At 42.6% G+C, this 115,343-nt stretch carries 111 protein-coding genes, 7 tRNA genes, 3 rRNA genes, 1 pseudogene, 1 riboswitch and 1 other annotated feature (2 of these 124 cut by a window edge); of the genes and pseudogenes, 84 read left to right on the forward strand and 38 right to left on the reverse strand.

Translation table 11 applies throughout. The features are described 5' to 3' along the window. Positions 1 to 121, reverse strand: partial view of a DUF4825 domain-containing protein gene (locus NSQ72_RS00965; RefSeq protein WP_341083050.1) — the 5' end (the start) only. Its footprint begins 314 nt before the window's first position; the window shows 121 of its 435 coding nt (coding positions 1-121); its start codon is at positions 119 to 121; its stop codon lies off the left edge, out of view. 152 nt (positions 122 to 273) lie between these two features. On the opposite strand from NSQ72_RS00965, the gene NSQ72_RS00970 reads away from it, so the two are divergent. From NSQ72_RS00970 to NSQ72_RS00980, 3 genes are all read left to right on the forward strand, one after another. Then, positions 274 to 717 (forward strand): DUF2521 family protein, encoded by a 444-nt coding sequence (locus tag NSQ72_RS00970; protein WP_047203791.1) that lies wholly within the window; start codon positions 274 to 276, stop codon positions 715 to 717. Between the two features lie 58 nt (positions 718 to 775). Beyond that, a complete protein-coding gene (gene cwlD, locus NSQ72_RS00975) occupies positions 776 to 1,489 on the forward strand; it encodes an N-acetylmuramoyl-L-alanine amidase CwlD (RefSeq protein ID WP_034283867.1) in 714 nt (237 codons plus the stop codon). 103 nt (positions 1,490 to 1,592) lie between these two features. After that, positions 1,593 to 2,651, forward strand: coding sequence for an Mrp/NBP35 family ATP-binding protein (locus NSQ72_RS00980; protein ID WP_341083053.1), 1,059 nt, complete (start codon positions 1,593 to 1,595; stop codon positions 2,649 to 2,651). Between the two features lie 37 nt (positions 2,652 to 2,688). Here NSQ72_RS00980 and gerD read toward each other — a convergent pair whose 3' ends face one another. Beyond that, complete coding sequence (gene gerD, locus NSQ72_RS00985; protein ID WP_039176014.1) at positions 2,689 to 3,276, reverse strand: spore germination lipoprotein GerD; 588 nt, start codon at positions 3,274 to 3,276, stop codon at positions 2,689 to 2,691. 90 nt (positions 3,277 to 3,366) lie between these two features. Between gerD and NSQ72_RS00990 the strand changes: the two genes are divergently transcribed. Next, a complete protein-coding gene (locus NSQ72_RS00990; protein WP_047203789.1) occupies positions 3,367 to 3,969 on the forward strand; it encodes a KinB-signaling pathway activation protein in 603 nt (200 codons plus the stop codon). On the opposite strand, the gene pdaB is transcribed toward NSQ72_RS00990, so the two are convergent. Next, entirely contained in the window at positions 3,962 to 4,726 is a 765-nt protein-coding gene (pdaB, locus tag NSQ72_RS00995) for a polysaccharide deacetylase family sporulation protein PdaB (RefSeq protein WP_039176021.1), read from the reverse strand. The two genes, NSQ72_RS00990 and pdaB, sit on opposite strands and share 8 nt — an antisense overlap. Before the next feature lie 377 nt (positions 4,727 to 5,103). Here pdaB and NSQ72_RS01000 point away from each other — a divergent pair. From NSQ72_RS01000 to NSQ72_RS01020, 5 genes are all read left to right on the forward strand, one after another. Then, positions 5,104 to 6,652: ribosomal RNA gene (locus tag NSQ72_RS01000) — 16S ribosomal RNA — on the forward strand. A 182-nt stretch (positions 6,653 to 6,834) separates the two neighbouring features. Further along, positions 6,835 to 9,765 (forward strand): 23S ribosomal RNA (locus tag NSQ72_RS01005). A 61-nt stretch (positions 9,766 to 9,826) separates the two neighbouring features. Further along, positions 9,827 to 9,942, forward strand: a 5S ribosomal RNA gene (rrf, locus tag NSQ72_RS01010). The 16S, 23S and 5S rRNA genes sit together here with 2 tRNA genes alongside, the layout of an rRNA operon. A gap of 42 nt (positions 9,943 to 9,984) precedes the next feature. Then, positions 9,985 to 10,059: transfer RNA gene (locus tag NSQ72_RS01015), tRNA-Asn, on the forward strand. A gap of 1 nt (position 10,060) precedes the next feature. Further along, positions 10,061 to 10,133, forward strand: a tRNA-Thr gene (locus NSQ72_RS01020). Here NSQ72_RS01020 and NSQ72_RS01025 read toward each other — a convergent pair. Continuing rightward, positions 10,107 to 10,277: a hypothetical protein gene (locus tag NSQ72_RS01025; protein WP_341083057.1), complete on the reverse strand. Its 171-nt coding sequence runs from the start codon at positions 10,275 to 10,277 to the stop codon at positions 10,107 to 10,109. The genes NSQ72_RS01020 and NSQ72_RS01025 overlap by 27 nt on opposite strands. 202 nt (positions 10,278 to 10,479) lie before the next feature. Between NSQ72_RS01025 and NSQ72_RS01030 the strand changes: the two genes are divergently transcribed. Further along, on the forward strand, positions 10,480 to 11,919 hold the full coding sequence (locus NSQ72_RS01030; protein WP_341083059.1) for a SulP family inorganic anion transporter: 1,440 nt from the start codon (positions 10,480 to 10,482) through the stop codon (positions 11,917 to 11,919). Positions 11,920 to 11,980: 61 nt separating this feature from the next. Beyond that, positions 11,981 to 12,946 (forward strand): bile acid:sodium symporter family protein, encoded by a 966-nt coding sequence (locus NSQ72_RS01035; RefSeq protein ID WP_228285985.1) that lies wholly within the window; start codon positions 11,981 to 11,983, stop codon positions 12,944 to 12,946. A gap of 41 nt (positions 12,947 to 12,987) precedes the next feature. On the opposite strand, the gene NSQ72_RS01040 is transcribed toward NSQ72_RS01035, so the two are convergent. From NSQ72_RS01040 to murQ, 6 genes are read right to left on the reverse strand one after another with little or no spacing between them, the layout of a single operon-like run. Next, positions 12,988 to 14,196 carry an exo-beta-N-acetylmuramidase NamZ family protein gene (locus NSQ72_RS01040; protein WP_445285751.1) on the reverse strand — a complete coding sequence of 403 codons (1,209 nt, stop codon included), beginning with the start codon at positions 14,194 to 14,196 and terminating at the stop codon, positions 12,988 to 12,990. Positions 14,197 to 14,246: 50 nt separating this feature from the next. Next, positions 14,247 to 16,166: a glycoside hydrolase family 3 protein gene (locus NSQ72_RS01045; protein ID WP_341083065.1), complete on the reverse strand. Its 1,920-nt coding sequence runs from the start codon at positions 16,164 to 16,166 to the stop codon at positions 14,247 to 14,249. A 13-nt stretch (positions 16,167 to 16,179) separates the two neighbouring features. Next, complete coding sequence (gene pbp4b, locus NSQ72_RS01050; RefSeq protein WP_341083066.1) at positions 16,180 to 17,535, reverse strand: penicillin binding protein PBP4B; 1,356 nt, start codon at positions 17,533 to 17,535, stop codon at positions 16,180 to 16,182. Between the two features lie 13 nt (positions 17,536 to 17,548). Further along, positions 17,549 to 18,928 (reverse strand): PTS transporter subunit EIIC, encoded by a 1,380-nt coding sequence (locus NSQ72_RS01055; RefSeq protein WP_064498206.1) that lies wholly within the window; start codon positions 18,926 to 18,928, stop codon positions 17,549 to 17,551. Continuing rightward, positions 18,925 to 19,794 (reverse strand): MurR/RpiR family transcriptional regulator, encoded by an 870-nt coding sequence (locus NSQ72_RS01060; RefSeq protein ID WP_058837196.1) that lies wholly within the window; start codon positions 19,792 to 19,794, stop codon positions 18,925 to 18,927. The genes NSQ72_RS01055 and NSQ72_RS01060 overlap by 4 nt, the downstream gene beginning before the upstream one ends. Before the next feature lie 14 nt (positions 19,795 to 19,808). Beyond that, complete coding sequence (gene murQ, locus NSQ72_RS01065; protein ID WP_064498205.1) at positions 19,809 to 20,720, reverse strand: N-acetylmuramic acid 6-phosphate etherase; 912 nt, start codon at positions 20,718 to 20,720, stop codon at positions 19,809 to 19,811. Positions 20,721 to 20,940: 220 nt separating this feature from the next. On the opposite strand from murQ, the gene NSQ72_RS01070 reads away from it, so the two are divergent. The 33 genes from NSQ72_RS01070 (at position 20,941) to NSQ72_RS01230 (ending at position 45,887) form a co-directional block, all read left to right on the forward strand. Then, positions 20,941 to 21,015 (forward strand) — tRNA-Glu (locus tag NSQ72_RS01070). A gap of 6 nt (positions 21,016 to 21,021) precedes the next feature. Next, a tRNA-Val gene (locus NSQ72_RS01075) sits at positions 21,022 to 21,097 on the forward strand. A 3-nt stretch (positions 21,098 to 21,100) separates the two neighbouring features. Further along, positions 21,101 to 21,173: transfer RNA gene (locus NSQ72_RS01080), tRNA-Thr, on the forward strand. Positions 21,174 to 21,201: 28 nt separating this feature from the next. Continuing rightward, positions 21,202 to 21,286 (forward strand) — tRNA-Tyr (locus tag NSQ72_RS01085). Between the two features lie 4 nt (positions 21,287 to 21,290). After that, positions 21,291 to 21,362 (forward strand) — tRNA-Gln (locus NSQ72_RS01090). Between the two features lie 136 nt (positions 21,363 to 21,498). Beyond that, positions 21,499 to 22,410, forward strand: a complete 912-nt coding sequence (gene rocF, locus NSQ72_RS01095) for an arginase (RefSeq protein WP_039176043.1) — start codon at positions 21,499 to 21,501, stop codon at positions 22,408 to 22,410. Between the two features lie 183 nt (positions 22,411 to 22,593). Then, positions 22,594 to 23,157, forward strand: coding sequence for an RNA polymerase sigma factor SigW (gene sigW, locus NSQ72_RS01100; RefSeq protein WP_024424449.1), 564 nt, complete (start codon positions 22,594 to 22,596; stop codon positions 23,155 to 23,157). A 14-nt stretch (positions 23,158 to 23,171) separates the two neighbouring features. Beyond that, the gene (gene rsiW, locus NSQ72_RS01105) at positions 23,172 to 23,798 is read left to right on the forward strand and encodes an anti-sigma-W factor RsiW (RefSeq protein WP_341083067.1); all 627 of its coding nucleotides are present in this window, start codon (positions 23,172 to 23,174) and stop codon (positions 23,796 to 23,798) included. A 218-nt stretch (positions 23,799 to 24,016) separates the two neighbouring features. Continuing rightward, positions 24,017 to 24,838, forward strand: a complete 822-nt coding sequence (gene cdaA, locus NSQ72_RS01110; RefSeq protein WP_008344027.1) for a diadenylate cyclase CdaA — start codon at positions 24,017 to 24,019, stop codon at positions 24,836 to 24,838. Beyond that, positions 24,831 to 26,258 (forward strand): CdaR family protein, encoded by a 1,428-nt coding sequence (locus tag NSQ72_RS01115; protein ID WP_341083069.1) that lies wholly within the window; start codon positions 24,831 to 24,833, stop codon positions 26,256 to 26,258. The genes cdaA and NSQ72_RS01115 overlap by 8 nt, the downstream gene beginning before the upstream one ends. A 23-nt stretch (positions 26,259 to 26,281) precedes the next feature. Continuing rightward, the gene (glmM, locus tag NSQ72_RS01120) at positions 26,282 to 27,628 is read left to right on the forward strand and encodes a phosphoglucosamine mutase (RefSeq protein ID WP_099662838.1); all 1,347 of its coding nucleotides are present in this window, start codon (positions 26,282 to 26,284) and stop codon (positions 27,626 to 27,628) included. Between the two features lie 576 nt (positions 27,629 to 28,204). After that, on the forward strand, positions 28,205 to 30,007 hold the full coding sequence (gene glmS, locus NSQ72_RS01125; protein WP_341083070.1) for a glutamine--fructose-6-phosphate transaminase (isomerizing): 1,803 nt from the start codon (positions 28,205 to 28,207) through the stop codon (positions 30,005 to 30,007). 488 nt (positions 30,008 to 30,495) lie between these two features. Beyond that, a complete protein-coding gene (locus NSQ72_RS01130) occupies positions 30,496 to 30,852 on the forward strand; it encodes a DUF2200 domain-containing protein (RefSeq protein ID WP_341083072.1) in 357 nt (118 codons plus the stop codon). A 160-nt stretch (positions 30,853 to 31,012) separates the two neighbouring features. After that, complete coding sequence (locus NSQ72_RS01135; RefSeq protein ID WP_003217265.1) at positions 31,013 to 31,204, forward strand: PLD nuclease N-terminal domain-containing protein; 192 nt, start codon at positions 31,013 to 31,015, stop codon at positions 31,202 to 31,204. A 14-nt stretch (positions 31,205 to 31,218) separates the two neighbouring features. After that, complete coding sequence (locus tag NSQ72_RS01140) at positions 31,219 to 32,136, forward strand: ABC transporter ATP-binding protein (protein WP_341083074.1); 918 nt, start codon at positions 31,219 to 31,221, stop codon at positions 32,134 to 32,136. Beyond that, complete coding sequence (locus tag NSQ72_RS01145) at positions 32,133 to 32,897, forward strand: ABC transporter permease (RefSeq protein WP_341084997.1); 765 nt, start codon at positions 32,133 to 32,135, stop codon at positions 32,895 to 32,897. The genes NSQ72_RS01140 and NSQ72_RS01145 overlap by 4 nt, the downstream gene beginning before the upstream one ends. Positions 32,898 to 33,012: 115 nt before the next feature. Continuing rightward, a complete protein-coding gene (locus tag NSQ72_RS01150; protein WP_338593830.1) occupies positions 33,013 to 33,414 on the forward strand; it encodes a RidA family protein in 402 nt (133 codons plus the stop codon). A gap of 220 nt (positions 33,415 to 33,634) precedes the next feature. After that, positions 33,635 to 34,357 (forward strand): ABC transporter ATP-binding protein, encoded by a 723-nt coding sequence (locus NSQ72_RS01155; RefSeq protein ID WP_341083076.1) that lies wholly within the window; start codon positions 33,635 to 33,637, stop codon positions 34,355 to 34,357. Then, positions 34,350 to 35,771 carry a sporulation killing factor system integral membrane protein gene (gene skfF, locus NSQ72_RS01160; RefSeq protein WP_341083078.1) on the forward strand — a complete coding sequence of 474 codons (1,422 nt, stop codon included), beginning with the start codon at positions 34,350 to 34,352 and terminating at the stop codon, positions 35,769 to 35,771. Before NSQ72_RS01155 ends, skfF begins: the two co-directional genes overlap by 8 nt. A 19-nt stretch (positions 35,772 to 35,790) precedes the next feature. Continuing rightward, a complete protein-coding gene (locus tag NSQ72_RS01165; RefSeq protein WP_341083080.1) occupies positions 35,791 to 36,306 on the forward strand; it encodes a HEAT repeat domain-containing protein in 516 nt (171 codons plus the stop codon). Next, on the forward strand, positions 36,306 to 36,731 hold the full coding sequence (locus NSQ72_RS01170) for a TlpA family protein disulfide reductase (RefSeq protein WP_144516434.1): 426 nt from the start codon (positions 36,306 to 36,308) through the stop codon (positions 36,729 to 36,731). Before NSQ72_RS01165 ends, NSQ72_RS01170 begins: the two co-directional genes overlap by 1 nt. A 12-nt stretch (positions 36,732 to 36,743) precedes the next feature. Further along, complete coding sequence (locus NSQ72_RS01175) at positions 36,744 to 36,941, forward strand: hypothetical protein (protein WP_231730795.1); 198 nt, start codon at positions 36,744 to 36,746, stop codon at positions 36,939 to 36,941. Between the two features lie 153 nt (positions 36,942 to 37,094). Next, positions 37,095 to 38,222 (forward strand): DUF418 domain-containing protein, encoded by a 1,128-nt coding sequence (locus tag NSQ72_RS01180; RefSeq protein ID WP_341083082.1) that lies wholly within the window; start codon positions 37,095 to 37,097, stop codon positions 38,220 to 38,222. Between the two features lie 169 nt (positions 38,223 to 38,391). After that, on the forward strand, positions 38,392 to 38,763 hold the full coding sequence (locus tag NSQ72_RS01185) for a GntR family transcriptional regulator (protein ID WP_039176077.1): 372 nt from the start codon (positions 38,392 to 38,394) through the stop codon (positions 38,761 to 38,763). Between the two features lie 5 nt (positions 38,764 to 38,768). Further along, positions 38,769 to 39,644: an ABC transporter ATP-binding protein gene (locus NSQ72_RS01190; protein ID WP_144490663.1), complete on the forward strand. Its 876-nt coding sequence runs from the start codon at positions 38,769 to 38,771 to the stop codon at positions 39,642 to 39,644. Continuing rightward, positions 39,628 to 40,233: an ABC-2 transporter permease gene (locus tag NSQ72_RS01195; RefSeq protein WP_247544643.1), complete on the forward strand. Its 606-nt coding sequence runs from the start codon at positions 39,628 to 39,630 to the stop codon at positions 40,231 to 40,233. Before NSQ72_RS01190 ends, NSQ72_RS01195 begins: the two co-directional genes overlap by 17 nt. A gap of 188 nt (positions 40,234 to 40,421) precedes the next feature. Continuing rightward, a complete protein-coding gene (locus NSQ72_RS01200) occupies positions 40,422 to 40,637 on the forward strand; it encodes a helix-turn-helix transcriptional regulator (protein ID WP_039176085.1) in 216 nt (71 codons plus the stop codon). Continuing rightward, entirely contained in the window at positions 40,634 to 40,933 is a 300-nt protein-coding gene (locus tag NSQ72_RS01205) for a hypothetical protein (RefSeq protein WP_144495632.1), read from the forward strand. Before NSQ72_RS01200 ends, NSQ72_RS01205 begins: the two co-directional genes overlap by 4 nt. 54 nt (positions 40,934 to 40,987) lie before the next feature. Then, positions 40,988 to 41,932 (forward strand): alpha/beta fold hydrolase, encoded by a 945-nt coding sequence (locus NSQ72_RS01210; protein ID WP_341084998.1) that lies wholly within the window; start codon positions 40,988 to 40,990, stop codon positions 41,930 to 41,932. A gap of 196 nt (positions 41,933 to 42,128) precedes the next feature. Next, complete coding sequence (locus NSQ72_RS01215; RefSeq protein ID WP_268473343.1) at positions 42,129 to 42,761, forward strand: TetR/AcrR family transcriptional regulator; 633 nt, start codon at positions 42,129 to 42,131, stop codon at positions 42,759 to 42,761. 50 nt (positions 42,762 to 42,811) lie between these two features. Then, positions 42,812 to 43,495 carry a bacitracin ABC transporter permease gene (locus tag NSQ72_RS01220; protein WP_268473039.1) on the forward strand — a complete coding sequence of 228 codons (684 nt, stop codon included), beginning with the start codon at positions 42,812 to 42,814 and terminating at the stop codon, positions 43,493 to 43,495. 26 nt (positions 43,496 to 43,521) lie between these two features. After that, positions 43,522 to 44,280: a DUF4097 family beta strand repeat-containing protein gene (locus tag NSQ72_RS01225; protein ID WP_144495638.1), complete on the forward strand. Its 759-nt coding sequence runs from the start codon at positions 43,522 to 43,524 to the stop codon at positions 44,278 to 44,280. A 218-nt stretch (positions 44,281 to 44,498) separates the two neighbouring features. Then, positions 44,499 to 45,887: an amino acid permease gene (locus NSQ72_RS01230; RefSeq protein WP_039176097.1), complete on the forward strand. Its 1,389-nt coding sequence runs from the start codon at positions 44,499 to 44,501 to the stop codon at positions 45,885 to 45,887. A gap of 39 nt (positions 45,888 to 45,926) precedes the next feature. Here the strand turns inward: NSQ72_RS01230 and NSQ72_RS01235 are convergent, their stop codons facing one another. The 5 genes from NSQ72_RS01235 to fabF form a co-directional block, all read right to left on the reverse strand. Continuing rightward, a complete protein-coding gene (locus tag NSQ72_RS01235; RefSeq protein ID WP_341083086.1) occupies positions 45,927 to 46,808 on the reverse strand; it encodes a glycerophosphodiester phosphodiesterase in 882 nt (293 codons plus the stop codon). 92 nt (positions 46,809 to 46,900) lie between these two features. Beyond that, positions 46,901 to 48,235: a glycerol-3-phosphate transporter gene (glpT, locus tag NSQ72_RS01240; protein WP_041088787.1), complete on the reverse strand. Its 1,335-nt coding sequence runs from the start codon at positions 48,233 to 48,235 to the stop codon at positions 46,901 to 46,903. A 224-nt stretch (positions 48,236 to 48,459) separates the two neighbouring features. Further along, a complete protein-coding gene (locus tag NSQ72_RS01245) occupies positions 48,460 to 49,230 on the reverse strand; it encodes a SurA N-terminal domain-containing protein (protein ID WP_024424429.1) in 771 nt (256 codons plus the stop codon). A 152-nt stretch (positions 49,231 to 49,382) separates the two neighbouring features. Next, complete coding sequence (locus NSQ72_RS01250) at positions 49,383 to 51,446, reverse strand: thioredoxin domain-containing protein (protein WP_144490665.1); 2,064 nt, start codon at positions 51,444 to 51,446, stop codon at positions 49,383 to 49,385. A 141-nt stretch (positions 51,447 to 51,587) separates the two neighbouring features. Then, complete coding sequence (gene fabF / locus NSQ72_RS01255) at positions 51,588 to 52,820, reverse strand: beta-ketoacyl-ACP synthase II (protein WP_144490666.1); 1,233 nt, start codon at positions 52,818 to 52,820, stop codon at positions 51,588 to 51,590. Between the two features lie 102 nt (positions 52,821 to 52,922). Between fabF and NSQ72_RS01260 the strand changes: the two genes are divergently transcribed. After that, a complete protein-coding gene (locus tag NSQ72_RS01260; protein ID WP_047204154.1) occupies positions 52,923 to 53,759 on the forward strand; it encodes a helix-turn-helix transcriptional regulator in 837 nt (278 codons plus the stop codon). Positions 53,760 to 53,900: 141 nt separating this feature from the next. On the opposite strand, the pseudogene NSQ72_RS01265 reads toward NSQ72_RS01260, so the two are convergent. Together NSQ72_RS01265 and NSQ72_RS01270 are read right to left on the reverse strand one after the other, a co-directional pair. Next, positions 53,901 to 54,508 (reverse strand): annotated as a pseudogene (locus NSQ72_RS01265) (transglutaminase-like domain-containing protein). A gap of 40 nt (positions 54,509 to 54,548) precedes the next feature. Then, positions 54,549 to 55,055, reverse strand: coding sequence for a hypothetical protein (locus tag NSQ72_RS01270; protein ID WP_126682132.1), 507 nt, complete (start codon positions 55,053 to 55,055; stop codon positions 54,549 to 54,551). Between the two features lie 186 nt (positions 55,056 to 55,241). Between NSQ72_RS01270 and NSQ72_RS01275 the strand changes: the two genes are divergently transcribed. The 7 genes from NSQ72_RS01275 (at position 55,242) to NSQ72_RS01305 (ending at position 59,326) form a co-directional block, all read left to right on the forward strand. Further along, positions 55,242 to 55,502, forward strand: coding sequence for a metal-sensitive transcriptional regulator (locus NSQ72_RS01275; RefSeq protein WP_003217059.1), 261 nt, complete (start codon positions 55,242 to 55,244; stop codon positions 55,500 to 55,502). A 124-nt stretch (positions 55,503 to 55,626) separates the two neighbouring features. Beyond that, entirely contained in the window at positions 55,627 to 56,109 is a 483-nt protein-coding gene (locus NSQ72_RS01280) for a DsrE/DsrF/DrsH-like family protein (RefSeq protein ID WP_041088802.1), read from the forward strand. Between the two features lie 14 nt (positions 56,110 to 56,123). Beyond that, positions 56,124 to 56,477: a rhodanese-like domain-containing protein gene (locus NSQ72_RS01285; RefSeq protein ID WP_341083088.1), complete on the forward strand. Its 354-nt coding sequence runs from the start codon at positions 56,124 to 56,126 to the stop codon at positions 56,475 to 56,477. A 46-nt stretch (positions 56,478 to 56,523) separates the two neighbouring features. Next, complete coding sequence (locus tag NSQ72_RS01290; protein ID WP_106025747.1) at positions 56,524 to 57,084, forward strand: sulfurtransferase TusA family protein; 561 nt, start codon at positions 56,524 to 56,526, stop codon at positions 57,082 to 57,084. A gap of 15 nt (positions 57,085 to 57,099) precedes the next feature. After that, positions 57,100 to 58,227 (forward strand): MBL fold metallo-hydrolase, encoded by a 1,128-nt coding sequence (locus tag NSQ72_RS01295; RefSeq protein ID WP_341083090.1) that lies wholly within the window; start codon positions 57,100 to 57,102, stop codon positions 58,225 to 58,227. A gap of 33 nt (positions 58,228 to 58,260) precedes the next feature. Beyond that, positions 58,261 to 58,491, forward strand: a complete 231-nt coding sequence (locus NSQ72_RS01300; protein ID WP_024427452.1) for a sulfurtransferase TusA family protein — start codon at positions 58,261 to 58,263, stop codon at positions 58,489 to 58,491. A gap of 58 nt (positions 58,492 to 58,549) precedes the next feature. Then, positions 58,550 to 59,326, forward strand: coding sequence for a sulfite exporter TauE/SafE family protein (locus NSQ72_RS01305; protein WP_341083092.1), 777 nt, complete (start codon positions 58,550 to 58,552; stop codon positions 59,324 to 59,326). A gap of 35 nt (positions 59,327 to 59,361) precedes the next feature. On the opposite strand, the gene NSQ72_RS01310 is transcribed toward NSQ72_RS01305, so the two are convergent. Both NSQ72_RS01310 and proS read right to left on the reverse strand, forming a co-directional pair. Beyond that, the gene (locus NSQ72_RS01310) at positions 59,362 to 59,538 is read right to left on the reverse strand and encodes a hypothetical protein (RefSeq protein WP_164512187.1); all 177 of its coding nucleotides are present in this window, start codon (positions 59,536 to 59,538) and stop codon (positions 59,362 to 59,364) included. 142 nt (positions 59,539 to 59,680) lie between these two features. Further along, the gene (gene proS, locus NSQ72_RS01315) at positions 59,681 to 61,114 is read right to left on the reverse strand and encodes a proline--tRNA ligase (protein WP_144495662.1); all 1,434 of its coding nucleotides are present in this window, start codon (positions 61,112 to 61,114) and stop codon (positions 59,681 to 59,683) included. A 43-nt stretch (positions 61,115 to 61,157) separates the two neighbouring features. Further along, positions 61,158 to 61,354 (reverse strand) — a binding site (T-box leader). A gap of 149 nt (positions 61,355 to 61,503) precedes the next feature. Beyond that, positions 61,504 to 61,603, forward strand: a riboswitch (purine riboswitch). A gap of 79 nt (positions 61,604 to 61,682) precedes the next feature. On the opposite strand from proS, the gene NSQ72_RS01320 reads away from it, so the two are divergent. Continuing rightward, the gene (locus NSQ72_RS01320; protein WP_064498748.1) at positions 61,683 to 62,855 is read left to right on the forward strand and encodes an MFS transporter; all 1,173 of its coding nucleotides are present in this window, start codon (positions 61,683 to 61,685) and stop codon (positions 62,853 to 62,855) included. 105 nt (positions 62,856 to 62,960) lie between these two features. On the opposite strand, the gene NSQ72_RS01325 is transcribed toward NSQ72_RS01320, so the two are convergent. Continuing rightward, entirely contained in the window at positions 62,961 to 63,728 is a 768-nt protein-coding gene (locus NSQ72_RS01325; RefSeq protein WP_341083096.1) for a GNAT family N-acetyltransferase, read from the reverse strand. A gap of 198 nt (positions 63,729 to 63,926) precedes the next feature. Between NSQ72_RS01325 and NSQ72_RS01330 the strand changes: the two genes are divergently transcribed. From NSQ72_RS01330 to NSQ72_RS01350, 5 genes are all read left to right on the forward strand, one after another. Further along, positions 63,927 to 64,385, forward strand: coding sequence for a MarR family transcriptional regulator (locus NSQ72_RS01330; RefSeq protein ID WP_341083098.1), 459 nt, complete (start codon positions 63,927 to 63,929; stop codon positions 64,383 to 64,385). A gap of 111 nt (positions 64,386 to 64,496) precedes the next feature. Further along, positions 64,497 to 64,727 carry a hypothetical protein gene (locus NSQ72_RS01335; RefSeq protein ID WP_052468281.1) on the forward strand — a complete coding sequence of 77 codons (231 nt, stop codon included), beginning with the start codon at positions 64,497 to 64,499 and terminating at the stop codon, positions 64,725 to 64,727. Next, complete coding sequence (locus tag NSQ72_RS01340) at positions 64,724 to 65,182, forward strand: DUF523 domain-containing protein (protein ID WP_330545886.1); 459 nt, start codon at positions 64,724 to 64,726, stop codon at positions 65,180 to 65,182. The genes NSQ72_RS01335 and NSQ72_RS01340 overlap by 4 nt, the downstream gene beginning before the upstream one ends. 30 nt (positions 65,183 to 65,212) lie before the next feature. Continuing rightward, positions 65,213 to 65,629, forward strand: coding sequence for a DUF5301 domain-containing protein (locus NSQ72_RS01345; RefSeq protein ID WP_338593850.1), 417 nt, complete (start codon positions 65,213 to 65,215; stop codon positions 65,627 to 65,629). Between the two features lie 81 nt (positions 65,630 to 65,710). After that, the gene (locus NSQ72_RS01350; RefSeq protein ID WP_341083102.1) at positions 65,711 to 66,538 is read left to right on the forward strand and encodes an aldo/keto reductase; all 828 of its coding nucleotides are present in this window, start codon (positions 65,711 to 65,713) and stop codon (positions 66,536 to 66,538) included. A 36-nt stretch (positions 66,539 to 66,574) separates the two neighbouring features. On the opposite strand, the gene NSQ72_RS01355 is transcribed toward NSQ72_RS01350, so the two are convergent. Beyond that, a complete protein-coding gene (locus NSQ72_RS01355; RefSeq protein ID WP_082672179.1) occupies positions 66,575 to 67,672 on the reverse strand; it encodes an iron-containing alcohol dehydrogenase family protein in 1,098 nt (365 codons plus the stop codon). Between the two features lie 195 nt (positions 67,673 to 67,867). Between NSQ72_RS01355 and trhO the strand changes: the two genes are divergently transcribed. Both trhO and NSQ72_RS01365 read left to right on the forward strand, forming a co-directional pair. Beyond that, complete coding sequence (trhO, locus tag NSQ72_RS01360) at positions 67,868 to 68,836, forward strand: oxygen-dependent tRNA uridine(34) hydroxylase TrhO (protein ID WP_039176148.1); 969 nt, start codon at positions 67,868 to 67,870, stop codon at positions 68,834 to 68,836. 342 nt (positions 68,837 to 69,178) lie between these two features. Further along, positions 69,179 to 70,798, forward strand: a complete 1,620-nt coding sequence (locus tag NSQ72_RS01365; protein ID WP_151283960.1) for an APC family permease — start codon at positions 69,179 to 69,181, stop codon at positions 70,796 to 70,798. 35 nt (positions 70,799 to 70,833) lie between these two features. Here NSQ72_RS01365 and NSQ72_RS01370 read toward each other — a convergent pair whose 3' ends face one another. Further along, a complete protein-coding gene (locus tag NSQ72_RS01370; RefSeq protein WP_341083110.1) occupies positions 70,834 to 71,034 on the reverse strand; it encodes a hypothetical protein in 201 nt (66 codons plus the stop codon). Between the two features lie 186 nt (positions 71,035 to 71,220). Here NSQ72_RS01370 and licT point away from each other — a divergent pair, with 186 nt between their 5' ends. From licT to NSQ72_RS01390, 4 genes are all read left to right on the forward strand, one after another. Next, positions 71,221 to 72,057: a BglG family transcription antiterminator LicT gene (gene licT / locus NSQ72_RS01375; RefSeq protein WP_048238207.1), complete on the forward strand. Its 837-nt coding sequence runs from the start codon at positions 71,221 to 71,223 to the stop codon at positions 72,055 to 72,057. Positions 72,058 to 72,292: 235 nt separating this feature from the next. Continuing rightward, the gene (locus NSQ72_RS01380) at positions 72,293 to 74,152 is read left to right on the forward strand and encodes a beta-glucoside-specific PTS transporter subunit IIABC (protein ID WP_341083112.1); all 1,860 of its coding nucleotides are present in this window, start codon (positions 72,293 to 72,295) and stop codon (positions 74,150 to 74,152) included. 19 nt (positions 74,153 to 74,171) lie between these two features. Continuing rightward, the gene (locus tag NSQ72_RS01385; protein WP_341083114.1) at positions 74,172 to 75,593 is read left to right on the forward strand and encodes a glycoside hydrolase family 1 protein; all 1,422 of its coding nucleotides are present in this window, start codon (positions 74,172 to 74,174) and stop codon (positions 75,591 to 75,593) included. A 461-nt stretch (positions 75,594 to 76,054) separates the two neighbouring features. After that, positions 76,055 to 76,792: a hypothetical protein gene (locus NSQ72_RS01390; RefSeq protein WP_341083115.1), complete on the forward strand. Its 738-nt coding sequence runs from the start codon at positions 76,055 to 76,057 to the stop codon at positions 76,790 to 76,792. A gap of 15 nt (positions 76,793 to 76,807) precedes the next feature. Here the strand turns inward: NSQ72_RS01390 and NSQ72_RS01395 are convergent, their stop codons facing one another. Next, positions 76,808 to 77,143 (reverse strand): hypothetical protein, encoded by a 336-nt coding sequence (locus NSQ72_RS01395; RefSeq protein ID WP_041088841.1) that lies wholly within the window; start codon positions 77,141 to 77,143, stop codon positions 76,808 to 76,810. 308 nt (positions 77,144 to 77,451) lie between these two features. Between NSQ72_RS01395 and arr the strand changes: the two genes are divergently transcribed. Then, a complete protein-coding gene (gene arr / locus NSQ72_RS01400; protein WP_024424404.1) occupies positions 77,452 to 77,868 on the forward strand; it encodes an NAD(+)--rifampin ADP-ribosyltransferase in 417 nt (138 codons plus the stop codon). Between the two features lie 62 nt (positions 77,869 to 77,930). Here arr and NSQ72_RS01405 read toward each other — a convergent pair whose 3' ends face one another. From NSQ72_RS01405 to NSQ72_RS01430, 6 genes are read right to left on the reverse strand one after another with little or no spacing between them, the layout of a single operon-like run. Further along, positions 77,931 to 79,850, reverse strand: a complete 1,920-nt coding sequence (locus NSQ72_RS01405; RefSeq protein WP_341083116.1) for a BglG family transcription antiterminator — start codon at positions 79,848 to 79,850, stop codon at positions 77,931 to 77,933. Next, positions 79,847 to 80,731 (reverse strand): ROK family protein, encoded by an 885-nt coding sequence (locus NSQ72_RS01410; RefSeq protein WP_075612298.1) that lies wholly within the window; start codon positions 80,729 to 80,731, stop codon positions 79,847 to 79,849. Before NSQ72_RS01410 ends, NSQ72_RS01405 begins: the two co-directional genes overlap by 4 nt. A 56-nt stretch (positions 80,732 to 80,787) precedes the next feature. Beyond that, positions 80,788 to 83,451 carry a mannosylglycerate hydrolase gene (gene mngB, locus NSQ72_RS01415; protein ID WP_206534132.1) on the reverse strand — a complete coding sequence of 888 codons (2,664 nt, stop codon included), beginning with the start codon at positions 83,449 to 83,451 and terminating at the stop codon, positions 80,788 to 80,790. 28 nt (positions 83,452 to 83,479) lie between these two features. Further along, on the reverse strand, positions 83,480 to 84,598 hold the full coding sequence (locus NSQ72_RS01420) for a PTS fructose transporter subunit IIC (protein WP_024424401.1): 1,119 nt from the start codon (positions 84,596 to 84,598) through the stop codon (positions 83,480 to 83,482). A 35-nt stretch (positions 84,599 to 84,633) separates the two neighbouring features. Continuing rightward, positions 84,634 to 84,963: a PTS fructose transporter subunit IIB gene (locus NSQ72_RS01425; protein ID WP_024424400.1), complete on the reverse strand. Its 330-nt coding sequence runs from the start codon at positions 84,961 to 84,963 to the stop codon at positions 84,634 to 84,636. Then, positions 84,960 to 85,481 carry a PTS sugar transporter subunit IIA gene (locus tag NSQ72_RS01430; RefSeq protein WP_260775233.1) on the reverse strand — a complete coding sequence of 174 codons (522 nt, stop codon included), beginning with the start codon at positions 85,479 to 85,481 and terminating at the stop codon, positions 84,960 to 84,962. The genes NSQ72_RS01425 and NSQ72_RS01430 overlap by 4 nt, the downstream gene beginning before the upstream one ends. A gap of 179 nt (positions 85,482 to 85,660) precedes the next feature. Between NSQ72_RS01430 and NSQ72_RS01435 the strand changes: the two genes are divergently transcribed. Then, positions 85,661 to 88,327 carry a S8 family peptidase gene (locus NSQ72_RS01435; RefSeq protein ID WP_341083117.1) on the forward strand — a complete coding sequence of 889 codons (2,667 nt, stop codon included), beginning with the start codon at positions 85,661 to 85,663 and terminating at the stop codon, positions 88,325 to 88,327. A gap of 108 nt (positions 88,328 to 88,435) precedes the next feature. Continuing rightward, positions 88,436 to 88,918 (forward strand): Ig-like domain-containing protein, encoded by a 483-nt coding sequence (locus NSQ72_RS01440; protein WP_341083118.1) that lies wholly within the window; start codon positions 88,436 to 88,438, stop codon positions 88,916 to 88,918. 308 nt (positions 88,919 to 89,226) lie between these two features. Here NSQ72_RS01440 and NSQ72_RS01445 read toward each other — a convergent pair whose 3' ends face one another. The 3 genes from NSQ72_RS01445 to mmuM form a co-directional block, all read right to left on the reverse strand. Further along, positions 89,227 to 89,847 carry a hypothetical protein gene (locus NSQ72_RS01445; RefSeq protein ID WP_039176173.1) on the reverse strand — a complete coding sequence of 207 codons (621 nt, stop codon included), beginning with the start codon at positions 89,845 to 89,847 and terminating at the stop codon, positions 89,227 to 89,229. A 122-nt stretch (positions 89,848 to 89,969) separates the two neighbouring features. After that, on the reverse strand, positions 89,970 to 91,373 hold the full coding sequence (gene mmuP / locus NSQ72_RS01450) for an S-methylmethionine permease (protein ID WP_047203047.1): 1,404 nt from the start codon (positions 91,371 to 91,373) through the stop codon (positions 89,970 to 89,972). Between the two features lie 38 nt (positions 91,374 to 91,411). Beyond that, positions 91,412 to 92,350 (reverse strand): homocysteine S-methyltransferase, encoded by a 939-nt coding sequence (mmuM, locus tag NSQ72_RS01455; protein ID WP_341083119.1) that lies wholly within the window; start codon positions 92,348 to 92,350, stop codon positions 91,412 to 91,414. Positions 92,351 to 92,685: 335 nt separating this feature from the next. On the opposite strand from mmuM, the gene NSQ72_RS01460 reads away from it, so the two are divergent. From NSQ72_RS01460 to NSQ72_RS01475, 4 genes are all read left to right on the forward strand, one after another. Continuing rightward, on the forward strand, positions 92,686 to 93,516 hold the full coding sequence (locus NSQ72_RS01460) for a YitT family protein (protein ID WP_024424393.1): 831 nt from the start codon (positions 92,686 to 92,688) through the stop codon (positions 93,514 to 93,516). 98 nt (positions 93,517 to 93,614) lie between these two features. Beyond that, positions 93,615 to 93,932, forward strand: a complete 318-nt coding sequence (locus tag NSQ72_RS01465; protein WP_039176181.1) for a PadR family transcriptional regulator — start codon at positions 93,615 to 93,617, stop codon at positions 93,930 to 93,932. Next, complete coding sequence (locus NSQ72_RS01470; RefSeq protein ID WP_341083121.1) at positions 93,925 to 94,512, forward strand: DUF1700 domain-containing protein; 588 nt, start codon at positions 93,925 to 93,927, stop codon at positions 94,510 to 94,512. The genes NSQ72_RS01465 and NSQ72_RS01470 overlap by 8 nt, the downstream gene beginning before the upstream one ends. Next, a complete protein-coding gene (locus NSQ72_RS01475) occupies positions 94,509 to 94,679 on the forward strand; it encodes a hypothetical protein (RefSeq protein ID WP_186304628.1) in 171 nt (56 codons plus the stop codon). Before NSQ72_RS01470 ends, NSQ72_RS01475 begins: the two co-directional genes overlap by 4 nt. A gap of 71 nt (positions 94,680 to 94,750) precedes the next feature. Here the strand turns inward: NSQ72_RS01475 and NSQ72_RS01480 are convergent, their stop codons facing one another. Then, positions 94,751 to 95,968, reverse strand: a complete 1,218-nt coding sequence (locus NSQ72_RS01480) for a multidrug effflux MFS transporter (RefSeq protein WP_341083122.1) — start codon at positions 95,966 to 95,968, stop codon at positions 94,751 to 94,753. A 213-nt stretch (positions 95,969 to 96,181) separates the two neighbouring features. Between NSQ72_RS01480 and NSQ72_RS01485 the strand changes: the two genes are divergently transcribed. After that, positions 96,182 to 96,718, forward strand: a complete 537-nt coding sequence (locus tag NSQ72_RS01485; RefSeq protein ID WP_041088867.1) for a GNAT family N-acetyltransferase — start codon at positions 96,182 to 96,184, stop codon at positions 96,716 to 96,718. 59 nt (positions 96,719 to 96,777) lie between these two features. Here the strand turns inward: NSQ72_RS01485 and NSQ72_RS01490 are convergent, their stop codons facing one another. Continuing rightward, positions 96,778 to 96,981 (reverse strand): hypothetical protein, encoded by a 204-nt coding sequence (locus tag NSQ72_RS01490; RefSeq protein ID WP_341083123.1) that lies wholly within the window; start codon positions 96,979 to 96,981, stop codon positions 96,778 to 96,780. Between the two features lie 111 nt (positions 96,982 to 97,092). Between NSQ72_RS01490 and NSQ72_RS01495 the strand changes: the two genes are divergently transcribed. Then, the gene (locus NSQ72_RS01495) at positions 97,093 to 97,629 is read left to right on the forward strand and encodes a DUF402 domain-containing protein (RefSeq protein WP_082700795.1); all 537 of its coding nucleotides are present in this window, start codon (positions 97,093 to 97,095) and stop codon (positions 97,627 to 97,629) included. A 39-nt stretch (positions 97,630 to 97,668) separates the two neighbouring features. Here the strand turns inward: NSQ72_RS01495 and NSQ72_RS01500 are convergent, their stop codons facing one another. Continuing rightward, the gene (locus NSQ72_RS01500) at positions 97,669 to 99,282 is read right to left on the reverse strand and encodes a S8 family peptidase (protein WP_341083127.1); all 1,614 of its coding nucleotides are present in this window, start codon (positions 99,280 to 99,282) and stop codon (positions 97,669 to 97,671) included. 187 nt (positions 99,283 to 99,469) lie between these two features. On the opposite strand from NSQ72_RS01500, the gene NSQ72_RS01505 reads away from it, so the two are divergent. The 4 genes from NSQ72_RS01505 (at position 99,470) to NSQ72_RS01520 (ending at position 103,957) form a co-directional block, all read left to right on the forward strand. Then, positions 99,470 to 100,951 carry an amidase gene (locus NSQ72_RS01505; protein WP_341083128.1) on the forward strand — a complete coding sequence of 494 codons (1,482 nt, stop codon included), beginning with the start codon at positions 99,470 to 99,472 and terminating at the stop codon, positions 100,949 to 100,951. 37 nt (positions 100,952 to 100,988) lie between these two features. After that, the gene (locus NSQ72_RS01510; protein WP_341083129.1) at positions 100,989 to 101,537 is read left to right on the forward strand and encodes a TetR/AcrR family transcriptional regulator; all 549 of its coding nucleotides are present in this window, start codon (positions 100,989 to 100,991) and stop codon (positions 101,535 to 101,537) included. Between the two features lie 105 nt (positions 101,538 to 101,642). Next, on the forward strand, positions 101,643 to 102,665 hold the full coding sequence (locus tag NSQ72_RS01515) for a quercetin 2,3-dioxygenase (protein ID WP_341083131.1): 1,023 nt from the start codon (positions 101,643 to 101,645) through the stop codon (positions 102,663 to 102,665). A gap of 158 nt (positions 102,666 to 102,823) precedes the next feature. After that, on the forward strand, positions 102,824 to 103,957 hold the full coding sequence (locus tag NSQ72_RS01520; protein WP_047203435.1) for a zinc-dependent alcohol dehydrogenase: 1,134 nt from the start codon (positions 102,824 to 102,826) through the stop codon (positions 103,955 to 103,957). A gap of 21 nt (positions 103,958 to 103,978) precedes the next feature. Here NSQ72_RS01520 and NSQ72_RS01525 read toward each other — a convergent pair whose 3' ends face one another. Continuing rightward, a complete protein-coding gene (locus NSQ72_RS01525; protein WP_039176203.1) occupies positions 103,979 to 104,416 on the reverse strand; it encodes a MarR family winged helix-turn-helix transcriptional regulator in 438 nt (145 codons plus the stop codon). 262 nt (positions 104,417 to 104,678) lie between these two features. On the opposite strand from NSQ72_RS01525, the gene NSQ72_RS01530 reads away from it, so the two are divergent. The 4 genes from NSQ72_RS01530 (at position 104,679) to NSQ72_RS01545 (ending at position 109,077) form a co-directional block, all read left to right on the forward strand. Next, positions 104,679 to 106,187, forward strand: a complete 1,509-nt coding sequence (locus tag NSQ72_RS01530) for a class I adenylate-forming enzyme family protein (protein WP_058837255.1) — start codon at positions 104,679 to 104,681, stop codon at positions 106,185 to 106,187. Positions 106,188 to 106,253: 66 nt separating this feature from the next. Then, entirely contained in the window at positions 106,254 to 107,636 is a 1,383-nt protein-coding gene (locus tag NSQ72_RS01535; protein WP_039176209.1) for an amino acid permease, read from the forward strand. Positions 107,637 to 107,736: 100 nt separating this feature from the next. Next, positions 107,737 to 108,102 carry a VOC family protein gene (locus NSQ72_RS01540; protein ID WP_025092526.1) on the forward strand — a complete coding sequence of 122 codons (366 nt, stop codon included), beginning with the start codon at positions 107,737 to 107,739 and terminating at the stop codon, positions 108,100 to 108,102. 114 nt (positions 108,103 to 108,216) lie between these two features. Beyond that, positions 108,217 to 109,077: an alpha/beta fold hydrolase gene (locus NSQ72_RS01545; RefSeq protein WP_144495700.1), complete on the forward strand. Its 861-nt coding sequence runs from the start codon at positions 108,217 to 108,219 to the stop codon at positions 109,075 to 109,077. 40 nt (positions 109,078 to 109,117) lie between these two features. Here NSQ72_RS01545 and NSQ72_RS01550 read toward each other — a convergent pair whose 3' ends face one another. Together NSQ72_RS01550 and NSQ72_RS01555 are read right to left on the reverse strand one after the other, a co-directional pair. Beyond that, positions 109,118 to 110,545, reverse strand: a complete 1,428-nt coding sequence (locus tag NSQ72_RS01550) for an alanine/glycine:cation symporter family protein (RefSeq protein ID WP_024427211.1) — start codon at positions 110,543 to 110,545, stop codon at positions 109,118 to 109,120. Between the two features lie 33 nt (positions 110,546 to 110,578). After that, positions 110,579 to 111,559, reverse strand: a complete 981-nt coding sequence (locus tag NSQ72_RS01555; RefSeq protein WP_008342152.1) for a glutaminase — start codon at positions 111,557 to 111,559, stop codon at positions 110,579 to 110,581. Between the two features lie 517 nt (positions 111,560 to 112,076). Between NSQ72_RS01555 and NSQ72_RS01560 the strand changes: the two genes are divergently transcribed. From NSQ72_RS01560 to NSQ72_RS01570, 3 genes are all read left to right on the forward strand, one after another. Beyond that, positions 112,077 to 113,363, forward strand: a complete 1,287-nt coding sequence (locus NSQ72_RS01560) for an ATP-binding protein (protein ID WP_058837258.1) — start codon at positions 112,077 to 112,079, stop codon at positions 113,361 to 113,363. Positions 113,364 to 113,367: 4 nt separating this feature from the next. Beyond that, positions 113,368 to 114,306, forward strand: coding sequence for a response regulator (locus tag NSQ72_RS01565; protein WP_039176221.1), 939 nt, complete (start codon positions 113,368 to 113,370; stop codon positions 114,304 to 114,306). Between the two features lie 191 nt (positions 114,307 to 114,497). Next, on the forward strand, positions 114,498 to 115,343 hold the 5' portion of the coding sequence (locus tag NSQ72_RS01570; protein ID WP_268502374.1) for an SEC-C metal-binding domain-containing protein. Its footprint extends 240 nt past the window's final position; only the first 846 of its 1,086 coding nucleotides appear in the window; it begins with the start codon at positions 114,498 to 114,500; the stop codon falls past the right edge of the window.

Raw genomic sequence — 115,343 nt, forward strand, 5'->3', positions numbered from 1 at the left:
AAAGTTGTTTTAAGGATATGTCTTCTATTCCTTTTATATCGCTCTTTTTCTCTGTGGCTTGAATGCTGCATGCAGATAGGGCGACTGTTAATAGCAGCAGGATATACATCCATTTCTTCATTGATTTTGCTCCTTTAGCATTCTTTCTATATGTAAATGTCTATTTTATCACAATTTTCCATTTCGATCGTTCACTGAACGTCATTTCCATTTACTGAACTGCATGTTTTGTTCAAACCAACGAACAATACAAAGAAAAAAGGAGTTCAGTCCATGGCAGAAGTGCTTTCATTTTATCAACTGAAAACAAAACGAGATGTCACGCTTGAAAAGAAGCTTTTGCGTACATTGTCTCTTCAACAAGTAACGGCTGCTTCCGAGAAATTCACGAAGAAGCTGTTTCCATTTGCAGATGATCCAGCCGGTATTATGAGTGATGGCTGCATCGATTTCGCCATTGAAGCTTTTTTAGCTGGCGGGAGATATGGTGAGTCGAGTAAATACGGCGAATCGTTCGACGATATCAAGAAGCGGTCCTCTCAGGAGGAAGCTGAGCTGATTGAAGAGCTGGCAGGATGCTTGCAATCTTGGGGGAATATGTTCCGTATGGAGCGGAAGATGTCGTGTTTGTATCCATCTGCGAAAGAATTTTTAAGCATGTGGTGGCAGGAAGGCTTTCGTGAATCAGAAAAAAGACACAAGCTTCGGCTGCACTAAGCATATTTCCAGCCCTTGTCCCATATCTATAAAATAATGGTGTATGGGAGGGACAGGGATGAAAAGAAAGCTGAAGTGGACAGGGTTTTTAATTGGGTTTATTGTCCTCTTATTCTTATTCAGGTTTCAATTTCTAAATGATGATTCATGGAAATCGTGGAATTTGCCTCTAAGCGGGAAGATCATCTATTTAGATCCGGGTCACGGCGGTCCAGATGGCGGGGCTGTAGGAGGAGAGCTGCTTGAGAAAGAGATTGCACTGGATGTATCCATGAAGATACGTGACTATTTGCAGGAGCAGGGAGCGCTTGTTCTCATGACCCGAGAGGATGATTCTGATTTATCATCAAAGAATACAAGGGGATATGCCCGGAAGAAAGCGGAGGATTTAAGGAACCGCGTCAAAGTCATCAATGAGTCTGAAGCGGATCTCTATTTAAGCATTCATTTAAATGCGATACCATCTAACAAATGGAGCGGGGCTCAGACGTTTTTTTACGGAAAGTATGAAGAAAATGAAAAGGCAGCGAAGTTCATTCAAGATGAATTGCGCAGAAACCTTGAAAACACAGATCGAAAGGCGAAGCGGATCAACGGCATTTATTTAATGCAAAATGTCACAAAGCCAGGAGCTCTTGTGGAAATTGGATTTCTCTCCAATCCAAAAGAGGCTGGCCAGCTGGCAACACCTAAATATCAGGATCAAATTGCCGCCTCTATTTATAAAGGGATTTTAAGATATTTAACAGAGCAAAAAGAGCCGCCTGAATAAGGGGCTTTTTCCTTTTGATCGCAGGCAAACAGGACAGACATTGTAAGGATATGTATGATATACTTGGATTGTAAACGAATTCAATAAAGGGTGAGGTTCTGCTATGATCGGACAAGATGATGTGAGAAAACTAGTTGGGAAGATGGACGAACCTTTCCTTCATATACCGCTTGGTGAGCTGGATGCCATCAAGGAAATCAGCCTAAAGCCTGAGAAAGAGCATGTGAGCCTGAAGGTGGCTATTGCAAAAACAGGCACTGCTGAGCAGATGAAGCTGCAGCAAGACATCGTACAAGCCTTGAAATCAGCAGGCGCTAACACAGTAGGACTTCGTTTTGAGGAACTGCCTCAGGAAACACTTGAAAAGTTTATGCCATCACAAGAAGAGGAAGAAACCCTGCTTAACTCTAAAAACCCGCCTGAGTTCTTAGCGATTGCGAGTGGAAAGGGCGGCGTTGGTAAATCGACTGTTTCAGTTAACCTTGCTGTAGCGCTCGCTCGTCTAGGGAAAAATGTCGGGCTGATTGATGCTGATATTTATGGCTTTAGTGTACCGGATATGATGGGAATCACTGTCAGACCAACAGTTAAAGGGGAAAAAATTATTCCTGTGGAGCGCTTTGGAGTCAAAGTGATTTCAATGGGCTTTTTTGTTGAAGAAAATGCACCGGTAATTTGGAGAGGGCCGATGCTTGGAAAAATGTTAAATAACTTCTTCCACGAAGTTGAGTGGGGAGAATTAGATTACTTACTATTAGACCTTCCGCCTGGAACGGGAGATGTGGCGCTTGATATTCATACAATGCTGCCTAGCTGTAAAGAAATCATTGTTACTACACCGCATCCTACGGCTGCCTTCGTTGCAGCAAGAGCAGGCGCAATGGCACTGCAAACAGATCATGAGGTGCTCGGTGTCGTTGAGAATATGAGCTATTATGAAAGCAAAAAAACAGGTGAGAAGGAATACGTCTTTGGAAAAGGTGGCGGGGACAAGCTGGCTGAAGAGCTGCATGTATCAGTCCTTGGCCAAATTCCTTTAAGACAGCCTGATTGGAATGAGGATGATTTCGCGCCTTCTGTCTATGATGCAAGTCATCCGACAGGAGAAGTGTATCAACACATTGCGAATAAAGTCATTGAACAATTAGCAGTGAAAGCATAATGAAAGCCCGAGTGGATGAATGCCACTCGGGTGATGTTTAACTGTCGCTTCCTTCGCTGCCTTGCGATCCGGAATCACTGCTGCTTTCAGATGCTGCCTTTTTGAGCTCATCTTCGAATTTCTTCTTATAAAGAGGGCTGCTTAATGTTTCCGTAATGACTTTTTCTAAGTGCTTTCTAAACTCTTTGCTTTTTACCAGTTCACCGTATTTCTTTTCCATTTCAGGATCCTTGAGAATATCCATCATCAGCTGTTGATAGTCAGGATCCTTCATTAACTGTTTTAACATCCTTTCATGCTGTTGCTGCATGGATTTTGCGAAAGTCTCGGCAAATTTAGAATCCTCAAAGACCTTCTTCCAGAACTCTTTGCCTTTATCAGAAGTCAGTGTTTTCTCTATCGTTTTTTTCACAGTTTGTTCATCCATTACCAAAGCTTCATTCATTGCCTCGTCATTTAATAACTGTTGAATGGCCTTTTTACCGTCATCTGTCTTTAATATATCGACGACCATTTTTTTTGTTTCGTCATAGTCCATATTAGATGAGGATTGGGTTTTGGGAGCACAAGCTGTTAGAGATAAAAGAAGAAAACAGCTCACTATACGCAAGATGCCTTTTGACATACTGTGGCTCCTTTCGTTACATGTCTTACTTTTAATATGAATGTTTCACGTAAATTTATACATAACAAAAATAGGGGTTGGATCAATTCAATGAAAAGTCGGGATTTAGTTCGTTTTTTCTTCTCTGTGCTAGCTGTTGGAGCGGTCATTACAAGCGTGGTAGGCTTTGCGCTGGAGTGGGGAAAATATCAGAAGCTTTTTATATCGTTTGAAATTCTAGAGATCGCATCTGTGTTGTTTTGGTTCATTGGTGTAGGGATGATCTTTAGTGTCATTAGCCAGATGGGGTTTGTTGTCTTCTTGACGGTGCACCGATTTGCGTTAGAGATTTTCCGGTCACATTCTTTATGGAATACCATTCAGCTGTTTCTTGTGATTTTTGTGCTGTTTGATTTAGCTTACTTGCGATTTTTGTTTTTCGGGGAGAATGAATCATTTCTTCCATACTTGTGGCTGCCTTTATTTATCGGTGTGTTTGCTTTGATCGTGGCTTACTTTAAACAGCAGCAGTCCTCTAAGAAAACATTTATTTCTGCAATGTTTCTCATGGTCGTCATCACGTCGTTAGAATGGTTCCCGGCGCTCAGAGTCAATGAAGAGGACTGGCTGTATTTAATGCTATTCCCGCTATTAGGCTGTAATGCGTTTCAGCTGTTAGCGATGCCGCGGTTTTCAAAAGCGAAAGCTACTTAACTTCCGATGACTTTGTTTTCGTATTGGAGATCAGTTCGCCAACCGTCACATTTTTTAAATGCTTTTCTTTTATTTGTTTCAAAATAGCAGGTAAGGCTTGAGCGGTTTGGGTTGCTGAATCTGAGGCATGAAGGAGAACAATGTCCCCGCTTTTCATACGATCATTTACATTCTGAACAATCTGGTCGACCCCCGGATTCAGCCAATCCTGTGAATTAATGCTGTAATGAACAACGGTATAACCGTACTGAGTGGCAATTTTCAGTGCTGTTTCGTTAAACTGTCCAGTTGGCGGTCTTAATAGTTGAATGTCATCCAGTCCAAGCTTTTGAAATGTATTTTGTGCACGGACAAGATCTTGCTTGATTTCACTATCCTCAAGCTGGCTATAATTTTTATAAGCATAGCCGAGGCTTCCAATTTGATGGCCGTCCTCCTTAATTTGTTTCACGATATCAGGATGACGCTCAGCCCAAGAAGCAGACAGAAAGAAAGTGGCGTTCTTTATACCGTACTCTCGAAGAACATTTAAAATAGGAACAGCCTTCTCATCCCCCCAGCCAATATTAAAAGTGAGAGAGACATGCTTTGATGAAATCTCGCCTTTATAAATGGCTCGGGGTCCATGTTCAGTTTTAAATACCGACAGCGGCGGTGCCTTTTGTACATAAAAAAAGGTTGCAGCTGCAAGGGCTGCTACAAGAATAATGACAACTTGCTTCAGCCGTTTAATAGGCAACACATATAATCGACTCAATTCAAACACTCCTGCCTTGTCCAAGATTGTTACTTGATTGTATGCAGGACAAGGGTTTAAGATGCTTAATAAAACTATTTCAAAAAAAGTTTTGAAAAGGCGTTGACCGATAGAATGTTTTCGTGATATATTATTAATCGTCGCTGACACACAGTGACAAACACAAAACGCTTCGGGAAATAAACTTTAAAAAAGTTGTTGACATAAGATGAAGCGAAATGTTATATTATTAAAGCCGCTAAGAACGGCGAAGATGATCTTTGAAAACTAAACAAGACAAAACGTACCTGTTAATTCGAATTTTTATAAAAAATCCTATGATACTTCATAGGTAGTCAGTCAAACGCTGACGAAAAACAAAACTTCGGTTTTGTACTTTTTCGGAGAGTTTGATCCTGGCTCAGGACGAACGCTGGCGGCGTGCCTAATACATGCAAGTCGAGCGGACAGAAGGGAGCTTGCTCCCGGATGTTAGCGGCGGACGGGTGAGTAACACGTGGGTAACCTGCCTGTAAGACTGGGATAACTCCGGGAAACCGGAGCTAATACCGGATAGTTCCTTGAACCGCATGGTTCAAGGATGAAAGACGGTTTCGGCTGTCACTTACAGATGGACCCGCGGCGCATTAGCTAGTTGGTGAGGTAATGGCTCACCAAGGCGACGATGCGTAGCCGACCTGAGAGGGTGATCGGCCACACTGGGACTGAGACACGGCCCAGACTCCTACGGGAGGCAGCAGTAGGGAATCTTCCGCAATGGACGAAAGTCTGACGGAGCAACGCCGCGTGAGTGATGAAGGTTTTCGGATCGTAAAGCTCTGTTGTTAGGGAAGAACAAGTGCGAGAGTAACTGCTCGCACCTTGACGGTACCTAACCAGAAAGCCACGGCTAACTACGTGCCAGCAGCCGCGGTAATACGTAGGTGGCAAGCGTTGTCCGGAATTATTGGGCGTAAAGGGCTCGCAGGCGGTTTCTTAAGTCTGATGTGAAAGCCCCCGGCTCAACCGGGGAGGGTCATTGGAAACTGGGAAACTTGAGTGCAGAAGAGGAGAGTGGAATTCCACGTGTAGCGGTGAAATGCGTAGAGATGTGGAGGAACACCAGTGGCGAAGGCGACTCTCTGGTCTGTAACTGACGCTGAGGAGCGAAAGCGTGGGGAGCGAACAGGATTAGATACCCTGGTAGTCCACGCCGTAAACGATGAGTGCTAAGTGTTAGGGGGTTTCCGCCCCTTAGTGCTGCAGCTAACGCATTAAGCACTCCGCCTGGGGAGTACGGTCGCAAGACTGAAACTCAAAGGAATTGACGGGGGCCCGCACAAGCGGTGGAGCATGTGGTTTAATTCGAAGCAACGCGAAGAACCTTACCAGGTCTTGACATCCTCTGACAACCCTAGAGATAGGGCTTTCCCTTCGGGGACAGAGTGACAGGTGGTGCATGGTTGTCGTCAGCTCGTGTCGTGAGATGTTGGGTTAAGTCCCGCAACGAGCGCAACCCTTGATCTTAGTTGCCAGCATTCAGTTGGGCACTCTAAGGTGACTGCCGGTGACAAACCGGAGGAAGGTGGGGATGACGTCAAATCATCATGCCCCTTATGACCTGGGCTACACACGTGCTACAATGGACAGAACAAAGGGCTGCAAGACCGCAAGGTTTAGCCAATCCCATAAATCTGTTCTCAGTTCGGATCGCAGTCTGCAACTCGACTGCGTGAAGCTGGAATCGCTAGTAATCGCGGATCAGCATGCCGCGGTGAATACGTTCCCGGGCCTTGTACACACCGCCCGTCACACCACGAGAGTTTGCAACACCCGAAGTCGGTGAGGTAACCTTTATGGAGCCAGCCGCCGAAGGTGGGGCAGATGATTGGGGTGAAGTCGTAACAAGGTAGCCGTATCGGAAGGTGCGGCTGGATCACCTCCTTTCTAAGGATATATGGAGCAGCGTACGTTTTCGTCTTGTTTAGTTTTGAAGGATCATTCCTTCAAAACATGTCTCTATCGAGACAGGATTGTTCTTTGAAAACTAGATAACAATAAGTAATACATTCACATTGAATGCAATGCAAAGTTCATCACACATAGTGATTCTTTCTAAAGTAAGAAATGGTTAAGTTAGAAAGGGCGCACGGTGGATGCCTTGGCACTAGGAGCCGATGAAGGACGGGACGAACACCGATATGCTTCGGGGAGCTGTAAGCAAGCTTTGATCCGGAGATTTCCGAATGGGGAAACCCACTGCTCGTAATGGAGTAGTATCCATACTTGAATACATAGAGTATGAGAAGGCATACCCGGGGAACTGAAACATCTAAGTACCCGGAGGAAGAGAAAGCAAATGCGATTCCCTGAGTAGCGGCGAGCGAAACGGGAACAGCCCAAACCAAGAGGCTTGCCTCTTGGGGTTGTAGGACACTCTATACGGAGTTACAAAGGAACGATATAAGCGAAGAGGTCTGGAAAGGCCCGCCAAAGAAGGTAACAGCCCTGTAACTGAAATGTTGTTCTCTCCAGAGTGGATCCTGAGTACGGCGGAACACGTGAAATTCCGTCGGAATCCGGGAGGACCATCTCCCAAGGCTAAATACTCCCTAGTGACCGATAGTGAACCAGTACCGTGAGGGAAAGGTGAAAAGCACCCCGGAAGGGGAGTGAAATAGATCCTGAAACCGTGTGCCTACAAGTAGTCAGAGCCCGTTAACGGGTGATGGCGTGCCTTTTGTAGAATGAACCGGCGAGTTACGATCCCGTGCAAGGTTAAGCAGAAGATGCGGAGCCGCAGCGAAAGCGAGTCTGAATAGGGCGCATGAGTACGTGGTCGTAGACCCGAAACCAGGTGATCTACCCATGTCCAGGGTGAAGTTCAGGTAACACTGAATGGAGGCCCGAACCCACGCACGTTGAAAAGTGCGGGGATGAGGTGTGGGTAGGGGTGAAATGCCAATCGAACCTGGAGATAGCTGGTTCTCTCCGAAATAGCTTTAGGGCTAGCCTCAAGGTAAGAGTCTCGGAGGTAGAGCACTGATTGGACTAGGGGCCCCTACCGGGTTACCGAATTCAGTCAAACTCCGAATGCCGATGACTTATCCTTGGGAGTCAGACTGCGAGTGATAAGATCCGTAGTCGAAAGGGAAACAGCCCAGACCGCCAGCTAAGGTCCCAAAGTATACGTTAAGTGGAAAAGGATGTGGAGTTGCTTAGACAACCAGGATGTTGGCTTAGAAGCAGCCACCATTTAAAGAGTGCGTAATAGCTCACTGGTCGAGTGACTCTGCGCCGAAAATGTACCGGGGCTAAACGTATCACCGAAGCTGCGGACTGTTCTTACGAACAGTGGTAGGAGAGCGTTCTAAGGGCTGTGAAGCCAGACCGGAAGGACTGGTGGAGCGCTTAGAAGTGAGAATGCCGGTATGAGTAGCGAAAGACGGGTGAGAATCCCGTCCACCGAATGCCTAAGGTTTCCTGAGGAAGGCTCGTCCGCTCAGGGTTAGTCGGGACCTAAGCCGAGGCCGAAAGGCGTAGGCGATGGACAACAGGTTGATATTCCTGTACCACCTCCTCACCATTTGAGCAATGGGGGGACGCAGGAGGATAGGGTAAGCGCGGTATTGGATATCCGCGTCCAAGCAGTTAGGCTGGGAAATAGGCAAATCCGTTTCCCGTAAAGGCTGAGCTGTGATGGCGAGCGAAATTTAGTAGCGAAGTTCCTGATTCCACACTGCCAAGAAAAGCCTCTAGCGAGGTGAGAGGTGCCCGTACCGCAAACCGACACAGGTAGGCGAGGAGAGAATCCTAAGGTGATCGAGAGAACTCTCGTTAAGGAACTCGGCAAAATGACCCCGTAACTTCGGGAGAAGGGGTGCTTCTTAGGGTGTTAAAGCCCCGAGAAGCCGCAGTGAATAGGCCCAGGCGACTGTTTAGCAAAAACACAGGTCTCTGCGAAGCCGTAAGGCGAAGTATAGGGGCTGACGCCTGCCCGGTGCTGGAAGGTTAAGAGGAGCGCTTAGCGTAAGCGAAGGTGCGAATTGAAGCCCCAGTAAACGGCGGCCGTAACTATAACGGTCCTAAGGTAGCGAAATTCCTTGTCGGGTAAGTTCCGACCCGCACGAAAGGCGCAACGATCTGGGCACTGTCTCAACGAGAGACTCGGTGAAATTATAGTACCTGTGAAGATGCAGGTTACCCGCGACAGGACGGAAAGACCCCGTGGAGCTTTACTGCAGCCTGATATTGAATGTTGGTACAGCTTGTACAGGATAGGTAGGAGCCTTGGAAACCGGAGCGCTAGCTTCGGTGGAGGCATCGGTGGGATACTACCCTGGCTGTATTGACCTTCTAACCCGCTGCCCTTATCGGGCAGGGAGACAGTGTCAGGTGGGCAGTTTGACTGGGGCGGTCGCCTCCTAAAATGTAACGGAGGCGCCCAAAGGTTCCCTCAGAATGGTTGGAAATCATTCGCAGAGTGTAAAGGCACAAGGGAGCTTGACTGCGAGACCTACAAGTCGAGCAGGGACGAAAGTCGGGCTTAGTGATCCGGTGGTTCCGCATGGAAGGGCCATCGCTCAACGGATAAAAGCTACCCCGGGGATAACAGGCTTATCTCCCCCAAGAGTCCACATCGACGGGGAGGTTTGGCACCTCGATGTCGGCTCATCGCATCCTGGGGCTGTAGTCGGTCCCAAGGGTTGGGCTGTTCGCCCATTAAAGCGGTACGCGAGCTGGGTTCAGAACGTCGTGAGACAGTTCGGTCCCTATCCGTCGCGGGCGCAGGAAATTTGAGAGGAGCTGTCCTTAGTACGAGAGGACCGGGATGGACGCACCGCTGGTGTACCAGTTGTTCTGCCAAGGGCATCGCTGGGTAGCTATGTGCGGACGGGATAAGTGCTGAAAGCATCTAAGCATGAAGCCCCCCTCAAGATGAGATTTCCCATTCCGCAAGGAAGTAAGATCCCTGAAAGATGATCAGGTTGATAGGTCTGAGGTGGAAGCGTGGTGACACGTGGAGCTGACAGATACTAATAGATCGAGGACTTAACCTATATTCATTTGTGAAGCATGAACATTGTTATCTAGTTTTGAGAGAACATTCTCTCCATCAGGTTTGGTGGCGATAGCGAAGAGGTCACACCCGTTCCCATACCGAACACGGAAGTTAAGCTCTTCAGCGCCGATGGTAGTTGGGGGTTTCCCCCTGTGAGAGTAGGACGCCGCCAAGCTTTTTGTTTATATCCTTCCAATGGAAGAAGTTACTTTATCATTCCGCAGTAGCTCAGTGGTAGAGCTATCGGCTGTTAACCGATCGGTCGTAGGTTCGAGTCCTACCTGCGGAGCCATGCTTCCATAGCTCAGTAGGTAGAGCACTTCCATGGTAAGGAAGAGGTCAGCGGTTCGAGCCCGCTTGGAAGCTTTCCTCTATATGTTGATATGACAAGGTTTCTCGATGATGAGAAGGCTTTTTTTGTTTGTTTACATATATACTGAATTGCTCAATGATCAGTAGACTGATGACATTAGGAAAGCGAATAAAACGGCTTGCATAGTATTGTTGCATCGCTTTTTCCTTCTTTTTGTTCTTGATTCTTCATTCTCTTTCTTTTATTCTTACTAAAGTGATATCCTCTATATCAAAAGACTCTGTACGTTCCTCTTTTCCCCCGAAAGTGAAGTATCGTTTGTTTTCCCTTTCTTTATCTCCAGGTATAGTTGATCTTCTTTTTCCATGTACGGTATGTATATAAAAAGGAGTAGATGGTTTGAAAGATTTATTTGTAAATCAAGAATGGTTTGGACATGTACGTCAGGACGTGCTTGCGGGTATATTAGTCGCACTGGCTTTAATTCCTGAGGCAATTGCGTTTTCGATTATTGCGGGCGTTGATCCGAAGGTCGGCTTGTATGCATCATTTTGTATCGCGATTGTGATTTCGTTTGTTGGTGGACGCCCAGGCATGATTTCGGCTGCAACAGGGGCTATGGCTCTCGTCATGGTTAACTTGGTCGCTGATCATGGTTTGCAATATTTGTTTGCAGCTACGATTTTGACGGGTTTGATTCAAATTGTGTTTGGATTGTGCCGAGTGTCTCGTTTGATGAAATTTATTCCGAGGTCCGTAATGGTTGGTTTTGTCAATGCGTTGGCTATTATGATTTTCACGGCTCAGCTTCCACATTTCGTTGGGGAATCAATGGTCATGTATATGATGACAGGTGGTGCCTTGCTGATCATTTATTTATTGCCTATGGTTATAAAGGTGATACCTTCCCCACTCATAGCCATTATTGTAATGACGATAATTGCTGTATTTGGACATATTGATGTTAGAACTGTTGGAGATATGGGAGAGCTTCCAAGTTCTTTGCCTGTTTTTCTGATTCCTCAGGTTCCGTTTAGCTGGGAAACACTTGCTATTATTTTTCCTTATTCTTTAGCACTTGCGATGGTTGGTTTACTTGAGTCTCTTTTAACCGCACAGATTGTCGATGATATGACAGAGACGTCTAGTAATAAGAACAAGGAAGCGAGAGGTCAAGGGATTGCCAATGTGGTTGCGGGATTCTTTGGTGGTATGGCTGGCTGTGCGATGATTGGCCAATCTGTGATTAATACGAAGGCAGGAGGACGAGGCCGGCTTTCTACCTTTGTAGCGGGTGCTTTTTTAATGGTGTTGATTTTTGTACTAGGTGATGTCGTGGTTCAAATTCCGATGGCTGCTCTAGTGGCTGTGATGTTCATGGTTTCCATTGGCACATTTGATTGGAGTTCCTTTCAGCAGCTAAAAAAGAATCCGAAAACAGATTCTATTGTGATGGTTGTCACGGTCATGACGGTGGTGTTGACTCATGATTTATCAAAAGGTGTTTTTGCAGGTGTACTGCTTAGTGCGATATTCTTTGTCGCAAAGATATCGAAGCTCCATATTACGTCTAAAGAAAGCCAGGCAGGTACTTGGGTATATCGAGTTAAAGGGCAAATTTTCTTTGCTTCTGTCACTGACTTGATCCAAGCTTTCCATCAGGGGAAAGAACTCCAATCTGTTGTAATTGATTTGTCTGAAGCACGTATATGGGATGAATCAGGCGTAGCAGCGATAGAACGTATAAAGGAAAGGTATCAAGCAAATGGCGTCCAGGTGGACGTAGTTGGAATGGATACATCAAGTCAAAAGCTTGTGAAACAAGTGAATGGTTCTTAAAAAGGCCTTTCTGTCTGTTACAATAGAAAAGGTAAGAAAGTGAAGGATGGAGGTGGCCGGCATGCTTTTGCGTTTGAATCAAGTGCTCGGCCGGATGATGCCGCTCATTACACCTTTTAGTGTGTTACTCGGTGTTTTATTGGCGGCTTACTTAAAGGATTATACGTTTTTAGTGCCATGGGTATTTGCTGTGATGACCTTTGCAGGGAGTTTGTCTTCTACTTTTTCGGCTTTAAAGCATACGGTGATGCACCCATTGCCTTTGATTTTATCGTTTATGATTTTGCATGTGTTGATGCCTCTTTATGCTTGGTCAGCGGGACATCTCATATTTGCGGGAGATGCCATGACGATCACTGGTTTGACACTTGCAATGGTGATTCCCACAGGAGTCTCTAGTTTAATATGGGCGGCAATGTATAAAGGGAATGTTGGATTAACGTTATCCATTATTTTAATTGATACAATGCTTTCGCCATTAATTGTGCCAGCCAGTTTGTCACTTTTGGCCGGTACACAAGTTCATATGGACATGGTGGCGATCATGAAAGGGCTGTTTGGGATGGTGGTGCTTCCATCTATTTTAGGTATGCTTGTTCGTCACTATGCAAAGCCTGATGTGACGAAAAAGATCAGTCAGACACTGTCACCTTTTTCAAAAATAGGCTTGTTTGTAGTGGTGTCGATTAACAGTTCTGTTGTTGCGCCATACTTGCGTGAACTGGATGGCGCATTTTTTAGCAAAGCAGCGACGGTGTTTCTCATCGCGATGAGCGGTTATGCGTTTGCATGGTTGATTGGGAAGGCGATGAAATGTACTCAAGGGGAGATTGTGGCCATCGTGTATACGGGCGGTATGAGAAACATTAGTGCGGGGGCTGTGCTTGCCATTAGCTTTTTCCCGCCTGCTGTCGCTGTTCCTGTAGTGATTGGCATGCTGTTTCAGCAAGTGCTTGCTGCCTTATTTGGCTTCTTACTCAATCGTTTTGAGTTGAAAGCACCTGCTGTGACCAAATCTTTCTCATGAAAAACCCTCCATCTATCAAAGGATGGAGGGTTTTTTGTGATTTAATAGATGAGATATTTTTTTCGCTTCTTTTCGAATGTTTTGAGGTCATGATGATAACGTTTCATGATGTGTTTGACGGAAGTTCCTTTTTTGATTTCTTCTTTCATCCAGCCATTCCCGATGAGTTTGTCAAAGCTGCCTGTTTGAAGGAACTGAAAGTCGTTCGGATATAAATCATGTATTGCTGTGATGATGGATAACCCCGTTTTCACCGCTTCGAAGGATGAGCGGTCTGTGACGTATAACTGCACACCGTGAGATAGTGTACCGGCATGTTTAGAAAATGTGGGGGTGAATGACACAGGTCTAAATTGAACGCCTTTTAGTTTTAGCTGATTTAAATGATCTGCCAGCTCGCTGCTATTGATATATGGTGCACCAATGAGCTCGAATGGTTTTGTCGTTCCTCTGCCTTCAGAGACATTTGTGCCTTCAATTAATCCTGTGGCAGGATATACAAAGGTACTATCCACTGTTGGCATGTTAGGGGAAGGAAGGACGAACGGCAGCTTCGTGTCATCAAATGTCATGGACCGCTTCCAATTCTTCATTTTGATGACTGTTACATCAGCATTGATATGAAACTCTTTGTTAAACAGTTTTGCAAGCTCACCAGTAGTCATTCCATGTCTTAGCGGGATTGGATAGAGCCCTACAAATGAGGCGTGTTCAGGCTCTAAAACAGGTCCTTCTACTTTTAGTCCGCCAATGGGATTTGGGCGGTCTAGGACAACAAAGGGAATGTTGTTTTCTTTAGCGGCTTCCATCGCATAGGCCATTGTGTAAATATAGGTGTAATAACGAGTACCAACGTCTTGAATATCAAACAGCAGGACATCTACATTTTTTAGCATTTCAGGAGTTGGTTTTCTTGTTTTTCCATAAAGAGAGTAAACAGGAAGACCTGTTTTTTCATCGGTATAGGATTCGACACCTTCTCCTGCTTGTGCATCGCCGCGCACGCCGTGTTCAGGCCCATATAAAGCAGTGAGCTTGATATTTGGATGTTCAAATAGGAGGTCAACACTGCTTTTCATATTTGCATCAATGCCAGTCGGATTGGTAATGAGACCAACCCTTTTCCCTTTTAGCCATGAAAGATTGCTTGAGAGTAGTGTTTCGATCCCTGTTTTGACTGTTGCTTTTTTTCTTTTTGTGTCTGTTCGTTCTTGATCTGTGGGAGAGGCGGCGGTCAATGTGCTTATCATGAGAATGCTTGCGAGTATGAAACTTACTGTTTTCTTCAAGAGAATCCCTCCTATTTGATCTGTTTCCCTTTTAAACTGATGCCATAGCCGAATGGGTAAAGGGTTTGATTTGGATGAGTGACAGATGGGATATCAACTGGCAGTTTCCCTTTAGGTGATGCAGCTCCAAATATCACTTCTAGTCCAGCAGGAATATTTGGCTGATTGAATTGTCCGTTTGAGTAGCCTTTAAAACCGTACACAGCTAGTAAGGCATCAGCTTCTTCAAAATTTGCCGCATCATAAGGGTTTCTAAGACTCATGATGACCATTTTTTTATTTTGTGCTCCTGCTTCTTTCATGACAGCACGAGGGAAGGCAGTTGCCCATTTTTTTGGGTCCTGGACATTGTCATCAATTACGCCATCATTTACAGCTGGGTCATTTTGGACAACGTAAGAGCCAGTGATGACATAGTCAGCTTCTTGAATTAGTTTGGCAGAGTCTTTGGTGAACGTTTTATCCGCAAAAGCATATGACTGGATGCGTACAGGCTTGATCTTTTTTTGTTTTATGAGAGATTCGACTGTGACAGACATTGCTTTTGTCTGATCTTCGTAAGGTGCCATGACCACGATTTTGTCATTCTTTTTAGGCTTGAAAGGTAAGGTTTTTTTGTTGTTTTTAAGCAGGGTGATTCCTTCACGTGCCATTTTTTGTTCTGCTTGACGGTGCGATTTTTTCCCGACGACTTGAGTGGCTTTTTTGATTTTTTTCTCAAGACTGATTGGTTTTTTGGAGGAAATAATGCCGCGTTTGATTTTCAATTGAAGAATTTTTTCGACGGATTCGTTAATCTGCGACATCGGAATTTCTTTCTTTAAAATCGCTTGTTTGACCGCATTAAATACATTCTCCAGGTTTTTCTCTGTTTTTAATGAGGTAACTGGTGCTGGCATGAGGGCGATGTCGACGCCTGCTTTAATGGCCATCACTACGGCTTCTTCCTGTCCGAAATTATCTGCAATCGCTTTCATGTTTAGGGCATCCGTCACAACAACACCTTGAAAGCCCATCTCTTCTTTTAATAAGTGTGTGATGACTTTTTTTGATAAGGTTGCTGGAACCATAATGTCCTCGCCATCTTTTTTGCTTTGATATGTTGTGTCATCAATGGCAGGAAATTGAACATGAGCGGTCATCACCATATCCGCACCAGCGTTGATCGCTTGTTGAAATGGATACAGCTCAACCTTTTTTAAACGATCTAGGTCATGCTCTACGAGCGGCAAGCCGTAGTGACTATCGACGGCTGTATCACCATGTCCTGGGAAATGTTTTAGCGTGGAAATGGTCTTTTCCTTTTGAAGTCCTTTCATGGTTTGAAGGCCAAGCCTAGTGACAAGAGCAGGATCAGAGCTAAAGGAACGGACACCAATGACGGGGTTGTCTGGGTTGTTATTCACATCAAGCACAGGAGAAAAGTTTGTATTAATCCCCAAGGCGTTTAATTCTTTTCCGATGATTTTTCCTGTGTCATATGCATTTTTTTTGCTTCTAGAGGCACCAATCGACATATTTCCTGGGAAATGTGTTCCCTTTTGTAACCTTGTGACGATTCCGCCTTCTTGATCAATGGAAATGAGTAAAGGAATGTTTGGTGATGCTTTTTGAAATTCGTGGGTGAGTTTCACGGTTTGTTCCGTATCAACGACATTCTCCGCAAATAAGATGACACCACCTAGATGATATTTTTCTACAAGGTGAGATACTTCGTTATTCATCTTTGTGAAGCCTGTAGGTGCGGATTCATCTTTTGTTTGCCAATTGCGAAAGTCCGGCATGAGCATTTGACCTATCTTTTCATCCAGTGACATGTCTTGAACCATTTGTTTAGCGGTTGGCAGAGAGGCAGAGCTAACCTTTTCCGTTGGAATGGAAGAGGTTAGCAGGGCTAAAACTAGTGCAGCGGGAAAGAGAGCTTTCAACATCGAATTCCTCCTTTTACTTAAAAGATTCGTAGATTGCAGTCATGATGCTTCCATAAGTACCAGTTGGGAACAGGTCACCTTCAAATTGATTAGGATTGGTTTCTGGTGAAACAACGGGTGAATGTTTCTTATTCGTCAGCAAGACGACACCTAAATTGTGTTTAGGATCAATCAACGTCATTGTGCCGGTCCAGCCAGTATGTCCATAGGCTTCGTTACTTGCATATTTTCCAAACATCCATTCCATGTCAGTATGACCGTTTTTTCGCCAGCCTAGCCCGTAAGTTGGGTTCGTATCAGAGGAGGCTGTAAAGAGATCGATGGAAGCTTGATCAAAGATGGTTGTTTTTCCATAGCCTCCTTTGTTAAGCATCAGCTGAAGCAGCACGGCCATATCTGAGGTATTCGAGAAAAGTCCAGCGTGGCCGGAGATACCTGCCATTGAGTAATATGCTTTCTCGTCGTGTACTTCACCTAGCAGGGTGTACCGTCGGATGTTTTCAAAATCGATTACACCGTCTCGTGAATTGCCTAAACGTTCTGTTGCTGCAAAATGCTTCGGCTTGAAGCCTTTTTGCAGCGGATTGAACATTGTGTGTTTGAGACCTAACGGCCGATAAATGGTTGACTCGACATATTGATCAAGAGGCATGCCTGTTTTCTTCTCGATGATCATGCCCAGCAGCATGTAATCAATATCACTATAAATGTGCTGGGTACCTGGCTTGTATTGCAGCGGTACTTTTGGCAGCCATTTCATCGTTGTTTTTCTATCTTGAGAATAAAAAGAGCCAGCTGATTCTTTGCTATAAAATAAGACACTGGAAGGGAGACCGGCAGAATGGGTGAGTAGATCCTTTACCCGGAGCTGGTCTTTACCAGTTACCTTTGCATCAGGTTCATCCTGAAAATCTGGAAGGATGGTCTGTATTTTTTCGTTGACATCAAGTTTTTTCTCGTAGACAAGCTTTTGCAGGGCATAGTTGGTCGCATACATTTTCGTATTAGATGCCAAATCGAATAGTGTATCCTTTTTCATTTTTTTATATGATTTGAGCTCTGTTGTGCCATCGTATTTTTGCCGGTAGCCATAGGCTTTTTGATGGACGATCTTTCCGTCCTTGATAATGATGAGAGCGGCTCCTGGAAATCCTGCTTGGATGTCATTTTGAATCATTTGATCAACCTTCCTCAGCTGCCTGGAAGAAAAACCTACTTGTTCCGGTCGTTTTGCTTTTTTTAAGACGGGATATTCTTCAGGAGCTGTTTTAGACAAAGACGATACAGGATGGGAGCTAGTTGCAAATGTTTGTACTGGAAACCCAAGGAGCATGAGCAGACATGTGATCAAAAGAAAACATTTCTTCAAGGTCTAGACCTCCTTATTGATTGTGATCCTCAAATTCAACAGCCATATCATCATGAAATCCAAATAAGTATGTGAAGAAAAATCCAGCAACATATGCGATAAATAGTCCAATTAAGTAAAGAAGCATTTGATGTGTGTGAACAATAAAGGTTAATGGAAGACCGGATACACCGATGGCTTTCGTCGCGATTTGGAAGTAGGCTTGAAATGCGCCGCCGATTCCTGCACCAAGACAAGCGGTGAGAAATGGTCGTCCTAGCGGGAGTGTGACACCGAAAATGAGTGGTTCACCAATGCCCAGCATCCCAGAAGGAAGTCCACCAGCAATGGCTCTTTTGAGCTTTTTCTTTTTTGTTTTCATATAAATGGCGAATGCAGCGCCTACCTGTCCTGCACCGCCCATAGCGAGAATTGGCAGAAGCGGGTCATCTCCAATTGAATTGATGAGTTCCATATGAATCGGTGTCAGCCCTTGATGAAGTCCTGTTACAACAAGTGGAAGGAAGGTCGCACCAAGAACAAATCCTGCGAAGATTCCGCCCATATTTAATAGGTAAGTCAGTCCTGAGGTGATGGCATCAGATATAAATCCGCCGACTGGCATGAAGACAACATACGTGAAAATGCCTGTAATGAGTAGTGTGATGGTTGGTGTGACGATGATATCAAGAGATTGCGGGACGAAGCGTCTAATTCGGGTTTCCACAAGTGCCATAAAGATGGCGGCTAGAAGAACACCGATGAGTCCGCCTCTGCCTGGTAGAATATTTGTGCCAAATAACATAATGTCTGCGGAGGCTGGGTTAATAATGAGAATACCAGCTAATGCACCTAATGCAGGAGAGCCTCCAAATTCCTTTGCGGCGTTTGTTCCGACTAATATCCCTAGGTAGGCGAAAAGGCCAGAACCTATAACTGTTAAAATAACTGCGGCTTGAGATTTTTCGTCAAGCCAGCCCGCTTGCACGATCGCTTTTGTAATCCCAGTAATAAGACCTGAAGCAACAAGTGCCGGAATGATTGGAATAAAAATGCTGGCAATCCGCCGTAAGAACAGCTTGAACGGTGTGCGGTTTTTTTGTGAAATGGCTTGCTTGTTTTTTTGTGCTTCGTTGTTTAAATCATAAGAGCCAGAGGCATTTAGAAGCTGTTCAAACGCACTTGATACTTGGTTGACAACACCAGTGCCTAAAATGATTTGAAGCGTTTCTGCTTCGACGACGCCAATGACGCCATCGAGTTCTTTGATTGCTGTGATGTGAACTTTTTCATTATCGATCGGTGTAATTCGAAGACGTGTCATACAATGTGTATGGGAAGAGATATTTTCAGAACCACCACAGAGTGAAAGAATATCTTTCGCCAACTGCTGATATTTCTTTTGATGACTCATGTTGAATCCCCCTTTGTTTTTCGTTTCATGGAGCGGATGGCATGCCTTGTTTTGTCAATATATTGGGCTGTCTCTTCATATTGACGAGAAGCTAAACTGAGGAACAAGACATCAATTAAGTAGAGCTGTGCCATTCTAGAGGAAGTGGCAGCACTGCGAAAAGGTGCTTCATTGGAACCGGACGTCGATAGGTGAACATCACATAAAGCAGAAACGCTTGTATGACCTGGATGTGTTAAAGCAATGGTTTTCACTTGGTTGTCTTTTGCGAGCTGAAGGGCTTGAATGATGTCTAACGTTTCTCCTGAAAAGGAGATACCAAACACAATGTCATTCTCTCCTGCATTTGCGATGACCGTAGATGCAATGTGCATGTCAGTGAAGGCTGTCGCTGCATAGTTAATTCTGAGAAATTTCTGCTGGGCATCAGCTGCGACGATACCAGATGCACCAACACCGATAAAATGAATTTGGTTTGCATTCAACAGTAATTGAACAGCCTTTTCTAAAGCGTCTGCATTTAAAATAGAAGCGGTGTCCTTAATCGATTGAATCGAGTTTCCTGCTGTTTTTTGAATAATGGATTGAAGCGGTTCATCTTGTTCGATATCTCTGTAGCCTTGTTTATCGTCATGCATCAAGTCTCCAGCGATCCGCATTTTTAAATCTTGATAGCCATCCAGCCCGAGAGATTTACAAAGACGGATGACTGCGGAGCTGCTTGCGCCGGCTGCCTGACTGATTTCGTGTACTGTACTTTTAATGACTTTGTCAGGATGGGCAAGGATATAGTCTGCAATGATTTTTTCAGATTGGGGGAGCTTTGATTTGATTGTGTGTAGTAGGGTAAGTCCACCTGCTGACATGAGCTCTGCCTCCTTTAGGATTGATAACGTGAGATCGCTTTGTCGATGTGGCCATTCGTTTTGCTCAGTAAATCTTTGGCTGTTTTCTTGTCTGTGTTTGTTTGGAGCATGACGATGGCAGTTTTGACTTCTAAGTCTGCTGCTTCAAGAGTCTTTACGGCTTGTTCGTAGGAAGCATTTGTCACATGTTGAATGATGGTGATGGCGCGTTCTTTTAATTTATGATTGCTGACTTTTACATCAACCATCAGGTTTTCATATACTTTGCCTTGTCTGATCATGACTGAGGTGGAAAGCATATTTAAAATCATTTTATGAGCGGATGCGGCTTTCATTCTTGTTGACCCAGTGATGGCTTCTGGTCCTACAATGACCTCAATGGCGCAATCTGCAAGCTCGCTAATTTCTGCTTGTTTATTGCAGCTAAGTGCGACTGTTTTAGCTCCAATTGACTTTGCATAGTTTAAAGCGCCGATGATATAAGGTGTCCTGCCGCTTGCGGCAATTCCGACGACTGTATCTTTTGATGTGAGATTGATGTGTATTAAATCCTGTTTGCCGGCTTCTTCACTGTCTTCCACATCTTCGGCAGCTTGAGAAAAAGCTGAGTCTCCGCCTGCCATGATGCCTACAATGACATCAGGTGAGACGCTATAGGTTGGGGGACATTCGACAGCATCCATTACGCCAATTCTGCCGCTTGTTCCGGCGCCTAAATAAACGAGTCTGCCTCCATTTGAGATGGATTCATAAGCAAAGTCACTTGCTGTTTTGACATGGGGAAGTACGAGGTTGACTGCTTGAGCGACCTTCATATCTTCTTTATTAATCATCTGGAGTATTTCAAGCGGATCTGCTTGAGAAATTCCCATTGTGTTGGGGTTTCTTGATTCTGTTGTTAAAGAACGCAGTTGAGATGGCTGCATGTGACATACCTCCTTATTTCTTCATTTTCAGTATATTGAGTATGATATGAAATTTCAATATTATATTTGAATATTGAAATTATATTTCAGTTGAAATGTTGATTAAATAGGGAGTAAATAGTTAGAAAATAAAAAAAATAAAAATCCCCTTTACAAAAGGGGGACAACCTGTATATAATAACTTTTGTCAGCTTCACGGAAACAACAAACTTGACAAACTGGCCCGTTGGTCAAGCGGTTAAGACACCGCCCTTTCACGGCGGTAACACGGGTTCGAATCCCGTACGGGTCACCATGATGTGGAGGATTAGCTCAGCTGGGAGAGCATCTGCCTTACAAGCAGAGGGTCGGCGGTTCGAGCCCGTCATCCTCCACCATATGCCGGTGTAGCTCAACTGGTAGAGCAACTGACTTGTAATCAGTAGGTTGGGGGTTCAAGTCCTCTTGCCGGCACTGTTTTTTCTTTATCAATTCCATATGTGGAGGGGTAGCGAAGTGGCTAAACGCGGCGGACTGTAAATCCGCTCCCTCCGGGTTCGGCGGTTCGAATCCGTCCCCCTCCACCATTTTTGGGCTATAGCCAAGCGGTAAGGCAACGGACTTTGACTCCGTCATGCGTTGGTTCGAATCCAGCTAGCCCAGTTAAGACACCTTTTTCAAAAAGGTGTCTTTTTTTATGTTGGCGGAGGGAATGTATAACTATTCAAAATGTTGTTGAGTTGAGTCAGAAGGCATCAAGAAAGTAAAATATAAGCATGAACGGAAAGGGGATGTACATATGGGAGAGCAAAAGAAGGTCACGATTGTTGGAGTTCCGATGGACTTGGGTCAAACGAGAAGGGGCGTCGATATGGGACCGAGTGCGATTCGTTGTGCAGGCGTAAAAGAAAAATTGGAAACGCTCTCATTTGATGTGGAGGATCTCGGAGATATTCCAGTTGAACAAAGAGATGATGAGAAAGGTTTATATACAAGTGAAAAACTAAAAAATTTAACGGAGAATGCTGGTGCGAATCAGCTGCTTGCTGAGAAGGTTGACAGTATTGTGCAATCAGGTTCGTTTCCACTCATTTTAGGTGGTGATCACAGCATTGCGATTGGCACACTTGCTGGGGTAGCCAAGCATTATGAAAACTTAGGAGTCATTTGGTATGATGCACACGGGGATTTGAATACGGAGGAAACCTCTCCTTCTGGAAATATTCATGGCATGCCGCTTGCTGTCAGTCTCGGTTTTGGGCATGCTGATTTAACAAACATTGGCGGTTATTCTCCTAAATTGAAGCCTGAAAATGTCGTTATAATTGGTGCTCGATCTTTAGATGAAGGAGAGCGGGCATTGATTCGAGAGAAAGGCATTAAAGTCTATACGATGCATGAAATTGATCGTTTAGGGATGACAAGGGTGATGGAGGAAGCTATTGCGTATCTAAAGGAAAGAACAGATGGTGTCCATCTCTCGCTTGATTTAGACGGGCTAGACCCAGCGGAATGCCCTGGTGTAGGCACTCCGGTAGCAGGCGGCATTAGTTACCGGGAGAGTCATCTTGCAATGGAGCTTTTAGAGGAGGCGGGTATTTTAACGTCTGCTGAATTTGTTGAAGTAAATCCGGTTTTAGATGAGAAAAACAAAACAGCAGAAGCGGCTGTGGCATTAATTGGATCGTTAATGGGTGAAAAGCTATTGTAGAGCGGGACTTGTTCCCGTTCTTTTTTGTTTTGGGAAAATTTAAGGATATGTTAAGGTTTTTACCGGTTGATAAGCGTAACACACTGTCAAAAATTTGTTACACTATTTTTTAGAGGAGAATGAAACCTTTTGGAAAGAGGTTCGTATACATAAAGACCGGTGAAGGCAGAGGTTGAATATACTATGGACACAATGATTAAAAAGAGAATTAAGCAAGTGAAAAAAGGCGACCAGAACGCATTTGCAGACATCGTAGACCTGTATAAAGACAAAATTTATCAGCTGTGCTACCGTATGCTTGGGAATGCACATGAAGCGGAGGATATTGCGCAGGAGGCGTTTATTCGTGCTTATGTGAATATCGAAAGCTTTGATGTGAATCGTAAGTTTTCCACGTGGCTGTACCGCATTGCAACCAACCTGACCATCGACCGTATTCGCAAAAAAAAGCCGGATTACTATTTAGATGCAGAGGTGGCAGGAACAGAAGGATTAAATATGTATTCTCAAATTGCTGCTGATGGCATTTTGCCAGAGGATGAGGTGGTGTCTCTTGAATTATCGAGCACCATTCAGCAAAAAATTCTAAGATTACCCGACAAATATCGTTCGGTCATCGTATTAAAGTATATTGATGAACTCTCGTTAAAAGAGATTAGTGAGATTCTGAATATACCAGTTGGTACGGTGAAAACGAGAATACACAGGGGTAGAGAGGCTCTCCGGAAACAGTTGAGAGACCTTTGAGTGAGGTGATTTTGATGAGCTGTCAGGATACAATCGTCCAGCTTATGCATCAGTATTTAGACGGGGACATTGAGCCCCAAGACGAAAAAGAATTAAAAAGCCATCTGCAATCGTGTGAGGAGTGCCGTACTCATTTTCAACAAATTGAGAAATCCATCGCGCTAGTGCAGAGTACATCTCATATAGAAGCACCATCTGATTTCACTGCAAAGGTGATGGCAGGTCTTCCAAAGGAGAAAAAGCGTGTGTCGGTTCAAAGATGGATCAAAGCTCACCCGCTGATGGTAGCCGCTGCCCTCTTTCTCATTTTAATGGGAGGTAGTCTGTTCACGAGCTGGAATACCGATCATAATTTCAGTGTGTCAAAGCAGCCGAATCTCGTCGTTGAAAATGATACAGTGACCGTACCTAAAGGGGAAACCGTAAAGGGTGATGTCACTGTCAAAAATGGCAAGCTGATTGTAGAAGGCAAGGTTGATGGAAATGTCACCGTCGTCAATGGGGAACAGTTGACTGCTTCTGCCGGACAAGTCACTGGTCAAATTAATGAAATTAATGAAGTGTTTGATTGGATCTGGTACAAAATGAAATCAACAGCACAAAACGTAATGCGGGTCATTGGGCCAGAGGAGCAAAAGTAACTCAATCGGCTTAAGAGCAGTCTCTAAGGGGGCTGCTCTTTTTTCTATACATTGGTGAGATTCACGCATACTAACAAGTCAGCCAGATATGGCAACTATTTTCCTTGCTGAAACAAAATGTGGTATAATAGCCACGCTATGTATTGATACATAGGCTCTTTTTATATTAAAAAAATGCATCAAACGAAGAATAACTGAAAATTCTGGAGGACGAGGAAATGGCTTTAGGGGATATTCCTTTTTTGCAGTACCTCGGTAATGCTGTTGATATTCTCGTTGTTTGGTATGTGATATATAAATTAATGATGGTCATCCGCGGAACAAAAGCGGTTCAGCTTTTAAAGGGAATTGTGGTCATTGTTCTCGTCAGGATGGGAAGTGCGTATCTCGGTCTTAACACACTTCAATGGCTGATGGATCAAGCGATTACGTGGGGATTCCTTGCGATCATTATTATTTTTCAGCCAGAGCTAAGGAGAGCGCTTGAGCAGCTTGGGCGCGGCCGTTTCTTCTCAAGAAGCGGGACACCTGTAGAGGAACAGCAGCAGAAAACGATCGAGGCAATTACAAAAGCAATTAACTATATGGCGAAACGCAGAATCGGCGCGCTGCTGACAATTGAGCGCGATACCGGAATGAATGATTACATAGAGACAGGGATTCCTTTGAATGCAAAGGTGAGTTCAGAGCTGCTCATTAATATTTTCATTCCGAATACACCGCTTCATGACGGTGCTGTCATTATGAAGCGGGATGAGATTGCAGCTGCAGCTTGCTATTTACCGCTGTCAGAAAGCCCTTTTATTTCTAAGGAGCTTGGGACGCGTCATAGGGCGGCAGTCGGAATAAGTGAAGTGACAGACAGCTTAACTGTCATCGTTTCTGAGGAAACTGGCGGTATTTCTGTCGCAAGGAATGGTGATCTCCACCGAGAATTGACAGAAGAAGCGCTTGAAGAAATGCTGATTGCTGAATTTAGTAAGAACAGCAAAGATGCTTCCTCGACCAAATGGTATTGGAGGGGCAAGAAAAATGGATAAGATTTTGAATAATCGCTGGGCCGTTAAGCTTCTTGCATTGGTCTTCGCTTTATTGCTGTATGGTGCAGTCAATTCAGCGCAAGCGCCCACGCCGAAAAAAATCGGTGAATCCTTTTTCCCAACATCGACGACAGATGAAGCAACTTTAACCGACATTCCTGTTAAAGCGTATTATGATGATGAGAAATACGTTGTCACCGGTGTGCCGCAGACAGTCAATGTCACGATTAAAGGATCAACAAGTGCTGTGAAAACAGCAAGGCAAACAAAGAATTTTGAAATTTACGCAGACATGCAGAACTTATCGACAGGTACACATAAAGTGGAGCTGAAGGCAAGAGATGTATCGAAGGGGCTCACACTATCGATTAATCCATCTGTGACGACTGTGACGATACAAGAAAAAACGACAGCTGAATTTCCTGTTGAAACCGAATTTTATAATCAAAATAAAATCAAAGACGGCTATTCACCTGAACAGCCCATTGTGAATCCGAAAAAGGTCACAGTTACTGGATCAAAGGACGTCATCGACAAAATTTCTGTCATTAAAGCTTTTGTGAATTTAGAGGATGTCGATCAGCAAATTGAAAAAGAAGCGAAGCTCACTGTGTATGATAGCAGCGGGAATGAGCTGCCAGTCGAAGTAAGTCCGTCCGTGGTGGATATTACGGTTCCAATCTCGAGTCCGAGCAAAAAGGTTCCGTTTAAACTTGAGCGGACGGGCAGCTTGCCAGAAGGGATCAGCATTTCAAGCATTGAGACAAGCCCGAGTGAGGTCACAGTGTACGGCTCTCAAAAGGCACTGGATGCACTTGATTTTATTGATGGCGTCAAGCTGGACCTAAGTAAGATCAAAGATGATACGGAGATTGATGCCGATATTCCGCTGCCAGATGGTGTGAAAAAGGTATCACCCGAAACTGTTAAGATCAAAGTGAAGGTTGCAACAGCTGAAGAAAAAAAGATCGATAATGTACCGATTTCTGTCGTGGGTTTGAGCAAGGATTTCACATCTGATTTTGTGAGCCCATCTTCTGGACGGATCACGTTAACAGCAAAGGGGTCGAAGAGTGCGATTGATAAACTAAAGGCTTCAGATGTTGAAGCCTATATCAATGCAGGGGACTTGAACGAAGGAACCCATGAGGTCAAAGTTCAAGTGAACGGTCCTCAAAATGTGACATGGACATTATCGAGATCAAAGGTCAAAGTGAAACTCACTTCTACTGATACAGAGGATCAGCCGGCGTCGACGAATGATCGAAAGGATCAAAAAGATCAAAAAGATCAATCAACTGATGATGATGATCAGAGTGAGAAGAGTAAAGAAGAATCCACACAAGATAAAGCAAAGAAAGAATCAAGTCAAAGACAGCCGGTCAAAGAAGATAAAAAAGAGGACGAAGCGTCCTCTTGAATGGAAAAAGGAGCGATTGAAACATGGGCAAGTACTTTGGAACTGATGGTGTAAGGGGTGTAGCAAATAGCGAATTAACACCAGAGCTCGCATTTAAAGTTGGGAGATTTGGCGGCTATGTGCTCACAAAGGATAAAGAACGTCCAAAGGTACTCGTTGGACGAGACACACGTGTATCCGGTCATATGCTGGAAGGAGCGCTCGTTGCAGGCTTACTTTCAATTGGAGCTGAAGTGATGCGTCTAGGTGTGATCTCAACACCTGGTGTGTCTTATTTAACGAAGGCAATGGATGCTGAAGCGGGTGTCATGATTTCTGCTTCACACAATCCAGTTCAAGACAACGGCATTAAATTCTTCGGCGGTGACGGCTTTAAGCTGTCAGATGAACAGGAAAGCGAAATTGAGCAGCTGATGGATCAGCCAGTCGATCAATTACCACGCCCAGTTGGAGCGGATCTTGGAACGGTCAATGACTATTTTGAAGGCGGTCAGAAATACTTGCAATTCTTGAAGCAGACAGCGGATGAGGATTTCACAGGTATTCACGTGGCGCTTGACTGTGCACACGGTGCAACCTCTTCTCTAGCGACACATTTATTTGCAGATTTAGATGCTGATGTGTCTACAATGGGAACATCACCAAATGGACTGAATATCAATGATGGTGTAGGCTCAACTCATCCAGAGGCACTTTCTGCATTTGTGAAGGAGAAGGGTGCAGATATTGGTCTTGCGTTTGATGGTGACGGTGACCGTTTAATTGCAGTCGATGAAAAAGGTGATATCGTAGACGGCGATCAAATTATGTACATATGTGCACGTTATTTGAAGGATGAAGGTCGATTAAAGGATGACACCGTCGTGTCAACGGTCATGAGCAACCTTGGTTTTTATAAAGCGCTTGAGAAGCAAGGCATTAAGAGCATTCAAACTGCTGTAGGTGACCGCTATGTGGTCGAAGCGATGAAAAATGATGGCTATAATGTCGGCGGTGAGCAATCAGGCCATTTGATTTTCCTTGATTACAATACGACAGGTGATGGCATGCTTTCTGCGATCATGCTTGTGAATACGCTCAAAGCGACAGGAAAAACATTATCAGAGCTTGCAGCGGAAATGGAAAAGTTCCCGCAGCTTTTAGTGAATGTGAAAGTGTCTGATAAATATAAAGTAGAAGAAAATGAAAAAGTAAAAGCAGTGATCCAAGAGGTCGAAAAAGAGATGAATGGTGACGGCCGTATCCTTGTTCGTCCATCTGGAACAGAACCGCTTGTACGTGTTATGGCTGAGGCAAAAACAAAAGAGCTGTGTGATGAATATGTGGCTCGAATTACGGCTGTTGTGAAAGAGGAAATGGGTATTGAGTAATAGATGAAAGCAAATCGCTAGCAGCGGTTTGCTTTTTTTTCGAATAAACGACATAATTGGATGGATCTGTACGAATCATATAAGTGAGGGCAACTTGAAGCTGCCTTCATACATAGGAGAGCACATCAAAGGTAGAACGTGACAAGCCTCATCGCATATAGTGTAGGGAGGTCTCACTTTCTCAAATAAAGGCAATCACCTGCTAAATTGTGATTGACGGAGGTCAGACCTTATAGTACAATCATCCTTGTGTTACTGGATTTTTATTCTATCAGGAAAGGCAGGGTAGATGTTCAGGAACTCTCTTATAATTATAGCGCCCGAACTAAGCGATCGGACGAAAGATGCTTAGTTGACGAGGATGGAGGTTATCGAATTTTCGGCGGATGCCTCCCGGCTGATCAAAAAAAGAGATCACAGCCGTAAGTGTTTCTTTAAACCAAAGAGGTGACTCTTTGTACAAAGGGAATACACATGATCTCCCAAAATAAACATGTAGAGAGGGACGAAGAAATGTCCCTTCTATTTTAGTAGGCTTTCTTTGTCCCTTTCACATGATCGGGAGGAAGAATATTTATGTGTGGAATCGTAGGTTATATTGGTCAGAATGATGCGAAGGAAATCTTATTAAAAGGTTTAGAGAAGCTTGAGTACCGCGGGTATGACTCAGCAGGTATCGCTGTGGCAAACGAAGAAGGCGTGCATGTGTTCAAAGAAAAAGGACGTATCGCTGAGCTTCGCGAAGTCGTTGATGCAAACGTGGCATCTTCAGCAGGAATTGGACATACACGCTGGGCAACTCACGGTGTACCAAGCCATCTAAATGCGCATCCGCATCAAAGTGCTTCTGGCCGTTTTACGCTTGTTCATAACGGTGTCATTGAGAACTATGTACAATTGACACGCGAATATTTACAAGACGTCACACTAAAAAGCGACACAGATACAGAGGTTGTTGTTCAAGTCATCGAACAATTTGTCAGCAGAGGTCTTGATACAGAGGAAGCTTTCCGTCAAACGCTTCTTCAACTAAAAGGCTCTTACGCAATTGCCCTTTTCGATAACGAAAACAAAGAAACAATCTATGTGGCGAAAAACAAAAGCCCATTATTGGTTGGTTTTGGCGAAGATTTCAACGTTGTGGCTTCTGACGCAATGGCGATGCTTCAAGTAACAAACGAATATGCGGAATTAATGGATAAAGAAATGGTCATTGTCACAAAAGACGAGGTTATGATTAAAAACCTTGACGGTGATATCATGACACGTCCTTCTTATATCGCTGAGCTTGATGCAAGCGACATTGAGAAAGGCACATATCCTCACTACATGTTAAAAGAAACGGATGAACAGCCGCTTGTTATGCGCAAAATCATCCAAGAATATCAAGACGAAAATGGCAAGCTGTCAGTCGCTGGCGATATCGCAAGCGCAGTAGCAGAAGCAGACCGCATCTACATCGTGGCTTGCGGAACAAGCTACCATGCTGGACTTGTCGGTAAACAATACATTGAAGACTGGGCGAAAGTACCTGTAGAAGTCCATGTAGCAAGTGAATTCTCTTACAACATGCCGCTTCTATCGAAAAAACCGTTGTTCATCTTCCTTTCTCAATCTGGGGAGACTGCGGACAGCCGTGCTGTACTTGTTCAAGTCAAAGAGCTTGGTCATAAAGCATTAACGATCACAAACGTACCAGGATCTACGCTTTCTCGTGAAGCGGACTTCACGTTGCTTCTTCATGCAGGACCAGAAATTGCAGTGGCTTCAACAAAAGCCTACACAGCACAAATCGCTGTACTTGCAATCCTTGCATCCGTTGCAGCTGAATTAAACGGTCAATCTCTTGACTTTGATCTTGTGAAAGAGCTTGGTATTGTAGCAAACGCAATGGAAGCCCTTGTCGATCAAAAGGATGAAATGGAACAAATCGCTCGTGACTTCTTCACAGTGACACGTAACGCATTCTTTATCGGAAGAGGACTTGACTACTATGTGTGCCTTGAAGGTTCATTAAAACTAAAAGAGATCTCTTACATCCAAGCAGAAGGCTTTGCTGGCGGAGAACTCAAACATGGCACAATCGCTTTAATTGAAGAAGGCACACCGGTCATTGCCCTTGCAACGCAAGAGCACGTGAACCTTAGCATTCGCGGTAACGTCAAAGAAGTCGTTGCACGCGGAGCAAACCCATGTGTCATCTCACTAAAAGGCCTAGAAGACGAAGGCGACCGTTTCGTCCTTCCAGCTGTACACCCAGCACTTGCACCACTTGCATCTGTTGTCCCATTACAGCTGATCGCTTACTACGCAGCCCTTCACCGCGGGTGTGATGTGGATAAACCACGTAACCTTGCGAAGAGTGTGACGGTGGAGTAGGAATTAAATAAAAACAGCTTTTATACCCCTTTAGATATCGTTTTCTAAAGGGGTATTTTTGTGTTAAAAGAACTAGTATTATAAAGATTTAAGCTGAACTTTGATTAATGGACAATATCTCCACTTGCTGTCATCATAAATATAGATACGTATTTTAAGGGGGAAATATTATTTTTATTCGATACGTAAAAAAAGAAAAATGGGGAATTGTTTTTTTCATAATTGGTTATATTGCATTGTTTATCATTTCTTATTGTTTAATTGGTGGTCCTGTCTCAAGTGGAGGACCAATAGGTGTATTCCTTGGATTTTGTATTGTTCAATTTCTTAAATATAGAGCTTTCAAAAAAGATGAAAGAAATAATAAAGGCATATATCATCGTTTATAAGTTGTATTTATAGCACATTATACTAAGTGCATAATGAGAGAGGCGTCCCCTTAAAAAGCATGACAGTTTAAATATTTAACGAAGAAAGAGAGTAGATACATGACCAAACCTAAAATCTACACAATGAGTTTCGCAAAAGTCTATCCTCTCTACATCGCAAAGGCAGAGAGAAAGGGAAAAATGAAAGCTGAAGTCGATACGATTATTTGTTGGTTGACGGGGTACAGTCTCGCAGAGTTACAGGAGCAGTTGGACAAGCAGATAGACTTTGAAACCTTTTTTGCTGAGGCTCCTGAGCTTCATCCTTCCCGCAGTTTAATCAAAGGAGTCATTTGTGGTGTTCGAGTAGAGGACATTGAGGAAGAAACTATGAAAAACATTCGGTATATGGACAAGCTGATTGATGAGTTAGCGAAAGGAAAGAAGATGGAAAAGATTTTGCGAGGTTCATCATGAGAATAACAAGCAAGCCCAGTGAATAACCTTCACTGGGCTTTTTTATATTTATAGATCATTCGACCAATAAAAATAAAATCCATTTGAACGAATTCTCTCTTCATGTCGTCAAAAGAAGTAATACTAAAACAAATTGGCGTTTGAAAAGGGAGTGGCGTGGATGGATATGAAGATGATTTTACCTCTTATTTTGCTGCAAGCGATTTTGATGGTGATTGGTTTGTTTGATTTGTTGAAAAGAGACCCATCGAGAATCAGAGGAGAGGTGAAATGGGTTTGGGCTTTGGTGATTGTGTTTGTGGCTAGTGCCGGTCCTATTGCGTATTTCATTTTTGGTCGTAAACAATCTTAGTAGGGGGGATTCGCTTGAATAAGCTGGAGTGTCATGGGCTAACGAAATCGTATGGTCGGCATGAAATTTTAAAAAACGTTTCGTTTTCTGTTGGGGAGGTTGGATGTGTTGGCTTTTTAGGTGCCAATGGAACTGGGAAGACAACAACGATCCGGATTCTCACAGGACTTGCTCGTCCTACGTCTGGTGTCGTAAAGGTGGCTGGTTTGGATGTCACAAAGGAGATGGACCAAATCAGTTATGTGATTGGGTATTGTCCGCAGCATCCTGCATTTTATCAGGATATGACGGGGCAGGAGTGGATGCATTGGGTTAGCGGGTTATTTCATTTAGAGAAAAACATCATTCGCTCCAAAACAGAGGAGCTGTTGAAGCTTTGTGGTGTGTATGAGGCGAAGGATCGTGCCATTGGCAGCTATAGCGGAGGCATGAAGCAGAGGCTTGCCATTGCGCAGGCACTTATCAACAGCCCGAAGGTTCTCATCTTGGATGAACCTGTGTCTGCACTTGATCCCATGGGAAGAAAAGACGTCCTGACGTTGATTGAGCGTCTAAAGCATGAGATGCTGATCTTTATGTCGACCCATATTTTAGATGACATTGAACGTGTGGCAGATCATATTATCATGATCAACAGTGGCAAAATTGAGATGTCTTCTTCCATGAAACAGATTAAAGAAGACTATATCCAGCCAGTGTTTGAATTTCAATTAGAACAACAGAATACGAAATTAGTGGCTTTGCTAAAAGAGCGGGATTGGGTGGAAGATTGCATTGAGACAGAAAACGCTTATCAGGTGCGAATCAAAGATCAACAAACGGCATTGAAGGAGCTGCCTCGTCTCATCACTGAAGCTGGCGGTGTTCTCCTCCATTATCGACTATCTAAGCTGACGCTTGAAGATATTTTCATGAAGGTTGTGAATGCATAATGATGTTGAAAAAGGAATTTAGGGAGTTATTTACTAGCTATAAAATCTTATTTGTTCCTATTATTTTTACGATTTTAATGATCACACAGCCTATTACGCTTAAAATGCTGCCAGATCTTCTATCGAAATCAGCTAATTTACCTGAAGGGTCTACATTTTATATACCAGAGCCTAGTGCTGGAGAGGCTTTGGCGAGTGCATTGAGTAAATTTCATTCCCTAGGTGTGTTTATCCTGATTATGATCGTGATGGGGACGATCGCTGGAGAGCGTACCTCTGGAGTGACCGCGATGATTATGGTGAAACCGATCAGTCGAACGAATTATTATGTATCAAAAATATGTGCCTATGCCTGTTTGACTTTGTTTAGTTTGGTAGTGGCGGTGCTTGCCTCTGTTTATTATGTGGACATTCAATTTGGTCATGTGGATTGGGTCAATGTGTTAAAAGGAACACTTCTTTATTATCCAAATTTATTGCTGATTGTGGTATCGACCATTTGTGCTTCGGCGTTCTTTCAACGTTCTGTCACAGCTGGCGGTGTGTCGCTTTTGATCAACCTTATTCTGTTTACCGTTCCTTCATTTTATGAAGAGACATTAGGGAAGTTTGCGCCTAAAGGCGTGACAAGTGCAGCCGAAGAGATGATTCATAAGGGGACTTATTCGGATCAGGCACTTACAAGTTTTCTAGGTGTATCGGTATTGATTGTTTTCTTTTTTCTCGTCGGATGTTTTCTTTTTAGAAAACAAGAATTATAGCAGGCTGTTGCGATTGTTTCTTCAGGATTACCATGAGCATAAAAATCTGAATAGGGTAGAAAGTTTGATATGATGATAATAATTGACTGTATTTTCAGAAAAGGGGTTTTTATCAATGAGAACATCACGTAATCCTGAGAACATTCATCCGCCAGTCGCACCATATACCCATCAAATAGAAACAACAGGACCTCAGCGGTGGTTAACCCTATCAGGTCAGGTGGGAATGGAGGCGGATGGGGCAATCCCAGAGAGCCCGTTGAAGCAGCTCGAACTAGCGTTAGAGAATGTGAAACGAAATGTAGAAGCGGCAGATATGGCTGTGGAAGATATAACGAAACTAGTATTTTATCTCGTGGGAGAGTTCGATGCAGAGAGCAGGAAACAAATCATGGGGCAGTTTTTAGGCGATCACCTGCCTTGTATGACGATGATTTATGTAGTGGCATTGGCTTCCCCTGCTTTAAAGGTAGAGGTGGATGCTTGGGCGTGTCAGGAGATGGTTTTGGGTGAATAGATAAAAGATTGGGATGCTGCAACCCAATCTTTTTTTATTTTGTACATAATCTATTTTATTTTCCCGTTGTATATAGAATAGATTACCTCATTCCTATTACCTTGTTATTCTCTATATGGTAATATTAGGGTTAATGATTAGTGGGTCTAATGACATTCGTTTTTGATTTTTAACACACCATAGATAAGCATACATCACTCTAATAAAAGGGAGAGATTTGATGCCATTCATGGAGGTTCAGAATGTAAGCAAACGATATAGCAATGGTGATGGGATAGAGGGTTTGTCGTTTTCCATCGAAGCAGGTGAGGTTGTGGCACTGCTTGGGCCTAATGGTGCCGGGAAGACGACAACGATTCGATGTTTAACGGGTCTATTTAAACCAGATGGAGGGCAAATTCTCATAGAGGGTTTCCCGCCTGGTCATTCCCATGTTCAAAAACAAATCGCGCTTATTCCTGATCACCCCTATTTGTATCAAGACTTAACGGCTGCTGAACATGTTCAATTCCGTGCTCGTGGATATCATAAAGGCTTAAAACAGATCAAGGAAAAGGTATATGAAGCGCTGAAAGAAGTACATATGGAAAAGAAGATGAATGAACTGTGTGGAAGGCTTTCAAGAGGCCAAAAGCAGCGTGTCGTCTTAGCAGGAGCCATTGTTCAAGATGCCTCCCTTTTTATATTAGATGAACCGACTGTCGGGTTAGATATTCCATCAAAACAGTGGCTGTCGGATTGGCTGAGACAAAAAAGTAGTCAAGGTGGGTCGATCTTCGTGTCGACTCATAGTCTGGAGTTTGTCCTTGATACGGCTAGCAGGGTTGTATTGATTCGAGATGGTGCCATCATGAAGAGTATGGATGTTCCTCAATTAAAGGAAGAACAGGTTGAGTGGAGGGCAGAAGTTATTCAACTTTTGGGGGAGTGGTCAAGTGAATAACACACTCTCCCTTTTATGGATGAAATCTCAAAGGCGCTTGATCAGTAAAAATCAAGAAAAGAAAATGCCTTTTCTGATCTTACTTCTTTTCATAGCGGCAATTGGTTTTCAGCTAAGCGCAGTTTCAAGTATGGGTGATTGGGATACAAGTGCAGCAGGATGGATCATTGTCTGTTTGTTTGTTCTTTATACGGGTTTTGGTTTGTTTACGAATCGGCTGCCTAGTCAGATGAACGATATCATTTGGTTATATGGAAATGGCGCTTCTTTATGGACGGTTGTTATCAGTGTGTGGATGTATCACATTTTCTGGCGAGGAGCTCTTCTCATTATCTCTGCTTTGGCTGCGGACCTTCTTCTGTTTTTTATGACGCAGCAGTACCCGTTTCTGCTTGGAAAATCACTCATTCTGACAGGGCTGTTATGTTTGGTCGAAACTTGGATGATTGCGGTTTCTTGTGCTAGAACCATTCGAGTATACAAGCGTTTGCTCTTACTCGGTTTTGTCTTGATGTTTTTCAGCTTTGCACTACTTGTTTTGAATCAATTGGTGATGAAACAGCCCTCATTAATGAACATTGCTGATTCTTTGATGTTTCAAGCTGGGCGTATGATCGAAGAGTTCTCCATTCTTTCTGTCTTCATTTTTATTGGAGTGATGTTTCTATCTTTCATGATGATGTACAAGGCTAGTCATCGTTTAGAGATGAAGGAGTCTTTAGTCAAGGAAGCAGTATTTTGGGAGGAATTTGAGGGGAGACATATTCAATCAAGTCCAATCGTTCAAAAAAAGAGCAGGACATGGTGGGGACTTCCGGCATTAACGGGCATTTGGGCTTTTCTTTGGATTGAATTATTGCTGATAAAAAAGTATATGATTTTCCATGTACTATCTACTATGCTGTTAATTGGTACTTACTATGTTGTCTTTACTTATTTTTCAGATTGGCTGAATCTATTCTTGATCGTCATCGCGGTATCTGTTCTTTTTAGTTCATATTATGCAGGGATTGTAAGACATGCGCAAACAGGAGCGCTTTACCTTTTTCCAGGTGCTTTATATCAAAAAATCATTCTGTTAGAAGTGTTTCAAACCTTTTGGCTGTATGCTTTCTACTTGATTTCTCTTTTATTGGCTGGTATTCAGGATGTATTGTATTGGACCTTATTTGGTGGAGGAGTTTATATATGGTTTTTGGCCATACGGCTCTTTGCCTTTATGCAGCCTCTGAGAAGAGAAAGGAGTTTTGCTTTGGCCGCCTATTATCGATCATTGCTATTTGCGTCTGTGATCAGTGCGATGGTCATGATTAGCATTTATCTCATCACTGATGGCTTGTTGACTACAATTGTATCCCTAGCGGCTGGGGCTGGATTTTATGTGCTTTGTTATCGATACCGTGCGGTTCATTAAAAAGAGGAGTTGATTGTAAATGAAACCAGAAAATAAGCTGTCTCAATCAGTTCAACAATTGGCCAATACAAATGAAGTAACGATCGTTCAAGCAATGGGGGAATTGAGAAAGTCAGGAAAAGATGCAGTGCCAGTGCTTGTTGAAGCTTTAAAAGAAAAGGGGTCTCTGCGAAATATTGCCGCAGCAGTACTGGGTGAATTTGGAGCAGATGCGGGGGACGCAGCTGAACCGCTAGCACAGCTATTAGAAAGTGACGAAGAGGATACAAGAATGGCAGCTGCCATGTCACTCATGAGGATTGGTCAGCCTAGTCTGCCATTTCTTCTGCCATTAGCGAAACGTTATGAGGGACCTACTTGTTTTTGGGCATCATGGTGTATTTCTTGGATTGATCCATCAAAAATCGAAAAAAACATGTACGAGTGCTTAAAACAAGAACAAGAAAATCCAACAGGCAGCGTTACTCCTTTTGCTGCAGAGGAAGCTTTAGGGAAAATTATCGCTTTTCAGCTAAAGGAAAAGGGTGATGAATAGTGGGAACGCAGAAACTCAACTGGCCCGAGCATCTTCCTTGGATTTACCCTTCAGATCAAAGGAGTGTACCTAAGGGACAGCATCAGCTTCTTTATTTTTGGTCAGTCAGCTGTCCTCATTGTGAAGAATTAACCAATCATATCCTACAACGTGTGAATGAGCTGGGTATTCATTTAACCTTTGTCCATGTTCCATATACAGAAGAGGAAAAATCGGCAGATGTTGTTTCAGAGTATGCAGAGGAAAAGAATATGACCGCTCCTATTGTATTGGATCAGGATTATGAGATTGTTGCAAAGTATAAGATTCAAGGATTACCTAGCCTTTGTCTCATAGATCAACAGGGGCAGTTAATAGATCGGAAAATGGGAGATACCGGCTGGGAAAGAATTTTGAAAAAGTTAGAAAAACATTCAATTGGATAAGTGGAGGAGAGAGTGTTGTTTCAATCAAACAAAGAATTAAAAAGAAACGTCATTTTTTTTGCAGGTGTTGGAGCGGTTTTGCTGATTTTAATGATGCTGAAATGGTTGCCGATTTCTGCAGACTGGGAAATGGCGTTGATTTTATTCGGTTTGGGAATGTTGTTTTATTTGAAGCGAATGCTGCGGAAAGAAGAAAGTCATAAGTCATAATTATTCAGTATGATACCTAGAATATATATTCTAGGTTTTTTTATTAAATTTACCTTAAAACACACCTTTTCACATGGGGATATGAACCAATTTTTTAAAAGTGTGGTAGGATAAATATACTTTATCTTTATATTTTCCGAAGGAGCTGTCGAGTTGAAGGGATCTAGGGTTGAGTTTATTGATAGTTTACGTGGTTTTAGTTTATTAGGTATTTTGATCGTGAATATGCTTAATTTTCAATATGATTATGATTTTGAGAAAATGTTTGATTCGAGTTTTTGGGGGCAGGAATTCGGTGTATATGTGACGGAAATTATGTTCCAGGGGTCTTTTTATCCGATCTTTTCCTTTTTGTTTGGGTATTCTTTTATCAAGCTGATTGAATCGACGAAGGCCAAGGGGCTAAATACGAATGCCATTGTCGTTCGCCGTGGTTTTGGTCTGATTGTGCTTGGGATGCTGCATTTAATCTTCATTTGGAGTGGCGACATTCTTCTCTATTATGGAGCTTGTACGTTTTTCCTAATGATGTTTATAAACAGCCGAATCAAAACAGTGTTTATATGGTCGGGTATTTTAGGTGCCTTATCTTTAGTGATTTATCCATCTCTAATGAATTTTATTTACGGAAATCCTGATTTATTAACGAATGTATATGGGACTGGTACATATGGCGATATTGTATTGAGCCGGATTACAATTGAAGATGATATGGTAATCGTCTCCATCATTATGGCAATTGTAACACTTACTATGACACCAATTTTAAGTCTTCTCTATGCTCCTATCATGATCGGTCCATTTGCACTGCTTGGCATGGCGATCGGGAAAAAAGGTCATTTGACAGAAGAAGATCGAGGCATGGCTTATCGTAAAGGCTGGGTTTGGATGATTATCATCGGGCTTGCTTTAAAATGTGCGACGTTTATTGATGCTCCTTGGAGTGAAATGGTGTTGACGTTAGGAGCCTATGTCCTGACGATCGGTTATATTCAAGCGTTTATTGTTTTTTACTATTCAAAGGCTGCACAAGGGTTGAAACGTCTGCTTGCAGGGCTTGGCCGTTTGTCTCTATCAAACTATTTAGCACAGTCGATTATTTGTACAACGATTTTCTATTCTTATGGACTTGGTCTATTTGGACAATTGGGGTCAATGTTTGGGCTACTTCTTGCTGTCGGACTGTACACAGCACAGCTGTTCATCAGCTATCTCTATTTGAAAAAATGGAGAAGAGGTCCTGTGGAGTGGCTTATGGGAAAATGGGTATATTGGAAATAAAGCATTTTGTTAAAGAACCGTATGGCTTTTGGGCTGTGCGGTTTTTTATTTTTAAAAAATGAGGAGAACATTTTTTAAAATGGTTGAATATTCTTTTAGTGTGTATATAATGTATATATAGTGTATATACAATATTTTGTTCTAACTATGTGAAAAAAGAGGTTTTTATATGCAAATTACGATTTCAAACCATTCTAAGGAGCCCATCTATGAGCAAATTACGAATCAAATCAAATCGATGATTTTAACGGGTGAGCTTGCAGAAGGCGCAGCACTGCCGTCTATTCGCAAGCTGGCGAAGGATCTACAAATTAGCGTGATTACAACAAAGCGAGCGTATGAAGAGTTAGAGAAGGCAGGATTTATTTATTCAATTGTAGGCAAGGGATCTTTTGTTGCTGAACAAAACGTAGAAGTGATGAGAGAGAAGAAATTGAAGGTGATCGAGGAACAGCTTGGAGCGGTTGTCACAAACGGGAAAGAATTAGGCTTATCTTTTGATGAATTGCAGCAGTTATTAAAGTTCTTATATGAGGAGTGAGATGAGTGGAGCATGTGATTGAATTCACAGGAGTTTTGAAACGATTCAAGGATTTTTCAGTTCAGAATCTAGATTTACAAGTTAAGAAAGGATTTGTTACAGGGTTTATTGGAGAGAATGGAGCGGGTAAGTCGACCACCATTAAAATGATCATGAATTTGTTAAAACCCGATTCAGGTGACATCAAGGTTTTTGGATTGGATTATCATACTCATGAAAAAGAGATTAAGGAACGAATCGGCTTTGTTTACGATGCTAACGTTTTTTTCCCAGGATTGAATTTAAAGGACATCAAACGAATTGTAGCACCTGCCTATAAACGCTGGGATGACCGGCTTTTTGAGCAATATATTGAGCAGTTTGGTCTGCCGCTGAATAAAGCGATCAAAACATTCTCAAAAGGGATGCAGATGAAGGCGTCGCTTGCGATTGCGCTGTCGCATCATGCAGAGCTGATTATCATGGATGAGCCAACTGCTGGTTTAGATCCGGTTTTTAGAAGAGAGCTGCTCAGCACGTTACAAGAATTGATGATTGATGGAAATCGGACGATCTTTTTCTCGACGCATGTGACGACTGACTTAGACCGGATCGCGGATTATATTGCGTTTATACAAAATGGAAAATTGGTGTTTCAACAGTCGATTCATGAAGTGGCAGAAAGTTATGCGCTTGTGAAAGGAAGCCTGGAGTTATTGGATCGAGACACAGAAAAGGCCTTTGTCCATATCATGCGTACAGCAGCCGGATTTGAAGCATTAACCGATCGGATTGATGAAGTGAAACTCATTTTTGGGGATGCTGTTGTGATTGAACCGGCGTCGCTTGAGGATATCATGTTTTATTTGAAAGGCGGGGTTGCGCATGTTTCATTTAATTAAGCGTGATGTGATTTTGCAAAAGAAGCAGTTACTTATTTTTATTCCGTTTATCTTATTTTTTATTTTCATGGATGTCCATCCAGTATTGACGTTTCTAGTTGCTAGTGTCTTCATTCCATTTAACACATATGCGTATGATGAAAAGGCAGAAACGAATATTCTATTAAACTCCTTACCTTATACACGTAAAGAAATTATCGCATCACGTTATCTTGGCGCCATTTTCTATATGAGTATTGCGATCGTGCTGACAAGTGCTGCATTATTTGTGTTTGGGAAGCTGTTTTCGCTGTCAGATATTGCGATTGGCAGCGGGTTGTTTTTATTGTTCGCGGCGTGTACTTTTCCATTGTTTTATATCTTAAAGCCCGGTTATATCACAACGGCAGTGATTATTGGCTTTATCGTATTATCTGCTATGGGACCAACTGTTGTTCTCTATTTAGCAGAGCAATTCAGTGGGATCACTGATTTTATTATGAATTTATCGATCCCTATTTTATATACGGGGTCAGCTGTGCTGATTATGCTTTTCTACCTGCTGTCTTGGGGGCTTTCTACTGCGATTTACCAGAGGAAAGTGTTTTAATTCAGATGATCATATCATTTACCGAGAATCATTCATTTTGAGGCAGGGCTTTCAAAATGGATGATTCTTCTTTTTTTGAATCATGGGAAATTGACATACATTTGAAAAGAGGTTATGATTACTTAACATAATGTTAATTATTTTTAACATTATGTTAAGTAAAGTATCCTTCAAGAAAGGAATTTGAAATGGAGATTAAAAATAGAATCAAGGTGTTACGCGCTGAAAAAGACTGGACACAAAAGGATTTGGCAGAGAAGTTAGGTGTGACTCGTCAAACAGTGGCAGCGATTGAAAATGGTAAATATTCTTTGTCTTTAAAACTAGCATTTCAAATTGCTAGAACATTTGAAGTTGATTTGTATGATGTATTTCAAGAGGTCGACAAGGAGGAACAACAATGATGACGACGATCATTCTTTATTCTTTGATTATCCTTTCTGTTATAAGCACGGCCTTTCAATTTAAGAAAAGTCGTGAATATAAACATGATGAACGAGGTCAATTTATTTTAGCGAAAGCAGGAAGTTTTTCTATTATAGGTATTGCCTTAGCCTATATATTGGTTGCTGTTATCCAAGCTTCGGTCCATCAATTCTCATCTCCAAGAGAATGGTTTTATATAGCGATTACTTTTATGTATGTATCAAGTGTTTGCGCAAATACAATCGGTATCATCTATTGTGAAAGGAAATATTAATTCATCGCTAGATGTAAGCTGGAGTTCTTCATCATGAAGGGAAGAGAAAAACCAATGAAAAAAATATTGAGAATCATGTTGATATCTATATGTACTCTTATCACGGTCATGGTTGTTTTTCTAGCTACTGTTTATTTTGTAAACCTCATTAGTAATGAAAGGGAGAAGGGGAAAATAGAAGATTATGGGCAAAAGGTCTTGGTGGACGGTAAGCATATGAATGTGCTCATTCAAGGCGATGGGAAAGAAACGATTGTACTTCTCCCGGGCTATGGAACTGCTTCACCCGTGCTGGATTTTATGCCGCTAGTAAATGAATTATCACCATATTATAGAGTCGTAGTGATTGAACCATTTGGATATGGTTTAAGTGACGATACAGATAAAGTACGCACAAGTCAAAACATTGTAGATGAGATTCATGAATGTTTGCAGAAGCTCAACATTAAAAATTATACGTTGATGGGGCATTCGATTTTTGGCATTTATGGACTAGAATATGTAAATAAATATGAAAAAGAAGTGAAAGCATTTGTTGGAATTGATAATAGTGTTCCGAAGCAGGAAACGGATGAATTGCCGGTTTCCAGCTTGCAGCTGCTTCATCAATCCGGTTTTTACAGATTGATAGTGAAAATGAATCCAGATCAACTCGTGATGCCTAACGTGGATGATCAAACGAAAGATCAGATTAAAATGCTGACCTTCCGAAATTTCTTGGATGAAAGCCAAGCTAGCGAGGCAGAAAACATCACGAATAATTTTAAAAACGCTCAACGCTTACATTTACCTAAGAATCTCCCCGTTGTTTTCTACTTAGCGGATGAAACGGAGGAAGAAACACCAAGCTGGAAACCAATGCATGAAGACCTACTGAAAAATGTAGATCACGGAAAAGTTGTTACTTTCGAAGGCGGCCATTATTTGCATCATACGAAATCTAAGGAAATAGCAGCTGATTTTAGAGAATTTCTATCTATCAACGAGAGTCACCGATAGTGAGGGATTCTGGTGGGGCTTCGGCATTGCCGATGTTCAGTTTGAACTCGAGAAGACCGTGTGAGCGGTCTTTTTTTATTTTATATAAAGAACCGATATTGACAGTTTATCATGTAGTGGATTAAAATACATACCAACGGTCGGTATGTAAAAGGAGGCGTTTTAATTGGCCAGAAATAAATATCCAGAAAAGACGATTCAGCAAATTTTAGATGTGTCGACGAAACTGTTTCAGGAAAAAGGATTCGAAAAGACAAGTTTGCAGGATATCATACATGAATTGAATATGTCTAAAGGGGCTATTTATCATCATTTCAAATCAAAGGAAGAAATATTACGTGCTGTGATGGAGAGGCAATTTCGCCATGCGACTGAGAAGCTTGAAGATTTGATTGAGCATACAGAGGCAGCGCATGCGAAAGAGAAGCTGCAGCGTATTTTAGAGCAGCTTGTGGCAGATCCGCAATCTCATTCGATTGATGGGATCTTGGTTGATCAGATCAAAAACCCGCAATTTGTGGTTGAGGGAATGAAGGCAGGCGTAAATGAGGATGCGCTTAAAATCAAACAGCTGATTCTTGAAGGGATTGAGGATGGTTCGATAACGACTGCTTTTCCTGGTGAAGTGGCAGAAGTGTTTATGCTTCTCGTGAATATATGGCTGAACCCAACACTATTTGCTCGTGATCAACAGGAAACTAGTCAGCGTTTGCTGTTTTTACAACAGATGATGAGAGGGCTTGGAGTGGATGTGGTGAGTGATCTATTCATTCAAAAGGTCACAGCGCATTATGCTGGGATTGGTGGATATGATCAGCCTGAAATCTAACTGGTCAAATAAGAGACAAAAGGAGAATTCATTTCATAGGAGGATGCCTTATGCTTCACTTCATAAAACTAGAGCTAAGAAAAAATCATATGAAAAATTACATTCAAGCTAGTATGATCGCAAGCATTGTACTGCTGGTGTTTATCTATTTTGCAGCGTTTGCTGCACGGGTTGAACAGGAAATAGGTTTTCAGCAATATCCGAATATCTATTTGTTGACCAGTATAGTATGGATGATCTTTTTTTCGATCGTCACATCATGGATGTATTGTCGAGTAGTGGTGAATACATTGAAAGACTATGAAACTCATTCACCAAGTTTGAAAGCATCACTCCTTCCGAGAATGGTCTGGATGCTGTGTTTTTCTACGATTGCTATGCTGTGTAGCATCATTCCTTCATTTATTGTGTTTAGTGTTACTGAAACGTTCTTCCCTATCGTTCAGGATGCGCTGACTGCTGATGTGATGTTCAATGTGATCAAAACGTACCTAGTATTTACTTGCTGTATCAATGGCATTGGCATGATTGCGATGAGAGTGGGATTAATGAAGAAATCTACCTTCATGACGATCATGACTGCGATTGTTCTATGTGCTGTTTTAGGAAACGTATGTATCGCAGTTGATGGAAATGATCAAATGAATGTCATTTTGTCAGGAGTCATGGTCGCAGCTGTTCTGATTGTAATGTTGGAATTGTGGGCCAGTATCACCCGGCTTCAAGCGAGATAAGCCACGATGAAAAAGGAGGGAGACATGTGGAGCATACGGTTCAAATTGAAGAATTGGTCGTAGAATTATCGCTTGATTGGCTGCTCGGAGAGGTGCGTATCCATCACCATGATCATCCTTATCTCATCATTCGTCAAACGACCAATCAAGTCTTTCCAAAGCGCTATTTGCTGCATCATCAGGTAAAAGGTGGGCGGCTGGTCATTCAAGATAGACGAAAAAGAATATTCAGCTTAGGACTGCACCTTTATCAAACAGATCTCACTATTTATCTTCCGAAAAATCAAATACAGTCTATGTCCATTCGTTGTAAAGGAGCAAATCTTCAGGCGGAAGAACTGAATGTGGAAAATGCCTATGTTCATTTAACTTCTGGAAAGACGTTGCTAGCAGGTGAAATCAAGCGTCTCCATTTAGAGACAGTTGGTGGACTTATTTCTAGCCGGCAGCTGGCCGCGCAGACATTGTCATTGCACGCCACATCGTCAAAAGGTGAGTTGACGGGTGCTTTCTCAGATGTTGATCTGCATGTAACAGGTAGAAGGATACAAATTCATTCTACAAGCATGCTACATTCACTTAAGTCTATTTCAACTGGAGCATATGTCAAAGTGGCGATTCCAGAAAATGATGGGTTTACTTGTTATGTAAAGAAAAGATCTGGCACTTTTCAGAATGACTTTCTTTGTTATCGAGAGCAGAAAAACTTGGTGCATAAGAATGGACAAAGATCCTTTGAGGTTGATATAAGAGGTGGTCATTTTCTATTAAGTCATCAGCATTGAAGGAACTTTCTTCCCTTGATTCAATATATCAATATAAAACAATTTGAAACTCTTTTTATGTCAGAATATTTTGTTAATAGTGTTTTCCTCAAAAAAACAATTGTTTTTTAAGGGTAGATTTATTATGATAATATACATCGAAAGATTGATGTTTCTCAATCAGAATGAAAATTCTGATTTTTATTTTTTATGTTGTTTGTTGATGAGGGGGAAGAAAAGTGGCTCAAAAGGAATTAAAGAGAGGGTTAAGTGCCCGCCATATTCAAATGATTGCTCTTGGCGGCACAATCGGTGTTGGCTTATTTATGGGGTCAGCGAAGGCCATTCAATGGACAGGTCCATCGGTTCTTCTAGCGTACGCAGTGTGTGGTATTTTTATCTTTTTTATTATGCGAGCGATGGGAGAAATGTTATATCTTGAGCCGAGTACAGGGTCGTTTGCTACATTCGGGCATCAATATATTCATCCGCTTGCAGGGTATATGACGGCTTGGAGTAACTGGTTCCAGTGGGTCATTGTCGGAATGTCTGAAATTATTGCTGTTGGGGCTTATATGAAATATTGGTTCCCAGAGCTGCCTGCGTGGATTCCAGGGTTAATTGCGATGATCATTTTAGGAGCGGCCAACTTGATTTCGGTTAAGTCGTTCGGTGAATTTGAATTTTGGTTTGCGATGATCAAAATTGTGACGATTATCTTGATGATTGTTGCAGGTCTAGGCATTATTTTCTTCGGATTTGGAAATGGCGGGACGCCTATTGGCTTGTCTAATCTGTGGGCACACGGCGGGTTCTTTACAGGTGGATTTACCGGGTTCTTGTTTGCATTGTCGCTCGTCATTGCTGCCTACCAGGGTGTTGAGCTGATTGGGATTACAGCAGGTGAAGCACAAAATCCAGAAAAGACGCTGACCAATGCCATCAAAAGTATCATCTGGCGTATTTTGATTTTCTATATCGGTGCGATCTTTGTCATTGTGACTGTGTATCCGTGGGATCAGCTGAATACGCTTGGCAGTCCATTTGTGGCGACGTTTGCGAAGATCGGAATTACAGCAGCGGCAGGTATTATTAACTTTGTTGTGATTACAGCAGCGATGTCAGGCTGTAATAGTGGTATTTTCAGTGCGGGCCGTATGCTTTATACATTAGGTGTAAATGGTCAGGCACCTGCTTTCTTTACAAAAATTTCGAAAAATGGTGTACCGTATTTTGGGACATTCGCTGTGCTGATTGGTCTAGCGATAGGAGTTGTTCTGAATTATGTTTCTCCGCCAAACATTTTCGTCTATGTGTATAGTGCGAGTGTTCTTCCTGGGATGGTGCCTTGGTTTGTCATTTTGATTAGTCATATTGGCTTCAGAAAGGCGAAGGGAGCAGCGCTTGATCAGCATCCGTTCAAGATGCCGCTAGCACCGTTTTCTAACTATCTTACAATCGGATTCTTAGTAATGGTACTTGTGTTTATGCTCATTAATCAGGATACGCGTATTTCTCTTATTGTAGCAATTGGGTTCTTGATTTTAGTGGCGCTTAGCTTTTTTGTATTTGGAATTGGGAAACGGAAACCGATTGAAACAGCTTCTTCTGATCAAACGGTGAAATAATCAAAAGCCTTGCGGAGTGGACCGCGAGGCTTTTGTCGTTTACAGAGAAGATTTGACACGCTGAAAGACATCTGGATAGTTGGTGAAAAGACCGGTGACGCCGTATTGCAGAAGACGTGTCATGTCTGCTTCGCTGTTGACCGTATATGGATGAAGGAGCAGTCCGTGGCTTCTGACCTGCTGGACGTTTTCAGGTGTTAAAGCTCTAAAATTCGGTCCGACTCCCACGGCGTACGTTTTAATAAAGTCGAGCTGATCGTCTGTGATGGATGTCATTTGGGCTCTGTCTAATAGCTGTACTTTTGGAAGGCGCGGAGCTAATTTCTGCAGCTTTAGCAGGCTGTCTTGACTAAAGGATTGTATGATAACCTGCCCTTTTCTTGTGTGTTTCCCAAGAAGATGATGTTTCTTTAAGGCGGCCAATAGTTTTTCTTCCATTTGCGGATAAAGGTCTGGTTTTTTTGTTTCAATATAATAATTCTCTCGTTTTCCGAAATAGCGCAGCACCTCATCTAATGTAAGGACTCTCTGTCCGATATAGTTGGCATTTTGTCTGTCGGGATTGGCTTCGTTAAACCATGTGCCCGCATCAAGCTGTTTGATTTCGGCAAGTGTGAGGTCTTTGACCCACCCTGTTCCGTTTGTGGTCCGGTCAACGGTTTCGTCGTGCATCACGATGAGATGTCCATCCTTTGTCATTTGAAGATCGAGTTCGAGGTAATCTGCATTCATCTTTGTGGCGAGTTTATAGGAAGCCAGGGTATGCTCTGGTGCATACCCTGATGCTCCGCGGTGTGCAACGGTTAAGATGCGATCTGGAGTTAAAAGATGTTCATGAGCCGATATGGTGGCCGGCACCCACGCAAAAGACAGTAAAGCAAAAGAGAGCAACACGAAAGCAAGTAATCTACTTTTCTTCATATTTTATCCTCCTTTTACGGTAACTGCCTCCATCATAAGAAATAGATGTAAAGAGCATGTTGGGCGGATATGAATCTTTTATGTGATTTTCATTAAGCTTGCTCTACGCGTTTTCCTGTATTCCATGTCATCGCGAGGAAAACAATCGCAAGCACACAAGAACCAACCAGTAAAATGAAGCCTCCTGTCCAGTCATAGTGATCGACGACGACACCCATCATGGCATTGGCAAAGGCAGAGCCGCCAATGTAGCCGAAGAAGCCTGTCAGTCCGGCAGCAGTGCCAGCTGCTTTTTTCGGAGCGAGATCAATGGCTTGAAGTCCAATGAGCATAACAGGTCCGTAAATCAAAAAGCCGATGCTGATGAGGGCAATGTTATCAACCATTGGATTGCCAGCAGGATTTAGCCAGTAAACGAGAACAGCAATTAACACCCCGACCATAAAGATGACGCCAGCTGGTGCGCGGCGGCTTCTAAAGAAGCGGTCACTGATCCATCCGCACAATAATGTACCGGGAATGCCTGCATATTCATAAAGAAAATAAGACCAGCGTGAATGCTCTGGTGAAAAGCCCTTCGCTTCTGTTAAGTAGGTCGGCGCCCAGTCAACGACACCGTAACGGACGAAGTACACAAACACGTTGGCAATGGCGATATACCATAGGAATTTATTGTTGAGTACATATTTAAATAAAATCTCTTTTACTGTTAATTCTTTTTCTTGATCCTCATATTTTTGTGCCGGATAGTCATTTCGATATTCCTCGATTGGCGGAAGACCAGTGGATTGCGGGGTATCCCGTACGAGAAGAATGATCACGAAGGAGACGATAATGGCAATGATGGCAGGGAAGAAAAAGATACTTTTCCACGTCGCAAACAGTACAATTCCTAATGTGATAAGCGGTGCAAGAATCCCCCCACCGATATTGTGAGCGACGTTCCAAATGGACATTTTCGTACCACGTTCACTAACCGAAAACCAGTGCGCCATCGTACGTCCGCATGGCGGCCACCCCATGCCTTGAAACCAGCCATTTAAGAACATGAACAAAAACATGATCCATACACTGGATGTGACCCACGGAAATGAGACAAATAGGATATTGATAAGAGCTGATAAAAAGAGTCCGGCAGCTAAAAAGTATCTGGGGTTACAGCGGTCTGAGATCATCCCCATGATGAATTTACTAAAGCCATAAGCAATGGATACGGCTGCGAGTACAAAGCCTAATTCACTTTTCGTGAACCCCTCTTCCTGTAGATATGGAATGGCAAAAGCGAAATTTTTGCGCAGCAAATAGTAGCCCGCATACCCGATAAAGATGCCTAGAAAGACTTGCAGCCGCAGCCGCTTATAGGTCTCGTCTGTTTTGGCATCATCAAGCCTGTCGATATGCGGAGCAGGTTTAAACCATTTGAACATAAAGATCCTCCTTTTGTAGATGTCCGATTGACTGAAGCAAAAGTACGAGAATGGCTTTTGATCCTGTACCTTTTCAGAGACAAAAGAATTGTTAGCGCTTTCTTTTGTACTCCCATCATATCGGATGAAAGAGACGTTTATGATGAGGCTTTTGTCATAAATTTGGAAAAATGGTTCGTGAAGTAACAAAAAAATCCGCACAATGGCGGATTTTTTCTTAGATGTTACAGAGACACATTAATTTTCGCAGATTTCTTTAGCTTTTCAATTTCTTTTTGTACTTCTTTCTGCTTTTCTTGAGATTCTAGCTGTTTTTTAATTTGTGATTTAACCTCTTTGTATTCTGGTGCTTTTTGCTTTTGTTTTTTCATTTGGTCTGCGTATTGGTCATAGTACGCTTTGACGTCTTTCTCAGAGACGGAGGCTGATTTGATTTCTTTGTCGACATATTGGCTGTACTTGATGCTGTCGGCAATGTCACTTTTCAGCTGATCCAATGTAAGTCCGCTCTTTTTCAGTGCTTCTTCGAATTGAGCGTTGTCTTTAAACTGTTTCTTTTCTTCCTTTAGCTGCTTATCTACTTCTTTGTCAGAGGCTTTGAAGCCCTTCTTCTCAGCATCTTGCAGGATGAGCTCTTGGCCTACAAGCGCATCAATGGTTTGTTTCTTGACTGCTTTCTCGCCTTCTTTAGAAGTTGGGTCTTGCCCGGACTGCTGAAGCTGGCCTTGGATAGTAGATAAGGCGCTATTGTATTCACTGCCTGTGATTTTGTCTTTGTTGACGGTCGCAACGACCTTTTGATCATCGATTTTTTGTGCGTCTAATTTCTTTTGCATCTCTTCCATTTGCTTTTGCTGCTCTTTTTGATCAGCCTGTGTTGTTTCCTTGTTTTTGGCTGAATCGTTTTGCTTATCTTGTTTGGCATCGTTTGACGAGCAGGCTGCAAGCCCAACAGATAACAGACAAGCGATGAGTGTATATGATACCTTTTTCATCATTTTCTCTCCCTTCGGTATGAGAACATCTAGTGCGCATTCTAACCGTTTTAGAGGAAAAATAAAACCGTACAGACGATTTGTTAGCGGATTGACATGTTTTTTATCTGTTTGTCCTCATTTTGTCTTCTCATAGTCATCATATGACAAACTTAATCATGGAATAACTGTTCCATCACTTCATCGATTTGGGTGATCGGCTGGCGGCAGCTGTAGTTTTCGCAAATATACACGGTGGTGCTGCCGTCGATTGTTTTGTAATCTTTTGCAAATGGTGCGAGCTTGGCTAAGTCATTTCCTGTTTCGGCGGTCAAAATGATATCAAATGGCATAAATCGTTTCCGAATCGCCTGTAAAAGCCGTTCTTTTTCCGGATCTCCGTTTTTCCCAAGAATGATGATTTCTCTTTTTGCCGCATATTGACTCAAGAGCCCTTGCAGAAACGCTGTGTGTCCGCTTGGGTAGGAAGAGACATCGACATAAAAGGCTTTGAACATCTGTTCTAATGTTTTCAGCCAGTCTTGACGTCCAGTCATTCTGCTTAGCTTCAGAAGCTGGTGGAGTGCGGTGCTGTTACCAGAAGGCATGGCACCGTCGTACACTTCTTTTTCTCGAACGAGGAGCGCTTCCGCATCTGAACCTGAGAAGAAAAAGCCCCCTTTTCCCTTGTCCCAAAACAGCTCAAACATGTTCTCGGCAATGGCTTTGGCTTTTTCCAGCCAATCTAATTCAAAAGTCGCTTCGTATAAAGACATATACGCTTTTAGCATATGCGCATAATCCTCGATAAAGCCGAGATGCTTCACGTCACCTTCTCTGTAGCGGACCATAAGCCGCTCATGTTGAACAAGATGTGTTTCTAGAAAAGACATCGCCTGCTGCGCCATAAGAATCGCTTCCTCTGAATCAAAGACACTTCCTGCTTTGGCGAGAGCCGCGATTATCAGCGCATTCCAAGATGTGAGCACTTTGTCATCTACAAGCGGCGCAGGTCGCTGCTGTCTGACTGATTGTAAAATGTGTCGGGCTTCTTGCAGCTTGGAATGAAGTGTATGGTCATCAATTGAAAAAGAGGTTTTGATGTCCTCAAAAGAGGTGGAAATGGTATGAGGGATGTTTTCCCCTTCAAAATTCCCCTCTTCTGTGATGTGATAGACTTCGCAAAATAAAGCGCCAAGATCCTCTCCTAAATGAGTGATAATTTCATCCTTTGACCAGACGTAATATTGTCCTTCTTTCCCTTCAGAATCTGCATCTATCGCTGAATAAAAGGAGCCGCCTGGATTCATCATATCTTGTTTAATAAATTGAATCAGACGTTGGACAAGCTTTTCATACTCAGGTTTTGAAGTGAGCTGATACGCTTCTGTGTAAGCTTCCATCAGCAGCGCGTTATCATACAGCATTTTTTCAAAATGCGGCACAAGCCATTTTTCATCCGTCGAATAACGAGAAAAACCGGAACCAATATGGTCATATATACCGCCATTTGCCATCCCATCTAACGTTTTCGTGACTGCATACAGCGCATTCTCCTGTCCAGTCCATTCGTAATAGCGCATCAGAAATGAGAGCATATGAGGTGCAGGAAATTTTGGTGCGGAGCCGAATCCGCCATACAGTGTATCAAAGCTGTTCATGAGCTGATAATAGGCTTTGTGAATTGCCTCTTGAGACAGCGTATTTTCTGTCTGCCCTGCTGCTTTAATCCGCAGATTATTTGTCGCTTTCTCAGCCAATGATTCAATATGATCCCGGTCGTTATGGTACGCATCCAGCAATTGTGTCAGTGCCTCGATAAAGCCAGGGCGCCCGTATGCACTTCTCTTTGGAAAATACGTCCCCGCATAAAAAGGCTTTTGATCCGGCGTGACAAACACGTTCAACGGCCAGCCGCCTTGCCCCGTCATCATCTGACAAACAGACATATACATAGAGTCGATGTCTGGACGCTCCTCACGATCGACTTTGATCGCAATGAAATGCTCGTTTAAGATGTCGGCGACTTCTTGGTTTTCGAAGCTTTCGTGGGCCATGACGTGGCACCAGTGACAAGTGGCATAACCGATGCTGACAAGCACAGGTTTATTTTCACGCTTGGCTTTGTCAAAGGCTTCTTGCCCCCACGGGTACCAATGAACTGGGTTGTGGGCGTGCTGAAGGAGATATGGTGATTTTTCATGGATGAGCGGGTTGGGTGTTTGGTTGTTTGGCATGGGATCACCTTCCTTTCTATATGTTTTTTAGTATTCTCTTTTCTCTATTTAATATATCAGATTGCTGTTGACCGTCATCATTTGTCTGTGAGGTATTCCAAAAATGAAAAAATCAAGGGCTATAAACCCTTGATAGCTACATCAATCGTAATGCTTTAACAAGATGGCTGAATTATGTCCTCCAAAACCAAAAGAATTGGATAGCCCATATTTCAATGGAAGCTGTCTTGCTTCTAATACAACATCTAAATTGCAGTCTGGATCTTGATTCTCTACATTAATAGTTGGCGGAATCATTCCTCGTCTCAAACTTTCCACTAAAGCAATGGCTTCTACTCCGCCGGCAGCACCAAACATGTGCCCAGTCATTGACTTGTTTGCCGTTGTTGGAATTTCACCTGAACGATCACCAAATAATTTCTTAATCGCTAAAACTTCTGAACGATCACCTACTTGTGTACTTGTTGCATGAGCACTAATAACATCAATTTCATCTGTTGATATGTTTGCGCTTCTCAATGCTTTTTTCATGGCTAAGTAGGCACCCTTACCTTCTGGGTGTGAAGCTACCATATGATGAGCATCTGAACTAGCTCCGTATCCCACTACTTCACATAATATCGGTGCATCCCTAAGAATCGCGTTTTCTAATGATTCTAATACTAAGATACCTGCGCCTTCACTCATCACAAAACCATCTCTATCTGTATCGAATGGACGGCTGGCTAGGCTTGGCTCTTGGTTTCTAGTAGATAGTGCATGTGCGTTTCCAAAACTGGCCAAAGATATTTGTGAGACGGCAGCTTCTGCTCCACCGGCAAATATAATATCTGCATCATCATTTCGGATCGCATTGAAAGCTTCACCAATAGAGGTGTTCCCAATAGAACAAGCTGTGACTGGTGACAATGATGGCCCTTGTGCCCCTAATCTTATGCTGATTTGGGCCGCAGCCGCATTTGAAATCATCATGGGGACAAGGCTGGGGCTTACTCTTGAGGGACCTCGTTTATCTAATACATTCACTTGATCAACAAGCGATTGGATACCCCCGATTCCTGAACCAACATATACGCCTAAACGTTCAAGATCAACTTGATCTAACTGTAATTGTGAATTTTCTAATGCTTGTTCGGCTGCTGCTAAGGCAAACTGACTAAAGCGATCTAAACGTTTTGCTTCTTTTCTTCCCAATATTTTATCTGCATCGAAATCACGAACGATTCCGGCTATTTTTGTTTTATAATCAGTTGTATCAAAAGAGTCAATGAGAGATATTCCCGATTGTCCTTTGATTAGTTGATTCCAAAAGCTATTTACATCATTTCCAAGTGGAGAAATAATTCCCATTCCAGTAATGACAACTCTTTTCATGATCATTCCCTCCTTGTTTTTATTAACTTTAGCCATTGTGTTATCCTATTACAAGTTGTTGTTTATCCTAGTATAATTAATAATATTTTAAGGGAGATCTTCATGAAACCTGAAACTAGACTTCAAGCTTTATCAGAATTTCTAAAGAATCAACGTTCGAAAATCACTCCTCAAATGGTTGGTTTACCTGTAGGAACCCGCAGAAGAACACCAGGATTAAGAAGAGAAGAAGTGGCTCAACTAGCCGGTGTGAGTCTTACTTGGTATACATGGTTAGAGCAAGGCAGAGATATAAAAGTATCTACTTCGGTATTAGATGCGATTTCTCGAGCATTACAATTAAATAACGATGAAAGGAGATATTTGTACGCTTTAGCGTTAGAGGAAGGAGTGAAACAATCCTTTATTATTGAGAATGAGAAGGAAATCAGTCCGGCTTTAGTGAAAATGTTGCAGGAGCTTCGTTATTGCCCAACGATTATATCTGATAGAAGAAGTCAAATTGTTGGGTGGAATCAAGCAGCAGCTAATGTATTTTTGGACTTTGAACAAATCATCCCGGCAGAAAGGAATATCATACGCTTACTATTCGCAAGAAAAGAATTTAAAAGTCTAGCCGTGAATTGGGAGCATTTTGTTAGAGGATATATCGCCATATTTAGAACGTATTATGGACAGTATGTGGCTGATGACTGGTATGAGCAATTTATCGAAGAAATGGAGCAGGCATATCCTGAGTTTCGTAAAATTTGGAATGAAAATGAGATCAGCTATGCGCCTGAAGTATTAATTGAATTTCGTCATGCTAAGGCAGGTAAAATGTTGTTTAACCTCACTTCATTACAAGTGTATGGGGATACTGATTTAAGATGCAGTGTCTATACTCCAGTTGAGGATACTGATACGGAGCTTAAGTTGAAACGTTTAATTGAAGGCTAGGTTTCGTTTGGATGAAGTTATTATGGTCATTAAATATAAAATAGATATTATGCCGTCAGTGACAAGTGGGCATAACCGATGCTGATAAGCACCGGTTTATTTTCACGTTTGGCTTTGTCGAAGTTATTTGTCCCCCTAAGCCTATATCGTTTCTGGTAAATGATGTTTATACATCTCAAGCGCATCTGTATGTTCTTTTAAAACGCTCATTGTTTTTGGATGTGGTTTAACATATATCAAAGGATAGTCGACTTCATCTAATTCTTGTTGAGTATGAAAAGCTAATCTTTCATGATCAAGTGAGAATTGAGCATCAATTCCTGTTTTGTTGCCGCGAGAGTCTAATCGAATCCATTTATTAAGTGATTGCAGAAATACTGCATTTAATGCGTGAATACAATATCCTTTATCTGGCTATCGAACAACATTAAACGCTGATAGCAAAAACCTGTGGGTATTCCTTGTGAGCGCAACAGGGCAGCCAATAGGTTCGATTTTGCGTAGCAAATTCCCTCTTTATAAGTTAATACCTCTGATGCATGACAAGTCACTCGTTTGGATTGGATATCCCATGTATGGGGAATTTCATCTCGAACAAACTCATAGGCTGCTTTTGCTTTTTCTATTTCTGTCTGCAATGGATTGAAAAGTTCATTTGATTTTGCTCGAATAAGAGGATGAGAATAATCAACTTCAGCTAGTTCACATAAATAATCATCAAAATTTTTAGATTCACATGTCAAGTTCATGATAATGTCCCCTTTTCTCTATACTTTTACCGCAGGAGGTCTATTTCTTCACCAGTACATATTGTAAATTTTCTAATTCAAACATATCAATCAGTTCATTGATGTCTTTAAAATAGATATGTTTTCCAAACCGTTTTTTGCTTAGGTCAATTTCTACATCCAATTGATCATCCTTTTCTTTCGTTTCGAGTTCATTTAGACAAGAATAGATTTCGATGGTTTCTCCTTTTGAAAGCTCTTTTTCAATGAATTTAAAAAGTGCACGAAGAGAATGAATGATGTCCAATTCATAAACAAAAGGATGTGTGAATTTGTTTCTTACCGTTTCATAGAAAGGATCTAAATAATCAATGTGAATGCCTTCGAAATCCTCTTCTGTTTCGAATACTTCTATCAAAGGATCTTCTTTTTGATAGGTTTTGTGCTTTTTTTGTTTTTGATCAAACAATTTGATATTGAGTTCAGAGAGTGGTTTATAGGTAGGATTTTGACCAATGGTCCCAAGCGGCAGTTCTTTGTTTGATCCAATATAATGCTGTAAAGTCATAGGTTGCCCTCTTTTCTTTCAATGATTTCTCGTTCGTTGATTATTTTCTTTTTATCAATAAATGGTGGAATGTGCAATTATTTTCACATACGTTCTCTACAAAAGAGAAGGGCAAGTCGTTTGACTAAATACCTCTTAGGGTATACTATCTGTTCATAGGAATTCAATAGAAAGGGGTACTTGCGAATGGAATATAATCAGCAGATGAAGAATCGTCTTCGCCGGATTGAGGGGCAGATTAAAGGGGTTCTTGCGATGATGGAGCAGGGAAAGGATTGCCGCGAGGTGGTGACGCAGCTGTCTGCATCACGCAATGCCATTGATCGTGCAATGGGTGTGATTGTGAGTACAAATCTTGAACAATGTGTCCGTGAAAGTCTTGAACAAGGCAAGGATACGGAGGGTCTTGTGAAAGAAGCGGTTGAGCTATTGGTGAAAAGCCGGTAAGAAATTCATCAGCCTTTGGAGGTTGACGGATTTTTTTACTTGTTATAATATACCCTTACCGGTATATGTATATATTTTTTATTTTATATATACCCCCAAGGGTAATTGAAAAAGGAGGAGCAGAATGGAAGAACAGAAAAAACGCACGACGATTGTGCTATTTAGTGGAGACTATGATAAAGCGATGGCGGCTTATATTATCGCCAATGGTGCAGCGGCCTATGATCATGAGGTGACGATTTTTCATACGTTTTGGGGGCTGAATGCCTTGCGCAAGGATGAGATGGTGCCAATGAAAAAAGGTTTTTTAGAAAAAATGTTTGGCAAGATGATGCCGCGCGGGGCTGATCGAATGGGCATTTCAAAGATGAATTTTGCTGGAATGGGCCCAAAGATGATTAAGCACGTGATCAAAAAGCACAATGCCATGACTTTGCCGCAGCTTATTGATATGGCGAAGGAACAGGAGATTAACCTCGTGGCATGTACAATGACGATGGACCTTTTAGGATTGCAGGAGAAAGAATTATTAGATGATATTCAATATGCTGGTGTGGCGGCGTATTTAGCAGAGGCTGAAATTGGGAATGTGAATTTATTTATCTAGTGAGGTGTTAACAAATGATTCAAACACTTTTGATCATCATTGTCATTGGTTTGCTGGTGAGCCGTTTTCTTCCTGTAAAGGGTGTAAAACAAATGGATGCAGCCGATATGAAACCTCAATTGCGTAGGCAGCATCAACAACTGATTGACGTTCGGTCTCCTGTAGAATTTCAAACAAACCATATTAAAGGATTTCGCAACATCCCATTACCTCAGCTAAAAGAACGAGCAAATCAGCTTGCGAAAGACAAAGAGGTCTATGTGATATGCCAAAGAGGGATGAGAAGTATGCAGGCAGCTAAAATATTGAAGAAGCAAGGATTTACACAAATTACGAATATCAAGGGTGGCATGAATGCTTGGCATTAAGTATGTATAAAATATACCCCCACCCCTATATAAAGGAGGACATCACGTGCAGCAACCAACTGTCATTTTAGATGCAAAAGGATTGGCATGTCCGATGCCGATTGTGAAAACAAAAAAACAAATGAATGAGCTATTACCAGGAGACGTGCTTGAGGTGCAAGCTACCGATAAAGGATCAGCAGCGGATCTAGCGGCATGGTCAAAGAGTGCCGGCCACGAATTTTTAGGAACAAAAGTAGAAGGACAGGTGCTTCATCATTTGATACGTAAAGGTGGAGTGCAAGAGAAAGAAGGGGAGTCAATGATTTCGGAAATGCCTTTGAATACGTTCCAACAGAAGGTAAAAGAAGATCAATCTTTGTTTATTTTAGATGTACGAGAACTGGATGAATACGAGGCGGGGCATATTCCAGGAGCTGTTCACATCCCTCTTGGAGAAGTCGAACACCGTGCAGAAGAATTGAGCCAGGATACGCTTATTTACCTCATCTGTCATTCAGGCAGAAGAAGTGAATTAGCCGCGCAAAAGTTAAAAGAAAAAGGATTTCAACAATTAGTGAATATAGTGCCAGGCATGAACAGCTGGACAGGAGAGATTGAAAAATAGGAGCTGAATAAAACGATGTCTGTAAAAGAAATGACAGCAGAACAGTTAACAAAAAAGATTATCAACAAAGAGCCCATCTTTTTGTTAGATGTACGAAACGAATCAGATGTACAGGACTGGAAGATTGAAGGAAAAGCCGTTGATTATATCAATGTGCCTTACTTTGAGCTTCTTGATGGCGTAGAGGATATGGTCGAGAAAGTACCAACAGACCGAGAAGTGCTCGTTGTGTGTGCCAAAGAGGGCTCCTCTATTATGGTGGCGGAGATGCTGTCAGAGGCGGGCAGAACGGTCAGTTATTTACAAGGTGGTATGAAGGCATGGAGTGAGCATGTCGAGCCAGTGAAGATTGGTGATTTAAGCGGCGGTGGAGAGCTGTATCAATTTGTACGGATGGGCAAAGGGTGTCTGTCCTATATGATCATGTCCAATGGAGAAGCTGCGGTTGTGGATGCTGCTCGAATGACGGAGGTCTATATCGATTTTGCGAAAAAGCATGATGTTTCGGTGGCGCATGTGCTGGATACTCACCTTCATGCGGATCATATTTCTGGTGGGAAAAAACTAGCTGATCAGACAGGAGCTGCTTACTGGTTGCCGCCAAAAGATGCAGAAGAGGTAACCTTTGAATATGAACATCTTGAAGAAGGACAGCGGATAACGATTGGAACAGCTTCCATCGACATTCAATCCATTTATTCCCCGGGACATACGATCGGCTCAACATCTTTTATCGTAGACAATCAATTTCTTCTTTCAGGTGATATTTTGTTCGTTGATTCCATCGGAAGACCTGATCTCGCTGGACAGGCGGAGGACTGGGTAGGTGATTTGAGAGAAACACTTTATGACCGATATATGGCGCTTTCAAAAGAATTAATTGTTTTACCTGCCCATTTCATGGTCATGGAAGAAGTGAATGAAGACGGAAGCGTTTGGAAGGAACTTGGCGTTCTATTTGAAGAAAATCATGGACTGAACATTGAAGATGAAGATGTATTTAGACAAATGGTCACGAAGAATCTTCCTGCACAGCCAAACGCCTATCAAGACATTCGGTATACCAACATGGGGAAATTGACTCCAGACGATGAAGAGCAGCGGGAAATGGAAATTGGTCCAAACCGTTGTGCGATTCGGTAATGTCCAATAAAATAAGAAAAGAGGAACGATCAAATGACATCTGATCAACTATTAGACGTAACAGGGCTTGCATGCCCAATGCCGATTATTCGAACGAAGAAAAAAATGAATGACTTGGCGGAAGGTCAAGTTTTAGAAATACATGCAACAGATAAAGGGGCTAAAGCTGACTTGGCTGCATGGGCGAAGTCAAGCGGACATGAATTGATCACGCAGACAGAAGAAGGTCACGTGCTGAAGTTCTGGATGAGAAAAGGGTCCTAAAGGATGTAGGGGTATCTGCTGAAGATCCCCTTTTCCTTTTGCAAAGGAGGAGACCAGCGTGGATTTTGCGTTTTTGATTACACTTTTTATCATCGGATGTATTGGTTCCTTCTTATCAGGAATGGTGGGGATCGGCGGATCTGTGATCAACTATCCCATGCTGCTTTATATCCCGCCTCTTCTCGGTGTGATGGCATTATCAGCACACGAGGTTTCAGGGATTGGCGCCATTCAAGTGCTTTTTTCGACGCTGGGTGGTGTACTGGCGTATCGGAAAAGCGGATATTTACATCGCTCGCTGATTTTATATATGGGAAGCAGTATATTGGCGGGCAGCTTATTAGGCAGTTATGTATCACATTTTATGCCAGAGAAAGGGATGAACCTCGTCTATGGATTACTTGCCATTGTGGCGGTTATTCTCATGCTGATTCCGAAAAATGGACAGCGTGCAGACGCAGAGGGTGAAGTCACTTTTCATAAAGGACTGGCATCAGGTATTGCCTTTGTAATTGGCAGTGTTTCCGGGGTATTAGGCGCAGGCGGTGCATTTATTTTAGTGCCTGTCATGCTGTCTATTTTAAAAATTCCTGTACGGATGACGATAGCGTCGTCACTTGCGATTACATTTCTTTCTGCTATAGGCGCATCGACTGGAAAGGTATTGACGGGTCAAGTCATGCTTCTTCCTGCGATTGTGCTGATGGCCGCAAGTTTGGCAGCCGCTCCGCTTGGTGCTAAGGTCGGTCAGAAAATCAATGCCGTCTATTTGCAATGGGCACTTGCTGTAATGATTACAGCGACAGCGGTCAAAATTTGGCTGGATATTTTATAAAAGAAAGACCAACAGAGCAAACGTGTTGGTCTTTTTTATTTGACGTCATCGTGCTCGATATACGTTTCTAGTGCGGGGTGGTACTCTTTTTGATAATGAAGGTTGGGACATGTTTTCACGACTTTGCCTTGCAGGGCATTGGACTTTGAGACTTCTAATGCTGTTCTACATTTAGGACAGCGTTCGGCAAAGAATGAGGGCCAGCGTTTCATATATCACCACTCCAGTTAAAGTCTTAAAAACCGATTATATTAATATGAATTATAGGGGATCATGCAGGTGAGGTCAATGGGTGTTTGAGTCTTTTTAACAAAAAAAGAAGCATCCTGAGATGCTTCTTTATCGTTCATATTCTTAATAGGCTTTCGCCCAGAACACCATATCAGATGCAGGCTTTCCGCAGCAGACACATGTGTCAGAAATGGTTTCTTGTTCAAATGGGATACAGCGTGAGGTCGCACCTGTTCTTTCTTTAATATCGTTTTCACAGGCTTCGTCACCGCACCACATGGCTTTAATCAATCGGTTTTCTTCTGCAAGAATTTGCTCGATGTCTTCGATTGTGAGGGCTTGTGATGTTTTTTCATGTAATCGTTCCTTCGCCTTTTCGTACATGGTCTGCTGGATGTCTTCAAGCGTTGCTGTGATGGTTTGTTCAAGTGCATCTAACGTGACAGCTTGCTTTTCACCAGTGTCTCGTCGTGCGAGCATCACCTGTCCTTTTTCGATGTCCTTTGGTCCTACTTCTACACGTAGCGGAATACCCTGCATTTCACACTCGTTGAATTTCCAGCCAGGCTGTTTATCGCTTGCATCGATGTCAGCGCGTGCGATGCGGGCGAGTCGATCCTTTAATTCATAGGCATGATCGAGGACACCTTCTTTATGAGAAGCGATTGGCACGATACGCACTTGGGTTGGCGCAATATTTGGCGGGAGGACAAGCCCTCTGTCGTCGCCATGCACCATGATCATAGCGCCGATAATTCTTGTTGTGAAGCCCCATGAAGTCTGCTGGACATGCTCTAGTTTTCCTTCACGGTTTAAAAATTCAATACCAAACGCCTTTGCAAATCCGTTCCCGAAGAAATGAGAAGTGGCAGTTTGGAGCGCTTTTCCATCATGCATCAAGCTTTCGACTGTATAGGTGAAGCGGGCGCCGGCGAATTTTTCTTTCTCTGTTTTTCTCCCTTTAATGACAGGAATGGCAAGGAGATCTTCGCAAAGAGAAGCGTAAGTGTGAAGCATTCTTTCTGTTTCTTCAATCGCTTCTTGCTCAGTCTCATGGCACGTGTGTCCTTCCTGCCATAGGAATTCAAGGGTTCTAAGGAAGGGACGTGTTGTCTTTTCCCAGCGGACGACATTGGCCCATTGGTTATATAGCTTTGGTAAATCGCGGTAGGAATGAATAATGTTTTTATAATGCTCAGCGAACAGCACTTCAGAGGTTGGTCTGACGCAGAGCCTTTCTTGTAATTCGGATTCACCGCCATGTGTGACCCACGCCACTTCAGGAGCAAAGCCTTCGATATGATCCTTTTCCTGCTGCAGCAGGCTCTCTGGGATAAAGAGCGGCATATAGACATTCTCATGACCCGTTTCTTTAATCTGGCGGTCAAGTTCGTCGCGAATATTCTCCCAGATTTTAAAGCCGTACGGCTGAATGATCATACTGCCTCTCACGCTTGAATAATCGACGAGCCGCGCCTTTGTGACAACATCTGTATACCATTGGGCAAAGTCGTCTTCCATGCTTGTAATTTTCTCAACAAATTGTTTCTTTGACATTGCAGGTTCCTCCTTTTTAAAAAACAAAAAAGCTGTACTTTAAGTTAGGGACCATTCCTGGTGGTACCACCCTAATTTAAAGCACAGCTTTACACTCAATTCATGATAACGGTATGAACCGCTGTATGAAACAGAACTAAATCGGCAGGTTCACTTGAAGATGTCAGTAGGAACTTCTCAGCACCGTTCCCTCTCTGTTAAAGATCGATTCAAGCTACTATTCCAGATCTACGTTGATCCTTGTTCGTTGATTTTTCATCAGTTTACCTGTAAATGAAGGAGAAAGCAAGTTGTTCTGATTGCCTTTTTGGCGCCTTTTGCTTAAGGATTGGAATGGCAGTATTTTTCTATTTTTACAGCTTGCGAGTTATGAAAGGCTATGCTAATATATTTGAAGAAAAAAATAGACTTGTATAACCTCAATAATATGGTTTGAGGGTTTCTACCAGGATCCGATAAATCCTGATTACAAAAGCGCGCTTTCCTTTTTTGTAATCAGGGTTTTTTTGTTTGTCTGCACCCTGTATCAAAAGTGAAAGCGATGATATAGAGAGAAGGGATGTTAGACATGAACTGGAGAGTATATTTATTAGCCGTTTCTACTTTTGCGGTTGGATTAGTTGAGCTTGTGGTCGGGGGCATTCTGCCAAGCCTTGCAGAGGATTTGAATGTGTCTCTGGCAACAGCGGGGCAGCTCATTACGGTATTTGCGATTGTGTATGCCATTTCAGCACCCGTGCTGCTGACCGCCACAGCCAAAATCGAACGAAAGCGTCTTTATTTAATCGCGTTATTGGTGTTTACATTAGGAAATGTGTTCACTTATTTTAGTTCGACCTTTGCCCTTGTGATGATCTCACGGGTATTGATCGCAATGAGCACAGCGCTTGTGGTGGTGTTATCTTTGACGATCACTGCCAAATTAGTGGAACCAGCGCATCGTGCAAAAGCATTAGGATTGATTTTTATAGGAATTAGTTCTTCACTTGTTCTCGGTGTACCGATCGGTATTTTTATTACAGAGAGCTTTGGCTGGAGAGTGATGTTTTTAGGAATCAGTATTCTTTCTGCTATATCGATGGTGCTGATCTATTTTCTATTGGAAAAAATGCCTGTTGAAAAAGTCACGCCTCTTAGAGAGCAGATTCGTTCTTTAGGGCATCCGAAAATTTTTAGTGCACACCTGATTAGTTTGTTTATGCTTGCAGGACATTATATGCTTTATTCTTATTTCACGCCATTTCTGATGGAAGTTCTGCATATGACCCCGTTTTGGATTAGTATTTGTTATTTGGTCTTCGGGCTTGCGTCTATAGGAGGGAATGGGTTTGGCGGCTGGCTGAGTGACAGACTGGGTTCAGGGAAAGCCATTTTGCTTGTGACAATAGCGTTTGCGGTTGTCATGTTTACCATTCCTTATACAGCGGGTGTGTTCGTGCTCTTTATGGTGATGGTTGTCCTTTGGGGTGCGCTCAGCTGGGCATTGACGCCTGCTTTGCAGAGCTATTTGATTCAAACAGATCCGGTCACGTCGGATATTCAGCAGAGCTTAAATACATCGGCCTTGCAAATCGGCATTTCGATTGGATCAGCGGTTGGCGGAGTCATGTTTACGATGACCGGTTCATCTGTTGATCTGGCTAAATTCGGTGCTGTGTTTGTACTGATTGCCTTTAGCTGTGCGGTGATTTCGCTTAAGAGACCGCCGCTTTATATGGATCGTCAGCATCATGCTGAATAGAAGACAAAGGGCTAAAATCAAGATCATTTTAGCCTTTGTCAACAATCTATGGCTGCCTAAAGATAGGCAGCTTTTTTATGTTCATTTCAAATTCAAAATACCATTCTATTCAAAAACGGCCATTTCGCTGATTGGTTGGAAGCCGGCACGTTGGTAAATATTTTTGCCGTCCGCTGATGCTTGTAAGATGACACACTTTTGTTTATTCTCTGTCTGGGTTAGAAGGTAATGAAACATGTCACTGCCAAGTCCTTTTCCGCGGTGTTCTGCCCTTGTTATGACATCATAAATACCGTAGCTGTCGTTTGTCTCGAATAATAAGCCTGTTGTGACCGGCTTATGGTGTTCATATCCCACGAACAAGCGGGCTTTTGAGTGTAATGCTTCAATCGAAAAACGCTGGAAATAAACTTCTAAGGCGGCGGCCTCAGTCGACCCTTTGAATAGTTCAATAAAGATATGTTTGTAATCAAAGAGTGTCTGCTCATCAAGTACTTCCTTGATTGTAAGTGATGAGGATGTGACTGGATCAATATCACCTGTATGCTCAAGCATCATGATGGTATTGCGTTCGACCTCTTGAAGCTCATATTCCTTCAATAAGTCAGCCCAATCAGTATGGAGTAAATGGTGATCGATCCATGTGCTGAAGATGAGTTTCTGTGACCGCATGTGTTCAATGGCTGCTTTCACTTTTTTCGGATCTTGGATTTGAGCTGATGTGGGTAAGAGCAAATTGAACGTGTCAGTCGATATATGAGTATTGGATAGAACGAAATCGTCAGTTGAGAGAAAGGTTCCGTTCACAGCAGAAGAAAACAGGTGTATCTTTTCTTCTAATTGGCGAATGGCCATTTGTTGTTCGGGTTTCATTTAGCTCACCTTTTCATTATGATAAATTGGATGATATCATGATTATAGCATGTGACAGGATGAGGGGAATCTAGTAAAAAAGTACATATGTAATTTTCGGGTCTGTTGACCTATTATTTTACTCGCGTCGACATTTCTTTTGACTCCTTTCTTAATTATTAGTACCATTTTATTAACCAGTTAAGAGTGGAGGTTCAGATGGAAACAAAAGAGCAGATTGTATTAAAAGCGATTCAAGATCTGATTATGCATAGGGAAAAGAGACGGAATGATCCAACAGACCCACTGATTACCACGACTGATACACTCAAACAAGAATGGACACTCACACAGCTTCACATTTTATCCATGATTCAAGCCAATCCAAACGAATCAAATAATACATTTCTATCTCAACAACTGAAACTATCAAAGCCAGCAATTACAAAGGCCGTGAAAAAACTAATTGAAAAAGGCATGGTGGACTATTGTCACCGGCAAGGGGATAAGAAATCTGTCTATTATTCTTTGACAGAGAAAGGGCAGCAATTGGCTGCGTTGCATGATGAACTACATGATAAAGCCGTCACGTCCTATTTAGAATTTCTCCATCAGTTTCATGAGGATGAATTACAAGTCATTGAGCGCTTCTTAAAGGCTTGGAAAGAAAAGATATAGATAAAAAACCGAAACCATCGCACAAAAGGAGATGATGGTTTCGGTTTTTTTATGGTAAAATTAACATATATTAACGTTGTTCTTGGCCATGATGAAAGGGAGGGAGCCTCATTGGAGAAAGAAATGATAGAAAATTATAAAAAATACGCATTCATCATGCCATTCGTGGGATTGTTTGTCAGCTTGCTATTATTTGTTTATTTTTTTGGCATCACAGGAGTTGAAGGATCAATTTGGGCTGCTGCTTTGTATTGTGCTCTGCCCTTTTTAGTGAATACGATATGTTTCTTGCCTGTATGTATTTATTTTAAAGTCAGCAAAAAAAGTGAGGAACATACATGATTGTCGTCAGTGCTTGTCTTGCTGGGATGAAGGTTCGTTATAATGGCAGCCATCGATTAGATCAGCGTATTGAAGAGCTTGTTCAAGAGGGAAAGGCTGTCACAGTTTGTCCTGAGTTGCTTGGCGGCTTCTCCACGCCAAGACCTCCCGCGGAAATCATTGGCGGAGACGGACATGATGTATTACAGGGTCTCGCCTCCGTGATTGATGTGCATGGAACTGATGTCACGGAGATGTATGTAAAAGGTGCGACGGCCACGCTGGAACAGGTTCAGTCTCTGAAAGCGACAGCAGTTGTGTTAAAAGAGTACAGCCCTTCCTGCGGCAGCCGGATGATTTATCGCGGTGATTTTAACGGCAGGACAAAAACTGGGGATGGTGTGACATCCGCCTTGCTAAAACAGCATGGGATTCGGGTTTTCTCTGAGGAGGATGATTGGATTTCGCTGTTTTGATAGGTGTGGTGAATAGAAGGAGGAGTTAGATTGAAAAAGTGGATAATTGGTTTAGTCGTCATTATTTTATTAGGAATTGGTCTTTATTTTATGATTAATGCAAAAACATACTCTTTTGATGATGTGGCCTCAATTGATCAAAACAAGGTGACTTCGATTCAAATTGAGCATGATAATGAGCGTGTTATGGTGGAAAAGAAAGAGGATATTCAAAAGCTACTGAAGGAATTTTCAGGTGTGAAATTAAAGAAAACGAATGAGGTTAAAAAAGCCTCAAAAGAGTCTTATTGGATTAGAGTGTATGAGAACGAAAAAGAAATTTATGGATTTGTCTTTTATGATCAAAGCTTTTTAGAGATATATGATTTTTCTAAAACAAAAGATCAAACCAGCGAATATCAAATCGTTGACGCCAATCAAGTTGATATGGGAAAATATATCAAATAACTCAGTCAGAATGTCATGCATGATCAATAGAAAATTCGGGTATAGTGCTTGGTAAGTAAAAAGGAAGCGGAGGTTTGTTTGATGAGTGGATTAACAGATACAGTCACATTAGCAAACGGAGTAAAAATGCCGAAGCTAGGCTTTGGTGTATGGCAAGTAAAAGATGGAGATGAGGCTGTAAATGCCGTCAAAGACGCTCTTGAAGCGGGCTATCGCAGCATTGATACAGCAGCAGCCTATCAAAATGAAGAAGGGGTAGGCAAAGCCATTCAGCAATCAGGCATCTCTCGCGATGATCTATTCATTACGACAAAGGTCTGGAATAATGATCAAGGCTATGAATCAACACTCGAAGCCTTTGAAACAAGTATGAACAAGCTGGGGCTAGATGTATTAGACCTTTATTTAATTCATTGGCCTGTTGAAGGCAAATATAAAGAAACATGGAAAGCGCTAGAAAAACTATATAAGGATGGACGCGTTCGAGCGATCGGAGTGTGTAATTTCCATCAGCATCATTTAGAGGATTTATTGGAAGAGGCAGAAGTTGTGCCAATGGTGAATCAAATCGAGCTGCATCCGAAGCTGACGCAGGAGCCTTTACGAGACTACTGCAAATCGAAAGGAATTCATGTAGAGGCGTGGTCGCCATTAGGCAGCGGGAAGCTTCTAAACCATCCTGTTCTTCAGGATATCGCGAAAAAACATGACAAGTCAGTAGCGCAAGTGATTCTTCGCTGGGACTTGCAGCATGGCATTATCACCATTCCAAAATCTGTGACGAAGAGCCGAATCATCGAAAACACAGAAGTCTTCGATTTCGAGCTGTCCACACATGAGATGGGTGTTATTGATCAGCTCAATGAAGATGAGCGCACAGGTCCAGATCCAGATAACTTTAATTTTTAATCGAAAGAAAAGCACAGGTGCGATGCCTGTGCTTTTTTATTTGCCTTCATGTGTAGACATTTTTTGAGGTTGAAAGGTCTCAATGATTTGAATGGCGTCGATAATCTTTTCTTTATCATAGTCTCCAATCAAACAAAAGGTTTCATTTTTACGTGCAGCATGGTTTGCCACTGTAAGTGCCGCCTCGTCCAGCTGAGTTGTAATACCAAGATCGCGCATATTTTTAGGTAATCCAAGTGTTTGGTAGAGTTCAAGTAATTCCTCTACCTCGGACATTCGGTTTTCTGCGGCAAGCTGGACAAGGATGCCATAAGCCACTTTTTGTCCATGTAACACATGATGCGTTTCTTCAATAAATGTCAATCCATTATGAATGGCATGGGCTCCTGCCATTCTTCCATAACGTCCCCCATAGCCTCCGACTGTTCCGGCTAACGTAATAATCGTATCTGTCACATCTGCAAATGCTTGTGAAAACTGACCTGTTTTTAAGCTGTTCACCGCTTCTTCACTATGAGAAAGAAGAATGTCTCTAACATATACCGCCTGCTTTAGTGCAGCATGCACCATGAGCGGCAAAGCGCCTTTTGTGTTACGAATAATCGCTTCCGCTTCATACCATTTTGCCAGCGTATCACCAATTCCGCTTTGAAGGTAGGAAAGAGGAGAGGAAAGCAAAAAAGTATGGTCAATTACGGTGAGGTAGCTGGATCGTTTATGATAATCGACTCTCATGAAATTGCCCTTATCATCATAAATGACGCTGAGTGGTGTAGAGGCAGCACAAGTGCCGGGAATCGTTGGTACCATGATAACTTCGATTTGAAGAGCATCTGCAACTGATTTGGCGGTATCTAAAATCGTTCCGCCTCCGATGCCGATAATCACATCTGACCCGTTAAGCTCTTCTGCGATCCGTGTGACCGCATTGGGTGAACTGTATCCTTTGTGCTGAATGACAGGCCACTCGGTCGGCAGCTTTGTGTATTGTGAAAAAGCTTGGTATGAATCATATCCTGTCACCACAGCAGGTGACTGAAAAGCAGATACAAGGGAATCTAGTTCATGATATATTCCCTTTTGAGAAATAAATTGGTTAGGACCGCTTCTGACAATATCCTCTGGCTGGATCATGGATCATCATTGCTCCTTTACTACATCATATTATTCATAAATCATCTCATTTTACAGAAAGTTCTGTCAAATAAATATGAGAAGAAAGACCCTTCCGTTTTATGGAATTAAGCCGCCGACATTGCCTTTAGGTATGTATTTCCTGTATGATAAAGAATGGTATGTTTTGATTAAATTTAAGAGGTGTTTATATAGATGGAAAAACAATATCGCGTTTTACTTTACTATCAATATGTCCCCATTGAGGATCCAGAGACGTTTACAGCTGAGCATTTAGCATTCTGTAAGGAGCTTGGTTTGTTAGGCCGTATCCTCGTGTCAGCAGAAGGCTTGAATGGAACAGTTTCTGGAACCATTGAGCAAACGGACAAGTACATGCAAGCGTTAAAAGAAGATCCACGCTTTGCGTCTATGCCGATCAAAATTGACGAAGCAGATGGTCATGCATTTAAGAAAATGCACGTCCGCCATCGGAATGAATTAGTGAACCTTAGCCTTGAGGATGACGTGAATCCGTTAGAATTAACGGGGAAACATCTTAGCCCGGTCGAATTTTACGAGCAAATGCAATCACCTGATACTGTTGTGATTGATGCACGTAATGATTACGAGTTTGATGTGGGTCACTTCAGAGGGGCAGTCCGTCCTGATATTGAGACATTCCGTGAATTACCTGAGTGGATTCGTGATAATAAAGAGATTCTTGAAGGGAAAAAAATCCTGACTTATTGCACAGGCGGCGTACGCTGTGAGAAATTCTCCGGCTGGTTAAAGCGTGAAGGCTTTGAAGATGTCTCTCAGCTTGACGGCGGAATTGTCACTTACGGAAAAGACCCAGAAGTACAAGGAAAGCTATGGGACGGTCAATGCTATGTGTTTGATAATCGCTTAACAGTACCAGTGAATCAAACAGAGCATGTGGTTGTCGGAAAAGATTTCTTCACTGGTGAGCCTTGCGAGCGTTATGTGAACTGTGCGAATCCTGCATGTAACCGCAAGATGATTGCCACTGAAGAGAGTGAGCATAAGTATATGCGCAGCTGCAGTCATGAATGCCGCACAAGCGAACGGAACCTGTATGTGAAACAGCACAATTTATCTGAAGAGGAAGTTCAAGAAAGACTAGCTGTCATTGAAAAAGAACAAGCGATTTCACAAGGATAGAGGGAACCCCCTCTATCCTTTTTTTCTATACATGGCGGGGGTTAGAAGGGAGAGGAAGTCATTTCCTCTATCTTTTTTGTTTTGTTTTTTTCAAAATAAGGGTAAAGGTAGTTATTCAGTCTAATAGATTGAACAGTTAAAAAAGCGCTTTCTTTTGAAATAAGCATGTTCGACTATTTCAGAAAATGAAGAATTGAGAGATAATATAACAGGCGAAAAAATGAACAAGGGTAAAGGTTCATTAGAAGAAATATTTGCCAGTGAAATGAAAAGTGAGCTGCTTTGAAAGAGAGATGCTTGCTTGACACATGCTCTGTATTTTAATCGAAAGGTGTTATGAACATGAATCATTTGCATCGTAGGATGGGAACTTTCGCTTTAATGATGGTAGGTCTTGGCTCAATCATTGGTTCAGGATGGCTCTTCGGTGCTTGGCGAGCGGCTCAAATCGCCGGCCCTGCTGCTATTTTATCCTGGCTGATTGGGATGGTTGTGATTTTATTTATCGCTTTGTCTTATAGTGAACTCGGATCGATGTTTCCAGAGGCAGGCGGAATGGTGAAATATACGCAATATTCACACGGATCTTTTATTGGGTTTATTGCAGCTTGGGCGAACTGGATTGCCATCGTTTCTGTCATTCCTGTTGAGGCGGTTGCTTCTGTCCAGTACATGAGCTCGTGGCCTTGGGAGTGGGCAAAGTGGACAACCCATTTGGTTACAAAAGGGGTGTTGACGACAGAAGGGCTTATGGTTGCCAGTGTGCTTCTTGTGATTTACTTTCTGCTGAATTATTGGACAGTTGGGTTATTTTCAAAAGCGAATACATTCATTACCGTGTTTAAAATTGTCATTCCAGGATTAACAATTGGTGCGCTCTTATTCGTAGGTTTTCATAGTGAGAATTTTACTTCTGGAACAAGTATTGCTCCTAACGGCTGGGCGAGTGTGCTGACGGCTGTTGCGACATCAGGGATTGTGTTTGCCTTCAATGGCTTCCAAAGCCCGATTAATATGGCCGGTGAGGCAAAAAATCCAGGCCGGTCGATTCCAATCGCCATTGTCGGATCGATTTTTATTGCAACTGTGATTTATGTCCTTTTACAAGTCGCCTTTATCGGTGCTGTTGATCCATCTATGATTGTGAATGGATGGAGCCATTTGAATTTTAACTCGCCATTTGCGGACCTTGCCATTGCGCTTGGGATTAACTGGCTTGTTCTGATTTTATATGCGGATGCATTTGTGTCACCTTCTGGTACAGGCATTACGTATACCGCAACGACGTCTCGTATGATTTATGGAATGGAAAAAAACAAATACATGCCAAGTGTGCTTGGCCGTCTGCACCCTATTTACGGCGTGCCTCGTCCAGCAATGTTTTTTAACTTAGCCGTATCGTTTATCTTTCTGTTTTTATTTAGAGGCTGGGGTGTGCTTGCTGAAATTATCTCTGTCGCAACGCTCATTTCTTATTTGACTGGACCAGTGACCGTCATGACGCTGAGAAAGACAGGGACAGATTTATATCGACCGCTTCGAATAAAAGGACTCAGCATTATCGCTCCTCTCGGTTTTGTCTTTGCCTCATTGACGCTGTATTGGGCAAGATGGCCGTTAACAGGTCAGGTGCTGTTCATTATTCTCATTGGTCTCCCTATCTATTTTTACTATCAAGCAAAAGCGAAGTGGAAAGGCTTCGGCCGGAACTTTAAAGCGGGTGCTTGGATGGTTGTGTACCTGCTTGTGATGATGACGATTTCCTGCCTTGGCAGTGACAAATTCGGGGGCTATAACGTCATTCATTATGGCTGGGACATGGCACTGATTACAGTGGTTGCTCTGCTATTTTATATGTGGGCACTCAAAAGTGGATATGAAACAGAATTTTTAGAAGATGCGAAAAAAATTAATGATGAGCTGCGTGCTTCTCAGAAAGAAGCTGCGGCAACCAAAGAATAAAGAAACGGCTGCCTGAACATTGCGGGCAGCCGTTTTTATTTGGATGAATGATGCATCACATGATGCTTCAGCCAAGTGGTGACGCCGCGCAAAACGGCAGCTGTGACAAGTGAAATGAGCACATATCTCCAAAGCTGACCTAAGCCTTGTCCACTCAGCCAGAACACGATGCCTAGAATGATGAGGGTGAACATGAGAAAGAATAAAAATGATGCAGACCAGAAAAAAGCCTTCATAGAAGGTCACCTCCTCTGGAGTAATGTATGCAGGCTGATGCACGATCAGACCAGTAATGATGAGGTAGAATAATTTATGAATTATATTGCAAAAGTCAGATAAAAACACCAAGTGATTTGACAGTTGTGTTAAGATGAGAGCATATTTTGAGTAAAGTTGTTGGTGATAGACGGAGGTGTTTGGAAATGCAGATTCAAAAGGTTCTAAACAATAATGTCATTAGTGTCATAGATGAACAAGGGAAAGAAATCGTCGTCATGGGCAGAGGCATCGCTTTCAAGCGACGTCCCGGCGACCCGGTGGACGAAGCGTTAATTGATAAAGTCTTCCGCCTAGAGGATCATTCCGTTCACGAGCGGATGAAAATGCTGCTTCAAGAGGTTCCGTATGATGTGGTCAAGGTGACGGAGGAAATGATCCAATATGCACATACAAAGCTGAACCGAAGATTAAATGAAAGTCTGCATGTATCGCTGGCAGACCATATTCATTACGCCATCGAACGGTTGAAGAAAAATCATCTGATTGAGAATTCGCTTATTTGGGAGATTAAACGCTTATACAAAGATGAATTTCTTGTCGCAAAGGACTGTCTTGAGATGATTGAAGAGCGTCTTCATATTGAACTGCCTGAGGATGAAGCAGGTTTTATTGCGATGCATATCATTAACGCAGAGCTCAATGAGGATATGAATACGACGGTCAATATTACAAAGGAAGTCAATGCTATTCTCACCATTGTGAAATATCATCTCAACATGGAATTTGATGAAGACTCACTCAACTTTTATCGTTTTCTCACGCATTTGCGCTTTTTCGTCCAGCGTCTGATTAATGAAACACTGCTTGTCAGCGAAGATCAGGACTTATATCAGCTGATCAAAGTGAAATATCCGAAAGCATACGATTGCGCAAAGAAAATCGCAGAATATGTCTATCAAACCTATCACCGAGATCTCACATCAGAGGAGATGCTGTATCTATCAATTCATTTGAATCGACTGATCAAACGAGAAAAATAATGATAGATTTTAAAAGAAAGCGTTGACATGAGAAAAGGTGAGTGGTACTATTTGCTCATAAACATAAAAGAATACGGTTTCACAATGATCGTCTTAGAGGATTGTGACTGTTCGGCAGGCAAAACCTAAACGTTCACTAAAAAAGCGCAACAGCAAGCTGCGACTATTTTTGGTGCCCGTTTAGGTTTTTATTTTGCCCAAAAACGTATTTTTTTCAAAAAAAGGGGGTTTTTGTATGAGTCATCGTCAATTAGCAGAAGACATTATCAAACACATTGGCACAGAGAAAAACGTTCATTCATTGGTGCATTGCGCTACAAGACTTCGCTTCACTTTAAATGACAGATCAAAAGCAGATAAAGCGGCCATTGAAAAATTAAATGGTGTCGTCACAGTCATGGAAAGCGGCGGCCAATTTCAAGTGGTCATTGGTAATACCGTACCTGAGGTTTATCGAGAAATTGGAGAGTTTACAAATCTATTAGAGGATTCCTCTGCTTCATCTGCAAAATCAGGTGAAGAGAGCACAAGCCTTTTCGGAAAATTCGTCGACATTGTATCGGGGATTTTCACACCACTTCTCGGTGTCATGGCGGGTGCAGGTATTTTAAAAGGTCTCTTAGGCATTTGCATCAATGCGAAATGGTTATCTCCTGAAGATACGTCGTATCAAATTTTATTTGCTGCGTCTGACAGCTTGTTCTACTTCCTGCCATTATTGCTCGCATTCACTTCTGCCAGGAAGTTTAAAGCGAATCCGTTTGTCGCTGTGACGATTGCAGGTGCACTGATTTACCCAACTATTCAAGAATTGTCAAAAGGCGGCGGAGATGTGACCTTCTTCGGAATTCCAGTCGTCTTAATGTCTTATACATCTACGGTCATCCCAATCATTTTGGCAGTGTTTGTCATGGGATATATCGAACGTTTCTTTAACAAAGTCATTCATGAAAGTGTCAAAAACTTTATTACACCACTCATTTTACTTGTCACGGTTGTTCCGCTGACACTCATCGTATTTGGACCATTTGGTGTGTATGCAGGGAATGGCATTGCAGCTGTTTTGCTGAAAGTATTCTCCTTTAGTCCTACACTTGCAGGTGCTTTAATTGCGATGGCTTGGCAGATTCTTGTCATCTTCGGTATCCATTGGGGACTTGTGCCAGTGATTTTAAATAATATCGCAGTCCATGGGAAAGATCATATCAAGCCGGCAACTGCGCCAGCTGTATTCTCACAAGCAGGTGCTTCCATCGGTGTTATGCTGAAAACAAAGAATAAAAAGCTGAAATCCTTGGCTGGATCAACAGCAGTTTCTGCCGTGTTTGGGATCACAGAGCCAGCTGTATACGGGGTCACGCTTCGTTTGAAAAAACCATTTATTGCAGCTGTTATCTCTGCCGGAGTCGGTGGTGCAATCATCGGTTATTCACAAAGTATTGCGATTGCGTCAGGTCTTCCAAGTTTACTGACACTTCCGATTTTCTACGGTCAAGGCTTTACAGGGTTCATCATCGGAATCTCGGTCTCGTTCGTCCTTTCTATCATCCTAACCTATTTGATTGGATTTAAAGATCCGGTAGATGAAGATGAAACGCCGGCAGCCGCTCCTGCACTGGCAATTGAAAACGAACATGGGGTCAAAGCAGCTCATGTGAAAAGTCCTTTAAAAGGCGAGGTCATCAAGCTGGAGGAAGTGCAGGATAAAGCATTCTCATCTGGTGCACTAGGAAAGGGCGCAGCCATCATTCCATCAGAAGGAAAGCTGTTTGCACCAGTATCAGGAGTTGTGACAACGGTGTTCCCAACGGGACATGCGTACGGTCTTACCTCTGAAAGCGGAGCAGAAGTACTCATTCACATTGGGCTGGATACTGTACAATTAGGCGGAAAGCATTTTACCCCGAAGGTTACTCAGGGGCAAACCGTAACAGAAGGTGAACTGCTTGCTGAGTTTGATATTGAAGCTATCCAAGCAGCCGGTTTGTTAGTCACAACACCAGTGATTATTACCAATTCCGGTGAGTTTAGCGATATTATTGAAACAGAGGAGAAGCAAATTGCTCCAGGACAATCATTTTTACATCTAGTTTAATCAAGAGGAGGAAGAAATCATGAGATATTCAACACTAGCATCATTTCCAAAAGACTTTTTCTGGGGCGGATCTACTTCCGCCTATCAGGTAGAGGGTGCATGGAACGAGGATGGCAAAGGGCCTTCTGTCATTGACATGAGAGCCAGTTATCCTGAAGGCACAACGGATTTTAAAGTCGCAAGCGATCACTATCACCGCTATAAAGAGGACGTGAAGATGTTTGCAGAAATGGGTTTGAAGGCTTACCGCTTTTCCATTGCGTGGACACGGATCATTCCAGATGGAGATGGGGAGATCAATCAAAAGGGGATTGAATTTTATCATTCTCTCATCGATGAATTGCGCAGCTATGACATTGAGCCAATCGTGACAATGTATCATTTTGATCTGCCTCATGCGCTTCAAGTAAAGGGCGGGTGGTCAAATCGTGCGACAGTGGATGCATTTGAACGCTATGCCGAGGTGCTATTCAAGGAGTATGGTCAGAAGGTGAGATATTGGCTGACCATTAATGAACAAAACATGATGATCTTACATGGATCAGCGCTTGGTACACTTGATCCAAATTTAGAAAATCCAAAAAAAGAACTGTATCAGCAGAATCACCATATGCTCGTTGCACAGGCAAAAGCCATGACGCTCTGTCATCAAATGCTGCCTGAAGCGAAAATTGGACCAGCACCAAACATCGCGCTCATTTATCCGGCTTCTCCAAAGCCTGAAGATGTGCTTGCTGCGGCGAATTACAATGCGATCCGCAACTGGCTTTATCTTGATATGGCGGTGTTCGGGCGTTATAACAACCTTGCTTGGGCGTACATGAAAGAAAAAGACATTCTTCCTGTCATCGAAGATGGAGATATGGATATTTTGAAAAGCGCGAAACCAGACTTTATTGCCTTTAACTACTACACCTCTCAAACGGTTGAAGCGAGTAAAGGAGATGGCAACGACGAATTTGCACGCGGCGGAGATCAGCATTTGAAATCCGGTGAAGATGGCGTCTACAAAGGCGGCAACAACCCATTCTTAAGCAAAAATGCGTTTGGCTGGGAGATTGACCCTGTCGGTTTCCGTTCAACGATGCGTGAGATTTACGACCGTTATCAACTGCCGCTTATTATCACAGAAAACGGATTGGGTGCGTTCGACAAGCTAGAAGAAGATGGATCGATTCAGGATGATTATCGAATTGATTATTTAGAGAAGCATATTGAACAAATCAAATGGGCAATCACAGACGGCGTCGAGGTATTCGGATATTGCCCGTGGTCAGCCATCGACTTAATCAGCACACACCAAGGATGCTCCAAGCGCTACGGGTTCATCTACGTAAACCGCGACGAATTTGACCTAAAAGACCTCAAAAGAATTCGCAAAAAGAGCTCTTATTGGTATGAAACCTTGATTCAACAAAATGGAGACAACATCGGGAAGTAACATATGAAAAAGCCAATCACCTTATGCGGGTGGTTGGCTTTTTTTCTGTTCACTTTATTGGCAAGATCATATTGTTCGAGTTGTTCTAAAATGATAGCTGATTTTAAAAGCCTAATAAACTGTTTTCTTTTATAATCCGAAGAATATCACAATCCATTTCGCTGTTTAGAATGCTACATCAGTTGGTAGACCCAGGCAGCTTGTATTTTTAGTTTGGGCTTCTTTAGATTGTGGTGGGAATATCTTGCCCCATTGTTTAGGATTATGCATTTCGGCTTGTGTCATTTGTCTACCACAGAAATTTTCACCAAAACGAAGTTCTAAAAAATAAAAAAATGATTGCGGACACCGCAACCAAAAAAGGAATTTTCTTAAATCTATCTTAAATCCATTGATACACTCATTTTAATTTGATAACCTTTATTTTGGAATTTAATACAAAAGGAGGAAATATAAATAAAATGTTCAAAAAAACACTTTTAATCCTAATTACCCTAGCTCTTGTCATGTCAATATGGACTCCATTTTCATCAGAAGCATCAGCGGAAACACACTTTATCAATTCACAAGAATTAGAAGCATTAGTAACACCTACAGTTCTACAGAATGAACAAGCTACCAAAGAATTAGACGAACTTGAAATGAAAATGGGAGAATACATAGAAAACCTTCCATTTACAGAAAAAGAATTCGAAAACATGTCAGAGTCAGAACAAAATAAATTGATAGATCAATATTTCAACAATGAAGAATTTTTATCTTTAGAAAACCGAATGACACAACTTGGCTCCAAAAGTAATCAGAGTGAAATCACAACACAAGCACTACCAGTATTCTTCGTACCAATCGCAATGACCGTAGGAAGAGTTGCTTTGTGGGCCATAAGATCAAAAGGCGCAAAAGTTGCACTGAAGTATTTGAAAAACAGAATAAAAGGTTTTGGGAAGAACTATCATATCGATTGGTATGTAAAAAATAGAAAAGGAAAAGTCGAGAGTCTCGTAAAAGTGTTCCATAAAAAAGGAAAAAAGAAAATACGAGTATTTGCAGTTGATAACGGAGTCATACCACTAAAACCAGGGTCATCAAACTGGTACTGGCATTTTCATGTAGCTCCAAAAATTCAAATACACCATGCTCTTAGAGCATCAGTACCAAGTAAACACAAAGCTGTAAAAGGTAGAACAATACTCCACTAAAAAAGAGAAGGCCTTTTATAAGGGCTTCTCTTTTTTAGCATCGTAATCTTTAATAATTTCAATTGGATCAATTGCATCATCATCTTGTACATATTGCTCTACATATGGAGTCATCAACTTCTCAAACTGATTTTCATCATCCACTAAAGCAATACAAGTTTCATAACCCTCAAAATCAGATGGATATAAATGTGCAACAGCACTACCAGTTTTTAAAGCCTGATCTATCGCATTTTTTAATTCCAATAAACCCTTCCTGTTTCCTAAAATCAATGCTTCTCTATGATGAGTTTCTTGAGCATATATATTACACATCTCTAAAATATCATCATCATCCACTTGAATAGACATACAAAAAGCACCTCCAAAGTAAAATTTAGTCAATTATATAATTATTGATGCCAACATGCCAAGACCTCAAACGTCTCATTGGCTACTTTATCCTCATCTTCTTTATGGTCTCTCAGCTTTTTATCTCTTTCAAGAAGACTGCTTTGTATGTATTCTTGCTGTTTTTCAACTTGCTAGAGTTTACAAATAACATCTAACTCTCTACTATCATTATACCCCGAATTTAATGAAATTTATAGACTGTTTTCCCCCCATATCTAGCCGTATACTGTTATACGCAAGTCAAAAACGATAAGGGGTGTGGCTGTATGAATGACAAGCAAAAGGTGTTAGATCCAGGGCCATTTTTTCATGGGACAAAGGCAGAATTGAAGATTGGGGATCTGCTTGAACCGCTGCATTTATCCAATTATCAGGATAAAAAATCGAACCATATTTATTTCACCGGAACACTAAACGCAGCCAAATGGGGTGCTGAGTTAGCCAGGTCTGATGCGAAAGAAAGAATTTATATTGTAGAACCGTTAGGCGAGTTTGAAAATGATCCAAATGTGACGGACAAAAGATTTCCCGGCAACCCAACACGTTCTTATCGATCGAAATCTCCGTTGAAAATAGTCGCAGAATTAGGTTCATGGGAAAGACATTCCGATGAAGAAATCAATCATATGCTAAGCTCCTTAAAAAAATTAAGTGAAGAAGGAAAAAATGTCATCTACGATTGATGTTACGTATATTTAAATAACACAAAGGCCGCCTCATGAACTGGGCGGCCTTTTATTTGATCTTATTGGAAGAACGCATCCATCAGCTCATCAAATGTTTTGGCTTGCTTGAGGGCGCGAATGCGGTCTGGATTGTCTAGTAAATCGACGGCCTGTTCAAAGAATTGGTTCATGCAGGCAGCGTCATCCTTATGAATCGCTAGTAAAAAGACAATTGATACTTGGTCTCCCTGCCAGTCAATCGGCTGTTTTAAGTGTGCGATGGCTACAGAGGAAGTGCCTTCATTTGTGATGAGCGGATGCGGCATTGCAATACCGCTGCCAAGATAGGTAGACGACATTTGCTCACGCTCAAGCACCGAGGGCCGAAATGAAGACGATACTAGCTGATGCGCCTCCAAACTGCTGCATAATATATTTAATACCTCATCCTTGCTGCTTAGGTCAGCATTCATTAAAGTCAATCGCTCTTGAAAAAACGCCATCAGCTCTTTTGAGGGTGCCCCGTGTCCATTTAATAAATGAATGACTTCATTCACACGCTGTATATCATGCTGTTCAAAAAAGGCACTGACCTGAATGACTGGTTTCCCCTTTGATGTGAGTGGAACAGTTGTGATGATGACGTCACACGGCAAAGAGGAGCTCATGAGATAATCCTGATAGGAATAGAGCTCAACGATGTCAAGCTCGTGCTGAAAGGCTGACTTCAATTTAATTTCAAGGAGCCTTGCCGTCCCTAGTCCAGACCCGCACACGATAATGGCTTTCTTTTTTTGCGAGGTGTCGAGCTGACTTCTTTCAAATGAAGCAGCGATATGCAAGGCAACATATGCGGCCTCGTCTTCATTTGGTGTACGCACCAGCTGTAAGGCATTGAGTCCGCTGACAGCCAAATCAAACGGGTAAGGATAGGACGCTTTGATCTCATGCAAAAGCGGATTTTGTAAGGATACGCCATATTGGATTCGATTTAATAGCGGCTTCATATGAAGCATCAAGTCTTGCTGCAGAATGCTGTCATCAGCAAAACGATGGCCGCTTGTTTTTTCAATGTGCTGTAGAAAGACTGTAACCGCCTGTTGAACTTCCACTGTCGTCTGATGCTGCGCGGCTTCTTTCCACGTTTGATTCGCCAATAGATGCATGACTAAGTAATCTGTTTCATCCTCTGATAAGGTCACATAAAAAGTGTCACTCACCTGCTGTATGATTTTTTGTGCAATTCTCATTAAAACTGGTGATCTTTGTGTGCGGGCAGTACTAGCGGATACCCGCTGGTTTTTTCGTGTTTGCTGAATCGCAATGGCTAAGTGAATGACTAAATTTTTTAAAGCAATGTCTTTAATGAGCAATGACTCTTGATGCAGGTTCGTCAACACAATAGATCGAATGGTTTCAAGAGATATATCAGGAAAATGGAGCTGCTCCCGCTCAGTGATATGAGAGAGAGCAGGCTCTTCTTCAAGAAGTAAGTCTGCATAGCACGTTCTTTTTTGCAGCTCGTCTCCTTCAATCTTTAAGCCAAATCCAGGCTTTGATACAAGGGTCATGCCGTAACGGGCTAACATCTCTCGTCCTTTTTTCAAATCACTGCTGACCGTCATGCGGCTGATAAACAGTTCTTCAGCCAGCTGGTCAATTTTTAAGTAATCTGATTGAAGCAGCAGCTTTCTCATCATAAATCGTACACGCTCTTCTGGCATGACGGGGACAAGAGAGCGGGCAGGAAGTTTTTGTTGATGAAGCCAAAGTAAGAAAGCGTCTTGGTCACTCGTTAAAAGAGTATATCCCTTTCCGCGAATCGTTTTAATTATGGCTCCAGCTTCCTTTAAATACTCATTTGCTTCCTTGATTAAATTGCGGATAGAGCGGTCAGATAAGCGAAAAGAGGCAGTGAGCTCCTCCAGCTTCACGAACCCCTTCGTTTCAAATAGCCGCTGAATCAGCTGATAGGTTCGAGGATCTGCCGTCATCATCATTGCGCGGCTCCTTGCGCCTGTAAGGCATCCGTTCCAAGAGCGATGGCGCCCATTAAACCAGATAATCCATCAAAGGATGGTTTTGTGATAATTTCATGTAAAGGCTTTGGCAGCTGCAAATAGCCGCGAAGCCGCTTGTCTGTTTCATCAAGAATAAGTGGCAGCATAGCTGGCTGTTTCATCACGCCTCCACCTAAAATGATGCGTTCTGGTGAAAGGGTGAGCAGCAGGTTAGCAGTCATCTGCCCGAGATAGTAAGCATGAAGTGACCAGGCAGGATGATCCTCTGGCAGCATGGGTGCCAGTGTATGATAGCGTCCTTCTATGGCAGGACCAGATGCCAGTCCCTCTAAACAATCATGATGTATAGGACAGCAGCCTCCGTATGTGTCATGAGGATGCCGCTGAACGGTGATATGACCCATTTCTGGATGCAGCAATCCGTGAATAAGGCGATGTTCAATATAGGCACCTCCGCCTATTCCAGTCCCAACAGTAATATAGACCAAGGAGGCAGGTTTTTCTGCTTCAGTTGAAAAACGAGCTTCTCCGAGTGCTGCACAGTTCACATCGGTATCAAGCTTCATCGGGATCCCGAGGGCTTGTTTTAAGGTAGAGAGGAAAGGGAATTGGCGCCAGGCCGTTTTTGGTGTGTCTAAAATCGTCCCATAGCTTGGGCTTTGCTCTTTCACATCGACAGGACCGAATGCCCCAATTCCAATTGCATCAACACGATTCTTTGTAAAGTAATCGATCACTTGCCGGCATGTTTCATCTGGATTCCCTGTTGCAAAGGAAGTCATGTGTTCAATCGTTCCGTCTGTTGTTCCGTAGCCGCAGACAAATTTCGTTCCGCCTGCTTCAATGCCTCCAATTCGCATGATCAATGCCCTCCATTAAAGAGGGGCGGAATCCAATGGATCCCGCCCCTACATGTTCATTTTTTCTTTACAATGTAGGTTTGTACCTGACAAGGTGTAAGCGGTTCAATGTGTAATGATCCATGTTGTGCTTTGAGTATCTGTCCTTCAGGTGTTTCTCCTAAATTCGCTGTTTCTCCGTGTTGTAGAGATGAACTATTGATTGAAGCGGCTGTTTGACGCGTTAAATATGGATTGAAGAGACGAATGACAATGCCTGTTCCATGCTCCTCTTTTTTCAGAGCGCTTAGAATGGCTCCATCTGTCTCGATGTCAAGCAGGCTATAAGTAGATTGTAAGTCTTCTTTTTCATCTCGGAAAGAGAAAATTAAACGACCGTTTAAAAAATCTGCCCGCTCGTAGCATTGAACAGGGGTGGTATACCGTTTGGCAAGCTGCGCTAAGTGTCCCTCGCTGACTGCATCCTTGCTATAGTGCATACCAAATGAGAATGACAGTGCACCTTGCAGCTGAGCGTCAGGTGTCTCAACAATTTTTTCCCCAGATGCGCGTCCTGGACGATAAAGGAGATTTTCTTTCCCCATTTTTCCGAAACAGCGGAAGAGCGTATACGCAATCGTTGTGTAACCTTCTCCTGTGATTTGGTATTCTCTCACGCAGTCGGTCAACAGAGCGGCACCATATGCTTCATCACGAAGTGCGACAAAGGATTGCATCGGTTCAATGGTGATCGGTTTTTCTTCCCAATGTTCATTGTTCCACCATTCAAGCTCTTGCGTGAGCTCTGTTGGGCGTTCGATTGTACCAAACTGTTGATCGCTTAGTGATACGTTTGATGCAATGCCTGTATCAAAAAGAACACGAAGGCGATGATCTAATGCATGGTTATCGACATCTACATGAAAACGGATGACAGCATCGTTTTTGTTTAATGCCACCTTCGCTGTGATCGGAAGTGAAGTCGCAGCCGATTGCTGAGAGCGCGCCTCTAGGTCATAAGGGACAGTGAGCTGAAGCTTGATGGTCAGCTCCTCTTGCAGACCGCTTTTAGACACTGAGATGTCCGCTGATGAAAGATCTTTTGATGACACATACAGATCCTCACGCGGTGGTGAATAGTTGTAAGAATCCCCATCGTCTCCGTTGTCTTCAAAGATCATTTGCTCAGAGAAGGTCTTGCCTGTTTGTTTGTCTGTGATGTCCAGTGATCCGTTGTCATTTGCCGCAATGCGGTAATGCTTATTTTCGATCACGCGTCCTTCTGTTTGTTCCCACGCAGATTCGCTTGATTCATCGAAGACCATGCTCACTTGTGTATAGCCTACTGACGGTAAGTCGATGGCTTCAATTAGCAGCACGGCTTTCCATACTTGCTTTGGCATGTACACTTCTTTACTTGGGTTAAGAGAAATTTGCTGTGCCAGCACATAATCTGTGACATCGGTTTTGCTTTTCACTGTGTACTGAAGCGTTCGTCCATTTGCATCCTTTAGCGTAAATGGACGTTCCGTGATAAAGGTCTCGACTTCAATGACTTCAGAACGCTTTGAAGGCAGTGTATTGAACAACGTGAACGTGATTTCCTGCTCTGTTTGCAGTCGAATAGTGATGAGACGCATGTGCAAGTCTACAAGATTCTCAGCGATTTCCTTTGCCTGCTTGTAGCGGAAGAAGACATCTTGGTTTGTCGTGTCACTATTACAGCCGCCAATGCTGTCATGCGCTGCATTTTCAAACATAAGGTACCAAATATCGCGAACCGTATCATGCGGATAGTCGTGTCCAAGCGAATAGCTGATCGTTAGGATAGGCTCCATCACATTCACGAGATAGTTTTCGATTTGATTGTTTAAGATTTTTAAATCCGCTCGTGTTGAAAAGATCGATTTGTGAATCCGCATATGCTTCGCGTGAATAAGCTCTCCTTGTAACGTCTCAAAAGATGTCCGCTCTTTTTTCACGGCTGCAATATAATCTTCTAAACTACTGATTTCATAGTGATGCTCGTCAAGCTCATTGGCTTTTTCTAATAAGTCAGGCAGGTTTTTACGGATCGGTGCTTGGTCAAAACCGTTCGGGAAATAGACATTCTTTGTGGTGGCCTTTGCTTGCAGCGCACCAATTTTTTCAGATAAAAAGGCTTGTAAGTCCTCATCCTTCTCAGGAATATTCCCGCCGTAGTAGTAGCCAAATGGCAGGTTCACAGCAAAGACTTCACTGCCGTCAGCGCCGCGCCAATTGAATTCAGTATGATTCGTCATATGGTCAGAAACGCCACGCCAAAATGCTGTATCGACAATGCCGAAGCCGCGATAAATTTGAGGCATTTGTGCCGATTGACCGAAGGAATCAGGGACATAGCCGACTTTCATCACGTGGCCGAACTGCTGACAGCGTTCAATCCCATATTGCAGGTTACGCACAATCGATTCACCTGAAATGACGAGCTGGTCGGTTTGGGTATACCATGGGCCGATGATGAGACGTTTCGCTGTGACGAGCTTCTTGATTCGATTCTCATCCTCTGGACGCCATTTTAAATAATCATCTAATAAGGAAGCCTGGGCATCGAGCATGAAGTAATGGAACCTTTCATCTGTTTCAAGGGTATCTAAAATGTCCATTACGCTTTTCATTAAGTAGATACGGGAGCGGGAGGTGGTGAAATACCATTCCCGGTCCCAGTGAGTATGTGGAATCACATGTACATTGACAGTCATTGATCAACGACACCTTTCTTCGTTCAAATTATCCTTCTAGCACAAGGTCAAAATCGTCTTCTTCTTTCTGCTTCTGATCATGTTCCGGCGTTTTTGGCTCTTTTTTCTCAGAGAAATTCACAAGCAGGTTGGCGCCAATACCGATGACGAGTGCGCCAGTAAGGGCTCCGATTAAATAAGCCCACCAGTTTCCGACTGAGAAGAAGCCGTATAGCCCGCCAATTGGCGGCATGATGTCATGAACTCCTAATAATGCAGCGACCCCGCTTCCAACAGCACATGCGACAACATTTAGCGGAATCAATTTCAAAGGATTGACGAGGGTAAAAGGGATCGCCCCTTCCGTAATACCGATAATGCCCATAACAAGGCCGCCTCGCCCGGCTTCTCTAAAGGTTGGAGAGAAGTTGCGTTTTCGAATCAAAGTCGCAAGCCCGTATCCAAGCGGTGGAATGACAATCGCAATATTGACAAGAATGGCAGGGAGATAGACGCCTGATAGGAAGAGCGCGTTACCAGCCATCCATGCGGATTTATTCACCGGTCCGCCAAGATCGAAGCCAATCATCGCACCTAAAATGAGAGCGAGCGCAAGTGTGCTTGTTCCATCAGCGACCATTCCTTTAATCCATTCAATTAATGCCGTGTTCAAAGCGCCTAATGGTCCGCCTAGAAGAACTGACATAAGAAGTCCGGTTAAGCCAACGGTAATAAGCGGCAGGATGAGCAGAGGGACGAGCCCAGCTGCAGAGCCTTGAATTTGAATTTTTCTTTTCACAAAAAGAGCAACATATCCTGCGAAGAAGCCTGCAATGACGGCACCTATAAAGCCGGCATTTGTTGAGCTGGCAAGGGCACCGCCGATAAAACCAGCCGCAAGACCTGATTTATCTGCAATGGAATAGGCGATAAATCCAGCGAGCAGGACGTTCATTAAGCCAATGCCTGTCCAGCCAACCTGCTCCATTAAATAGGCACCGTGCAGTATGCCGCCAGCATCCTTATAGGTGTTTAAATCTGAAACACCAAACCCTAACCCGACCAATTTTGCTAAACCAACGATAAGTGAAGCACCGATGATTACAGGAAGAATATAAGAAATACCGGTCATGAGATGGCCTTCAATGACTTTTAATTTTGCTTTCATTTTCTTTGCTCCTTTCTATATGGCATTGCTCATGTTTATTGAGATTCAGACTTTTTCTTTTCTACAAGTGCTACGGCTTTGGTGATAATTTGCTCAGCATTTTTTAAGGCACGTCCGATTTCGACACGTACAGTGGGAATGCCTGAGAAGCGTTCTGCATCGTTGATATGCTGATTTGAAGCAATGATGCAGAGGTCTGCCTGCTGTGCTTCTTCTGCTGTAATGCCGTTCACCTGTCCCATAATCCCTTGCTGTTCGATTTTGATCTCGTGTCCGAGCTGTTTACCCGCATTTTCTAACGCTTTTGCTGCCATTGGTGTATGAGCTAACCCTGCTGGACATGAAGTGACACCGACAATTTTCATTGTGTAATCCCCTCTTTCAATTGTTGTTCAATGACTTCGTAATAGTAATCAGCTGTTTGACCTGGTTGAATCTTTTCGATAAAAGCAGGTTCCATTAGGCTTGTCGCAATACCTGACAGTAATTTCAGATGTGTGACATTTGCTTCTTCTAGTGGAACAAGCAGTGTAAATAAATAGCTTGTGGGCAAATCATCGAAGCTTCCCCATTCAATGGGTTGTTCAAGTTCTAAAAAAAGAAGTGAAGCCGTTTTTACAGCGGAGCTTTTTGTATGTGGAATGGCGAAGCCTTGTTGAAGTCCTGTTGAGACTTCGTCTTCGCGTGTCAACAAATCTGCTAATAGCCCCGGCTGATCGTTTGTAATCTGAAGGTCTTCAGCTTTCTCGGAAATGTATTGTAAAATCTCATTCTTTGATCGTCCGTTTACTTGTGTGAAAACATGATCTTTTTGGAACAAGCTGATCCCTTCTCTCTTGTTTGTTAAGCGCTTACAAGTTGATTGTAATGTACTTTTCAGCATGGTTAAATAGCATCATTTTCCGTTTGAAATGGCAAAAAGTTTATGAAGCTACCCGTCTTGCTGACTGAATATCTCAAATCCTAGCTTAAAACGAGTTTAATTATATAAAAAACAGATTCTACTAAATGTATTTCTGTGATATTCTTCCAAGGTATCATAAAAGATAAGGGGGTCTTTTCATGTTCAAAAAGCAGGTCAAATCCTGTGTGGTCGTACTCATGGCCATCATTCTATGTATGGCAGCATTACCTGGATACGAGGCAGCAGCTGCCAGTCATGGAACAAGTGTCAATGAAGCCATTGGGTTAAAAAATGGTGAAGTCATCTCAGGTACATTACAGAATGAAAAGGAAGAGACATGGTATCAAATCACGCCATCTGCACAAGAAGTGGCAAAACATACACATATGCAAATTTCTGTGAAAAGTAAACAAGTGCTGTCCGTATCGGTCTATCCAAGTAAGGACAGAGCGATGAAGGATGACACCTATTCAAGGTATCGCGTGGACACAGCAAGCGGAGAGACAGAGATCAACTTCCCGCACGCATGGTCAGGTCCCTATTATGTCAAAGTGCTCTATTTAGGGTCAGAGGAAGACAGCCGTGATGAGGAAGAGGATGCGGCATATACAATCGGGTATAAAGGAGCTAACCTTCCGCCTTCTGAACCCGTTTTCCCTGAAGAAGATGAGCCTGAAATCATCATTATTGAGAAAAAGTACGGGCGTGAAATTCTTCAATCGATTCGTACAATCGAAGATAAACGATTTAATGAAACAGCAGAAGGTCGGAAGCTTTCGCGTCTGCTCCAAAAAACAAAACCGTTTCTCAAATCGAAGCTCATCAAACATCATAAAGAGCAGCAAAAGGTATACAATCATCTGCTCACATTAAAAACACTGCTAAGTGACGTAGAGAAAAATGGTGCATTTAGCGGTCATATCGTAACAGAAAAAGAACAGCAGGCGATCCGCTCCCTTTTTGATATGCTCAAAGAAGCAAGTCCGGCTTATTTAAAAAAGGAATTAGAAGCTGTCAGTCAAAAAATTGGCATTGATCAGCTTGAAGGAAAATCAGCTGGTTATGTATTAGAGAAACAAAAGCTTGTAAAAGAAGAGAAGGTTAAAACGAATAAGATCATTTTTAAATTAAAGGATGGCCAAACACTTCAATCTGCGAAAAAGAAGATGAAAAGCTACGGTATCCAAGAAAACCGTGTGACATCACAGTCAGTCAGTCCTTTATTCAAAGGCATGTATGTCTATGATGTACCAGCAGGGCAAGAATCAGCTGGAAAGACACTAAAAGCAGGCAAAGCGGCGATCAAGAGCACGGCAAGAAAGCTTTCCAGCATGCCGAATGTTGAATTTGCAGAGCCTGTTCAAACCTATCGTGCGCTAAGCAACGACGCGCAGTATGATTATCAGTGGCCGCTGAAAAACAGTGCGCAAAACAGTGGGAAAAAAGGCGCTGACGTCAAATTTGAACAAATGAATACACTGATTGGCACAAGCAAAATGAAGCAAACATTAATTGCTGTGGTGGATACAGGTGTAGACAGCCGTTTGACAGATTTAAGCGGGACTGTTCGTACAGACTTAGGTGCGAATCTCATTGGAAGAAACAAAGATGCCATTGATGACAATGGACACGGTACGCATGTAGCAGGCATCATTGCCGCAAAATCCGATAACCATTACTCAATGGCAGGTCTCAACCAACATACGGGCATCATTCCAGTGAAGGTGCTGGATGCTTATGGATTTGGCGATACAGAGCATATTGCACTTGGCATCAAGCATGCAGTGGACAAAGGCGCAAAGGTGATCAACATGAGCCTTGGCGGCTACTACAGCAGAGTGATTGAATATGCAATGAATTATGCTGCACAAAGAAATGTACTAGTCGTCGTGGCAAGTGGAAATGATGGCGTACCAGAAATGGGCTACCCTGCGACGTCAAAATACGCAATGGCGGTTGGCGCAAGCAACCGTATGGATATTGGCGCTGAGTTCTCAAGTTATGGCAAAGGACTGAGCATGTCAGCACCAGGTTCTGATATTCCGAGCTTAATGCCTGATGGGAACGTCTCATACCTTAGCGGGACATCAATGGCGACACCATATGTGGCAGCAGCAGCAGGATTACTGCTTTCTAAAAATCCATCCTTGAAGCCAAATCAAGTGAGAAATCTTTTGCAAAATACAGCAGATGACATCTCATTTAAATCTATTGATGGAAAAGACGACGTTTTCTATGATGAAAACGATGAACCAATTGTTGATCCGAAAATTCCAGGTGTCGATTGGATGACAGGACACGGCAGACTGAATGCATTTGCTGCATTAAGTGCTGTCGAATTGAATGCATCTGTGAGCAAAGTGGAGGATCAGCATCAAAAGGTGACAGGTAAAGCAAAAGCTGGCGCTGCTATCTCTGTGTATAGAGGTAAAACCCTGCTTGGAAAAGGCACAGCAGGCAAAAAAGGAACCTTTAGTGTGAAGATTAAACATCAGAACAAAAACAAGGTCCTTCACATTAAAATTTCAAAAGGAAAGGCCGCAACGACGCTCAAAACCGTCGTGAAAAAAGGCAAAGCACCAGCTAAGCCGAAAGTGAGCAAAGTAACAGTCAAAAGTAAAGCGGTCAAAGGGACTGCGGGTGCAGGCTTGACCATTAAAGTGAAAAACAAATCAAAGAAAGTCATCAAAACAGTCAAAACCAATAGCAAGGGCGCATTTACTGCCCAAATTAAACCACAAAAAGCCAAAACGGTTTTGTATGTGACCGCTTCAGATGTGAGAAAAAGAGAAAGCAAAGCAGTAAAAGTGGTTGTGAAAAAATAAAAGAAGAACTTCCCTTTCTAAAAAAAGGGAAGTTCTTTTGTTTTATACTGGAAAAATACCAATTCCTGTCGATAGTAATATAGTAGGAAATAAAAGGAGGATTTATCGATGAAAAAAATCATGTTTGCTTTCTTTCTATCATTGCTTCTCGTATTCCCAAGCTTTGCACATGCTGAAGAAACAGGTGCAGTACCAGCATCCATACAAGTAACAAGTGTCACAGCAGCCGATAGTGGTATAGTGAATTACGGCTATGGCAGTAAATATCGCGTGGGTTCTTATTATCCAGCTACGTTTAAAGGGACACTAAAAGATGCAAGCGGAAACCTCATGCCTAATCAGCCGATCCAGCTTTATTTTGAAGCAGCAATCAAATCATATGCTCAAACAGCGACAGGCACAACAGATGAGAATGGACAGTTTTCACTCACGTTTCAAGTTCCAGCAGGTGCAGGCTACCAATCATACAATAATGCAGGCTGGTCTACACATTACTACGATATCGTTCCAGTGACGTTCACGTCAAACGAGATCAAACTATCTTCAAATGTCACAAGCGTGTACCATTTGGCGTATACATCACGTTACTAATCTCATAGAAAAAAAGGATGTCATCAGGTGACATCCTTTTCTTTTTGTTAGCAAACCTGCTGGGCGGCAACCGAAAGAGTCGATAAACAAACACTCATCAGCCGTTACTCCCAGATTCGATCGAGCGTTTAACTTTTAATCTTAAGCTTTGATGGATAAGAACTTTTACACTTGAACTTTGATCCTTGAACGTTCAGCTTTGAGCTTTTATCAAGGATCATCCTAAGATGATCATCAGATGAGGAGGGAATGACCTTTCCCTCGGAGGTGTTTAGTTCTATCGATTTTCGGCTCACTAACAAAATCAATTAATCGATCTGTATTTTCGTCAGTGTATTGCTTTCAGACAAGGAAAAATCAACTTCCATTTGGAAATCTTCAATTTCTTTCGAAAGCTGTTCAATTTTTACTCGAAGGCGAAGCGGATCGATGATCACTGCCTCATTTTCAGCTAGAAAAGACTTCACGATCTCTTGGTTGGCAGCCGCTTGTGTCTTTCCATCTTTCCCAAACAAGGTTTCTAAATGCTGATCAAGTCTCCTTTTCACATCTTCATTCGTTTGTTCTGCTTTGTCGACCAGCTCTTTGTACACTTGTTTCATTTTCCGTAAATAACGAATATCGTAGTCTATCGACGTCTTACGTTCAATCGCCTCTGCCACCGTCATACGGACACCTGCCACATCAATCATTGTGGTTGCATTTGATACAACGATGGCTGATTTGATGGCATTCCGGCGTTTGATTAAAGCTTGAATCGATTGATCATCAGCCTTCGCCTTTTTTTCAACTTCTTCTTGATTCTGAAATCCGTGCTGTATATGTTTCCCGATCATCAATCCACCAAGTACGGCGTCATCAACAGTTCGGTTGATTCTTTTATCTAACATTTTCAGTTCACTTAATGCTCTTGTAATGGTCATTTCCATATTCACGACAACTCCCTTGGTTCATCCTGAAAATCATAGATTCCTATCATATACCAAAGTGTGCTTCTTTTACTAGTGATATCCTTTTTTGTCAGCGTCTTTATATAGAAAAAACCTGATGTTTATACACCAGGTTTTTCTCGTTTTTTCTGAATCCAAGCTGTCGCATAATAGGCAGCATAGCAGAGCGCAATGAAAGGAATGCCGCAGATGAGGGCTATCCGCTGATTTGGATCAAAGGCAATGCCGATGACAGATGCTAGACATAGGAGGAAGGCAGCAATCGGAACCACTGGATAGAGCGGAGTTCGAAATGATAAATCTTGAAGCTGTCCGCCTTCCTGTAAAAATCTTTTCCGAAACATCAACTGTGAGGCAGCAATTCCCATCCATACGACCACAACAGCCAGTCCAGAGATTGACACAAGAACAAGATATACCGTTTCTGGTGCGATCACACTCGATAGCAATGAAAGAATACCACCGATCATACTTAAAATGAGTGCATTCAAAGGAATTCCTTTTGATGTCAGCTTCGCCAGTTTTTTAGGAAGTGTCCGTTCTTCAGAAAGCGACCAAAGCATACGAGATGACGCGTATAATCCTGAGTTTGCGGCAGATAAGATCGCGGTCAGGATGACAAAATTCATGAAATCTGCAGCATAAGGAATTCCGATACGATCAAATACCACGACAAATGGGCTTTTGATCACCCCGGCTTCTTCTACTGGAATCAAGCCAGCCAAAACAACGATCGTTCCAACGAAAAACAGGACGAGACGCAGGACGGTTGTGCGAATGGCTCTTGGGATGGTCTCGTCAGGATTGACGCTTTCACCCGCAGCAATCCCAATCAACTCCGTCCCTGAAAACGCAAAATTGACAGCAAGCATCGTCATTAAAATGGGTAAAAAGCCGTTTGGGAAAAGTCCGCCTTCGCCAGTGAAATTAGAAAAGAACGGAGCGGCCTCACCGCCCTTTAATGGAATCAAACCAAACATTGCAGCTCCACCAAGAATAATAAAGAGAATAATAGCCATCACTTTAATACTGGAAAACCAAAACTCTGATTCTGCAAAAAATTTGACTGTAAATGCATTCAGTAAAAAGATGAGAAGAGCAAAAACACCACTCCACATCCAAACCGAAGTGTCTGGAAACCAGCGCTGCATTAATAATCCTGCCGCTGTAAATTCCGAACCGAGTGCCACTGTCCATGTCAGCCAGTATAGCCAAGCGACCGTATAGCCTGTACCAGGTCCAATGTATTTTGTTGCGTACGTATGAAAAGCCCCTGTGACCGGCATAGCGACAGACAGCTCACCTAAACAAAGCATCACGAGGTAGACAATTAATGCCCCCACAAGATAGGCAAGAATGGTTCCCGCAGGTCCGGCCTGATTAATGGTATACCCAGAGCTTAAAAAGAGCCCTGTCCCAATGACGCCGCCTAGAGAAAGCATGAACAGGTGCCGGCTCGTCATTTTTCGTTGATATTGTTGTGACTGATCTTTTGCTTGTTCCATGTCTTCCCGCCCTTTTGCTTAGAAGTGTGTGTGATGATTCATGATGTGGTTCGTTTTAAGATGTCATTGATATCTTCTGGAGTCGTGCGGCAGCAGCCGCCGATGATATGCGCTCCGTCTTTGTACCATTGATACGCACATTCGCCAAAAGTAAGATGTGACGTATCACCGCTCCATACCTTTTCTTCAGGATCATATACTTCACCTGAGTTTGGATACACCACAATCGGTTTGCTTGTTCCTTTTGTCATTTCTTGAATGAGAGAAGTGATAAATTGCGGCGGCGTACAGTTCACGCCGACAGCAGCAATTTGTTCATAAGGTTCAAGTGCCTGTACACATTCCCGTATGGAGTCACCTTCACTAATGTGCAGGCCATCCTTTGCGCTGAATGTGATCCAAGCTGATACCCCGCTGAATTCATCCCGCAGCAGCTTTGCGATGGCTGTTGCTTCAATCAAACAAGGAATCGTTTCACATGCAAGGATATCTGCTCCCGCTTCTACTAATGCCTGAATTCTTGGTCTGTGAAAATCAATGAGAGCCTGCTCAGAGAGTCCGTAATTTCCCTTATATTCTGAACCATCAGACAAATAAGCGCCGAATGGCCCCACAGATCCAGCGACAAATGGTTTTGTCCGCCCTTCACGACGCGCTTCATCCTGCCAAAAAAGATCGCGTGCCTCTTTCGCTAAAGTGACAGAGCGTTTCATGAGTTCAAGCGCTTCTTCTTTTGTATAGCCTTTTTCAGCAAAGCCTTCAATCGTTGTTTGGTAGCTGGCAGTTGTGGCGCAGTCAGCACCTGCTTGGAAGTAGTCCAAGTGTACTTGCTGAATCAATTGTGGCTGTTCAATAAGTATTTTGGCTGACCATAAACTGTCATTTAAGTTACAGCCCTTTCGTTCAAGCTCTGTTGCCAATGCACCGTCTAAAATCAAAGGTGCGTGAGCCTGTAAACGGCTTTGAATAGGATTCATCGGAATCAAACAGCCTCCTTTTTAGATCGGATTTGATGGGTATGATATGAGGCAGTAGTTTAAATGACTAAAGCGTTTTTGTCAAGGAGAGGAAAAAGCATATTAGGGCGCGAAAACCCTGAAAACATGCGGGTTTTGATGCATAAAAATGCAGTCAAAATAATAGAAAACCAAGTCATTGACAGCCTCTAAAAAGAGATATATATTATGGAAAGATTGATTTCAGAAAGCTTCATCAAAAGGCGCTGTCTTTTGATTTTTATGTTGTCCAACGACTGTCTTCTTTCGTGCAGAAAGAGGGTTTTTTATATGCTTAAAAAAGGAGGAAAGAAGAATTGAAAAAATGTGTAAAAGATATAGCGATGATTTTAGTTGGTTCTTTTTTATTTGCCGCAGCAGTGAACATGTTTGTCATTCCGCTTGAATTTGGTGAAGGCGGCGTAACGGGGCTGTCCATCATTTTTTATTATTTGTTTGAGATTGCACCGTGGCTGACGAACCTTGTGTTGAATGCGATCTTATTACTTGTGGGATATAAATACTTGGACAAGAAGACCACGATTTATACGGTGGTTGCCGTCGCAAGTAACTCTCTATTTTTACACTTGACCACAACATGGGTCGTGAATGTTCATGAATTGATCATTGGAGCGATTTTTGCAGGAATTATCATCGGTATTGGGATTGGTCTAGTGCTAAGAGCAGGCGGAACAACGGCGGGCTCTGCCATTCTCGGAAGAATTGCCAACAAGTATTTAGACTGGAACGTGAGCTATGCCATCTTGTTCTTTGATCTGATCGTTGTATTTGCTTCCTACTTTATTATTGGTGCGGAAAAATTAATGTTTACCATTGTGATGCTGTACGTGGCGACAAAGGTGATGGACTTCGTGATAGAAGGACTTAACACGAAAAAGGCAGTGACGATTATTTCTTCATGCAAAGATGATATTGCGGAAGAAATCAATCACACCCTGGACCGAGGCGTAACAATTTTAAACGGACGCGGTCATTATTCAAAGGAATCGAAGGAAATTCTTTACGCAGTCATTCAAAAGCAAGAGCTCATGCGCCTCAAGAAAATTATTAAGAAAATTGATCGAGACGCATTTGTGGTTGTCCATGACGTGCGCGATGTGTTCGGAGAAGGATTTGTGAATATATAAAAATGAAAAGACCCGAAAAAGGGTCTTTTTTTATTCTCTATACCTCTTGTCACACAATACTATGTAATGTATAGTATAAAGAGTTAGGAGTTGTAAACATGAATGCACAATTAAAAAAAGGATTACTGGAATTTTGTGTACTGGCGGTATTAAAGAAAGGCGATTCCTATGGTTATCAAATCATTAAAGATATGTCCCGTTGTATTGAGATTTCAGAATCGACATTATATCCGATTTTAAAGCGTTTAGAGCAAAACAATTATGTGGAGACCTATTCCCAGGAACATAACAGTCGATTAAGAAAATACTACCGCATGACAGAAAGCGGGCGGGAGCATATGGCGCAGTTTTTAGAGGAATGGGATCAGGTGATGGCGATTTACGACTTTATTTCTGGAGGACAGGGCAATGAATAAAAAAGAATTTTTAAGCAGCCTAAAGAAGCATCTGCATCTTCTAGGCGACAAAGATAGTGATCGGTTTATCGAATACTACGATGAAATGATTGAGGATTATCAGGAAGATGGCTACAGTGAACAGGAAGCGGTTCAACAAGTCGGGCAGCCTGCTATGATCGCTGAAGGAATTATGAAGGAACAAGGAATAAAAACCGTTCAGGTGCCGACGTTTGGAGAAAAAGCCACAAGACTCTCCATTCTCATTTTAGGCTTTCCGTTATGGGGCAGTATTCTAGCAACAGTCTTCCTGTTGATTCTTTCTGTGTATATGGTGATTTGGTGTATTCCACTCGTGACAGGTACAGTGACGCTGGTTGGTCTGCTCGGAGGTTTTTGGAGCATCATTGGTTCTCCATTTATCTTTCAGGACGGTTTGCATGTGGTGGTGACGCAGATTGGCGTTGGTATTTTTCTATTAGGTGTCGGATTATTAAGCGGCATAGCCACGGCGTATTTGACAAAGCTATTTGTGCAAATAACTATTCAAACCACTAAGGCATTCTTGGGAATGTTTAAAAAGAAGGTCGTGAGAGTATGAACATGAATGATTTAAAAAAGCAATGCATCAAATGGGGAATCATCTTCACCGTTGCCGGAGGAATTGTCATGGCAATTGGTTTTGGCATATCAGGCTTTGATCTAGATGCATATCACAACAATGACCAGAACAACGTGTTCCGCACCATCAATTGGAGCAAGCCATAATAAAAAATGAAAAAAGACAAAGAGCTAAAATCAAGATCATTTTAGCCCTTTGTCAACAGTCTGAAACCCGCTTATGCGGGTCTTTTTTTCGCTCGGGCCACAAAGAAGAAATAACAGCAAAGTGCGCCTAGATCACAAAGCATAATGATCAGACCCATTGGAAAGGCTGTTTGGCTTCCGGCTAGTCCGACAAGAGGTGTCATGCAAGCGCCTAGCAGCATTTGCGCCACACCGATCAGTGCAGCTGCACTTCCTGCATGTGCCCCGTGATGCTGCATCGCAAGAGACGGTGCAGAGGTGCCGACAATTCCAACGCTTGATACCACAAAAAATAGCGGAATAAGAATACCGTACAATCCTGCATCAATCGAAATCATGAAAAATAAAGTGACGCCACCTAACGCAGCTGTCAGCAATCCAATGCGAAGGACTTTCTCTTCACCGATTTTCGCAGCGACTCGGGCAAATACTTGTCCAGCCGTGATGATTCCAAGACTATTTACCGCAAATGCTGCACTAAAGCCTTGTGGAGAAAGGTTAAAAATATCCTGGAGCACAAACGGTGAACCTGAAATATACGCAAACATCGCTGCGAATACAAGACCTTGTGAGAGTGCATATCCAACAAATAGACGATCACTGGCTAAAATTTTCATCGCGCCTGCAATCTGTTGAAAGCCCCCGGTCTGTCTACGCTCCGCAGGTAAGCTTTCTTGCAGTGAAAAGATGGATCTCAGCAGCATCAATGCCCCGAGAATTCCGAGTAGGACAAATACCCCCTGCCATGTCGTGAAGCGTAAAATCTGTCCGCCCGCAATAGGTGCTGCTGCCGGAGCCACCCCGTTGACTAACATCAGCAGTGCGAAGAATTTCGTCATTTCTGACCCTTCATAATGATCTCGCACGATAGCTCGTGCAATGACAATGCCTGCTGAACCAGCAAGTCCTTGAATCAATCTAAGAAGAATGAACGTCCAAATCGATGTGACTACTGTACAAAGAAGTGATGCAGCTATAAAGATAATCAAGCCGATTATCAGCGGTTTTCTTCTGCCGATCGTATCACTGATCGGGCCTGCAATCAGCTGGCCAAGCGCCAGTCCAATGAGACAAGCCATGAGACTTAATTGGGACAACGCCGTACTTGCCTCAAAATCACGAGCAATATGAGGCAATGCAGGTAAATACATATCCATTGCCAGCGGAGCAAGGGCTGTTAAAGATCCAAGCAATGCGGCAAGGAGAAATCGATTTTTTTTCGATTCTTGGGGATAAGATAAAGAACTCATATGATGACAACACTCCTCGTATACTTCCTCAACACAGCATAATGAATCAAGCGTTCCTTTTCAATGAAAAATTTTCAAAGATGTTTCCGTGCAAAATGATTGATCTTTCGAATGAGACTCTTTACATTGAATGAGTAGAGAAAAGAGTAAGGCTATCACATGCAGTGATTGCATGATACGTATATCCACTAATAGAGAGCAGGAGGTGCTGACATGAAGCAGCAAGAGCTGATCATTCGGCAAGCAGTCAAAGAAGATCATGAGGCCATCAGGAACGTGCTGATCAAATCCTATGCACAGTATGCGCCTCAATTTACAGAGGAAGGCTGGCAAGATTATTCTGCCGCGCTTGCAGCAGCTGTAGATAATCCGAACATGGAGCTGATGCTGGTGGCGGAGCTTGATGGCAAGGTTGTGGGGACGCTTCAAATGTTCCGTTCATCAGAGCAAGCATATGACAATCCAGAAATGGGCATTACATCAGCCATCGTCCGGTTTTTAGGAGTAGATCCCGATGTGAGGGGAAAAGGAATTGCAGAGTCCTTGCTGCGTAAAAGTATTGAACTAACGCAATCATGGGGCGAAAATGTCCTGTATCTGCATACATCTGATAAAATGCAGGCCGCCATTCGCCTATATGAAAGAATGGGCTTTGAGCGTGCGCTTGATAAAGATTTTGTGAGCTCGAGTGGGACGCATGTCAAGAGCTATCAATATGTGATCAAGAAAGAACAGCCGGCAGGTTCATAATATAAACGTGCAGCAAAAGGAAGAGCTTACGTCCATGGGCAGCTCTTCCTTTTTTCAATTTACGCCCACAGTGCCAGCGCCCAATATGATACCCCCCATGAGATGAAACCGAACAGGACAAAGAATTTTAACATGCGCTCATAAGGAGACAGCTTTCGTTCTCTCTTCGTTTTCACTAGCTGCCAATAAAGGGCAAAGCCGCAAATCATGAGGATGATTTGTCCAAGCTGTGTAAAGTTTTCAAGAATCGTGATTCCGTTCATTTCTTTTCACCTCATCATTCATCTTCCAGAAGTAAAAGCGCAATCCTTTATTTCTTCAAAAAAAATCGGTGTATACTAGAAAGAAACGAGTGTTAGAGGGAGTTGTGCATATTGTTTTCGCTGCATGCGGATCGTTGGGATGAAGTCATCGAGAGAAAAATCAAATACGATCAAAAAGTTGTGGAACATACCTGTCAGCTGTTAGACGCACAGAAGCAGCAGGCTGTGCTGTTTCACAAGATTGAAGACCCGTTTACGATGAGGGCAGGTGATGGTGCTCTGACCATTCCAAAAGGGAGCTATACGACCGCTTATTATTGGAAGGGTCGTCCTTACAACATATATTTCTGGAGAGATGATCAAGGGAAGGAACTAGGATCTTATCTTAATATGGTGGGAGATACTCAGTTCAACGGCCAGCTGGTCATGTTTGAAGATCTCATTATTGATCTACTCGTTCTTCCGAATGGTGATGTCTTTGTGCTGGATGAAGATGAATTGCCGGAGAGTTTAGCGGATTTTGAACATGGTTCGGTGCAACGGGCATTAAAGGGCGTGATGGCTTCGTTAGAAAGCATTCTAGATCAAGTGAGGGCAGATGCCGAAGGAAAATATCATCACAGTTTGTTTGAGCCGATGTTGAAATAGAAAAAACGATTCCTCGCTGAAAGGAATCGTTTTTTTTTGTTAAACCTTAATACGGTTTAATCGTTTTTGTAAATTGGTTTTTGTTTTGGAGGCTTTTAGCTGTTTGACAGCGCTTTGGGCCGCTGCTTTTGTTTTCTTTGTTCGTTTCGCTTCCGCTTTTTTGACCTTTTGTTTAGCGTCTGTCACTTTCTTTTGATAAGCGACTTGTTTTTTGACTTTGTCGAGCCGGTTTTGCAGGCTTGTTTTTTCTTTGCCTTTGTTTAGTTTTTTGATGGCCGTTTGAGCACTTTTAATAGCGCCCTGTGTTTTGTTTTTTTCGGCTGTTTTGACCTTTGCACGTGCCGAGCGGATATCAATGGCTGCTTGGACTTTCTTCACCCGTTCTGTGAGTGCTGTTTTTTGTTTGCTTGCAGTGAGCCGGCCAATTCTTGTTTTGGCTTGATTGACATCTTCCTGCTTTTTAGATGTTTCGGCTTTTTTAACAGCACTGGCAGCAGCCTTTAAAAAGGAGGATTGCGGCACATATTGCACGCGGCCATAGCCGAATTGTGGATCCCTCCCTTTTGCACCAAGATCCACTGTATAGCTGCGCAATAAAGTGCGAAGCTGTGCATTTGTTTTCTTCGGATGAAGCTGCTTTAACAGTGCCAGCATTCCTGTGACATGCGGTGCAGCTTGTGATGTACCCGTTGCATACCAATATTCATTTTTTAAATAAGTGCTGATGACGTTCTGGCCAGGGGCAGAAAATTCAATCCCTTTCCCTGTATTCGAGATAGACGCGAGTTTGTCTTTGTCAGTCGTTGCAGATACGGCAATGACGCTATTGTAAGCGGCAGGGTAGCTAATATGATTCTTTTTCCCATCATTTCCGCTTGCAGCGACTACAAGTAGTCCTTTTTTATAGGCTTCATCCACTGCTGAACGCAAGATGGGGATATTGTCTTCAAAGCCTAAACTTAAATTAATAATGTCCATCTTGTTGGTAATCGCCCAATCGATGCCTCGAAGCAGACTATATAGATCGCCTTCTCCCGTTTTATCTAACACTTTCACAGCATACAGCTTCACACCAGAAGCGACGCCAACTGTTCCATAATCGTTATTAAGCGCACCAATCGTGCCGGCGACATGTGTGCCATGTCCTTCATCATCTTTATAAGAGGATGTGTAGTTCACGAATGATTTACCGCCGGCTACCTTTAAATCCTCGTGTGAGAAAATGCCAGTATCTAAAACGGCTACTTTTACATTTTTACCAGTGACACCTTCTTTTATTGCTTGTTTTATATTGAGTTTTTGCAGGTTGTAAGATTTTTGTACCAATGCATCCTGATTAGTAGCAGCGGCTGTTTTCTTCACAGTAGAAGCCGCGAGTTTAACCTTTACGTTTTTTGAGACGTAAGCGATGTTTGGGTCTTTCTTGAGTGAGGTGACCGCTTGTTCATCTGCTGTCACCGCGACAGCGGGAAGATGTATGTATTGTGCGTTCACTTTCTCACTTTCCTCAATCGCTGTTTGTTTTCCTTTTTGATTTTTATAGACGATGATGACATCTGTTTCTTTTGGCGGTGCAGCTGCCTGCGAATGGAAGGGCAAAGCAGTTGTCAACGCAAGAAGAAACGCAATGATGATAAGTAATTTCTTTTTCAATGCGTGGCTCCTCTCATCCGATGACCTCGGTCTTTTTTTCTCTATTATATCGGAGAAAGCAGATGGATGGGATAGTAGAATTGTCGTCTTGTTCAGAAAGTTATTTTTACAAGCAACCTGAAATTGAAATTCATAGAATTCTAGTAGACAATAGAGACATCATGATAAGAGAAAGAAGGACATGCTGATGAACGTAAAAGAGTATATGACGTATGATGCGACTGGCTTGGCAGCACTTGTGCGGAATAAGCAGGTAACGGCCGAGGAGCTTATGCAGGCGACATTTGATAGATTGAATGAGGTCAATCCAGAACTAAACGCTGTGATACGGACGAGACAAGATCAAGTTTTAAAAGACATCAAGCCTTTGCATGAGTATCAGCCATTTGCTGGGGTTCCGTTTGTGCTAAAAAATATATCGCAAGGGATTAAAAATGAACCGCTGACAGCAGGAGCTTTGCTGTTAAAGGATGTAAAAGCAAATTCGGATTCGCACTTTGTTGATCGGTTGAAGCAGGCTGGTTTTCTCATGATTGGACATACAAATACACCGGAATTCGGTTTAAGAAATGTGACGGAACCTGTGTTACATGGGCCAACGAGAAATCCTTGGAATACGGACTATTCTCCAGGCGGCTCAAGCGGCGGGACAGCAGCAGCTGTTGCAAGCGGCATTGTACCTGCTGGCGGAGCAAGTGATGGCGGTGGTTCCATTCGGATTCCAGCCTCCTTTACCGGTTTGTTCGGTCTTAAGCCCACGCGGGGAAGAACGCCGGTAGGCCCAGGCGCAGGAAGGCAGTGGCAAGGGGCTTCCATCGACTTTACACTCACAAAAACCGTGCGGGACAGTGCAGCCCTTCTTGATCTTCTTCAAGTCATTCAGCCCGAAGCTGCTTTCCAAACTCCGTTATACGATGGCAGTTACCAAGAGGATCTGGTGAAACGTACATCTTCTATGCGAATTGCTTACAGTGTAGAATCTCCAGTTGGCACGAAGGTCAGTGAGGAAGCGAAGCAGGCGGTTCAGCAAACAGTGAAATGGCTGAGTGAGCAAGGTCATCAAGTAGAAGAAGCCAAGCCGGAAATTGATGGGGTTCATCTCATGCAGCAATATTACGTGATGAACAGCGGAGAAATGTCTGCGTTATTCACTTCCTTGGATCGTTCGTTAGGGCGTCCAGTAAAGCCGGAGGAAACGGACATCGTGGCATGGGTGCTGGCGGAGGCTGGCAAGAATGTGACCGCAGCTGCTTATACAGAAAGTCTTGATGCGTGGGATCGGGCTGCTGCACAAATGGCGTCATTTCATCAAACCTACGATCTCTATGTGACACCAGCTACTGCCTATTCAGCTCCAAAGGTTGGTGAGCTTATGCATTCAGATCAGGAAACAGCCGCACTTTTACGTGTGTCATCTCTTTCAATGCAAGCACAGCAGGATCTTATTTATGATATGTTCCTCAAGAGCTTGACCTACACCCCATTTACACAGCTTGCCAACTTAACAGGTCAGCCATCAATGAGTGTACCTGTTCATCTCACTAGAGCGGGCATGCCTTTAGGGGTACAGGTGACAGCGCCTAAAGGGAAAGAAGACTGGCTGCTCAGGCTTGCGGCGGAAATGGAGACATCCTCGATTTGGAAAGGAACTAGACAATTAAATCGATAACGCATGATAAGCGACTTTGGTCTATGGAGGGAAAAGAGTGTCACACGTGAGTACGAAGGATAAAATCATTCAAACGGCAGCACTTCTTTTACGTAAACAGGGATACCATGCGACAGGATTGAATCAAATTATCAGAGAGAGCGGCACACCTAAAGGCTCTCTTTATTATTACTTTCCAAATGGAAAAGAAGAGCTGGCCATTGCATCTGTTGAATACATTAGTCAAAAGGTCATCAATCAAATTGAAGAAGGCTTTGCTTATTCGGATGATCCGTATATTGCCATCGATCGTTTTATGACAAACATCATTCGAGGATTTATGGAGAAAGAAAGTGAAAGAGGGATTCCAATTGTCTTGCTGGCGGCAGAGTCAAAGCCGGAAAACACGCAGCTCCATGCCGCATGCAAACAAGAAATGATCCGCTGGCAGGAGCTTGTAAAAGAAAAGCTAATGAACAGCGGGTATGAAGAAAACAAAGCGGATGACTCTGGCTTCTCTCCTTCACTCAATGGTAATCGGTGGTCTATCGATGACGACTGCACTCAAACAAACGACCCCTTTAGAACACGTAAAAAGTTACCTTAGACACTTATTTATGCGAGAAGAGTAAAATCTCTCGCATATTGTCTATCTATTATATCAATTGGTCTATATAATATAGATAGTCAATTCGTCATGAGGAGTGATGGGATGTCGGAGCAACCGCAATCGATCAAGCAATCCGAAGGTACCTCTTTTTATACCATGTCTGGTTCAGGAAAACTGTATGGGCTCGAGAATCAGCTTGTTCAAATGCTGGCAGAAGCAAATCAAACGAATCAGCTGTTTGAGCTTGCCTTAATCACAGGTGGAAAAGGAGCTTATTTCCCGCTGCACTGTCATGAGCACTTATTTGAAACCATTTTTGTGCTGGAAGGAAAGCTTGAAGTGATGCTGGACGGTAAAAAATACATGGTAACTGCCTTTGATTATATTCATATCCCGCCCAAAACGATTCATGGCTACAGAATGCATAGTCATAAAACAAGATTTATTTCATATACGCTGGGCGGAAAAATGACAGATGTCTATCAGCAAATTGGGAAGAGGCTTTATCAGAATGAAAGTTCTATGATGAATCATGCTTTCGATGCAGCCAGTTTTCAGCAGACTGAAAAAGAAAGCGATATCATCCTGATGCATGGAATCAGAGAACTGTCCAATACAACGAGGCCCTCCGTTTTATTTCATAGTCAGCTCCCTCAAAAGGTGCAGCCTTATGTATTAGAGGCTGGTGAAGGGAAGCAATACATCATTGATGGTCAGATTCATGAGCTGATTGCAACAGTAGAAACAACAGGGGGCGGATTCAGTCATTTTGTGATTGAAGGAGCGAAGGAGAAATATTTCCCGCCGCATTATCATCAAGTTCATACTGAAGCGCTCTATTGTGTTGAAGGGAAAATGAACCTTCATTTGAATGGAGAAGATATTTGCTTGATGCCGGGTGACTTTGCCTATATCCCGCCTGATACGATTCACTCTTATGAATTTATGTCTCATTCAAATAAAATGTTGGTTTTGCTGCTACCAGGAGAAATTGAGCAGGTGTATGAGCAGTTTGAAGAATCTCCAAGACAAAGTATATGTCCCTATTTTATTCAAGAAGGGAATTTCATGTTCAATCGGGAGACTTCAACTCAATATGATTTGTTTTTTGTCGAAAAGGAATAAGTGTGTAACGCGTTACACAACATTATGAGTCTGTCGAAACAATCGACAGGCTTTTTTTGTTTTTTGCCTCCTCCACATAAATTTCTCATTTGATGAATGAAGCATTCATTCAAGGTGAAGCTATGTAAAGATGACTTGAGCTAAAGGAGGAAATGCATGTGAGAGCCGTTACTTATCAAGGGAAAAATAGCATTGCAGTGAAAAAAGTAGATGCACCGTCGATTCAAGATCGAGAAGATGTGATTATACGGATTACATCGACATCAATTTGTGGATCAGATTTACATTTGTATCAGGGGAATTTCCCGCTTCCAATCGGCTATGTGATTGGGCATGAACCAATGGGGATTGTGGAGGAAGTTGGCCCGGATGTCACAGCCGTAAAAAAGGGAGACCGTGTCGTCATTCCATTTACCGTTGCATGTGGTAAATGCCAATATTGCGATCATCACTTAGAAAGCCAATGCGACAACTCAAACCCGCACTACGACTCGGGTGGACTTTTTGGCTATAGTGAGAAATATGGGAATTATCCCGGAGGACAGGCAGAGTATTTACGCGTACCTTTTGGAAATTACACCCCGTTTAAGATTCCAGAGGATTGTGAGCTGGAGGATGAACAATTGCTGTTCTTATCAGATGTCCTGCCAACCGCCTATTGGAGCGTAGAGCACGCAGGTGTGAAAAAAGGCGATACGGTCATCGTGCTAGGCTGCGGACCTGTTGGGTTAATGGCACAGCAATTTGCTTGGCAAAAAGGGGCGGAACGTGTGATAGCCGTCGATTACATCGATTACCGCCTGCGGCATGCAAAACGGATGAGCGGCGTGGAGGTTTTTGACTTTACAGAAGATCCCGACATGGGAGAAACGTTAAAGGAGCTCACAAAGGGCGGGGCCGATGTTGTGATTGATTGTGTGGGAATGGACGGGAAGAAGTCGCCGCTTGAAAAAATTGAGCAAAAGCTCAAGCTGCAAGGCGGAACGATCGGACCCATTCAAATTGCCACAAAAGCCGTTCGCAAGTGCGGAACAGTGCAGATGACGGGTGTGTACGGCGGCCTGTACAATATGTTCCCATTAGGTGCTTTTTTCGCAAGAAACGTCACCTTGAAAATGGGCCAAGCCCCTGCTCGAGGATACATGTCAAAACTCTATCAAAAAGTGACAAGCGGTGAAATCGATCCAAGAGCCATTATCACACACAAATTGCCATTAGATGAAGCTGCTCATGCGTACCACATCTTCAATGACAAACAGGATGATTGTATAAAGGTCGTCTTAAAGCCATAAAAAGAAGGCTTAGGAGTATTCCTAAGCCTTTAATGTGTGCTCGTCCATCATTTTTTCGATTAATTCAAAAAATGTTTTTTTATCTTCCTCTGAAAGGTGGTTGAACAATTGATTCACAAGCAGCTGGCGATTGTCGATCATTTGTTTAGCAATTTGTTCACCCAATTCAGAGAGTTCAATCCATACAGTACGGCGGTCATTATTATTTCGAGAGCGGATAATCAGCCCTTCGTCTTCTAAGTGATTGAGAGCGGTGGTTGTTGCAGAGGGAGATAATGAAACTTCCTGAAGAATATTTTTCACAGTACATGATTGATGGCGGTAGATGATACGTAAAATAAATCCTTTAACATTCGTGACGTTTTTCGGAATATTTTCTTCATCTAATTGTTTCGTCGCCTTTAAATACTTTGTCAGTGCATGGTCTAACAAACTTGCCTCTAGCTCGAAATGTTGCATTCTCCATACCTCTTTTCCTATTGCATTCGCATTTTCCGATCAATTACTAGGTCTATCTTATCATAATAATCATCATGATTTAAACCAAAATGGAAGACGGCTATAAAATTACCTATATTATCAATTAATAAAAAGAACAATTCCAAAATGAAATGATTTTACTTTCAGCTGTTTTTATTTTAGAATGTGAATGAGATAAAATCTGCCAACCCAATTCGCTGGAAATTGGCTATTGGAAATCAAACGTTTGGAGATGAAGATATTGAATACTTTACAGGCATTACTAAACGACAGAATGGAACGCTCTTCACAAATTGAGGCGGTAACTGGCGGAGGTGTGTCTTATACATTTGAAGAATATGCAAAACGCATCGACCAGCTCGCTCATTACTTACATCAAAAAGGAATTCGAAAAGGCGATCGCGTTTGCTTTATTTGTCAAAACCATCATCACTTTTCAACGATTATGCTGGCAGCCATTAAAGCAGGTGCAGTCGCAGTTCCGCTTAGCTGGCAGCTTACTTCTTTTGAGCTGGAAGGGATTTTGAAAAAAGCAGAGCCAAAGGCTTTATTCTTTGACCGAGAATTCCGTGACATTATTGCTGCGGTGGATGTGTCTTTAGACAACTGTCTCATGGTAGAATCTGGTGTGAATGCAAAAACAACGCAGCTGTTTGAAGATATATTGGCTTCAAATGATGGCAGTGATCTTGCAGAAGAGGTATCAGAGGAGGATCTAGCGATGATCTTATTTACCTCTGGGACAACGGGTAATCCAAAAGGCTGTATGGTTGGACATGGACGAATCTATCAATTTTTAACAAGACGTGGGAATCGAGGATTTGACTTGAAAGGAAAGCGGTACTTAGCGAGTCACCCTCTGTATCATATGAGTTCAATTAATCACCTGATCGCCGCTGCGATTGAAGGGTATACGCTTGTTTTCTTACATGAGGCAACACCGAAGCGCATTTTAGAAACAATTGAAAAAGAAAGAATTACGTTCATGATGGCTTTCCCTTCAGCTTATACGTACATGTTGGAAGAAATGAAGCGTGGTTCGTATGATCTTTCATCCTTTGAAATTGCGATTTCTGGCGGTACGAAGGTGCCGGTCCGTTTGATTAAGGACTACAAAGAAGCAGGTATTCAGATGATGCATGGCTACGGAAGCACGGAAGCATGGGTTGTCAGTGCGTGGCATCCTGCGATGGGCGAGGATAAAATGGGCTCTGCTGGTAAAGTGGATCCAGATGTAGAAGTGAAAATCGTTCATCCTGAGACAGAGGAAACACTGCCAGCTGGAGAAATTGGCGAAGTCGTCATGAGAAGTCCGTTTTATTTCTTAGGCTATTATCATCAGCCTGACGCAACTGCGAAGGTACTCAAAGATGGCTGGTTCCATATGGGAGATGCAGGCTATCTAGACGAAGACGGTTTTCTATTTATCACAGGCAGATACAAAGATGTGATTTTATACGGCGGAGATAATATCTACCCTGATCAAGTAGAAGAGGTCATTGAACAAATTCCGGGTGTGATTGAATCAGCTGTCATCGGGGTGCCGGACGAATTATATGGAGAAGTACCAAGTGCATATATCATAAAAGACGAATCCGCAGATTTCTGCGAAGAAGATGTGGTGAACTATTGTCAGGAACGTTTGGCCGATTACAAAGTGCCATCCATTCATTTCATCAGTGAACTGCCAAAAAACAAGCTTGGTAAAATCATGAAGAAAGATTTACGTGAATTGGTTGTGAATGCTTAGTACCTATTCTGCTATAATGAAATTTGAATGATTTTTTGTTTTTCTAACGTTTTGGAGGGAAAGGGTTTGCGACATATTCTTCGTAAGAAACATATTCACGATTTGTTGGAACAGAGCAGACAGCAAAAGGTAAAGAAAACGCTGGGCGGGCTTGATCTCACGCTTCTTGGTATAGGGGCGGTCATTGGTACAGGGGTTATGGTATTAACTGGAATTACAGCAGCTAAGGATGCTGGACCGGCTGTCATTTTCTCTTTTGCAATTGCAGCCATTGTGTGCAGTTTGGCAGCACTTTGCTATGCAGAAATGGCGTCAGCGCTCCCTGTATTCGGCAGTGCATACATTTATTCATATACAACCATGGGCGAGCTTGTAGGCCATTTGATGGGCTGGACCTTATTATCTGTTTATATGCTGACAGCTTCAGCTGTCGCCAGCGGCTGGTCGAGTTATTTCAACAGCCTGCTTGAGGGATTTGGAATTTCGATTCCGCATCAATTCTTAGCGGGGCCGGAGCAAGGCGGATATATGAATCTGCCGGCGATTATCATTGCTTTACTGATTGCGTGGATCTTATCTAGAGGAACGAAGGAAAGTAAAAAATTTAATAATATCATGGTGTTTGTGAAACTCGGTATTATTGTTCTTTTCATTGTAGTAGGCGGCTTTTATGTACAGCCAGCCAATTGGCAGCCATTTATGCCGTTTGGCGCAGAAGGTGTCATTGCCGGTGCTGCTGCTGTATTTTTTGCCTTTTTAGGATTTGATGCGATATCTGCATCAGCAGAAGAGGTGAAAAATCCGCAGCGGAACCTGCCAATTGGGATCATAGGTTCATTACTTATTTGTACGGTCATTTACATTGTCGTTTGTTTGGTCATGACAGGCATGGTGCATTATACAAAGCTGAACGTTACAGAAGCTATGTCCTATGTCCTGCAAAGTGTACATCAAAATAGCGTGGCTGGTATTATTTCTGTTGGTGCGGTCATTGGATTGATGGCTGTGATTTTCGCCAATAATTATGCGGCAACTCGAATTGCCTATGCGATGGGCCGAGACGGACTTTTGCCTAAAGTGTTTTCAAAAACAAACAAAAGCGATACGCCTGTTGCTAGCATATGGATGATTGGCGGAATGACAGCTGTTATTTCAGGCTTTATTGATTTGAAGGATCTGTCCAACTTAGCGAATATTGGTGCGTTATTAACGTTTGCCATGGTTAGTTTATCTGTGCTTATTTTGAGAAAGACACATCAGCAGCTTGAGAGGGGCTTCAGGGTTCCTTTTGTGCCGGTTTTGCCGATTATATCAATGGGCTGCTGCTTGTTCCTTATGCTCAACTTACCAGGCCGGACATGGCTTTACTTTGGGGTTTGGCTGTTAATCGGTGTCGTCATGTACGCAGCGTATTCAAACAAACACAGTGAATTAGCGAAATCTTCATGAGAAAAAGGTGCAAATCCGTTGACGATTTGTGCCTTTTTTCATACGATTTGGGATAAGCTATAAAAGAGATAATGGACGGAACAAGAGGAGGATGAGGGATATGATTAGTGTTAGTCCTTATATTGTTGTAGAAGATGTGAAAGAATCTCTTCAATATTATCAAGGGATTTTTGGTGGGGATATTCAAATCTTAAATGAACATCAAGACCGTGTTCTGCATGCTGAATTGCATCTTGGGGAATCGCTGCTTCATTTTTCAGATACGTTTGGACGCACGCCAAAGCCAGAGAATCTCAGATTGATCATGCAGTTTGACAATGAAGAAGAACTAAAGGCTGTCTATGAAGCACTGGAAGCTGATGGAGATGTACTGGTTGAATTACAGGATACCTTCTTTGGCGCACTTCACGGACAAGTACAGGACCGGAAAAACGGGTTAATCTGGGTTCTGAATTATATGAAATAGAGACTAAGACCTTCACGAGTGTGAAGGTTTTTTTGTGAGTGTTTTTATTTTCTGAAAAATGGAAAATATGCTATGTTGGAAGAATAAAAGGACAAGGAGAAGGGTGGCAAAGGAATGGAACAAATTGAGTTTCAATCAATCCAAACAAATGGTGTAACACTTCATACTGCAATGGCTGGACCGGAAAATGGCCCGCTGCTTGTACTGCTCCACGGGTTTCCTGAGTTTTGGTACGGCTGGAAAAATCAAATCATCCCCTTGGCTGAGGCGGGCTATCGTGTTGTCGTTCCTGATCAAAGAGGCTACCATCTAAGTGACAAGCCAGAAGGAGTCGAATCCTACGTATTAGATAAATTGAGAGATGATATTGTAGGACTGATTAAGACGCTGAGCCCGAACCAAAAGGCGATTGTCGGCGGACATGACTGGGGCGGAGCTGTTGCTTGGCATTTGGCTTCAACCCGTTCTCAATATGTCGAGAAATTAATCATTGTGAATATGCCGCATCCGCGGGTGATGATGAAGGTTCTTCCTTTTTATCCGCCGCAGTGGAAGAAAAGCTCTTATATCGCTTTTTTTCAGCTTCCGAATGCTCCAGAGGCAGCCCTTCAAGAAAATCACTTTCAAAAGCTGGATGAAGCCATCGGGCTGACGGCAAGACCACATTTGTTCACGAAAGAAGATGTCTCAAGCTACAAGCTCGCTTGGACACAGCCAGGCGCCTTGACCTCAATGCTGAATTGGTACCGAGCCATTAAAAAAGGCGGCTTTGAAAAGCCAATTTCCAAACGAATTCTCGTTCCTGTTCGCATGATCTGGGGGATGGAGGACAAATTTTTAAGCAGAAAGCTGGCGAAGGAAACGATTAAGATCTGTCCAAATGGCCAGCTGATCTTTGTCGATGATGCCTCTCATTGGATCAATCATGAAAAACCAGACGTCGTCAACAAACTCATACTCGAATTCTTGACATAAAGAAAAAAGCTCTGATCAGAGGACCAGAGCTTTTTTTGATTTATCCAATTTGATTCTTTTTCAATGCAGCAGGTTCGTCGTCCCAGCATTCAATTTTCTCGTTGTTTGGAACGGCATTTTTATAGAAAACAGGATCTTTGCCTTCTTTTTTCTGTCGCGTGTAATCCTTCAGTGCTGCGAAGGCGACCTTAGACAGCATGGTAATAGCGATGAGGTTGACGATGACCATGAGTCCCATAAAGAGATCGGCTAGACCCCAAACAAGAGGAACAGTGGCAACCGCACCGAACAAAACCATTCCAATAACGGCAATTCGATAGATGTTCAGCCAAATTTTGTTCGCTCCAAGGAATTCAATGTTCGTTTCCCCATAGTAATAGTTACCAATCAATGTACTAAACGCGAATAGGAAAATCATGATGGCAAGGAATCCAGATGCCCATGGTCCAATGTGCTGACTGAGAGAAGCCTGTGTTAATTCAATTCCTTGCAAATTTGTTGTTTTATACGCATCAGAAAACAGAACAAGGAAGGCTGTGCTTGTACAAATAATTAACGTATCTGTTAACACGCCGAATGCTTGGATTAATCCTTGTTTAACAGGGTGGCTCGTGACAGCCGTTGCTGCTGCGTTAGGTGCACTACCCATACCAGCTTCATTTGAGAAGAGACCGCGTTTAATCCCTTGTAATAAAGCACCGCCTAGCGTACCGCCAGCGAACTGTTCAAACCCGAAGGCGTGTTTCACAATCGTGCTGATGACACCAGGAAGTTCCGTGATATTTGTGACAATGACAAAGAACGCAATACCGATGTAAGCAACTGCAAGCACAACCACAATGTATTCAGAAGCCTTTGCAATCGCTTGGATGCCTTTGAAAATGATCGCTGCAAAAATGACTGCCATCACAATACCGACGGTTAAACGGTCTAAACCAAAGGAATTTTTAAAAGCGACAGTGATCGTATTGGATTGAACCGCGTTAAAGACGATTCCAAAAGAAATCGTGATCAGGATCGCAAATAAAATCCCCATCCAGCGCTTGTTTAACCCTTTTTCCATGTAATAAGCAGGTCCACCGCGGAAGCCTGTTTTGTCTTTTACTTTATATACTTGAGCTAGTGTACTTTCAACGAAACTTGAAGCAGATCCGATAATGGCTACGATCCACATCCAAAAGATGGCACCAGGGCCACCAATGGCAATAGCGATGGCAATCCCTGTGATATTCCCTGTTCCTACGCGTGCTGCCATACTGATCGCAAATGCTTGGAACGGTGATATTCCCTCTTTTTCTTTTCTTCCTTCTTTCAGGACACGCAGCATTTCTTTGATCATTCTCACTTGCAGGAAGCGTGTTCTATATGTGAAGTACACCCCAACACCAAGTAACAGAGCAATCACAATATAAGTCCAAATAAAATCATTTGTATGTGTTAAATAAGATAGCAAAGCTTTTTCGTTCATAACATCACCTCTTCGAATTCATCACTGTTCTTTTTAAAAAATACTGAGATCCCACTCTTTAGCGAGCTTTTTCAGCATCATGACACCGGTAATACTATTTCCACAATCGTCAATGGCAGGACCATAAATGCCAATACCACAGCCTGTCTGAAACGGGAACTCTCTTCTTGCGCTTGGCGGAACGCAAGCCATAATTCCTCCAGACACACCACTTTTGGCTGGAACGCCTACGAAAGCAGCAAAATTCCCAGACGCATTATACATGCCGCATGTCAGCATCAATGCCTTTGTTAGTCTGGCGATATCCTTTGGGATGACTTGGACTTGTTTAAAGGGATGGTAGCCATCACTTGATATAATCAGTCCAATCAAGGCGATGTCCTCTGTTGTGACCTCGATAGAACATTGCTTTAAATACACTTCTAACGTGTCCTCGACATCCGATTCTAAATAATTGGTTTCTTTTAAATAATAAGCAAGTGCCCGGTTGCGATGTGCAGTTGCCCATTCTGATTGATAAACCTCTTCATTAACAGAAGGACGCTTACCTATTAAGTTTTCGATTAAATCGAAAATATATGCTAGCTTTTCTGTAGAAGTCTTTCCGGGAAGGATGGAGGATACGGTAATAGCTCCAGCATTAATCATTGGATTAAAGGGCTTCCCTGGTTTATGCATCTCAAGACGGTAGATGGAATTAAATGCATCACCAGTTGGCTCTACATCTACCCGATCCAAGACGTAAGGTACGCCTCTTCCTAAACAGGCAGCTATAAAGCTGATGACTTTTGAGATACTTTGCAGGGTAAAGGGAACGTCCCAATCACCATATCGTACAGATGATCCATCTGGGCCTATCACGCTGATACCAAGTTGAGAGGAATTCACTTTTCCGAGTGCTGGAATGTAGCCAGCATTCTGCCCGTTCTTGTAATACGGACGTATTTCTTCTGCCCATTGATCAACAGAAGACTGGCATGCGTGTTGTGTATTATTAGAAATTGCTGTTTTCATACGATTCCTCCAATCAAAAATCAAAAAGTACCCTATTGAATTGGCGGATGACAAAAAATGCGATCAAATAGGCACGAAAACATGTTACACATCTTCAAAGAACTTGTCATGCGCTGCTTGCACCACTCCTTTACACCTAAATATATGTACAAATGAAGGCATTGTCGGCGGAAAAACAAAAAGGGTTTTTAGTGAAAATTAAGAAAACGCTTACATCTAGTTTCACTAAAATTATTCATTCAATTTATCTTGGAAACTACACAATCTGACGTAAATCTACAGAAAAACTTACAAATAAAAATCAGTCTGTCGACTTTTGTCTAAACAATTCCTATTATTGTCGTCAATGATCAAAACACTGAATAGCTGAAAGGTCACCTTGCTGCCCCGGAGAATAGTCATAAAAAAGGATTTTGGAGATAAAAAGAGCGGTGAAAATTATTTTTTTGCACATTGTGGAGAAAAGAGTCTCCTTGTATACTGTGGCTATGCAAACAGGGGAAGGGATGTCAGTCATTTGAGTTTAAATCAGCTTGTCAAAAAGGACGCATTCATTTTAATTTTTATGATGGTCATTGTGCCGCTTGCAGGAGAGCTGAAGTTTTATCCTGTGAATGAGACGTTTCGCATCAGCTTTGGTGCGCCTGCGTTTTTCTTTTGTTTATTACTCTTAAGAAAATCTAGACCGCTATTGCCAGGATTTTTAACAGGCGCAGCTATTGTGCTTTTTCGTGTAGGCCTAGATTTGATTCAGCAGAATGCTGATTTGATGACATCATTGTATCAGCAATTCCCAAGTTTCTTTTTCTATTTTACTTATGCTTTCTTGTTTTTTGCCGTCCGTACGGGACGCTTTAAACAGCGCTCAATTTTCATTGGGATCATCGGACTAATGATCGAATTAGTTGCTGATTTTGTCGAGCTGTTTGTACAATTTTTAGTGTTTGATACAACAATGACTTTATCAAAGCTGAGCGATATGTTCCTCATTGCGTTTGCTCACAGCTTTGTGGTGATCAGTTTTTTTAATATGATGAAGCTGTATGAGGCGCAATCAAGAGAGAAGCAGATCATGAAACAAAATGAGCATATGATGATGGTCATTTCGAATTTATATGAAGAAACGGTGCACTTAAAGAAAACATTAAAACATACAGAGCATATTACGCAGGAATCATACCGGCTTTATCGTCTGCTGCATGAACACGAAGCAGGGAAAAAAGTGAGTCAGGAGCTGTTAAAGCTCGCAGGAGAAATTCATGAAGTCAAAAAGGACAATCAGCGTATTTATGCTGGGCTTTCAAAGCTGATTTCGAAGGAAAATATGCAAGATTACATGAAGGCGGAAGAACTCGTTCAAATTGTGATCCGTATTCAAGAGAAGTATGCTCTATCTCTTGGGAAAAACATCTCCTTTACCTCTGATATAAGGGGCATTCATCTACATGATTATCATGTGTTTATTTTCTTATCGCTGATTAATAATTTAATGGCCAATGCAGTGGAAGCTATAAAGGATACCGGCATGATCTCACTCGAATTGAAAGGAAGTCATGATAAAATAGAGATTCGGATTGAAGATGATGGACCGGGGATTCCTAAAAAAATGAGAGAGATTGTGTTTGATCCAGGCTATACTTCCAAATTTGATGCATTTGGAACACCGTCTACTGGGATAGGCTTATCCTATGTGAGAGAGCTGGTTCAAGAGCTAGGCGGTCATATTCAAATCGAACCAAAAGAAACAAAAGGTACAGCTTTTCTGCTTGTCCTTCCTATACAAAATTTAATACAGAGAGGGTGAGTGTATGCGATTCTTCATTGCAGATGATGATCGTGCAATACGCTCGATTTTAGGTCAAATCATAGAGGATGAGGATTTGGGAGAGGTCGTAGATGAAGCGGGTGACGGAGTTGGATTAGAGGCACATTCACTGAACCTCAAGAAAGTAGACATCCTTTTGATTGATCTTTTAATGCCTGCTAGAGATGGCATTCAAACCATCCGCCATATTCACCCTGAATTCAAAGGCAAGGTCATTATGATTTCCCAAGTAGAGGCGAAAGAGATGATGGCAGAAGCCTATGAACTAGGGATTGAATATTATATCCATAAGCCTGTCAATCGCATTGAAATCGTCAGTGTGATTCGAAAAGTCATGGAGCGTATCAAACTGGAAAAATCGATTTACGATATACAAGCCTCCCTTCGTCACGTACTGCCATTAGAGCCTGTGTTTTCTCAAGGTGCCGGCGCTGGAGCGAAGAGAAGAACGATGAAAGAGGCTGGGGAATTCCTCTTATCTGAGCTCGGAATTGTCGGTGAGAACGGCTCTAAGGATTTACTGGAGATACTTCTCTATTTACATGAAACTCAGTCAGCCAATTCTCATGAGGTCAATTTCCCGCCGCTAAAGCAGCTGTTTATCAAAACCGCAGAAAGAAAGCTGGATCATGGTGCAACCGATGTAGAGGTGATGCGGGAAGTGAAAGCGGCGGAGCAGCGGATTAGACGAGCTATTCATCATTCCTTGAATCATTTTGCCTCACTAGGATTAACAGATTTCTCAAATCCTAAGTTCGAGCACTACGCGTCGAAGTTTTTCGATTTTACCGATGTCAGCCAAAGAATGAAAGAAATGCAGAAGACATCTTCTCCCGCAGGATCGACGGGCAGAGTCAATACAAAGAAATTTGTTCAAATCTTTTATTTTGAAGCAAAGCAGTTATTCGAAGAAATGAGCTGAGGAAAATCTGTTGGTATGATTGGAGAAAATAAACAGAGAAAGTCTGCTTTTCCTATGATCTGTCTTGATCTTCAGGTGTCTTTATCATTTAACTGATCATTCTGATTTTTCTTTTTTCTTGAAAATAAAACCCTCCTGTGCAATCGTTTGTTAAAATAGTGAGGTTAGACTAGAATGTCGGAGGTTTTATTTTGGGAAAAATTAAACGAAATGCGCTCTGCCCATGCGGAAGCGGAAAAAAATATAAACATTGCTGTGGTCAAAAATCAGGCGGAGAACAAACGTCTGAGCTTGTGTTTAAGGAAGCTGTACAAGTTCAAAAGGATTTAATGAATTATGCTTTTTCTAAGCATCAGAGATCGATCAATCAATTCATTAATGAGTTTTCTTTCCTTGCAGATATGGATAAAGAAACGCAACAAATCTCAGTTTTTCATTTGAGTGTATGGGGCATCTTTTTCCGTCCATTAACTGATCAGAAAGAAACCATTTTCCAAGAATTCCTGACAAAGAAAGCAGAAGATATTACCCGTCCGAAAACAAGACAAGTGGTCCAATCTTGGACAGACATGGAGCCATCTTTGCTTTTATTAAATGAAAAAACGGACGAGTCTCTTTACTTTGAAGATATGGTAACAGCTGAGAAGGTTGAAGTAGATGTAAAACCGGATCAAACGGTACTGCCTGAAAAGGGAAGTCTCGTGCTTGGTTTTCCTGTTCAATTTGAAGAAAAAGCAGAGTTTTTCATTCAGTATACGATGTTTGCGAAAGAGTTCACAGATACTCTTCTTCTTCAGGTCCGCCAGCTTGTTGACGCATATGAAGCAAATGGAGGAGCGCGCAGCACATTTATGAGAGAATCATTCCCTGATGTGCTGAAGTGTATGTTTGCGAAGCAAGAAGTAGAAGAATCAGAAGCACCTACACAAACAGAAGGCGATGCAGGTCTATCAGCAGATCGTATGGACTGGGCAAGTGACGTCCAGCTGGAAACAGCTAAGCTGATTGAAGATGGAATGAAGGAGCACGGTGACCAA

The organism is Bacillus sp. FSL R5-0659 (genome assembly GCF_038008785.1).
GTDB classification, from domain to species: Bacteria; Bacillota; Bacilli; order Bacillales; family Bacillaceae; genus Bacillus; species Bacillus safensis.

Excerpts from the sequence above, each read along its gene's own strand:
- NSQ72_RS00970 (WP_047203791.1), top strand. The coding sequence starts at position 274 with ATGGCAGAAGTGCTTTCATTTTATCAACTGAAAACAAAACGAGATGTC.
- cwlD (WP_034283867.1), top strand. The coding sequence starts at position 776 with ATGAAAAGAAAGCTGAAGTGGACAGGGTTTTTAATTGGGTTTATTGTC.
- NSQ72_RS00980 (WP_341083053.1), top strand. The coding sequence starts at position 1,593 with ATGATCGGACAAGATGATGTGAGAAAACTAGTTGGGAAGATGGACGAA.
- gerD (WP_039176014.1), bottom strand. The coding sequence starts at position 3,276 with ATGTCAAAAGGCATCTTGCGTATAGTGAGCTGTTTTCTTCTTTTATCT.
- NSQ72_RS00990 (WP_047203789.1), top strand. The coding sequence starts at position 3,367 with ATGAAAAGTCGGGATTTAGTTCGTTTTTTCTTCTCTGTGCTAGCTGTT.
- NSQ72_RS01025 (WP_341083057.1), bottom strand. The coding sequence starts at position 10,277 with ATGCAACAATACTATGCAAGCCGTTTTATTCGCTTTCCTAATGTCATC.
- NSQ72_RS01035 (WP_228285985.1), top strand. The coding sequence starts at position 11,981 with ATGCTTTTGCGTTTGAATCAAGTGCTCGGCCGGATGATGCCGCTCATT.
- NSQ72_RS01040 (WP_445285751.1), bottom strand. The coding sequence starts at position 14,196 with ATGATAAGCACATTGACCGCCGCCTCTCCCACAGATCAAGAACGAACA.
- NSQ72_RS01045 (WP_341083065.1), bottom strand. The coding sequence starts at position 16,166 with ATGTTGAAAGCTCTCTTTCCCGCTGCACTAGTTTTAGCCCTGCTAACC.
- NSQ72_RS01055 (WP_064498206.1), bottom strand. The coding sequence starts at position 18,928 with ATGAGTCATCAAAAGAAATATCAGCAGTTGGCGAAAGATATTCTTTCA.
- NSQ72_RS01060 (WP_058837196.1), bottom strand. The coding sequence starts at position 19,794 with ATGTCAGCAGGTGGACTTACCCTACTACACACAATCAAATCAAAGCTC.
- murQ (WP_064498205.1), bottom strand. The coding sequence starts at position 20,720 with ATGCAGCCATCTCAACTGCGTTCTTTAACAACAGAATCAAGAAACCCC.
- rocF (WP_039176043.1), top strand. The coding sequence starts at position 21,499 with ATGGGAGAGCAAAAGAAGGTCACGATTGTTGGAGTTCCGATGGACTTG.
- sigW (WP_024424449.1), top strand. The coding sequence starts at position 22,594 with ATGGACACAATGATTAAAAAGAGAATTAAGCAAGTGAAAAAAGGCGAC.
- rsiW (WP_341083067.1), top strand. The coding sequence starts at position 23,172 with ATGAGCTGTCAGGATACAATCGTCCAGCTTATGCATCAGTATTTAGAC.
- cdaA (WP_008344027.1), top strand. The coding sequence starts at position 24,017 with ATGGCTTTAGGGGATATTCCTTTTTTGCAGTACCTCGGTAATGCTGTT.
- NSQ72_RS01115 (WP_341083069.1), top strand. The coding sequence starts at position 24,831 with ATGGATAAGATTTTGAATAATCGCTGGGCCGTTAAGCTTCTTGCATTG.
- glmM (WP_099662838.1), top strand. The coding sequence starts at position 26,282 with ATGGGCAAGTACTTTGGAACTGATGGTGTAAGGGGTGTAGCAAATAGC.
- glmS (WP_341083070.1), top strand. The coding sequence starts at position 28,205 with ATGTGTGGAATCGTAGGTTATATTGGTCAGAATGATGCGAAGGAAATC.
- NSQ72_RS01130 (WP_341083072.1), top strand. The coding sequence starts at position 30,496 with ATGACCAAACCTAAAATCTACACAATGAGTTTCGCAAAAGTCTATCCT.
- NSQ72_RS01135 (WP_003217265.1), top strand. The coding sequence starts at position 31,013 with ATGGATATGAAGATGATTTTACCTCTTATTTTGCTGCAAGCGATTTTG.
- NSQ72_RS01150 (WP_338593830.1), top strand. The coding sequence starts at position 33,013 with ATGAGAACATCACGTAATCCTGAGAACATTCATCCGCCAGTCGCACCA.
- NSQ72_RS01155 (WP_341083076.1), top strand. The coding sequence starts at position 33,635 with ATGCCATTCATGGAGGTTCAGAATGTAAGCAAACGATATAGCAATGGT.
- NSQ72_RS01165 (WP_341083080.1), top strand. The coding sequence starts at position 35,791 with ATGAAACCAGAAAATAAGCTGTCTCAATCAGTTCAACAATTGGCCAAT.
- NSQ72_RS01185 (WP_039176077.1), top strand. The coding sequence starts at position 38,392 with ATGCAAATTACGATTTCAAACCATTCTAAGGAGCCCATCTATGAGCAA.
- NSQ72_RS01195 (WP_247544643.1), top strand. The coding sequence starts at position 39,628 with ATGTTTCATTTAATTAAGCGTGATGTGATTTTGCAAAAGAAGCAGTTA.
- NSQ72_RS01200 (WP_039176085.1), top strand. The coding sequence starts at position 40,422 with ATGGAGATTAAAAATAGAATCAAGGTGTTACGCGCTGAAAAAGACTGG.
- NSQ72_RS01205 (WP_144495632.1), top strand. The coding sequence starts at position 40,634 with ATGATGACGACGATCATTCTTTATTCTTTGATTATCCTTTCTGTTATA.
- NSQ72_RS01210 (WP_341084998.1), top strand. The coding sequence starts at position 40,988 with ATGAAAAAAATATTGAGAATCATGTTGATATCTATATGTACTCTTATC.
- NSQ72_RS01220 (WP_268473039.1), top strand. The coding sequence starts at position 42,812 with ATGCTTCACTTCATAAAACTAGAGCTAAGAAAAAATCATATGAAAAAT.
- NSQ72_RS01235 (WP_341083086.1), bottom strand. The coding sequence starts at position 46,808 with ATGAAGAAAAGTAGATTACTTGCTTTCGTGTTGCTCTCTTTTGCTTTA.
- glpT (WP_041088787.1), bottom strand. The coding sequence starts at position 48,235 with ATGTTCAAATGGTTTAAACCTGCTCCGCATATCGACAGGCTTGATGAT.
- NSQ72_RS01245 (WP_024424429.1), bottom strand. The coding sequence starts at position 49,230 with ATGAAAAAGGTATCATATACACTCATCGCTTGTCTGTTATCTGTTGGG.
- NSQ72_RS01250 (WP_144490665.1), bottom strand. The coding sequence starts at position 51,446 with ATGCCAAACAACCAAACACCCAACCCGCTCATCCATGAAAAATCACCA.
- fabF (WP_144490666.1), bottom strand. The coding sequence starts at position 52,820 with ATGAAAAGAGTTGTCATTACTGGAATGGGAATTATTTCTCCACTTGGA.
- NSQ72_RS01260 (WP_047204154.1), top strand. The coding sequence starts at position 52,923 with ATGAAACCTGAAACTAGACTTCAAGCTTTATCAGAATTTCTAAAGAAT.
- NSQ72_RS01270 (WP_126682132.1), bottom strand. The coding sequence starts at position 55,055 with ATGACTTTACAGCATTATATTGGATCAAACAAAGAACTGCCGCTTGGG.
- NSQ72_RS01275 (WP_003217059.1), top strand. The coding sequence starts at position 55,242 with ATGGAATATAATCAGCAGATGAAGAATCGTCTTCGCCGGATTGAGGGG.
- NSQ72_RS01280 (WP_041088802.1), top strand. The coding sequence starts at position 55,627 with ATGGAAGAACAGAAAAAACGCACGACGATTGTGCTATTTAGTGGAGAC.
- NSQ72_RS01285 (WP_341083088.1), top strand. The coding sequence starts at position 56,124 with ATGATTCAAACACTTTTGATCATCATTGTCATTGGTTTGCTGGTGAGC.
- NSQ72_RS01295 (WP_341083090.1), top strand. The coding sequence starts at position 57,100 with ATGTCTGTAAAAGAAATGACAGCAGAACAGTTAACAAAAAAGATTATC.
- NSQ72_RS01300 (WP_024427452.1), top strand. The coding sequence starts at position 58,261 with ATGACATCTGATCAACTATTAGACGTAACAGGGCTTGCATGCCCAATG.
- NSQ72_RS01310 (WP_164512187.1), bottom strand. The coding sequence starts at position 59,538 with ATGAAACGCTGGCCCTCATTCTTTGCCGAACGCTGTCCTAAATGTAGA.
- proS (WP_144495662.1), bottom strand. The coding sequence starts at position 61,114 with ATGTCAAAGAAACAATTTGTTGAGAAAATTACAAGCATGGAAGACGAC.
- NSQ72_RS01320 (WP_064498748.1), top strand. The coding sequence starts at position 61,683 with ATGAACTGGAGAGTATATTTATTAGCCGTTTCTACTTTTGCGGTTGGA.
- NSQ72_RS01325 (WP_341083096.1), bottom strand. The coding sequence starts at position 63,728 with ATGAAACCCGAACAACAAATGGCCATTCGCCAATTAGAAGAAAAGATA.
- NSQ72_RS01330 (WP_341083098.1), top strand. The coding sequence starts at position 63,927 with ATGGAAACAAAAGAGCAGATTGTATTAAAAGCGATTCAAGATCTGATT.
- NSQ72_RS01340 (WP_330545886.1), top strand. The coding sequence starts at position 64,724 with ATGATTGTCGTCAGTGCTTGTCTTGCTGGGATGAAGGTTCGTTATAAT.
- NSQ72_RS01350 (WP_341083102.1), top strand. The coding sequence starts at position 65,711 with ATGAGTGGATTAACAGATACAGTCACATTAGCAAACGGAGTAAAAATG.
- NSQ72_RS01355 (WP_082672179.1), bottom strand. The coding sequence starts at position 67,672 with ATGATCCAGCCAGAGGATATTGTCAGAAGCGGTCCTAACCAATTTATT.
- trhO (WP_039176148.1), top strand. The coding sequence starts at position 67,868 with ATGGAAAAACAATATCGCGTTTTACTTTACTATCAATATGTCCCCATT.
- NSQ72_RS01365 (WP_151283960.1), top strand. The coding sequence starts at position 69,179 with ATGAATCATTTGCATCGTAGGATGGGAACTTTCGCTTTAATGATGGTA.
- NSQ72_RS01370 (WP_341083110.1), bottom strand. The coding sequence starts at position 71,034 with ATGAAGGCTTTTTTCTGGTCTGCATCATTTTTATTCTTTCTCATGTTC.
- licT (WP_048238207.1), top strand. The coding sequence starts at position 71,221 with ATGCAGATTCAAAAGGTTCTAAACAATAATGTCATTAGTGTCATAGAT.
- NSQ72_RS01380 (WP_341083112.1), top strand. The coding sequence starts at position 72,293 with ATGAGTCATCGTCAATTAGCAGAAGACATTATCAAACACATTGGCACA.
- NSQ72_RS01385 (WP_341083114.1), top strand. The coding sequence starts at position 74,172 with ATGAGATATTCAACACTAGCATCATTTCCAAAAGACTTTTTCTGGGGC.
- NSQ72_RS01390 (WP_341083115.1), top strand. The coding sequence starts at position 76,055 with ATGTTCAAAAAAACACTTTTAATCCTAATTACCCTAGCTCTTGTCATG.
- NSQ72_RS01395 (WP_041088841.1), bottom strand. The coding sequence starts at position 77,143 with ATGTCTATTCAAGTGGATGATGATGATATTTTAGAGATGTGTAATATA.
- arr (WP_024424404.1), top strand. The coding sequence starts at position 77,452 with ATGAATGACAAGCAAAAGGTGTTAGATCCAGGGCCATTTTTTCATGGG.
- NSQ72_RS01405 (WP_341083116.1), bottom strand. The coding sequence starts at position 79,850 with ATGATGATGACGGCAGATCCTCGAACCTATCAGCTGATTCAGCGGCTA.
- NSQ72_RS01410 (WP_075612298.1), bottom strand. The coding sequence starts at position 80,731 with ATGCGAATTGGAGGCATTGAAGCAGGCGGAACGAAATTTGTCTGCGGC.
- mngB (WP_206534132.1), bottom strand. The coding sequence starts at position 83,451 with ATGACTGTCAATGTACATGTGATTCCACATACTCACTGGGACCGGGAA.
- NSQ72_RS01420 (WP_024424401.1), bottom strand. The coding sequence starts at position 84,598 with ATGAAAGCAAAATTAAAAGTCATTGAAGGCCATCTCATGACCGGTATT.
- NSQ72_RS01425 (WP_024424400.1), bottom strand. The coding sequence starts at position 84,963 with ATGAAAATTGTCGGTGTCACTTCATGTCCAGCAGGGTTAGCTCATACA.
- NSQ72_RS01430 (WP_260775233.1), bottom strand. The coding sequence starts at position 85,481 with ATGCTGAAAAGTACATTACAATCAACTTGTAAGCGCTTAACAAACAAG.
- NSQ72_RS01435 (WP_341083117.1), top strand. The coding sequence starts at position 85,661 with ATGTTCAAAAAGCAGGTCAAATCCTGTGTGGTCGTACTCATGGCCATC.
- NSQ72_RS01440 (WP_341083118.1), top strand. The coding sequence starts at position 88,436 with ATGAAAAAAATCATGTTTGCTTTCTTTCTATCATTGCTTCTCGTATTC.
- NSQ72_RS01445 (WP_039176173.1), bottom strand. The coding sequence starts at position 89,847 with ATGGAAATGACCATTACAAGAGCATTAAGTGAACTGAAAATGTTAGAT.
- mmuP (WP_047203047.1), bottom strand. The coding sequence starts at position 91,373 with ATGGAACAAGCAAAAGATCAGTCACAACAATATCAACGAAAAATGACG.
- mmuM (WP_341083119.1), bottom strand. The coding sequence starts at position 92,350 with ATGAATCCTATTCAAAGCCGTTTACAGGCTCACGCACCTTTGATTTTA.
- NSQ72_RS01465 (WP_039176181.1), top strand. The coding sequence starts at position 93,615 with ATGAATGCACAATTAAAAAAAGGATTACTGGAATTTTGTGTACTGGCG.
- NSQ72_RS01470 (WP_341083121.1), top strand. The coding sequence starts at position 93,925 with ATGAATAAAAAAGAATTTTTAAGCAGCCTAAAGAAGCATCTGCATCTT.
- NSQ72_RS01475 (WP_186304628.1), top strand. The coding sequence starts at position 94,509 with ATGAACATGAATGATTTAAAAAAGCAATGCATCAAATGGGGAATCATC.
- NSQ72_RS01480 (WP_341083122.1), bottom strand. The coding sequence starts at position 95,968 with ATGAGTTCTTTATCTTATCCCCAAGAATCGAAAAAAAATCGATTTCTC.
- NSQ72_RS01485 (WP_041088867.1), top strand. The coding sequence starts at position 96,182 with ATGAAGCAGCAAGAGCTGATCATTCGGCAAGCAGTCAAAGAAGATCAT.
- NSQ72_RS01490 (WP_341083123.1), bottom strand. The coding sequence starts at position 96,981 with ATGAACGGAATCACGATTCTTGAAAACTTTACACAGCTTGGACAAATC.
- NSQ72_RS01505 (WP_341083128.1), top strand. The coding sequence starts at position 99,470 with ATGAACGTAAAAGAGTATATGACGTATGATGCGACTGGCTTGGCAGCA.
- NSQ72_RS01515 (WP_341083131.1), top strand. The coding sequence starts at position 101,643 with ATGTCGGAGCAACCGCAATCGATCAAGCAATCCGAAGGTACCTCTTTT.
- NSQ72_RS01525 (WP_039176203.1), bottom strand. The coding sequence starts at position 104,416 with ATGCAACATTTCGAGCTAGAGGCAAGTTTGTTAGACCATGCACTGACA.
- NSQ72_RS01540 (WP_025092526.1), top strand. The coding sequence starts at position 107,737 with ATGATTAGTGTTAGTCCTTATATTGTTGTAGAAGATGTGAAAGAATCT.
- NSQ72_RS01545 (WP_144495700.1), top strand. The coding sequence starts at position 108,217 with ATGGAACAAATTGAGTTTCAATCAATCCAAACAAATGGTGTAACACTT.
- NSQ72_RS01550 (WP_024427211.1), bottom strand. The coding sequence starts at position 110,545 with ATGAACGAAAAAGCTTTGCTATCTTATTTAACACATACAAATGATTTT.
- NSQ72_RS01555 (WP_008342152.1), bottom strand. The coding sequence starts at position 111,559 with ATGAAAACAGCAATTTCTAATAATACACAACACGCATGCCAGTCTTCT.
- NSQ72_RS01565 (WP_039176221.1), top strand. The coding sequence starts at position 113,368 with ATGCGATTCTTCATTGCAGATGATGATCGTGCAATACGCTCGATTTTA.